Genomic DNA, 115,343 nt, shown 5'->3' on the forward strand with positions numbered 1-115,343 from the left:
GCGATCAATCGAGTGCTTGACGTCGTCGACGCTGTGGTGCTCGTTGTTCTGCAGCTGCCCGACCAGGCGATTGCCGTACACCTCACTCTGGTTGTAGAGCTTGGCGGTCATCGTGATCAGCCGCGCCTGGTCCTGCTCCGACGCATGCTGGTACAACGGCGTCTGCTGGAGCGGGCCGATCGCCTTGGTCATCAGGCGGTCTACCTGCGCGGTATCGTGCCGGTGCACGAAGTCGACGCCGGCGTCGCTGGCCATGAAGCTGTCCAGGTGCGACTTGACCGTGGCGTCCAGCGGACGACCGTGCTGCGCGGTGATTTCGCGACCGGTGCGCCCCAGGTCGTCGATCGTCTGGGTGCGCTGGGCCGCATTCAGGGCCCAGTCCGGATGCGCCGTGCGGGCCCACGTCTGGTACGCGTCGGTGAGTTGCGTGGCCACTTCGGGATGCTGGCCCAGGTCGGTCTGCAGCGTGCCGATGGAAAAGCCGCTGTTGCCGATCGGGTGCATCGCGGGGTTGCCGTTCGCGTCGTTGCGTACATTGCCCGCAAAACTCAGTTTATAGGCGACATCGCCGCCTTCCGAACTCACGCCAATGGCGAAATACGACAGCGCCCTGGCTTCGTTATCGGTCAATCCTGGCATCTTCCAACTCCTGGTTAACGGTCGGTGTTACGGGGCGTCCTTGCATTGGGTATCGAGCGGCGCCCTGCCACCCTTCGGCACGCGATCAAGCGTGACGTATTTCGAATAGTTGCCTTCGCTGGCCGGGCCCTCGGCCTGGTACCACGCCAGCCGCTTGCCTTCAGGCACGACATAGGCCGAAACGTCGCCGTAGGCCGGGCACGCGGGATAGCCGCCGCGCTCGGCCGGATCGGCGCAGAAACGGGCGTACAGCTTGCCGTCCCGCCACTCGCCCTTGAAGCGACCCTGGCTGCCGGACTGATGGGTACCGTCGGACCAGGTGCCTTCTGCCGTTTTTGCAGTCGACGCAGTGACGCCGAGCTGAGCGGCATGACCCAGGTTGCAGTCGCTACGGTAGCCCCAGTCGCCGACGATGGCGGTGCCTGCGACAGCGCCCGCCGTGGACGGGGGGTTGGCCGCGCGCGAACCACCGGCCGTTTTCAGGCGCGCCACGAGCTCGTCGGCCCGGAAACTGGCCTGGGTGGTGGTGCATTCGTTCTTGGCCGTGCTACCCGCGGGCACGCCACAGGACTGGTCGCGCCCGGCCACCCATTGACGCTCCTCGTCGCGAAGCGCCTTGCGTCCCGGCTCGTCCAGGGACTGCATCAGCTTCTTGTACACGGCATTGAGCCGCACATCCTGCGCGTCGTAGTTACGTGTCGCCTCGTCCTGGCCGGTCGGGGCCGCGGCAGCCACATGGCACAGGGCCAGCGCCACGGCCAGGCCGCACCCGCGCAGGGCACCACGTACCTGGATCCTATCCTTTCGCGTCACACGCATTGCAACTCCCGATGAGAGGTAACCCCTGTTCCCGCGCGGGAGGGTAACAGCGAAAGAGTGAACGATTCGCCATGACCCGCGCCAACCCGTTCCGCGAACGCCTAGCGCTTTTCGGCCTCGCGCTTTTCGCCCTCGACGAACTTGTCGTAGTAACGCACCACCATCTCGGCAACCTCGCTGTTGATGACATGGCCATCCATCGTCGGATGATCCACCGCCATTTCCGTCGCGGCATACATCACCTCGGTGGAGAGTCTCATCGCTACGCGCAGCGCTTCCGGGTCCGCGCTCGGGTAGCGGTCACGTAGACCTTTGAAGCTCGTTTCCGCCACGTCGTCGTGTGAATCGAGACGGATATGGCGCAGCGTGGGTATGGCGCGCAGCGCTCGCATGATCCACACGGCACCGGGAAAGGCCAGCGTGGCGGCATTGATCGCCGCCTGCATGTCGCGCAGGCCACGGATGCTGGCCTCGCGCGAGCCGTCGTACTCCAGTGCCTGTTCCTCTTCCAGCCACGCGCGATAGGCCTTGTTCTGGCAGGCCATCAGGCGTTCGCCCAACACCTTGAGGATGGCGTACTTGTTGGGGAAATAGCGATACAGCGCCGGCGGCGAGATGCCCGCCTGGGCGCAAATCAGGTTCGTCGAAAGCCGTTCCACGCCGACTTCTCCAAGCAGCCGCGCAGTGACCTCGAGGATCGACTCGAAAGTTTCCAGCGAACGCTGCTGGACCGGCTGCTGCTTGGTGTCCAGCGGTATCGCCGGACGCGCGTCGTTCTTCCTTCGACGCGTAACGCTTTTCATGGGTCCACCTCGAAAGCAGTGATCGCAAATTCTGACGATCAGTTGAAGGGTTTCGCATGATAGTTCTTCCATGCGTGCACGCACGTTGCAACGCAAGACGCAGGCTTTCCGCACCAGACGCCATGTAAACGTCAAGGCACTGTCACGTGCACACGATAGCTTTGATTACTGTTTTAAACACCCCTCCCCCACAGCTTCCATCCCATGCCCTTCGGCCTCGTCAGAGCTGACCGTTGCGGGCCACCGCGCGGCCGATTTACGCAGGAGTTTCGACGCAATGCATCAGAAGGTACGGTTTGGCTTCGGCCTGGCGGCGCTCGCCACCGCTATCGGCGCGACGGCGGGCACCACGGACGCCGACATCACGAAACAGACGACCACCCTGCAAGGTGTCGCGGTATCCGCAGGCGTGGACGATCCGAATCTCGCACCGCCCGGCAGCGCCGCGGCACTCGCGCCTTCACAAGGCAACCTGTTCGAAATCGAGCCGCAGTCGGTGCTGAGCGCGAATTTCATCCATACGATCGCGACACCGAAGGCGGACTACCTGGCGCTGGTGGAACTCACGCCTTCCGCGGTGAATGCCGCTCCGAACGGCGCCGGCCTGTCCAGCAAGAGCGCCACCATCCGCGGCTTCCAGGACGGCGAATACGACGTGACGTTCGATGGCATTCCCTTCGGCGATCCCGGTGCCTTCGGCCACGCCACCACGGCGTTCTTTCCGGGGCCGTCCCTGGACAAGGTGGTGGTGGACCGTGGCCCGGGAACGGCCAGCAACCTCGGCAATGCGACCTTCGGCGGCACCGTGGCGCTGTACTCCGCACCCACCACGGACAAACCGTCCGGCCAGGTGTCCGCCATGTACGGCAGCGGCGCCACATGGCAGGTGGCCGGCACCGGCAACACCGGTGCGATGAACAAGATCGGCACCGAGGCCTCGGTCAATTACAGCCACACCGAATCCGACGGCCTGATCGACCACGCCGGCTTTCGCCAGGACAACGTGCTGTTCAAGGTCAACCAACCAGTCGGCGACAACACAACGCTCACCCTGGTAGCCGACTACAACAAGGTGAAGTGGAACACCTTCACCGCCCAGCCCCGGAAGCGCACCGACCTCTATGGCCTGGAATTCGGTGGCCTGAACGACGATCCGACCTCGCAGGGCTACGCCAGCTACAACATCGACGACCGCCATGCCGATTTCGAATACCTACAACTGCATGGCGACTACGGCGACTGGCGCGTCGACAACAAGTTTTACACCTACGGCCTGCGTGACAGCGGCCCGGGGGCCGTGAGCCTGATCGGTGCGGTGCCGAACAACGCACTCCTACCCGGTGGCGGTGTCCCGGGTGCGTTCAACAACAGCCGGTATCGCGCGGTGGGCGATTTCCTCACCGCGGAGAAAGACGTCGGTAGCGGCTGGCTCCAGAGCACCGTGAAAGCGGGTGTCTGGGCCGAGCGCACCTACCAGGTACAGGACCAGGTGACGGTGGATCTTTCCACGATGACGCCGCGCGTCCTCAAGGGCGAGCCGAACGCCAACATCATCGACACCCGCCAGCACACGAACACGACGCAGAGCTACCTCGAGATCGACTGGCATCCGCTGGAGAACCTGAGCATCGTGCCGGGCGTGAAGCAGATCGTGTTCGACCGCACGCTCGACGGTGTCTCCAACTTCCTGCCGGTGGGCGGCAGCGGCCATTTTGCCACCACGCTCACCTCCGTGGCGGCCAACTACCGGTTCTTGCCGAGCCTGGCCGCGTATGCGCAGGTAGCCAAAGGCTTCCAGGCGCCCAAGGTCAATATCCTGCAGGGCACAGCCGGCACCGGCAACGTCGAGCCGCAGACCACCACGAACTACCAGGCCGGCGTGGTCTGGAAGACCCCGGCCACCGTGGCGGACGTGGACGTCTACTACATCGACTTCGGCAACCTGGTCACCAGCGTCGATGAACCGATCGGACCCGGCGGCGCGTTGGTCAGCGTGTTCGTGAACCAGGGCGGTGTGATCTACAAGGGCGTGGAAGGTGAGCTCACCCACATCCTGGGCGACTCCGGGTTCAGCGTGACGGCCAACGGCAGCATCAACAGCGCGTATTCGAAGACGACCCGTCGGCAGATCGCCAATGCGCCGATGTCCACGGCGGATGCCGGCTTCATCTACGACCATGGCCCGCTTTATGGCTCGTTCCTGGTCAAGTACGTGGGCACGCGCTTCGCCGGCGTGGGCGAGACCGGCGGCGCCACGTACAACCCGAACACGCGGTTGCCCCGCTACAACTACACCAATTTCAACATCGGCTACCGCTTCACGCCCGACCTGAGGCTACAGCTGTCGACCAACAACCTGTTCGACCATCGCACCGCGATCCAGGGCAACGGCCTGGCCAAGGACCCGACGTACTACTACCTGGCACGGCGCAACTACACCGTGCAGGCCACCTACACGTTCTGATCGGACCGTTGAACAGGAAAGTGCATCGATGCATACCCACCGCTCCACGGTACGAAACACCTTCGCTGTCGCCCTCGCCTGCCTGATCCTCGCGACGCCTGCCGCCAAGGCCGCCGACCATGCCGGCGACGTCGATCCGCTCATCGGATCGGACTGGTTCGGCGAGGTGTTCGTCGGCGCCACCCTGCCCTTCGGTATGGTCAAGGTCGGCCCGGACCTGCGCGACTACGGTTATCGCAAGGGCTTCCAGAGCACCGGCGACATCCGCAGCTTCTCGCACCTGCACCTCAGCGGCGGATCGGGCAAATACGAGAACGTGCGCGTCATGGCCACCACCGGCGAACTGGAACCCGGCGCGTTCCACTCGCCACGGGCCAACGAGGTGGCCGCCGCCGGTTACTACGCCGTGGACCTCACGCGATACGGCGTAAAAGCCGAGATGACCGCCACGCGCCGCATGGGCATGCATCGCTACACCTTCGCGAAGGACGGGGACGGCCACATCACGCTCGACCTCGACCTGCTCTACAAGGACACCGGCCCGGAAAGCCAGCGGTTCCTCGGCGGCGAACTGCGCGTGGTCTCGCCCACCGAGGTCACGGGCGTGGGGCATTACGTCGGTGGCTGGAACGAAGGCGGCCCGTACGATGTGTATGTGGACATGATCGTCGACACTCCGGCGTCGGGCACGCGTACGTGGCACGACACCGCCGTGAGCAACGCATCGACGGTGAGCACCACCGGCGCCATGCCACTCGGTGTCTCGTTCGATTACGCGGTCAAAGGCGGCCAGGCGATCCAGGCGAAGGTCGGCATCTCGTTCGTCAGCGAAGCCCAGGCCCGCCGCAACGCGGCGACCGAAGCGCGCGGTTGGGATTTCGACGGCGTGCACCAGGCGGCGGTGGCAGCGTGGAACAAGGCACTGGGACGTATCGAGATCGGGGGAGCGGATGCGACCCGGCGCCGCATGTTCTACACGGCGCTCTACCACACGATGATGATGCCGTCCGACCACACGGGCGAAAACCCGAAGTGGACCTCGAACGAGCCGTACTACGACGACTTCCAGGCCATCTGGGATACGTTCCGTAGCCAGGGCCCGCTACTGACCCTGATCGCGCCGGACGTGCAGCGCGACATCGCGCGCTCGCTGGTCGATACCTTCCGCCACACCGGCTACATGCCCGATGCGCGGGTCGGTAACGACAACGGACGCACGCAGGGCGGCAGCAATGCCGATGTGCTGGTGGCCGATGCATACGTCAAAGGGCTGACCGGCATCGACTACGCCACGGCGTTCAAGGCGATGATGAAAGACGCCACCGTCGCCCCCACCGATGCACGCAAGGAAGGACGTGGCGGTCTGGAGACCTACAACCGCCTGGGCTACGTGGCCCAGCCCACCGAGCGGGCCGGATCGCGCACTGTGGAATACGCGTACGACGATTTCGCCATCGCCGAGGTGGCCTGCGGCCTGGGCCACGCCGACGAGGCAAAGCGTTACCGCGAGCACGCCGGTAACTGGGCCAACCTGTGGGATGCCACGAGCACGCAGGAGGGGGTCGCCGGCTTTCTTCGTCCCCGTAATGCCGATGGCAGCTGGGCGGCGCAGTACCTGGTGCGCCGTGGCACGTGGCCGGACTTCTACTACGAAGGCGATCTGTGGACGTATTCGCTCTACGCCCCGCAGGACGTCCGCCGGTTGATCGCACTATCGGGCGGCAACGAGGCGTTCGTGAAGCGCCTGGACACGGTGTTCGACAACCTGCATTTCGACATGACCAACGAGCCGGGCTTCCTGATCCCGGACCTCTACCTCTGGGCAGGACGCCCCGACCTCACCGCCGATCGCGTCACGACGTTCCTGCACCGCGCGTTTGGCGCGGATCGCTCGGGCATTCCGGGTAATGACGATTCCGGCGCGATGTCCAGCTGGTACGCCTTCCAGTCGATGGGTCTCTATCCGAACGCGGGCCAGGACGTCTACCTCATCGGCACGCCCTCATTCAGCGAATCGCGGATCGACCTGGGCGGTGGCAAGACCTTTACCGTGCATGCCACGAACTTCACGCCGGACGGTACGAACCGCTATGTGCAGTCGGCCACGCTCAACGGAAAACCGCTGGATGCCGCATGGTTCCGCCACGGCCAGATCGACAAGGGCGGCATTCTCGACCTCGTCATGGGGCCGTCGCCCTCGCGCTGGGGCACCACGTCTCCCCCGCCGTCCCTGTCCGACCCCGACTTCGCCCTGTGCACACGTGCCCGCCACTGATCGCCCCGAGGATACCCATGGCTTCCCTTCGTTTCCGCCTCCTGCCGCTCGCCGCGGCATCGCTCCTCGTCGCATCGGCCGCGTTCGCCGCGACGGGTGACCTTCGCCTCAACCAGATCCAGGTCATCGGCACGCACAACAGCTATCACGCTGGCTTTGCACCCAGCGCCACGCGGGTGATGCAGAAGGAAGCGCCGAAGGAGTTCGCGGCGATCGACTATCGCCACCCTTCCCTGACCCGCCAGCTCGACGACGGCGTGCGCCAGGTGGAGCTGGATGTGTTCGCGGATGCCAAGGGCGGGCTGTACCTCGACCCGGCGATCGACCACCTCATCGCGATGAACGGCCTCCCGCCCGATCCGCCGACCGCGGCGCCGGGCGTCTGGGAGAAGCCCGGCTTCAAGGTCATGCATATCCAAGGCGTGGACCAACGCAGCACCTGCCAACCGTTCACCGCATGCCTGACCGAACTGCGTGCGTGGTCGCGCGCGCACCCCGGACACGCGCCGCTGTTCGTGCTTGTGGAAACCAAGGACGAGCCGCTCAAGGCGAAGATCCCTACGGTGATGCCGGAACCCTTCACGCCCGCCGTCTTCGATGCCCTGGACGCGGAGATCGCGTCGGTGTTCCCGCGCGACGAGATGATCGTTCCCGACGATGTGCGCGGCGACCACACCAGCCTCGACGAAGCCGTGCGTGGGGGCGGCTGGCCCACGCTGGGCAAGGCACGCGGCAAGGTCGTATTCCTGCTCGACCAGCGCAAGGTGGAAGGTGTGTACAGCGAGGGTCATCCCTCGCTACGTGGACGGCTGATCTTCACCAACGCCACGCCGGGTGCCGCCGATGCAGCGTTCACCGAGTGCAATGAATGCTCGGCGGACGAGATCGACGCGCTGGTGCGTCGTGGCTATATCGTGCGTGCGCGGACCGACGATCCGGCGCAGGGGCAAGGGCTGAAGAACGACACCGCACGCCGCAACGTCGTCTTGGCTGGCGGGGCCCAGTTGATAAGCACGGATTACCCGGCTGACGAGCCTTCGGAGCAGGGTTACTCAGTGGGGCTTCCGGGTGGGGTGACGGTGCGATGCAATCCGGTGCTTACGACGAAGGAGCAGTGCCCGCACGCGGCGCTGGAGGTCTCCGGAAAGTCCGCTACGCTGACATCAGCAAAGGCGTTGCACGATCACCTTGCCTCGCCGGATGACGTCGAGAAACACGTCGTCCGTTGAGGCCCAGTCTACGGTGCTTGCAGCCTCAGCGAATATACGAAGCCTCTTCCAGAAGCTCGGGATGCCTGTGCTGCTCCGCCCGCACGTGTTCCGAACTGGTAATTACGGGCGCCTACATTACACCAGATCTGCCGAAGCCATTATCAATTCCACGCGAGCAAATTTCTGCTCATCGGAGAGTAAATCCCAATATTTATGCGTGCCGACAGAAAATTGATCTCCGCCCATTTGGGCGGATTGGTGAATGCCCAAGACCGCATACTAGTCGAAGAACATATCGGGCATCCAGGAAACTGACCAATTTTAAAGAGACGCCCTTCAATATCAGCATCACATGCCGCGACGCCATAAATTCTTTGCGTAATCTCAGCACTATCGTTCATTGAGAGGGCAGGCTTACTCAGCCTCTCCACTATAGACCCAACTTCGAGCAATGTAGGATCAGTCAGTGCATTTAAATATGCAAGACTAGAGCCAGTCTCATCCCCGAAGCAGGAACTCACCGTAGCTGATTGGCGGTAACCGATATGCCTGAAATACATGGCCGAACGGCTCACAGCGATACGTATAGATATCAATCTTCATCGCGACTTAGCTGGCACGGCAATCTCACTAATAAAGATCTAGTTCTATATACGAATACCGGCGGAATTTACTCTGTCGACCATCCACCAGTTCCTTTCCGAGCGGCTAAAGAAAGCAACTTATTGAATCAACTTTCATCCTCTAGGCGCTCTCGCTCGGTAACAACTCGAGAAATTTCCTCTGCGTACTCGAGCCAATCTTCGTAGGTGGAAAATCTTGCTCTAATTCGTTCTCTTGGATCATCGGCCCAAGGATTCAATAGAACTATATCTACTGACTTGAACGGTGTGACGACAAAGCAAGCTATGAGGTCTTCACCGACGGCCTGCGCAAAAGGCAGCACGGCCGAGCCAAATGCTTCCGAACAGTACGCGACGGAACGTTCTGGCGTGGGAAGAAAAGCCCAAGGACTTAGGCCTTCTATCACTCTATCGGCAGGCGTAAGTCGAAGCATTTGCAAGTACCTCTCAGGAATAAAAACCTCCTGCGCCTTCAATTCTTCAAAAACGTACATTCTCAGGTCGCTTTGCGTTTCCACGACTACCTCTTCCATGGATATTGATTGAACTGGCTCCAAATACTATCAGCTGGAGCACCGGTGATCTTGGGAATTTCATGCGATCCATTGGGATATGTAGTCATGAAAGGATCACCTTGTTTCCAAATCCGTGCATCAATAGCTTCCCCCCAAGTAGTCGGAGTTCGCACCTCCCCCCCACGTACGACAGTGAACCTATCGACTTGCTCCGGAGTTAGAAGCTCATCGAAGTCCCTAACCCTTACAAGGATTCGGCCGGAACCATTTGCATTGAGCGCGGCAGGACGAGAGTTGTCCAGGCTGGTAAGAATTCCATCATTCATCGTGACTGCGTCAATCGTAAGCCGAGGATCCGAAGGATTCTCAACGAGTCCACGGTAAATATCGTCGAGCGTGTAGCCGCCGCTCTTAGCGTAGGAAACGGAGTTCTGCGATTGCCTAACGGTTGACGAGTTGATCCAAACGGACTCCACACTTGGACTGCTCCAAGGTATTTGGTACGTCTCGCGAGCCGCCTCATTCGCCGCCGTCTGCGCCTTCGCGACATTGTTCACGATGTACGCGTCCACAGCAGCCGGTGCCAACTGCAGCGCACCGTACACCAGCTCCGACATCTCCGGGGACAATCCTGTCTTCTGCAGGACCTGGCTTCCGAGTGTCGAAGTCGGTGTCCCGTACCAAAGTGTATTCGCGCCTGCAGCTGCTTGATCCACGCTCGCTGTACCCATCGCTCCGGCTGCTACACAACCTACGATGGTCTCGCAGGTAGTTGCGCCGAATGCCAGGCTACCTGCGGCTCCCGCGGCGCCTCCAACCATCTGCACCGCGCCACCCGCACGTGTTCCGAGCTGGTAGGTTCCGTTTACTTGGGAGGCGTAATCATTGACCTTATCGCCCAAACCGTAGTCGAAGAGCTTCTTTTCCGTGTAGCCCTGATAGCCAACGGTCGAGATAAATACGGATTGTGTCTGATGCGAAAGCTGATCGACTTCATTGGTCAGCGTCGCACCGTAATCAGCCTCTTTCTTCAAGTCGACGTATTGAGCGCTATCAACTGGATATTCTGCATAGCACTGGACCAGATAGCAGGCAGCAGCGGTCAGGCGCGCCAACTTGACATCGTCTTTTCCCGCCAGCTCTGCAATTCGGGCCTTCTCGTCGGGATGCAGTTCGCGATTGAACCGCTCCCCATCGAGAGCCGTAGACGCACCCGACCCGCCACCGGCTGCTGTCCCGACGGCAATCGATGCAAGCTGCATCAATGTCTTGCCCTCGTCGGAATTGGGATTGATGGCGTGACTGACAAGATATGCCGACATGGCTTCGCTGGTTCCAGCGCCTAGTGCGCCGCCAACGGCATTGCCGCCACCGAGAGCTGCCGTGGCGGCACCCACCAGGCCATGCAGCAGTACCTTGTCACGCCCGCCGTCGGACCATGCTGCCTTGTCAGCATCCGTGGCGGCACGCTGCTCCATGTATTCCCCTAGCTCGCCGACGCTCCGCATGCCGACATAGCCAGCCACCTGCCCCATCTCTTGCCGCTCAGCCACCTTCTTCTGATCGAAGATCGTCTTCAAACCGCCAGCGTCGATGTCCGGGTTCCGATCCAACCCACTCAGATCCCGACGCGGCTGCTCACGAACGTCGATCGTCCCTTCGGCAATACCCGCCTTGGTCGTGCTGCTCGAATCCTTCGACTGCGGCACGCTCATGTTGCCGCTGAAGCCGCCACCGCCGCCGGATACGCTCGCGCTGAAGGAGTGGTACTCGGCCTTGTTCTGAAGATCGCTGAAGGTCAGCGAACCGGTGCTGAGTGTGTTTTTCGATGCGTCCGCCGAGCTGGCGATCACCGCGCCCTTCAGGTCGGTGTTGCCACCGACGTAGATGTCGTAGCCACCCTTGCCGGCGCCGATGCCGCTGATCTGGTCGACGCTGGTGTAGTTGCTGGTGGTCTTGCCGACGGCGACGCTGACCTGGCTGCCGTAGCCGTATACGAAGGTGCCGCCGACCTGCCAGTACTGGCTGGCATAGTCGTTGGTGGCCTGGTGGCTGGCCATGTTGAGGTCGCCGCCGATCGCCGCGACGACGGTCTCACCCTTGGCCTGCGCACCCAGGATGTTGGCATCGTTACCCGCGATTAGGCTCAGCTTGTCGGTCGCGCTGACCGATGTGTTGGCATTCGTCGTGCCGTTACCGTGGGCGATGCCCTTCCCGACGGATGCCGTCACGTAGATACCCGTCTGGCTGCCGACACTGAAGCCGACTTCGCCACTGGCGTTCGCGCTACTGCTCTTCTGCGTGTGCGTTTCGAGCTGGCTCAGCAGGTTGAGGTCGTGGGTCGCGGCCAGGTTGACGTTCTTGCCGTCGACCTGGCTACCGATGACGTTGAGGTCGCCGTTGGTCGCGGCGATGGTGATGTCGCCGCTGCTGCGCAGCGTGCTTCCTGCCGTGGTGTCGTCATGCGTGGTGGCGCGGCTGTTCGCCGTGCTGGCACCTAAACCGATACGCAGGCTGACCCCACTGGCTTTGGCCGCACCCTCCGCGCCGCTGGCCGTGTTGCCGTCGGCGTCCGGAACGTTGCCCCCGGCCGCTTTTCCCTGGGCGCCCGCCACCGCGGCACCGGCACCCTTCACCGTATCGACGATGCCGTAACCCGCCTGCATCGCATACAACGCCTTGAGCCGGTCGTCGTCGGCTTGACCGCCGCGATGCGCCGATTCGTACGCACCCTGCGCCGCGCTGGCCATGCCACCGGTGAGACCGACGTTGATCCCGCCGGAGTGCACCGACTGGGTCTGTTTGGTATCGAGCGTGCCGAGGCCAGCGTCGATCGTGACGTTCTGGCCCACGATGGTCGTGCCGGTCTGGCTCAGGATGGTCGAGCCGGTGATATGCACGTCCTTGCCGGCCGCCATGGTCACCTTGCCATCGGTACTGCCCACCATGCTGCCGGTGGCATCGACCTGGGTGACCTCCAGCGTGTTCTTCGTTTTCTGGTTGCCGATGGTGACGCTCAGGCCGTTCTGGATGAAGCCCGAGGTGGATACGCTCTGCTTGTGACCTTCGGCGTGGGTACTCACGGCCGTGCCGATGTTCAGGTCGTTGCCTGCGGCAAGCGTCACATCATGCGTGCCGGCGACCTGCGCCGCCTGCGTGGTGAGGTCGTGACCGGCGCTGACCGTCACCGTGTCGCCGCTCAGCAGCGTGCCGATCGCTACGTGATCCTCGCTGACGTCGGCGTTCGCCCTGGTCTGGGTCTGATAGTTGTAGTCGGCCGGCATCAGCCCGCGGGTCATACCCGAGCGCTTGGTTGTCTTGCTGTGGCTTTCGTCGTAGACGTCGTCACCCGTCAGCAGGTTCACGTCATGACCGGCCGACAAGCCGATAGCCTCCTTGGCCGTGACCGAAGCGGCCGTGGCATTGAGGTCGTTACCGGCGACCAGCCTGACGTTATCGCCGTCGAGGTTCGTGCCGACCGCCAGGGTCTTGGAGGTTTCGTCGTGCGTCGTGGTGGTCTTGCTGCTGAGCAAGCCACTCTTCTTTTTCTTCGTATCGGTAACGACCGTATGCGTCTCGTCGGCCGTCGCCAGCGACAGGTCGTGACCCGCACCCAGCACGATATCCCCCGCGGTCTTGACCTCCGCCGCCTGTAGCGTGAGGTCGTGCCCCGCGACCATCTGCACACCGGTACCGGCGTTCACCGCCACGCCGCGCACGGTGTCATCCGTGGTCGTCTGGGTGATGCGCTTCTTGCCTTCCTTCCAGCTCGACGTCTGCGAGGTGCTGTCGGTGACGGTCGCCAGGATCAGGTCGTTGCCGGCCTGCAGGCCGACGGCCTTGCCGGCGGTCAGCTGCGTGCCTTGCAGCGATGCGTCGTTGCCGGCGGCGATGCTCAGGTTGCCACCGGCGTCGAGGGTCGTCACCTGATGGGTGACGTGATTGGCATTGCCATTGGCGGCGGCGGTCAGCGACAGGTCGTGACCGGCGAGCAGCGCCGTGTCCGCCCCGCTCTTCAGCGTCGCGGCCTGGGCGTTGAGGTCATGGCCGGCGGACAGGCCGAGCGAACCGCCCGCATCGATCTGCGTGGCTAGCGTTTGCGTGTTCCAACGGTTGCCGGTCTGCACGGCGCCGAGGGTCAGGTCGTGACCTGCCTGGAGCATCGCGTCACCGCCGGCACGCAGTGTCGAGCCGGACAGGGTCATGTCGTTGCCCGCCACCAGCGACAGGTTGCCGCCGGCGCTCAGGCCGATACCATCGGCACGCGTCGTCGTGATGCTGCTCCAGCGATACGGCGTTTCCGTGGTGACGGTGGACGACAACGAGAGGTTGTTGCCCGCCATCAGGCCCAGGCTGCCACCAGCCGATACGCCATGGCCGCTGAGCGACAGGTCGTGACCGGCCGTCAGCAGCGCATTTCCGCCCGACGAAACCAACGTGTTGGTCAACGACAGGTCGTGGCCGGCACTAATCTGCAAGCCCTGGGTGGCCGTGATGCTGGAACCCGCCAGGCCACGCACACCAAGCCCGGTCAGGTTCTCCGAACGGATGTCACCACCCGCCACGAGCGCCACGCCGGCGCCGTCGATACGGCCGTTGGTGTTGACGATATCCTTGCTCGCCGAGAGCGCGGTCAGGCCATCGCTGGAGATCCGTCCACTGTTGAGCAGGTTTTGCGCGGACAGCACGGCGCTGTTCTGGCCGCGAATCAAGCCATCGTTGGCGAGCGTGCCGCTGGCGTCGATGGATACGTCCTTGCCGGCGATCACCGCACCCTGCGCGGTGAGGCCCAGACTGCCGCCGGCCAGGTAGACGACCGGGACGAGCACCTCGTGACCCTGTACGTTCTGCTGCACGAGCCAGACGATGTCCTGGGTGAGCGAGCTGACCTGATCGGCCGTCAGCGCCACGCCGACGCTGAGGCTCATCGCCCGGGACACGTTCGAGGCGTTGTTCATCAGCGCCTGGTACTCGGCCAGGCCGCTGGCATAATTCGACAGATACGCACGACCGGTGAGCTGGGTCACCTGCTGGGTGACCAGTTGCTGCTCGTAGAAGCCGTCGCCCAGGCGCATCATCGTGCGGGCCGGATCGACACCCAGGTGGTCGAGCAGGTAGTCGCTGCTGATGAACTGGCTGTAGTCGGCGAAGCGTGCGTTCGTCTCGATCAGGTAGTTGCTGCTCGGTGCGTGGCCGAGCAAGGCCGTGAGATAGGCGCTGCCCATCGATCCCACCGAACGCGCCGACGCACCGCTGGCGGCGGCCGAGAGCACGCCCGCATCGACGCCACCTACCGCCACGCGCTGGCCACCACCCGTGCTGCGCACGAGATTGTCGCCGGTCGGACCGTCGACGGTGACCGTGTTGCCACCGCTACCGCCGGTCAACGGCGCCGATGAAGTGCCACCATCCACGGTCACGCTCTGGCCGGCACCGGCCGCGCGTACCGAGTAGATACCGCCGGTCGGCAGGGTCACGCCCGCCAGCGGCTGTCCCGCGCCGCCGAGCACCTGCGGTGCATGGCCGGTCGCGGGGTCGACTTGCGCACCGATGGCGATACCGCCGCCGGCCTCCGCGCCGCCCTTGTTCGCGGTCGACAGACCGATCGCCTGCGCGTTCGGGTCGAGGCGCGCGTTGGACACGGAACGGCCGTCGGCCGTGACGCCGCCGTTGCTGACGTTCACGCCGCCGATCGACACGCCTTGGCTGCCCGACATCACGGCAGGCAACGCGTTGTAATTGTCGTGGATGTAATGCGTCGGATCGGTATCCGGGCGGCGCGTGTACGATTCCTTTTCCTGACCGGGGCGGCAGAGACTCTGTTGCCAGCCGCAGCCCATATGGTGGTTGACGGCAACGGCCTGGATCGTGCGCCCCAACGCCAGCGACTGGTTAGCCACATTCTCGTTACCGAACACCATGCCGGTACCGCCACCCGCACCGGCCTGGTTGATGGCAAGGAAGCCCGCAGCGGCGATCGTGGACGTGTTGTTGTTCACCGAGCCGTACAGCGAGATGTTGCCACCCGAGACGATCTGCGATTGCGCGCTCGCGGCCACGACGGTGGACTGCGAAATCGTGTGGTACTCGGTCCAGGTCTCGTACTCCTGCACCTTGTTCATGGCATAGGTGTAGTCGGAGCGCGGTAGCGGTTGTGAGGCGTCGTACTCCGCCTGCGTCAACGTATGGCTGTCGGTCTGCAACACGCGCCGCACGTTGTTGATCTGGTTCGCCGCCAGCAGGATGCTGCCCTGCGCCTGGATCGAGCCGGAATAGTTGTCCACCTGACCGGCGCGCGTGTCGAACTTGCCCTGCCCATTGCGACCCGCGCCGGCGATATTGATGTTGCCCAGGCTGAATACCTGCGCGTCGCGATTGAGCAGGTAGTTGGTGTAGATATCGACATTGCGGGTCGCGGCGATGGTACCGCTCTGATACGCCGCGTTGGTGGTCTGCGTGCCAAAATCGGCACCGTTGATCACGGTACCCGCCTGCACCATGACGTCGCCACCCATGATCGTGCCGGTGTTGTTCACCCAGCCGGCATGGAGGCCGACCGTGTCGCCCTGGATGCTGCCGTCATTGGCGATCGTGCCGCCCGTGTTGAGCTGGGTGTTCGAGGAGTTGAGAAGCGCCCCGGCGCTATTGGTGATGTTCGCCGCGCTGATGCTCAGGCCCTGCACCGCCTGGATGCTGCCGTTGTTGACGAACTGACCATCCACCGCGAGGTTGAAGCCACCGATCGCCTTGATGCTCGAACCCGCCGCCTGGATGTAGTCGCCGACCAGGTGCATGCCCAGCGTGTTGTTGGCGACGATGGTGCCTTGCCCAACGAGGTTGCGGATGTCGAGCACGACGTTACCCACGCCGCCCACGCCGTCGATGCCGGCCTGCACTGTGCCGCCGCTGTTCTCCATCGTCAGCAGGCTGAGGTTGAGCTGGCGACCGGCGGTGATCTTGCCGCCTGCGTTGTAGGCGGTCGCACCACCGTTGGTGAAGGTGAAGGTATTGCCGGCGTATGCCGTACCGTTGCTGTTGTCCAGCTGGCCGGTCGACAGCGTCATGTTGCCCGCCGCCACCAGCGTACCCGCCTGGCTGTTGCCTATCGACGATGCCGTGAGATTGACGTCGCCCTGTCCGCCGAGCGTGCCACCACGGTTGTCAATCGCGCCGCCGGTGCTGACCTGGGTGACCTGCCCGCTCGCATTGGCGATACGGCCGCCGACGTTGGCCAGCGAGCCGACATTGAACGTCGTCGCACCGTTGCTTTCGATCCGGCCCGCGTTGTTGGTGAGGCCATTCGCCGTGCGCAGGTCGAGGTTGCCGCGGCTCTGCAACAAGCCGTTGCTGTTGTTGACCGTGTCGCCGACCTGCAGCCCCAGCGTACCGCCGGAGACCACGCCGCCGACGTTGCTCAGGCTCGCCGCATCGAGCTGCGCGGCCCAGCCGGCGGCGATCGTGCCGCCACGGTTATCCAGCATGCCGACGATGCCGAGGTTCACCGCGCCGTTGGCGGCTTGCACCGCACCGCCCACGTTGCTCAGGCTGCCCGCACCGACGTGCGTGGTGCCAGACGTCGCCTGGAGCAGGCCACCGCTGTTGCCGACCGCGCCGGAAACCGTTACGTCCAGCGTGCTTCCGGATATCGCACCGTTGGCGGTGTTGCTCAGCGACGCACCGGAAACGGTCGTCCCGCCGTGCGCATTGATGAGGCCGCCATCGTTGGCGACGCCGGCGCCGGCGACGACCTGCGTCGTGCCGTTGGCCGTGAGAGTGCCTTGCCGGTTGTCGATGTCCTGGGACACGTTGATATCGAGCACACCCGTACCCGCCACCTGCACGTTGCCACCGGTGTTGACCAGTCGGGTGCCGCGCAAGGCGAGGCCTGCCGCGTTGGTGGCGATCGTGCCACCGGTGTTGTCGAGCACGCCGGCGGTCTTGATCGAGGTGGTCGCCATCCCGGTCTGCAGGAGCTGTCCGGCGCCGTTGTCGAGGCTGCCGGTGGTCAGCGAAAGCTGGCCCGCTTGCATGCGCGCCGTCCGTCCGTTCGCGCTGCGGTTGGTGAGCTTGCCGTTCGTCTGCGCGGTCAGCACGCCGCCGATGGCGAGGTCGCCACCGGTGTGGTCGATATCGCCGACGCGAGCGAGCAGCGTGGCGTCACCACCCGCGCGCTGCGTGCCGTTGGAAAGGTCCAGCGCACCGGCCTGCACGTCCAGCGCACCACCGGCCAGCAGGCTGCCGTGCGCCGTCAGGCCCGCGTCGGCAAGCGTATGCAGCGTGCCGCTGGTGCCCAGCGAGCCGTCCTGCTTCACGCCGGCACCGAGCACGCCGTCGACGCCGATGGTCTGGGCACGCACGGTCAGGTCGCCCGACGACAGCGTGCGACCGCTGTTGTTCACGGTCGTTCCAACGAGGGTGATGCCATTCGCGCCGAGGGCACCGTTCTGGCTCAGGGTGCCCCCGCTCTTCAGCGCGGCATCCTGCACGACGATATCGCCATCGGACGTCAGGTCGCCCTGCGCCGTCAACGTGAGGGTCGTGGCGGTCAGCTGGCCGCTCTGGTGAAGCGCGGCGGCGGTCGACACATCGAGGCGACCCGCGGACGATACCGTGCCGCCGAGCGTGAGATCGCCCTGTCGCGCGAGCACGGCCATGTCACCCTGCTGCGTACCGAGCGTGCCGGTCGTGGCGACGCTGCCCGCGCGCAGGTCCATGCCCTTCGCCGCGACGAGGCTACCGGCGTTCTGCAACGCACCCGCCACGTCGATGGCGACGGTGTCCGCGCCATACATCTGCGCTGAGGCGCCCTGGTTGAGCGCGGAGGCACCCAGGGTCAGTGCCTTGCCGGCATAGAGCGTGCCCTGATTGTCCAGCACGCCACGCGCGGCGATGACCAGGGTGCCGCCGGAGGAAAGGTTGCCGGTCGATGCCTGGGCGATACGCATACCGGTCAGCGTCATCGCCGATCCGGACGCCAGCTTGCCGGCATTGGCGAGATCGCCATCGGCATCGATACGGAGCATGCCGGCCGCCTGGGTGGTTCCCGCCAGCGCGACGTTGCCATGGCTGGTCAGCTGCAGGTCCTGGGCGCTGGCTATCACACCCTTGCTGTCGACGCTGCCAGCCACGATGGTCAGTGCGCCGTTGCCCTGCAGCGTGCCGGACGCCGTCTGCGTGAAGGCACCGCCGATATCGAGCGTCGTGGCCTCCTGCGCGCCGATCGCGCCGCTGTTGTCGAAGCCGCCACCGGCATGCACGCCAAGCCCCTTGCCGGCGTAGACCGTGCCGCTGTTGTGCAACGCCGTCGCGGTACCCAGGGTCATGTCCGCATGACTGGACGTATCGCCCGCCAGCGTCAGGTCACCCGCGGATGAAAGGTCCACCGTCATCGCACTGAGCGAGCCGGTCTGGCTCAGCGCACCGGCCGAGGTGCCGCGCAGGTTGCCCGCGGCGACCGTCGTGCCGGCGAGCGTGACGTCGCCCTGCATCGTCGCCAGGTCGACATCGCCCTGCGTGGTTCCGAGCTGGCCGGTGCTACGCAGGCTTCCGGCCTGGATAGCCAGGCCATTCCCGCCGACGATGCTACCCGCGCTGTCGAGCGCACCGCTCAGGCCCACGGTCAGCCCGGCCTGGCCGGTGGTCTGCGCCTGAATGCCCTGGCTGAAACGGGTCGCGTCGAGGGTGAAGAGCTGACCCGCGTAAAGAACACCGTCGTTGACGACATCCTGCGCGACGGTCAGCGCGAGATTGCGCTGCGCGCTGATCGCGCCGTTGGCGAGGTTGGTCGCCTGGGTGCCACCAAGAATGACGTCTCGCGCGGCGACCATCGTCGACGCATTATGCAGCGTGCCGCCGGAGAGATGAATGTCCCGCGTCGCCTGTACGCGTCCTGCCAGATCGATCGATGTTGCATTCAGTGTTGCGTCGTTGCTTGCGTCGAATGTCCCCTGTGAGGCGATCGATGCCGTATCGACCTGGATGTCGCCACCGGCATGCACTACGCCGGCGGTGCCCACGGTGATGCCCTGGGCCGCCGACAAGGTGGCCTGGGTGCCCGCCGAGAGCGTGCCGTCGACGGCGAGGCTCGTTCCCGCGCTCAGCGTCGCATCGGCATCGCTGTATGTGCTGCCCCAGAGGTCGATCCCGCTCGTCGCACCCAGCACAAGCGTCTTCGCGCTCAACGCGCCGATCTGCGTCAGGTCGCCGGCCGAGGTGGCTTGCAGGCCACCGGCGGATACTGTCTTGCCGCTGAGGATGAGATTACCCTGCGTCGCGCTCAGCGCGACGTCGCCCGCGAGGGTGCCGAGCTGCCCGGAGCTCGCGAGGCTGCCCGCGGTGATGGACAGACCCTGTCCGGCGACGAGGCGTCCCGCGTTGGTGAAGGCGCCCGACAACACGAGGTCGATGGCTTCCGCCGCGCTGATCTGTCCGTTGTTCGTGAGATCGCCGCTGCCGGTCATGGCGAGCGTCCGCGTCGCGGATATCGCACCGTCATTGGTAACCGTAGCTGCCTCGATGGATACGTCGCGCCCCGCGACGGCTTGGGCTCCGTTCGTCAGTGTCGATGTCGCGTTCAACGCCACGTCGCGCCCTGCTTGCAGCGTGCCGCCAAGCGTTGTCGTCGCGGCCTGAAGACGGAGATCCTGACCCGCATCGAGTACGCCGCGGGTCGTCAGCGCGTCGGCTGACGCACTCAGGTCGGTGCCGCTGTGTACCATCCCCGACGCATCCAGCGTGGTACCTGCGTGCAGCGAGAGATCGCCATCGGCGTAGACGGTAGCTGTGGACGTCAGCGACTGCGCCGCATCGAATGCCGCCAAACCCGCTGCATGGATCGATCCCGCCAAGGCCATCGAACGCGCCGCGCCCATGTCGAGCGAGGCACCGCTGAGGGTACCGTCGACGATGAGGTCCTGGGCTGAACGTACCACCAGCGCGCCCGCGCCGGAGGTCGTGCCGGTCAGGCGCACGTCGCCCTGTGTGGACGTGAGACGCACGCTGCCCAGCGTCGACCCCAGCGAGCCGCTGGAATCGAGACTTGCGGCGGTAACGCTCAGCGATGTGCCCGCGACGAGGTTGCCTGCGTTGTGGAGATCACCGCGCAGGTTCACGACCGCGGTATCCGCCCCGGTCGCCGCGCCGGATGCGCCGAGCGACAATGCGTTCGCATCCACGCTCAAGCCATGGCCCGCGTAGATCTTGCCGTTGTTCGCGACGTCACCGGTGACGGTCAGCGCCAGATCATGGGTGGCGGACAAGGCGCCCGTGTTCGTCACGGAGGCTGCATTGACGCCGAGGTCCCGGCCGGCAACCACCTGTGCATCGTTGTCCAGCGTACCGCGGGTCGTCAGCGAGAGATCGCGGCCCGCCTGCACCGTACCTGCCGTGCGGATCGTATCCGCCGAAAGGCGTACATCCCTGCCCGCGTCGAGCTGCTTGCCGCTGTCGATCGTGCGCGCCTGCACGCCGAGGTCGGCGCCTGCGTGCAGCGTGCCGGTATTGACCACGCTTACGTCGATATTGAGGGCCAGCGAACCGTCGCCGTAAAGCGAGCCGCTGTTGGTCAGGTCCTTCGACGTATGCACGGCCACGTCGCCACGACCGTAGAACGAGCCGGTATTCGACAGTGTGGCCGCGTCGACATCCAGCGAGCCGGCGGTGAGCTGCCCCGCCTGCTGCAGGTTACCGGCTGTGCGAGTGCGCAGCGCGCCACCGACCACGGTACTGCCCGCGAGGGTCATGTCGGTCGCACTGGTCAGCGACGCATCGCCCTGCCGCGTGCCCAGTTCACCGGTGCTGACCAGCCCGTGCGTATCCACGCTCAGGCCAAGACCACCGACCAGGCTGCCCCCGTTGACGGTATCCCCGGAGACCCGCGCCTGGACGCTGCCGCCGGCGTAGATCTGCGCCGTCGCGGCCTGGCTGAGCGCTGCCGCTGCCAGCGACATGTCGCCGCCGGCATACAAGGTGCCCTGGTTGACCAGCGTACCGGCCGTGGTCACCGCAAGGGCGCCGGTGGCCGAGAGCACACCCGGACCTTCGTTGCCGATGGATGCCGCCTGCACATCCAGGCGTCCCCCGGCGACGACGTTGGCCCGGTTCGCGACCGCGCCGGCGCCTTGCACGGAAAGGTCGGCCCCGGCCTGAACGGCGCCGTCGAGCGTGGTGTCGCCACGGCTCGTCATCGCAAGCGCGCCACCGGCATCCATGACGCCGAGACTGCTCACGGCGCCCGCGTCCACCGACAAGACGTTACCGGCATGCAGCGTGCTCGTGGCTGTCGTCTCGACCGCGCCGCCGGCCGACGCGCGACCGCTGCCCGTCGCATAGACGATGCCGTCGTTGTGCAGGCCCGCGCCCGTCGAGACATCGAATGACTGCGCGGTGTAGACCACCCCGCTATTGCGCAGTACACCCGACGTGGTGAGCGTCAGGTTGCCACCCGCATTGACCCGGCCGGACTGGTCGATGTCGCCATAGGTGCGCATGCTCAAGGCATTCGCCGCGATGACGCTACCGTGCAAGGTCAATGCGCCCTGCGTGGTCAGCGACACATCGCCCGTCTGCGTACCGAACGTGCCGTCGAGCGTGACCGGACCGGCCGCGTCGAGCCCCAGCCGGTTCATCGCGACCGTGGTGCCGCCCAGGCGTACCTCGCCCGCGCTGCTGAGCGTGAGGTCACCGGCCTGGGCCGCGATGACACCGCTGCTGACCACGCCGACGCCGGCCTCGGTACCCACCAAGCGGATCTTCTCCGCGTACATGCCGCCCAGCGCCGCGACGTCGATCGCCACGCCGGTGCGCGCTCCGGTCGCCTCACCGGCACGGATGCTCGCATCCGCGTAACCCACGTCGTTGCTACCGGCGACGACGCTGAGGTCCTTCGCCCAGATTTTCCCGTTGACCTGAACCGCGCGGGCGATGAGGTCGGTACGATCGATAGTCGCGGTGTCCAGCCCACCACTGCCGATGGCGATACTGCCGCCGGTGACGTGGAATGCGTCCAGACTGCCGCTACCACCGAACACCGGCGTGCCGGTAGTCAGGGTAAAACGAGGGCTGTTGATAATGCCGCAGCCGTCGCAGGTGATGCCATACGGGTTGGCGATCACCACTGGCGCGGCCTTGCCGCCCACCTCGACGTAACCGCGCAGGCTGCTCGGCAGGCTGGAGGTCACCTCGTTGAGGATCAGCGAGGCTTCGCCGTTCTTCAGGTTGTCGTTGCCGGCGATGTAGCCACCGAGCTGCGTACGTGAGATCGCCCCGCTGTTGTTGAGGATTACGCCACGCTGATCGACATCGAAGCGCTGGTACTTGTTATGCGAGACGCCCGCACCGTTGGGCGCGACAATGTCGACGACGGGAACCCCGTTGGCCGCCGAGTCCATCTTCGGCTGATGGGCGCCTGCCGCGGCATCCGGGACCACCTGGGCCCAGGAGACCACCGGGATGCCCACCGCGGCCAGCGCCACGGCGAGCGGCACGCTGCGTAGCAGCGCCTGACCGGCGATTCGCGCGCCCTGCGGGCGGCCCGTCGTTTCCTTGCTCGTCTTCATGACATGTTCCCTGGATCGCCGCTCGGCGGCGTCGTCTGGCAAATCAGAACTGGTAGATCAGCTGGAAGCCGGTCGCCGGCTGCTCGGTATCGAAACCACGTGGCGCATGGAGGCGCCGTCCCGCGAAGAGGTCCCAACTCAGGCCGAGGTAACTGCCGCGCATGCCGATCACGGCGCCTGCCAACTGCTTGTGGCTGGCCTGCGAGCCGGGTCCGGAGATCCGGCCGATGTCCGCACCGATATACGGAGCGAGGTTCCCCATGGGGAAGGTCAGCGTGTTACGCAGGTAGCCGCCGCGCTCGCCGGCGAGCGTCTGCTCGCCATCGAAACCACGTACCGAGTAACGGCCGCCGATGGTCAGCAGTTCCGCGGCCGGCAGGTGATCCGTCGAGTTCTGCAGGCGCAGGCTGCTGTCCCAGATCGCCGCCTGCATGCCGAACTGCAACGGCTGGCTTAGCGAGATGTCCAGCGTGGTCAGCCCGTAGCGGTTGGTCGGGAAGCCGATCGCGGGATCGTAGGCGTTCCACTGGCTGCCGAACCACGGCGTGCCGCGCTGGTAGCCCAGGCGCGCGTCGAGCTGCGCGTGGCCCAGGTAATGGCGATGCACCAGGGCCAGCTCGGCGCTCGCCACGCGCTGCCGCTGGATCCCCACTTCCACGCCCTGGATATAACTGTGTGCGCTACGCGTCGCCACGCGTGCCTCGACCGAGGTCTTGCTCGAGGTGCCGCGTGTGAGCAGGCGCTGGATGGTCACGTCGCCGGACGTGGACGTGCCGGTGGATCGGAACCGCCTCTGGAAGCCTTCGATCCATTGCCGGTAGCGATACGTGGACACCGAGCCGCTGAATGTCCACCAGCCCAGCGGCACGCTGTAGGTCGCGTTCTCGCTGAAGGTGCTCCCGCCGTCCGCGTGCGTGGCCAGTGCGTGGCCCGCGCCGATCGAGAACAGATCGTTCCAGCCCAGCGGGTTGTCCAGGGACATATTGAGGTTGCCCTGGTACCGTCCGGTGCCTTTCAACCCGGCGTCGCCAGCGTCGAGGACGACATGCCATCGCCGCGTGGTATGCACGGTAAGCACCACGTCGGACTCGCCGACCTCCCCGCCCGGCGCGATATCCATGGTCACGTCCTGCGACGGCACACGCTTGAGTTGCTCGAGCCCCTGCTCGATGGCATGTAGGTTGAGCAGGTCGCCCTCGCGCAGGGGAAATGCGGTGCGCCAGTCCAGCGTCGGCGAGCCTTCGGCGAAACGGATGCGCCGGATCGTGCCCGGCACCAGCAGCATGCGCAGACTACCCTGCGCGATGTCCTGCGCCGGCACGCCGACACGCGTGGTGACGAAACCCCGGGCGATCAGCTCATTGGAAAGACGTCGCTGCAACGCCTCGAGCCCGGCCCGCCCCACGCACTGGCCGACGAACCGGTCCAGGTAACGCTGTGCCCAGCCGAACTCGTTGGCCCGATCGCCTTCCAGACGGAGCGCCCGCAAGGTAAAGCACGGCGTTTCCTTCGGCAACGGCGCATCGAGCCGCTCGACGGCCCTCGGCGGCAATGGCAGGAACGGTTCTTCCTGACGTTCGGTCTCTTTCTGGTCCAACCGCTGCGCACGACGCAGTTGTTCCTGCTTGTCGAGGGTGGTCTGCCCAAGCGCCACCCCCGCTATCAGGACGGCGCTACTGACCAGCAGCGTCCGACCCATGGCACGCCACCGGCGCGCCCCCTGAAAACCCATGCTGTCCACTCCACACGTCCGAATGTGCGGGAAGCCCGCGCGAGCGCGGCTTCTCCATGACGGGACCGCCCCCTGTATAGGCGATCCGCGATGTTGTCGGCCGTCCTGCCGAAAGCTTTAGGGCTGTTACAAAAAAATAGTTCCGATGCGATGGATCAGGCGTCGATTGCCAAACTCGGCCTGGGTCATACGGCCACGGGTCGGAAACAATAACGTTTCTCATTTGTAAATCAACAGCGATCCCTTACGAGACGTCTCCTGAAATCCCACACGCCCTCGATTGAGCTAGCCTCTTTCGACCATCGAAGACCGGAGACAAAACATGCTGGAACAAGGAACCTGGCTCAACGAACCGCCGCACTGGAACATCGCCGACGGCATCCTGCACGTCACCACAGGTCCGGAGGGCGATTTCTGGCGCCATACCTACTACGGTTTCGTGCACGACTCCGGTCATGTACTCGCCGTCCCGGTATCCGCCCACTTCACCGCACAGGTCTTCGTCGAAGCGGACTTCCAGCATCTCTACGAACAGGCCGGCCTTATGCTCCGGGCGAGCCCCGAGATATGGTGCAAGGCCGGCGTGGAGTTCAGCGACGGCGAACGGATGATCGGCAGTGTGCTGACCCAAGGGCAATCCGACTGGGCGACCTGTCGCATGCCCGAAACATCCGGCGGTTTCTGGGTACGGATGACGCTGAAGGACGGCGTGCTACGTGTGCAATATTCGACCGATGGCCATCGCTGGCCACTGCTTCGGCTATGTCCCTTTCCCGCGGAGGATGGACTTTCGATCGGGCCGATGTGTTGCTCGCCGCAGGGCGAAGGCCTGCGGGTGACGTTTCGTCATTTTTCGGTCGGGGTTGCGCAGAGCAAAGACCTGCACGACCTGAGTTAATAGACGCGGGTGCCGACCTTCGCAAGAGGCTGGTGACCCACCTTAGCGCGCTGATCGCGGCGCCGGGACTTTCAAGGGCGATAGTCTGTGACACCGTCTCGCCATGTCACTCACGGACCTATTTGCCCGCAATCTTCCACGTTTAAAAAGAGAATATTCACTACTTTTGCCCTGTAATGCTTTGCTGGCGAGCGAACCTCCGTCTATCGGCCGGCGTCGGCCCATGTCCGGCCTCGGCCGCGGGGAAGCATACGATGACGTTTCGTCTCAGAACTGTTTTGTTGGTCGCACTACTGCCGCATGTTTCGCTCGCCTTCGCCGAGCCTCAGGGCACCATGCCCACCTCTGAACTGTCACGGCAGTGCCCGGCGTCGCATCTGGAACGTCTGTCGCCAGCCGACCTTCGCGATGCTCTGGACGCCTACAAGATGACGCTGGACAAGCCAACCCAAGCAACGATGGATGCCGCAGAAGCAAAACACTGCGCTGGTGTATCGGCAGGGGCTACCTGCGCTAACGCTGGCGATCTGGAAATCTCGGCTCAGACCGGGCATCTATCCGACATCTCGGCAAGGCTTTGCGCACAATTCACCCAATGCACTGCCCCATCGCAGTGCGCTGAGCGATCAGGCCAGGAGCTTCTCGACACGGTGCGCCGCGGAGGCGCCTCCCGGGTCGCACAGTCGATGTCCGAAACCGAGTGGTCAGTTGCTTTCAATCAGGCTGAATCAGGGAAAGCCGACTGGCTTGAAGCCGTGGCAGCACTTCGCCCAGTCACCGATGCCGGGCGCACGGAATCGATAGATTCCGCGATCAGCCATGCACTGCTGCCGAATCCCACAGGCGTCCTGAGACTTCTCGCTAATCATCCGGACCTGCCGGGCACGGCGTGGTACTGCGCAGATCGGGACATCGAGCCGCTATCGGCCGCTGCCGCGCAGTGGGTTGCTCTGACCCGATCGGCGGTGAGCCGCGTCGATGATCCTGCGCTTCGATCGCGTCGAGACGAATGCCTTGTATCGCTAGGTTCCACCAACGACTAGGCCAGAACTCGAGGTCGCCAGATCCTGGTGTTGTCTGGGTTCGAGAGGCATGAGCGCGCCCGAGCCAGGGAAAAGCGCCGGGCTTCGCCCGCCGCCGGGGCGGTATCATGGTCGACCGGCGCGCCACGGGCGGCGTGCCACAAGGCATCATGTCCAGGTAAATCATGGCTTTAGCACACGACGACCATTTGGCGGGCCACACGCCCTTCATGCGCCAGTACCTGGCGGCCAAGGCCGAACACCCGGATATCCTGCTGTTCTTCCGGATGGGCGACTTCTACGAGCTGTTCTACGACGACGCCCGCAAGGCGGCGCGACTGCTCGACATCACCCTGACCCAGCGCGGCCAGTCGGCCGGCGCGCCCATTCCCATGGCCGGCGTGCCCTATCACGCCGTCGAGAACTACCTGGCCCGTCTGGTGAAGCTGGGCGAGTCGGTGGCGCTGTGCGAGCAGATCGGCGATCCGGCCCTGTCGAAGGGCCCGGTGAAGCGCGAGGTGGTGCGCATCGTCACACCGGGCACGGTGACCGATGCCGCGCTGATGGAAGAGCGTCGCGACAACCTGCTGCTGTCCATCGCCGCCGGCCAGACCGGTTACGGACTGGCCTGGGTGGACCTGTCCACGGGCCGCTTTCTGCTGACCGAGGTGACGGGCGCCGAGGGCCTCGCCGCCGAGCTGGCCCGCCTGCAACCCGCCGAGACCCTGGTCGGCGAAGACGTGGCCTGGCCCAAGCTGGTCGCCTCCCTGCCCGGCCTGCGCAAGCGACAGCCGTGGCACTTCGACGGCGATGCCGCCACGCGAGAACTCTGCCGCTTCTTCCGTACGCGCGACCTGCGCGGCTTCGGTGTGGACGGCATGCCGATGGCGGTCGCCGCGGCCGGCTGCCTGCTGGGCTACGTAGAGGAAACCCAGAAGGCCGCCCTGCCCCATCTCACCGGCATGGCCGTGGAAAACGCCGGCGAGACAATCGCCATGGACGCGGCGACACGACGCAACCTGGAGATCGACACGCACCAGAGCGGCCGCGTGGAAAACACCCTGCTCGGTGTGCTCGACGAGACGGTGACGCCCATGGGTGCGCGCCTGCTGCGCCGCTGGCTCAATCGCCCGCTGCGCGATCGCGGCGTGCTGCGTGGCCGCCACCAGGCCATCGGCAGCCTGATCGATACGCGCCGGCACGCCACGCTGCGCGAACGCCTGCGCGGCATCGGCGACCTGGAACGCATCCTCGCGCGCGTTGCGCTCCGTTCCGCGCGGCCGCGTGATCTCTCGACGCTGCGCGACGGCCTGGCCGCCGCACCGGCGCTGCGCGACGATATCGCTGGTCTGGACAGCCCGCTCCTGCACGACCTGGTGGAACGCATCGGCGACCATGCCGACACGGCCGATCTGCTGATGCGCGCGGTGATTGCGCAGCCGCCGGTGCTGCTGCGCGACGGCGGCGTGCTCGCCGAAGGCTACGACGAGGAGCTGGACGAACTGCGCCAGTTGTCGACCAACGCGGACCAGTTCCTGGTCGACATGGAGGAACGCGAGAAAGCCGCCAGCGGTATCCCGACGCTCAAGGTCGGCTACAACCGCGTGCATGGCTATTACATCGAGATTTCGCGCGCGCACTCCGAGAAGGCACCGACGCACTACACCCGGCGGCAGACCACGAAGAATGCCGAGCGCTACATCACCGAGGAACTGAAGCAGTTCGAGGACAAGGTGCTGTCGGCGAAGGAACGCTCGCTGATGCGCGAGCGCGCGCTGTACGAACTGTTGCTGGACAAGCTGACCGAACGCCTGGGCGAGCTGAAGATCGCCGCCGCGGCGATGGCCGAACTGGACGTGCTGGCCGACCTGGCCGACCGAGCGGAAGCCCTCGACTGGGCCGCACCCGTACTCACCGATGTGCCCGGCATCCACATCGAACGCGGCCGCCATCCCGTGGTGGAGAAGGTGCGTGACGAACCGTTCGAGCCGAACGACCTGGCGCTGGACGCCGCGCGGCGCATGCTCGTCATCACCGGCCCCAACATGGGCGGTAAGTCCACCTATATGCGGCAGAACGCCCTGATCGTGCTGCTCGCCCATGTCGGCAGCTACGTGCCGGCCTCCGCCGCCACCATCGGGCCGATCGATCGCATCTTCACCCGCATCGGCGCCGGCGACGACCTGTCGCGAGGGCAGTCCACCTTCATGGTGGAGATGAGCGAGACCGCAAACATCCTGCACAACGCGACCCAGTGCAGCCTCGTTCTCATGGACGAGGTGGGCCGTGGCACCAGCACGTACGACGGACTGTCGCTGGCCCGCGCCGCGGCCGTCCATCTCGCGGCGACGAGCTGTGCGTACACCTTGTTCGCCACGCATTATTTCGAGCTGACCGAACTGGCCGGCGATTACCCCACCATCGCCAACGTCCACCTGGACGCCGTCGAATACGGCGAGCAGCTGGTCTTCATGCACACAGTGAAGGATGGCCCAGCCAATCGCAGCTTCGGCTTGCAGGTCGCGGCGCTGGCCGGCTTGCCCAAGGCGGTGATCGCCGATGCCCGGCGTTATCTGGCTGCCTTGGAACAGGGGCACGAAGTAACGGCCGCCGTGGCGACACCGCCGGCCGCCGCGCCGCAGATGGGGTTGTTCGCCCCGCCGTTGCCCTCGCCGGTGGAGGAAGCGCTGCGCGCGATGGATCCCGACGACCTGACGCCGCGTGCGGCCCTGGACCAGCTCTACAAGCTGCGAAAAATGCTGCGCTGAACCATTGAGTCACCCTATCGGGTCGATTTAAATAATCGAATTCCCCTCGGGAACTGCGCTGCCTATAGTGGCGTTGTCGATTTCACGGGGTCTTACGACTCTCCATCTTCCGACTCCGTGACGCCCCCGCCCCATCCCCGAGTCAGCAGCCCGGGACATGGGATGCGGGGGCGGTTTTTTTCGGACCTCAGAGGGTTTTCTTCAGGTCCTGGATCAGTCGCCGCGAACGCTTGTCCGGCCGCGAATCCGGACGCAACAGCGCACCGCCCGTCAGCCGTTTGTCCTCACGCAACCGCTCGCGCTCGGCGATGCTCTCTTCGGTCTCGGTGTAGAGCTTGCGCGCCTCCGGCGCCGGGCCGCGCTTGGCGGACAACGCCACCACGAGACAGACCAGGCGCTCGTCGCCGCGGGTTATCCGCAGCGTGTCGCCGGCCACCACGGGCCTGGCCGGCTTGCACGGAGCGTCGTTGAGCACCACCTTGCCGCCCTCGATGGCCTGCTTGGCCAGGCTGCGGGTCTTGAAGAAGCGGGCTGCCCACAGCCATACGTCAGCGCGAACCCCGGAACTACTGGTCTGATCGGTCATGGGCTGAGTGTGCGGACGCGCCGGGGCAAAACCAAGCGCTCACGCGGCTGGCAGCAGCAGGTTGCCGAGCGGCAACGTCATCAGCGAGAGCACGATCCCCGCGCCCAACACCGTGTTCGCCAGCCGCGGCTCCAGGCCGTGCTGGTCGGCGAGGATGGCCGCCGAGATCATCGGCGCCATCGCCGACTGCAGCACTCCGACGGTGAGGATCAGCCCGCCCACGCCGGTGGCGAGGCCCAACGCCAGCACGGCCAACGGCGCCAATAGCAGTTTCCAGCCCAGTCCGGCCAGCAGGGGAAGGGTTTCTTCCCTGCGCATCTGCAGACGGAACTGCAGACCCACGGAGAACAGCGCCAGCGGCGTCAGGGTCTGGCCGATCTGTAGCAGCACCTTCTCGCAGGCGGAAGGCCAGCCCCCGGCCATGCCCACCAGCACGCCCACCAGCAGCGCCAGGAATGCCGGGAAGGTCAGCACGCGCCGCACGATGGCCGTGGCGCGGGTGCCCTTGCCCGAATACAGCGACGCCACGACGATGCCGCCCGCCGCCAGCAGCGGAAAGCACCCGAGCTGGTCGGCGATCACCGCGATGGACAAGCCCGGCTTGCCATGCAGCGCCTCCATCAGCGGGTAGCCCATGAACGAGGTATTGCCGAAGCCACCCACGAGGGTCAGGCAACCGATCCGTTGCGGCGTCCAGTGCAGGAGTTTGCCCAACAGCGCGAACAGACCCCAGGCGCCGAAGAAGGTGATGTACATACCCGCGACCGGGAACCACAGGTGGGCATCGACGGTGACCTGCGGGACGAGCGCCAGCACCAGCGCCGGTAGCGCCACGTTGAGCACCCACCAGTTGATGCCCGGGACGATGCCCTCGGGCAGGCTGGCGAAACGCCGGCAGAGGATGCCGAGCGCGAGGCAGACGAAGAGAATGAGCAAGGCGGACATGGGGTTGGACGATAACATCGTCGCCTGTTGCGCCGCGCGGCATGTAGGAGCGCACGATGTGCGCGACATGGTTTCGCGGTACCCATCGAGCTGGCGCGCCAGGTCATGGGTTCGGCCTCAAAACATGTCGCGCACATCGTGCGCTCCTACGACGGGCGGGTGTTGCGGGGCAGACGGACGGTGTCGCACCGGGTGCGGTGCGACACCGTGAGCTTTACGCCAGCAGCACGCGGTTCATCCGCTGCACGAAGGCGGCGGGGTCGGACAGCTGCGCGCCGGCGGTGATCTCGGCCTGCTCCAGCAGCAGCCCGGCGAGGTCGCCGGCCTTGCCGTCGTCGGTTTCGGCGGCCAGGCGCTTCACCAGCGGATGCTCGGGGTTGAGTTCGAGCACGGCCTTGGACTCCGGCACGTCCTGGCCGGCTTCGCGCAGCAGGCGGGCCAGGTGCGGGGCGAGGTCGAAATCGGCCAGCGCCAGGCACGACGGCGAGTCGGTGAGGCGCGCCGAGATGCGGACGTCGCCGACGCGATCGCCGAGCAGAGCCTTGGCGCGCTCGATCAGCGGGGCGGCGGCTTCGGTGGCGGCTTCCTGCTTCGCCTTGTCGGCCTCGTCCAGCGGGAACTCGCCCTTGGCCACGTTGCGCAGGCGCTTGCCTTCGTACTCGGTCAGGTAGCCCAGCATCCACTCGTCGACGCGGTCGAACATCAACAGCACTTCGATGTCCTTGGCCCTCAACGCTTCCAACTGGGGGCTGCCGGCGGCGGCCGCGTAGCTGTCGGCGGTGACGTACCAGATCGTGTCCTGGCCGACCGACATGCGGTTGATGTAGTCGTCGAACGACACCGTCTTGGCCGCGCCCTCACCCTTGGTCGAGGCGAAGCGCAGCAGCTTGGCGATGCGGTCGCGGTTGGCGGTGTCTTCGACGATGCCTTCCTTGAGCGTGTTGCCGAAGCCGGCCAGGAACGTGGCGAACTTCTCCGGCTCATCGCGCGCCACCTTTTCCAGCAGGTCCAGCACGCGCTTCGTGCAGGCGCCCTTGATGCGCTCGAGCTGGCGGTTCTGCTGCAGGATCTCGCGGCTGACGTTCAAAGGCAGGTCGTCCGCATCGACCACGCCACGCACGAAGCGCAGGTAGTTCGGCAGCAGTTCTTCCGCGGCATCCATGATGAAGACGCGCTTGATGTACAGCTTCAGGCCCTTGCGCTCTTCGCGGCCGCCCATCATCAGGTCGAACGGCGGTTGCTCGGGCACATACAGCAGCGTGGTGAAGCTCTGGCTGCCTTCGACGCGGTTGTGCGTCCAGGCCAGGGCGTCGTTGAAGTCGTGGCCCAGTGCCTTGTAGAAGCCCTGGTACTCCTCGTCGGTCAGCTCACTCTTCGGACGCGACCACAGCGCGGACGCCGAATTGATCGTGGTCCACTCGGTCGGGTCGGGCTTGCCGTCCTTCTCCACCGGCATGCGGATGGGGAAGGCCACGTGGTCGGAATATTTGGTGACGAGCGAGCGCAGCTGCCACGCCTTGAGGAATTCGTCTTCGTCGGCCTTCAGGTGCAGCACCACGGTGGTGCCGCGCTCGGCGACGCTGGTGTCCTCCAGCAGGTATTCGCCCTTGCCGTCGCTTTCCCAGCGCACGCCTTCCACATCCGGCGCGCCGGCGCGGCGGGTGATGACGGTGACCTTGTCGGCCACGACGAACGCGGAATAGAAGCCCACGCCGAACTGGCCGATCAGGCGGGCGTCGGCCTTCTGCTCGCCCGACATGGCCTCGAGGTAGCGGCGCGTGCCGGAGCTGGCGATGGTGCCGATGTTGGCGACCACCTCGTCACGGCTCATGCCGATGCCGTTGTCGCGGACGCTGATGGTGCGGGCATCCGGGTCCCAGGTGATCTGGATGCGCAGGTCCGCATCGTCGGCGGCCAGCTGGGGGTCCGCCAGCGCCTCGAAACGCAGCTTGTCGCATGCGTCGGAGGCGTTGGAGATCAGCTCGCGCAGGAAGATTTCCTTGTGCGAGTAGAGGGAGTGGGTGACCAGATGCAGGACCTGGGCGACCTCGGCTTCGAACTTACGGGTTTCCTGGCTCACGATGCCGTTCCTTCATGGGTGGACAGGCAGCGGATTATGGGGGCGCCCCCGTGAGGAAAAAAGGTGGGTCACCGCCCCTTCTGCAGGGCGGCGATGCGTTCCTCGATGGGCGGATGGCTCATGAACAGGCGCTTGAAGCCCGAGGCGAGGTGCCCGGAGATGCCGAAAGCCTGGATGGTCTGCGGCAACGAGGTGTCGCCGTGGTTGGCCGACAGGCGCTGCAGGGCCGAGATCATCGAGGTGCGGCCGGCCAGGCTGGCGCCCGCGGCGTCGGCCCGGAACTCGCGCCAGCGGGAGAACCACATGACGATCATGGAGGCGAACAGGCCGAACACGATCTGCAACACCATCACCACCACGAAATAGCCGATGCCGCCCTCGCCGTCACGCTCGCGGCCGCCGCTCATCCAGCTGTCGACCACGCGGCCCACCACGCGCGCCAGGACGATCACCAGGGTATTGAGCACGCCCTGGATCAGGGTCAGCGTGACCATGTCGCCGTTGGCCACATGCCCGATCTCATGGCCCAGCACGGCCGAGACCTGCTCGCGGTCCATCTGCTGGAGCAAGCCGCTGCTGACGGCGACCAGGGCGTTGTTGCGGCTCATGCCCGTGGCGAACGCATTCATTTCCGGGGCGTCGTAGATGGCCACCTCGGGCATGCCGATGCCGGCCTTCTCCGCATGGCCGCGCACGGTGTCGACCAGCCAGCGCTCGGTCTCGTTGGCCGGCTGGGTGATGACCTTGGCCCCGGTGGTCATCTTGGCCATCCACTTGGAGATGGCCAGCGAGACGAAGGCGCCGCCCATGCCGAAGATGGAGGCGAAGACGATCAGGCCGCCGATGCCCATGCCGCGCTGGGCGGCCCACTGGTCGATACCCAGCACGTGGGTGACGCAGGTGAGCAGCAGGATGACCGCGAGGTTGGTCGCGATGAAGAGGGCGATACGTTTGAACATGGTCTTCTCTCTCTGGGCGGCTGGCTGGAAGGCGCCGCGCACGGCAAGTTTTCGGGGCGGACGCTGAACGATTCAATGCCTGGGGCCCACGCCTCCGGCCCGGACTCGGCGCGGCGCGGCTCGCCGCCCGGCGCCATCGCCTACACTGGATCGATCGCGTCCCGTACGCCCTGAGAAACGACTCAACCCGTGGCACTACCGCCTCCTTCCCGCTATCGGGGACGCTTCGCCCCCTCCCCCACCGGCGCGCTGCACCTGGGCTCGCTGGTGACGGCGGTCGGCAGCTGGCTGGTCGCGCGGCACCACGGGGGCGACTGGCTGGTGCGCATGGAGGACATCGACCCGCCACGCGAGGTGCCCGGTGCGGCGGCGGACATCCTTTCGACGCTGCACGCGTTCGGCCTGGTCGCGGATGAGCCGCCGGTGTTCCAGTCCGATCGGGGCACCCTGTACGCCGCGGCCTTCGCACAGTTGCGGGACCAGGGCGACCTCTTCCCCTGTAGCTGCAGCCGCGCCGATCTGGCGCCCTACGGCGGCGTGCACCGCGATGGCCGCTGTGTGGCACCGCCCGACCCCTCGCGTCCCGCGGCGTGGCGGCTGCGCACGCCGGACATCGACATCGCCTGGACCGACGACCTGCAGGGCCCGCAAACGGAAAACCTCCGTGCGACGGCAGGCGACTTCGTCATCCGCCGGGTGGAGGGACTGTGGTCCTACCAGCTAGCCTGCGTGGTGGACGATGCCGGGCAAGGCATCACCCACGTCGTGCGCGGTGCCGACCTGCTCGAGTCCACCGCCCGCCAGCACTACCTCCAGCGCCGGCTCGGCCTGCCGTCGCCCGGTTACCTGCACCTGCCCCTGGTGTGCGACGCGGAGGGGCGCAAGCTGTCCAAATCGGCCGCGTCGTGGCCGGTGGACCCGGCCGATCCGCTGCCTGCCCTTCGCCTTGCGCTGGCGCAGCTGGGCGTGCCGTCCCACTCTGCGGCCACCCGCCCGGAGCGCTTCCTGCACGATGCCCTGGCGGTCTTCGACCCTGCGTCGCTTCGCCGCAGTAGTCTTACCCACACGCCGACGCTATAAAAGTCGGCTTACCGCGCAGCGGATCACCCACGGATACGGTCAGACATGAAGCAGGGCATCACGCAACGCACGGCGCTGGTCACCGGGGGCACCGGCGGCATCGGTACGGCGCTGGTGCGCTACCTGGCCCGGCAGGGACACCGGGTGGCCACCAACTACCGCGACGAGGCCCGCGCAACCGCCTGGCGCGAGGACATGATCCGCGACGGCATCGACGTGGTGATGGTGCCGGGGGACGTGGCCGACCCCAACGCGGCCGAAGCCATGGTCCGCGAGGTGGAAGCCCTGGCCGGCCCGGTGGAAATCCTCATCAACAACGCCGGCATTACCCGCGACACCACCTTCCACAAGATGGACTACCAGCAGTGGACCGAGGTGGTGAACACCAACCTCAATGCCTGCTTCAACGTCACCCGGCCCGTCATCGAGGGCATGCGCCTGCGTCAGTGGGGTCGCATCGTGCAGATCAGTTCGATCAACGGGCAGAAGGGCCAGTACGGTCAGGCCAACTACGCCGCCGCCAAGGCGGGGATGCACGGCTTCACGATTTCGCTGGCCCAGGAGAACGCGCGCTTCGGCATCACGGTCAACACCGTGTCACCCGGCTATGTGGGTACGGACATGGTGATGGCGGTGCCTGAAGACATCCGCGCGAAGATCGTCGCCCAGATTCCGGTCGGACGCCTGGGGCGGCCAGAGGAAATCGCCCATGCGGTGGCCTTCCTGACCTCGGAGGATTCCGGCTGGATCACCGGCTCCAATCTCGCCATCAACGGCGGTCACTACATGGGCTGGTAAGGCGTCAGAGCTTGAGGTCGTCCAGGGACCTCGGCTCGCTGATCGCAAGACCGTTATGGTGAGCGCGGAACTTCGCCATCACGCTGTAGGCCACGCGTCGCGCGCGCATCACCGAACCCAGCGGGCGGTGCGCCGCCACGCCGTGCCAGGGGCTGAAGGACAGCCCATCGTCGATCGCCTGCTTGCGCGCTTCATCCCATGCGGACTGCGGCTGCAACACGATGCGGGCCACGTCGATGTACGGGCTTTTCTCTTCCGACCAGGCCACCGATGCGTCCTCGATCGGCATGCTCTCGCTATCGGTGCAGAACTGCACGCGGACATCCCACTCGCCACCCTCGCGCGCGAAATGCTCGACCATCGCGTCACGCAGGCCGTCGGGCTTGCCGTTGACGTTCAGTTCGGCATCGGTGAGCGCGGTGAGGTTCGGCGAATGCGGGGCCACGGACACCTTGACCACGTAGTCGCCAAAACGGATCGGCGCCTGGCTGTAGTACGTATCGCCCAGCGGGTTGGTCTCGGGCTGGCCACCCAGGGCCAGCAGCGTGGAACTCTTGCCGCCGAACGCCTCGATCAGGCGCTCGGTGCCGCGAAACACGGCGGAAATGACTTTCTTCGCCCCTTCCGCCCGGTCGGTGGTGGCGGCCACCAGCTTGAGCGTGCCGGCGAACTTCTTCGCCGTGGGCGCGCCGAATGTCGGGCCGTTGACCATGACGAAGTCCTGCGTGGCATCGCCTTCGCTGCCGGGCAGACGGTCGCCTTCCACGCCGATGATCTTGATCGACATGCCGCGCGGCGTCGACACGCTGTCGTCGAGGATGTCGCCCGGCACGGTCGACAGGCGCATCACCACCGGATAGCGCCCGGGCTTCGAGAAAATGCCCTGCGCGAGTTCAGACGGCAGTCCGTCCGGCACCACCAGTTCACCGGTAAGCAGGCCGTGGCTCTTCGCATGCACGGAACGGTAAGCGTGTTTCTCGTGCTCCAGCGTCGTCTCGTTGATGCGGGTCAGCGTCTCGATAAGCTGTTCGGCGGTCTCCGCCTCATCGGGTGCGACTTGCTCGAGCGATTCGTCGAAAAGGATGGGCGGCGGCGTCAACGAGAGGGGCATGGGGCGGCTTCCGGGCAGGTGGCGTGGAAGGATCGTGCCGCCGTGCTTGTGAACACCGGGTCGGTGTGCCACCCGGTGTGTGAACGGAACCGCGGCTACATCAGCTTGTAGCTGAAGGTCAGGTTCCACCGCGTATCGCGATCGTTACTTTCCGGCGGCCGGTCGCCCGTGGGGCGGGCCAGCGCGAAATCCACCGAATAGTGCCGGTTGTCCGACACCCTCACCCCGACCGCCGCCGAGTCCAGCTTGTCGATCAGGGGACGCGCGCCGTTGAGGTAAACATGAGCACTCTGGTACACGACGTACGGCACCACGGATTTGACCCATCGGCTGCCGATGACGAAGCTGCGGTTTACTTCCGCCGAGGCGGCCCAGCCACTGTCACCCGCGGCGTCGCCGGGATCGTATGCATAGGCGTAGCTCGGTCCGCCGAAGTTGATCTGCTCGGTGGATGGCAAGGCGTTGTCGCTGTATTGCCCGGTCGCCCGGAATACCGTGCCGAAGCGGTGCTTCCACTGTTCGGCCCAGGTCATGCTGGTCGTGTAGCGTGTAAAGCTGACATCGGGCGTGGCAATGGCCAGCGGACCGGTGTTGCTGACCGCGCGGGAATACGCACCCATGCCCGCGAAGCCGTGGAACACCGCGGCGCTGAACTGCTGCGTGCGTTGCGTGCCTACCTGCAACCACGACAACTCGGCGTTCAGCACGCGAACGCTCGATTGCAATGCCACCATCGCGCCGTTGAGCGTATTGCGGTAGCGATCATCCTGCTTGGAGGCATAGATCCCCATCGTCAGGTTCAGGCGCTTGCTGTTGGTCAGCACCAGCGGATAGACGGCCGAAAGGGCGAGCCGGTCCTGGGTGAGCCGGTGGTCCAGGTACGCCGGCAGCTGGTTGTCGGTGTCGGGCGTACCCCAATAGCGGGTCGCGTCCACCTTGCCCTGCCAGCCTTGCGAGCCGAACGGCTGCATGTACCCGAGCACGTACAGGCGCTGGCCGCCGCCGTTCGGAAACAGCGTGGACAGGCTCACTTGCTCGCTCAGCGGCGTGGCACCGTTTTCCAGCAGCGTGAACACGCCCTGCGCACCGGGGTGGTTGAGGTCCATGCCGTAGCTGACGTCGTAGCGCTGCCGCTTCGCGCTCAGTTCCAGGCGGGTTGCACCGTCGGTCGTGGTGGGCGGTGGCACGTTCGCGCCGATGGTCAGCCCGGGCAACTGGCCGAGCAACTGGGTGTAACGCTCGAAGGTGTCCTGCCGCAGCGGCCGCTCGCCGACCACGTGCGCCGCGATGGCGCGGATGCGCGACTCCATGTTGCCGGCATCGCCGGTGACGCGCACCTCGGACACATAGCCTTCCACGATGGCCACACGTACCACGCCGCCGGAGAAGTTCTGGTTGGGCACGAACGCGAACGACAGCGCGTAGCCGGCTTGTTTGTACATCGCCGTGACGCGGTCGGCGGCGGCGATCAGGTCGCGAACCGTGGTGTCCTTGCCGCGCATCGGCGCGAACTCGGCGGCCACCTTGTCGAACGGGATGGATTTCACGCCCGTCACATCGAAACGGGTGGGCGTCAGGTGACGGGCGAGCAACGCCTCGACAGCCTGGCTGGGCGCTTCGACGTTCACCTTGACCGGCGCCTGCCTGGGCGCCTCGGTACGGGGAAGGGTTTGCAGCGGATTGGCAGGCGCACGCACCTGCCCCTGCGCGGAACACACAACGGCCATACCGATAAGGAAGCCGAACCATCGATTCATGGACACTCCCCTGGGCCCATCGGACCGGAAACGGAACAGGTGGACGGGCGACGCCGGAGCGCCGCCCGTCTTCGACATCACGATGGGATCAGCGGGTACCGCCGCCGAGGCCGATCTTCACGCCGAGCTTGGAGCCTTCGTTCGCATTCAATGCGCCACCCGTGAGGCCTCCCACCAGTCCGCCGACGGTACCGCTTACCGTGTTGGTCACGCCGGTCAGCGCAGCGCCCAGGCCGGCCGGAGCCGCACCGGTCGAGCCGCCACCTGACGTGGCGCCCGAGACGCTACCCGTGGCCGCGGCCACGGTGTTGACCACGGTGCTGACCGCAGCGGTAGCGCCCGACAGCGCGCCACCGTTCGAGACGGCCGCCGTGGCGCCGTTGCCGACACTGGACACCGTGGTGCCGAGCGCCGAGGTCACCGGAGCCAGCGGTGCGAGCGCGCCAGTACCCAGGCCGGATACCGTGTTGCCCGCACCGGTGACGGCCGCGGTAGCTCCAGCGAGCGTGGTACCGACGGTATCGCCACCGCCGACGCCAGCCTTGCCCAGGCCGTTGGAAAGGCCCGCGCCCACCGGCGCCAATGTCGATGCCACGTTCTGCACCGCCACGCCGGCAGTTGCGGTCAGGCCCGACGTCGCGCCCGGTCCCTGCACCGCGGCAATGTTGCTACCCAGCGACGACACGCCCGCGCTAGCACCGCTGACCAGACTGCCGCTTGCCGAGCCGACCGCCGCGACCAGGTTGCCCGAGTTGATCGGCGAGGCGCTGTCGCCCAGCGCGCTGACCACCGGCGTGAGAACGTTGCTCACGGCCTGCGTCAACGTGTTGCCCGAGGCGGAATCCAGTGCGCTGCCGAGCGTCGACCCCACCTGCCCCACGCCAGAGCCCGTATAGCCCACGACACTGCCCACGGCCTGGGTGATCGGCATGATCGGCGTACCCGCACCCACCGTCGCGACACCGTCGCCCAGGTTGTTCACTGCACCGCCCACCTGCGTCACCACGTTGCCGAGGCTGTCCGTCGTCGTACCGACCGGATCGGCGATGTTGCCGATCTGGCCCAGGCCGCCGCTGGTCGCATTGCCGAGCGTCGTCACCGCGCCACCCACGCCCTGCACCGCCGAACTCAGCGCATCGGTCAGGCCCGCCGTACCGCCCAGCACCGTGGTCGTCGGCAACTGCGCACCGACGCCGGTCACCGTGCTGCCGATCGCCGCGATGATGCCGCCCGCTCCCGTCGCCAGCGATCCGACGGCCGTGCTGGCTGCCGCGGTCGTCGGGCCGGTGCCGCCGCCCGTACCACCGCCCGTGCCACCGTCGCCGCCGGTGCCACTGCCGGTGCCTCCCGTGCCGCCGCTACCTCCCGTACCACCGCCGGTGCCGCCGGTACCGCCCGTGCCACCGCCGGTACCACCGGTGCCGCCGCCGGTTCCGCCGTTACCCGTGCCACTGGGGCCACCGGCCGTGCTGTCGCCGCCGGTGCCGCCCGTTCCCGTTCCACCGGTGCTTCCCGTACCCGACGGTCCGCCCGCCGTGTCCGAGCCGCCGCTCCCCGTACCGCCGCTTCCGGAGCCACCGCTTCCCGAGCCATCGCTACCGCTGCCGCTGGGACCGCCGGCCGTACCGGGGCTCACGCTGGTGCCCGTCTTGCTGCCGGAGCGGGTGGAGCCATGACCACTGCAGGCCGTCATCGACACGGCGCCTGCGAGCAGGCAACTGACGAGGACGGTACGTGTGAGAACCTTGCTGAATTTCTGCTCGCTCATGATTCACCCCTCCGAACGCATGGCATTTTGGACACTGCTCCCGACATGTGGGAGCGGAACATCGACTGTGACCCACGTCACACCCGGTGATTCATGAAACGCCGCGCGCCTGTGCCGTATTACGCAAATTTGGCCAATAAACGCGCATATTCCAAGCCGATTCGGCCATTTGTGTAGCTGCGTCAAGCCGCTGACGCGCTGGATCGAGCAAAACGACGAATTCGCGCAAGCTAATCAAAACGCCAAAAAATCCACGTCATTTCCCTGACGTCGTTGTAGGAGCGCACGCACGTGCGCGAACCCTAAACGTGGCTATGGCGAAAGAGGCCATGCATCACATACGTGTTGGCGTTTCCGAGCGAAAAACGAAGCCGGCTTTGACAGGCGCAAGGCTTCGCTTGCCCAATGAATGGCAAGGGTTCGCCGACATCGTCGGCTCCTACAACCGCACGCGATGGCGTAGCCGAGCCGGGCAGTGCGATGGCAAAGCCGAGCCACCCAACGCGATGGCGCAGCCGAGCCCGCCCTACCCCCCACCAGCCCAAAAAAAACGCCCCGATACCGGGGCGTGTTTCAAAACCTGAAAAAACCGCTCAATGCACGGTGAACAACTTATCGAACCCCGCAATACGCAACGTATTCCGCAAATCCGCCCCGGCATTCACGATACGGATCTCCGCACGATCGCCGCCGGCATGCTCGCGCAGCAGCATCAGCATGCCCAGCGCGGAGCTGTCCATGCTGGTCACCTGCTCCAGGTCGAGCACGTAGCTGCGCGCGGCCAGCACGTCGCCCAGGCAGGCATCGTGGAAGGCGCGATGGATCGAGAAGTCGAAGCGATCGCCCAGATGGAGGGTGAGGCAGCCGTGCTCGGCATCGTTGTGAACGTTGATGGACATGGGTGTCTTCCTCAGAACAGGTCGATGTCGCCGGCAGCCATCGACTGCTGGAGGGCGGGGCCGCGGGCACGCAGGCGGGCACGTTCACGCTGCTCGGCAAGGCGGGCACGCACTCGCTGGGCGCGGCCACCGAGCTCGGACGGGTCGGACGGCGCGCAGGCGAGTTCTTCGATGTCGCGCGTGCAGTCGGCGGTGATCTCCTGCAGCTCGACCAGGCGCGAGCGCGTCTGGTGCAGCAGCTGGCTGAGGATGTCCTCGAACTGCAGCGAACGGATGGTGGTGGACACGTCGTTGCCGAGACCGCGGTTGATCGTGGCCGCCTCGTCCGCCGCGGCGCTGGTGCGCTGGTTGGACTCGGTGATCGTCGACATCATCTGGTCGATGTCGCCCTTGGCCGACAGCGCCACGTTCATGTCCTGCGATGCCATGTGGCCAACCAGTTCGCGCAGCTGTTCCATGGCGGTGCGCGAGCGCTCCACGTGGGTGCCGATCTTCTCGTTGAACTGGTTGCTGTGCTGGGCGAGGTTGCGGATTTCCCCCGCGACCACCGCGAAGCCGCGGCCGGATTCACCCGCACGCGCCGCTTCAATGGCGGCGTTGAGCGCCAGCAGGTTGGTTTCTTCGGCGATCGTGTTGACGTTCTTCAGCAGCGCGAACACGGCGTCCATTTCCTTCGCCATGCCGTCGATGCGGTAAACGATGCGCAGGCTTTCGCGCGACAGCTGGACGATCAGGCCAACGAAATGCTCGAGCAGGCCGGCGGTGCGGGAGGCAAAATCCTGCACCGAGATGCCCTGGCCACCGCTTTCGATGATCTCCGTCAGCAGCTTCTGCTGCTTGCCGGTCTTGTGCGACAGGCCGTTGAAGCCGCCGCCCAGCTCGGCCACGGCGTCGCGGACCAGGTCGAGCGCCTGGTGCAGTTCGCGGCTGGCGTGGCCCAGTTCGTCGACGATGGCGCTGCGCACGTCTTCCATCGCCTCGCGTACGGATGCCTCGTCGCTGGTGGCATGCGAGTTGAGCACCACCTCGACCTCCGGCAGCGGGGCCGGCACCAGGCTGATGGCGATCCAGGTAGCCGTCAGCAGGGCCACGACGACCGGGGCGACCCAGGCAGCGTGGAACACCAGGACTATGACCAGGGCGATGGCACTGGCGATAAAGCCGATGCTGCGTTCGTTCTTCGGGATGACCATGATGATGTCTCGTTCTTCAGGTGCCGACGCGGGCGACGGCGGAAACGGGGGTTTGGGCAAGCGCGAGCAAGCGCGCGGCGATGGCGTCCAGCGGCAGCATTTCGCTGGCGGCACCGGCTTTCCAGGCGGCGCCCGGCATGCCCCAGACGACCGATGACGCTTCGTCCTGGACCAGCGTGGGCGCGCCGATTTCCTTCAGTTCGCCCAGACCGCGGGCGCCGTCGTCTCCCATGCCGGTCAGCAGTACGGCAACGGTGGCCGCGCCGACGCTGGCGGCCATGGAGCGGAACAACACGTCGACCGACGGCTTGTGCCGGTTGACCGGCGGGCCGTCGTGCAGGCGACACACATGCTTGGCGCCGTCCCACATCACCAGCAGATGCTGCCCACCCGGCGCGATGTAGGCATGGCCGGCCTGGATGGGCTGGCCGTCGCGGGCCTCGCACACGCGCATGGCGGAGCAGGTATCCATGCGTGCGGCGAACGGACCGCTGAACGCCGCAGGGATGTGCTGGGTGATGACGATCGGCGGGGCGGTCGGCGGCATGGCCTCGAGCACTACGCGGATGGCCTCGGTGCCGCCGGTGGAGGCGCCGATGGCGATGATGCGGGTACCGCCGCGGCTGCCCGCCGTCTGTGCGCGCGGCAGCACTGCGTCGGCGGACAGACGGGGCGGCACGTCCATGCGCGGCACGTCGTACCGCGGCGTGTCCAGGCGGGTGACCTCGGAACGCTCGCGCGGCTTGGCGCCCGCGGCGAGGCGAACCTTGGCGCAGATCTCCGGCGCGTGTTCCATGAAGGTATTGGCGAGGTCGGCCGACGGCTTGGTGAAGAAGTCGATGGCACCCAGCTCGAGTGCGCGCAGTGTGACTTCCGCGCCCTTCTCGGTCAGCGTGGAGACCATCACCACCGGCATCGGCCGCAGGCGCATGAGGTTCTCGAGGAACGTCAGGCCGTCCATGCGCGGCATCTCGACGTCGAGCGTGAGCACGTCGGGGTTGAGCTGCTTGATCTTCTCGCGGGCGATCAGGGGGTCGGCGGCGGTGCCGACCACTTCGATGCCCGGATCGGACTCGAGCATGGTCGACAGCACCTTACGTACCAGGGCCGAGTCGTCGACGATAAGAACGCGAACTTTCTGCATGGATGCTTGCAACTCGGGTGGCGTGACGTCCCCGTCGGTGGAACCGAACGGCGCTGAATGTCTGGGTGGAACGGCCTGACGATTATCGTCGTCAGAAAAGTTCCACCTCTCCCTTTATCGGATCGTCGGCCAATCGCTTGAGGTATCGTTTCTCGCGATCGGCAAGATTGTTGTCGTGGGCGGCTCGCAACTGGCGCACGCGCACCTTGCCGCTGAACGGAAAGAACTGCACCTGGCGCGGGAAGATGTCGCCGACGTCCGACGCGCAGAGCCGCAGCTTCTCGGTGGCGATGTAGCGCTGCACGAAGGCGATGTTGCGCTGGCCGATGTCGGTCATGGTGGCGAGCACGCGGCCGCCGCCGAAGATCTTGACCTCGAAGTCGTCACGGCGACCGCCGGCCTTGAGGATGGCGTTGATCAGCTGTTCCATGGCGTCGTTGCCGTAACGCGCGGCACGACCGACCGTGGAGCTCCAGCTGTCGCGCTCGCCGGCCGGCTCGGGCAACATGAAGTGGTTCATGCCGCCGATACGCAGGCGGGTATCCCGCACGCAGGCCGACACGCACGAACCGAGCACGGTGGAGATCATCTCCTCCTGCCGGCTGACGTAGTACTCGCCGGGCAGGATCTTGACCGTGACCACTTCCTGCGCGGGATCCCAGAATCGCCGGATGTGTTCGAACCCCGGCAGCACCGCCTTGGGATCGAAATTGGCGAACGTCCTGGGCTGCGCAACGAAGGTGTCGCTCATGTGCGTTTCCGGTAGACCGTTCGACCGATCAGGTCGAAGTCCTCGGACAGTCCGTACATGGATTCCGAGTGACCGAGGAAGAGGTAGCCGCGGCTGTCCAGCATGCCGGCGTAACGGGAGAACAGGCGCTGCTTGGTCGGCTTGTCGAAATAGATGACGACGTTGCGGCAGAAGATGGCGTCGAACTTGCCCTGCATGGGCCAGTCGTGGAGCAGGTTCAGCGGCTGGATGGTAACCAGCTCGCGTAACCGCGGGTGCACCTGGGCAAAGCCGTCGAACGAGCCCTCGCCACGCAGGAACCAGCGCTTGCGCCTCGCGTCGCTCACGCCCGACAGGCGCTCGACCGGATAGACGCCCTTGCGACCGAATTCCAGCGCCTGGGGCGACAGATCGGTGGCGAGGATCTTCGCGTCGATCTGGATACCCGTACGCTCCATGGCCTCGGCCAGCACCATCGCGATGGCATAGGGTTCTTCACCGGTCGAGCAACCGGCGGACCAGATACGCAGGCGGCCACCGTTGCGTTTTTCCTCCAGCCAGCGCGGCAGGAGTTCATCGACCAGCATGTCGTAGTGGTGCATCTCGCGGAAGAACGAGGTGACGTTGGTGCTGATGCAGCTGGCCAGTTCGCCCAGCTCGCCATCCGGATCGCGGCGCAGGAGGTCGCAATAGGCGGCAAAGCCGTCGAGCTGCAGCGTGCGCAGCCGCCGCAGCAGGCGCCCCTGGACCAGCTGGCGCTTGTGCTCGCCCAGGGAGATGCCGCAATGCTGCAGCACGAACTCGCGCAGGAAGGTGAACTCGGCGTCGCCGAGGTTCGGACCCGACGCGCTCGTCTGCGCGACGGTGTCGCTGGAATGGACGAGCGCGTTCATGATCAGAACTCCTTCCAGGCGCCTGTGTCGGCCGACTCGGCCGGGCGGGATGCGCGGGTGGCGGGTGCGGCGACAGGCGTGCTGCGCACCGCGGCAAAGACGGTTTCCATTTCCTGCTGCGTGGCGTCCTTGCGCGGCGCCTTGGCGGCGGGCGTGGAGGAGGCGACGTTGCCGGTAACGCGGAAGAACGAGACCTGGCGGCTGAGCTCGGTGGCCTGCTCGTGCATGGCACGCGCGGCCGCCGCGGATTCCTCGACCAGCGCGGCGTTCTGCTGGGTCATTTCGTCCATCTGCAGCACGGCATGGTTGACCTGGTCGATGCCGGCGGACTGCTCGGAGCTGGCCGCCGCGATCTCGGCGACGATGTCGGTCACCTTCTTCACGCTTTCGACGATCTCGGCGAGCGCCTTGCCCGACTGGTCGACCAGTTCCGAACCGGCCCTGACCTTGCTGGCGCTGTCGTTGATCAGGCCCTTGATCTCCTTGGCCGCACCCGCCGAACGCTGGGCGAGGTTGCGAACCTCGGTGGCGACCACGGCGAAGCCGCGACCCTGCTCACCGGCGCGGGCCGCTTCCACCGCGGCATTGAGCGCCAGGAGGTTGGTCTGGAAGGCGATTTCGTCGATGAGGCTGACGATGTCGGAAATCTTCTTGCTGGAGCTGTTGATCTCGCGCATGGCCACGACCGTCTGGGCGACCACTTCACCGCCCTTCTCCGCCTGCTCGCGGGCACCGCGGGCCAGCTGGTTGGCGTGGCTGGCGTTCTCGGCGTTCTGCTTGACCGTGGAGGTCATTTCTTCCATCGAGGACGCGGTCTGTTCCAGGCTGGAGGCCTGTTCCTGCGTGCGCTGGGAGAGGTCGTCGTTACCGCGCGAAATCTGCTGCGCTGCCGTGCTGACCGAACCGGAGCCGTGGCGCACCTCGGTCACGATGTCGCTGAGGCGCTCGTCCATGGCGCGGAACGCCGACTGCAGCTGGCCCAGTTCGTCGGTACGCGTGACCTTCACGTCGTGGCCCAGCTTGCCCTCGGAAATCTTGTTGGCGATGTCGACCGCCTCGTTGAGCGTGCGGATGACCGAACGGATCACCAGCACACCGATCAGCAGGCAGATCGCCAGGCCGATGGCGAGCGAGCCGATGCTCAGCGTGCGGATCAGCGCGTACTGCGAGGACTCGGTGGCGTAGATCTCGGAGGCTTCCTCACGCTTGGCCTCGATCAGCTTGGTCAGCTGCGACTGGCGATCCATCAGCAACGGACGCACCTGCATTTCCAGGACGTCGGAAGCGCCTTCGTCGGCCTGCTTCAGCGCATCGACCATGTCGGCCTTGGCCTGGTCGTAATCGGACGCGGTGGCTTCCCACTTGTCGTAGAGCTTCTTGACGTTGGCCGACATCGGGATCTTGAGGAACTCGGCCTGCGTCTTGTCGATGTCCGCCTGGTACTTGTCGAACTCCGCCAGCTTCTGCTTCACCTGGTCGGCGTTGCTGACCTTGGTGCCGGCCTCGCCGAGCACCACGAACGACATCAGCGAATTGGTGGCGATGTGCGAGAGCATCTCCGAAGGTGCAAGTCCTTCCTGGTAGATCTTGCGCATGCCTTCGTTCTGGAAGTGCATGGCGCCCAGGCCTACGGCCGCGCCACCGAGCAACATGATCGTGAGCAGGCCGAGCACGCCGTAGAGACGACCGCGGACGGTCAATGCGGGCTTCTTGAACTTGAACTTCTTCATTACGATTCCAATCGGCAAGGTGCGGCAAAGGCAAACCGGGCATCGCGTGCCGCAGTAGCCGGGGCCACCGCGACAGGCTCAGGCTCAGGCGACGGCTTTGACATCCGTGGAGGCCAGGGCGGCTTCCAGCATCTGGGCGTCCTGCGGCTGAAGCAGGCGATCAACATCGAGCAGGAGGACCATGCGCTCCCCGACGGAGGTCAGGCCCTTGAGGTATTCGGTATCGACCGAGGTACCCATGTCGGGCACCGGGCGGATGCTGCCGGGGGCGACTTCCACCACGTCGGAGACGGCGTCGACCACCACCCCGAACTGGCGACCGTTGACCATCACGATGACGGTGACGGTGGTGGCCGTGTAATCCTCGCGATCCAGGCTGAAGCGCAGGCGCAGGTCCAGCACCGGGACGATGGCCCCGCGCAGGTTGAGCACGCCCAGCACGTAGGGCGGTGCCTGCGGGATGCGTGTGACGGCTGTCCAGCCGCGAATCTCGCGGACGGCAAGGATGTCCACCGCGTATTCCTCGTTGCCGAGGTTGACGGTGAGATATTGCGCGGCCTCTTCGGACGCGTCGATGGCGGTATTGGCTGCTTGGTTCATGTCGTTCCCACGGCGGATCGGATCGGCGGTTCGGGACCCCTTCCCTTGGGGTATCGGCTATCCCCAGCGGAGCTTGAGGGCCAATTTCAACGTGATGTGCGCGGATGTGAGCCAGGCAGGCCCGGGCGGGCGGCAGGCGTGGGACGCGCGGGTGCAGGACGGGCGCTTATGGGACCGGCGCGTCTGGTGCGGGCGCGTCTGGTGCGGGCGCGTCCGGGTCGGGCGCATGGGCGCCTGGGCGCATGTAGGAGCGCGCGTGCGCGCGCGACATGGTTTGAGGCCGTGAGCCCGGATCTGGCGCGCCAGCTCCGGGGTTATCGCGAGAAGATGTCGCGCGCGAGCGCGCGCTCCTACATACAGACATGCACCGCGGGGTGTGTGTGCCCCGTGGTGCCGGCCTGCGTCAGGCGGCCTTGCGGCGGGCCTGGAGGCGCACCAGGCCGGCGACGTCGGCGATCAGGGCGACCGAGCCATCCGCGAGGATGGTGGCGCCGGAGATGCCGCTGACCCGGCGGTAGTTCGCCTCGAGCGACTTGACGACGGCCTGCTGCTGGCCGATCAGTTCGTCGACGAACAGGCCGATGCGGCTGCCCTCGCCTTCCACCACGATGACGATGCCCTCGTCGATGGTGCGGCGCTGACCTTCGCAGTTGAATACGTCGAACAGGCGGACGATGGGGAGCCACTGGTCGCGGAAGCGGAACAGCTCGCCGCCACCAGCCACGCTGCGCAGCGCATCGGGCTTGACCTGCACGGACTCCACGATCGATACCAGCGGCACGATGTAGGTTTCCTCGCCCACCGCCGCCGTCAGGCCGTCGATGATCGCGAGCGTCAGCGGCAGCGTGATGGTGAAGGTGGTGCCCCGGCCCTGCACGCTACGGATATTGACCGTGCCGCCCAGGTCCATGACGTTGCGGCGTACCACGTCCATGCCCACGCCACGGCCCGACAGGTCGGTGGTGGCGGCGGCGGTGGAGAAGCCCGCTTCGAAGATGAGGTCGGCCACGGCGTCGTCGGACAGGTGCTCGCCGGAGCTGATGATGCCGCGCGACACGGCCTTGGCGACGATGGCGTCGCGGTTGAGACCGGCGCCGTCGTCCGCCACCTCGACCACGATGGAGCCGCCGCGGTGGAAAGCTTCCATGCGCAGCGTGCCGGTGTCGCCCTTGCCCGAGGCCAGGCGCTTGTCGGGCATCTCCAGGCCGTGATCGATCGCGTTGCGCACCAGATGGACCAGCGGATCGCCGATCTTTTCCAGCACGGTCTTGTCGAGTTCGGTGGTTTCGCCGCGCATGTCCAGCACGACTTTCTTGTCCAGCTTCTGGGCGAGGTCGCGGACCAGGCGCGGGAAGCGGTTGAACACCGTGCTGATGGGCAGCATGCGGATGCTCATCACGCTTTCCTGCAGCTCGCGGGTGTGCCGACCCAGCTGGGCCAGGCCCTGGCGGAACATTTCCAGCTGCGATTCGTCCACGCCGTCGTTGAACTGGGTGAGCATGGACTGGGTGATGACCAGCTCGCCGACCAGGTTGATCAGGACGTCGATCTTCTCGATGCCGACGCGGACCGAGCTGGATTCGCTGTTGACCGCGGGTTCGCGGACGGCGCGTGTCGCAGCGGCCGCAACCGGCGCGATGGCCTCGACGACAGGCGCGGCCACCGGTGCCGACAGGCGCGGCGTGGCCGTGAGGTCGCAGTCGCCGTCGACCCAGTCGAACACGCCTTCGACGGCGGCGCGCTTGGCGCCGGCGTCCAGGCTCAGCGTCCAGCCGAGGTAGGACGACTCGGCGTCCATGTCGGCCAGCGCGGGAAGCTTGCTGGTGTCACAGGTGACCGTGAGCGGGCCCATGGCCTCCAGCTCGCGGAACATGCGTGCCGGATCGTTGCCGGTCTTGAGCAGGTAATCGAACGGGCGGAACGCGATGTCCCAGCCTTCGATGGCTTCGACCGGTGCGACGGCCTTGACCGCCACCGGCGCCACCGGGGCGCCCGAGACCATGGCCGACAACTCGGCCAGGAGCGCCTGGCTTTCCGGCGTGGCGGCCGGCTGGCCGGCCATCGACAGGGACAGCATGTCGCGCACCGTATCGCCCGAGCGCAGCAGCAATTCGACGACGGCCTTTTCCATCGGACGGCGGCCACTGCGGACCTCATCCATCAGGTTTTCGGCCACGTGCGTAAATGCCGCGACGTCGGTGAAACCGAACGTGGCCGCACCGCCCTTGATCGAATGGGCGGCACGGAACACGACGTTGATCAATTCCGGGTCTTCGGCACCCTCGTCCAATGCGAGGAGCGCCTGCTCCATGGCGTCGAGACCGTCGAGGCTCTCTTCATGGAACGCCTTGTGGAATTGCGCCAGATCGACTTTGGACATGGGGGAACCCTGGATGACCGGAACGTGTAAGGAAGCGACTTGCGGAAAGATCAGCCGAGAACGCGGCCGACGGTGGCCAGCAGCTGCTCCGGATCGAACGGCTTGACCAGCCAGCCGGTGGCACCGGCGGCCTTGCCTTCCATCTTCTTTTCCGGATTGGACTCGGTGGTGAGCATGAGGATGGGCACGCCGCGGTAATCCGGACGGGTGCGGATCTCACGAACCATCGAGATGCCGTCCATCACCGGCATGTTCACGTCGGCGAGGATCAGGTCGAACTTGTGCACGGCGGCGGAATCGAGCGCCGCCTGGCCGTTGTCGGCCTCTTCGACGTCGTGACCGGCGCCACGCAGGGTGAAGGCGACCATGCTGCGCATGGAAGCCGAATCGTCTACCGCAAGAATCTTAGCCATCGAAGCACCTTCAGTTCACGCCGGCGTGGGCCGGCAGTTCAATCAGACTGTTGAGACCCAGCACGGCCACGCCGCGCTGGAGGGGATCGCTGACGCCTGTCCAGGTGACGGTGCGTCCTGCCGCCCGCGCATCGCGGGAAAACGCGGCAAGCAACTGTAGCGCCGCCGTGTCGACCTGGGCCACCGCGCTACCGTCGATACCGACCGGACCGCCGCTGGCGAGCGCCGCCAACAGCGTATCGCGCAGCGCGGGGGCTGCGGCGATGCGCAGGTCGGCATCGAGTGCCAGCGCTGTGCTGGTGGCTTCTTTGGAGGATTTCTTGGCCATCGTCCGTACCATGGGGACCCCGTGGCGCAGATCGCCTGGGGTCGTTCGATGGGCTTATCGGCCCCACGGGGGAAAGCTTTAGGCGATGCGTCACCGGTTATGAAATCCACCGCCGACTATTGTGAAATTCACCCATCTTCACCAGTGAACATGATATTCATTGACAACGTTGTCATGGCGGAAAAAACTCGAACCGTATCGTCGCGCCGCATGACCTTTTTCGTCACGCGGCGATCGCCAGCAATCACGGGGTCAATGATGGGAACCTTCTCCAACCAGCCGGTCGTCACGGACATCGCGTCGGCGCGGCGCCCGGTGCTTGCGGCGGATGTCGGCGGCACGCACGCACGCGTCGCGCTGGTCTATCCCCAGGGGCCGGCACAGGCGGCCGTCCAGCTGCTTTGTCACCGCCGCTACGTCGGCGCCGAATGGCCCAGCCTGGCCGCCATCCTAAAGGATTTCCTGGCAACCCATGCGTACCTGGCCCCGCTGGGGGTGGAGCGCTGCGCCATCGCCATCGCCGGGTATGTGCTGAATGACCAGGTCGCCAACAGCAACCTGCCGTGGCCGGTGGCGCTCGGCGACATCCGCGCCGTGGCGGGCGACGCGCTGGAGGTGGTCAACGACTTCGAGGCGGTGGCCTTCGCCAGCCAGTTCATCGACCCTGCCGAGGCGATCGCCGTGCTCCCGGGCATCCCGGGTGGTACGCGCGGTCCCGTCGTGGTGATGGGACCGGGTACCGGGCTCGGCTCGGCCGTGCTGCTGCCGGGCGACGGGCAGGCCACGGTATTGCCCACGGAGGCGGGCCAGATCGCCTTCGCCCCCGGCGACGAGCGCGAGGCGGCCATTCTGCGCGTCCTGGCCCGAACCCGGCCTTACGTGTCGGTCGAGTCGCTGCTGTCGGGACCCGGCCTGCTGGCCACCTATCGCGCCCTCGCCGAACTGGACGGGCGGGACGCGTCGCTGGCCACCCCCGGCGAGGTGAGCGCGGCCGGCATGGCCGGTACCGATCCGACCGCGCATGCCGCGCTGGACGTCTTCTGCGCCGTGCTGGGCGGTTTCGTCGGCGACCTGGCCGTGCTCTACGGCGCGCACGGTGGCGTATTCCTGGCCGGCGGCATCCTTCCCCAGATCAGCGACTTCGTCCTGGCCAGCCGGTTCCGCGAGCGCTTTTTCAACAAGGGCGTCATGCGACCTTTCCTGGAGCGCGTGCCGGTGTGGCTGGTGGAGCACGGTCACCTTGGCGTGCTGGGCGCGGCCACGATGCGCGCGGGCTCGCGGGTGGGCTCACGATGACCGTCGGCAGCAACGGCCGGAAGCCCGCGGCACGGCACCTTGGCCGCCGCCTGGCCCTGGCCGCCGCGCTGGCCTGCACCGGCGGCCTGGTGCACGCCGACGCGCTGCCGCTCATTCCCCTGCCCGCCGACATCCGGCAGACCGAAGGCTCGCTGGCCATCGACGCGCATACCGTCATTGCCTATGCGCCCGGCGATCGTGGCGCCGAAGCCGCCGCGGTCTACCTCGCCGCCGAACTGAAACGCAGCCGCGGCCTGTCGCTGACGCCCATCCCCACGCGGCAGCCACCCCATGGCGCGATCGTGCTGCGTACCGATCCGGCAACCCGCGTGACCCAGGCGGACGGCTACACCCTCGACATTACCGGCGACGGCGCCCGGATCGCCTCGCGCGGCGACGCGGGTCTTTTCTACGGTGCGGTCACCCTGTGGCAGCTGGCGAGCGCGGATGGCCGGCAGGGTGCGACACACGTCCCCGACGTCGCCATCCGTGACTGGCCGCGCTTTGCATGGCGCGGCCTGATGCTCGACGTCGCCCGGCATTTCCACGACGTGGCCGCGGTCAAGCAGGTGCTCGACGCCATGGCCGAGCACAAGCTCAACGTCTTCCACTGGCACCTCAGCGACGACCAGGGCTGGCGCATCCAGATCAGGCGTTACCCCCGCCTTACCGACGTGGGCGCCTGGCGGACGCCGCCGGGCGCGGGCACGTTCGGCGAGCCGGAGCGCTACGGCGGCTTCTACACCCAGGAGCAGATCCGTGACGTGGTGGCTTATGCCGCCGCCCGCCACATTACGGTGGTGCCGGAACTGGACATGCCCGGCCACGCACAGGCCGCGGTGGCCGCCTACCCCGAGCTGGTCGGTGTCACCGGCGAGCACCCCGCGGTTTCCGTGGACTGGGGTGTCAATCCCTACCTCTACAACGTGGACGACAAGAGCTTTACCTTCATCGAGAACGTGCTCGACGAGGTGATGGCGTTGTTCCCGTCCACGTACATCCACCTGGGCGGCGACGAAGCGGTCAAGGACCAGTGGAAACAGTCGCCTGCCGTGCAGGCGAAGATGGCCTCACTGGGCATCAAAGATGAAAACGCGCTGCAAAGCTGGTTCACCGATCGCCTGGGCGATTACCTCGCCAAGCACGGCCGGCGTCTGATCGGCTGGGACGAAATCCTCGAAGGCGGCCTGCCGCGCACGGCATCGGTGATGTCATGGCGCGGTGTCGAGGGTGCGGTGGCCGCAGCGAAGCAGGACCACGACGTGGTGCTCGCGCCCGCCGGCTGGATGTATTTCGACAACCTGCAGAGCGACCGCGCCGACGAACCCAACGGTCGTCTGTCCGTGCTCGACCTCAAGCGCGTCTATGGTTTCGAACCGGTGGATGCGTCGCTGACACCGGAACAGGCCCGGCATGTGCTGGGTACCGAGGCCACCCTCTGGAGCGAGTTCATTCCCTCTACTCGCCACATACAGCATGCACTGTTCCCGCGCCTGGATGCCATGGCGGAAATCGCCTGGTCGCCACGTGACGTGCGCAACTGGGACAGCTTCCTGCAGCGGCTGCCCGCGCAGGTGCGTCGCTATGCGGCACTCGACATCGACGCGTCGGATACCGCGTTCGCGCCGGGCATCCACCTCGACGAACCGGTGTCCGGCATCCTGCGCGCCGGCAAGGCCACGGTGCGGATCGACACCCAGATGACGTTCGGCACGATCCGCTACACGACGGACGGCAGCCTGCCCGATACGCAGGCCAAGGCCTATGCCGCGCCCTTCGACGTGACGCTGCCGACCACCGTGCGCGCCGCGACCTTCGCCCCGGACGGCACGCGGATGGCCGCGGTACGCAGCCGCGTGATAGACCGCGACACGCTGCTGACCCGACGCACCGGCGAGCTGACGAAGTGTGCCGATGGCAGCCTGGGCCTGCGGATGCCGTTGTTGCCCGACCTGGGCGCAATGGATACCGCGGTATTCGACATCGACCTGTTCCATGCCTGCTGGGCCTACCCGGCCGCGCCGCTGGACGGCATCACCGGCATCCGCGTGGACGTGGCCCGGCTGGCCCGCAATTACGGCCTGTCGCACGATCTGTCCAAGGTCGTGTCCTACCCGGCGAAAACCGCCTACGGCGAGCTGGAGATCCACCAGGACACCTGCGCGGGCCCGCTGCTGGCCTCCCTGCCCCTGCCACCGGGAAAATCCCTCGGCGAACGCTTCGTCCTGCAAGGCAAGCTGCCCGCGGTGCGTGGCGACCACGATCTGTGCCTGCGCAGCACCGCACCCATCACCGGCCCGCTTTACGGCCTGGGTTCGGTGAAACTGACCGGGCCGGCGCAGTGAGCGGCCGTCACGCGACGCGGCGTGTCGCAGCCGTCGCGGCCGCGTTGCTGCTGTGGGTGGGCCACGCATCGGCCGTCACCCCGGCGGCGGCACCCGAGCAACGCGCCCGCGACCTGGTCTCGCGCATGAGCCTGGACGAGAAGGTAGCGCAGTTGCAGAGCGCGGCGCCGGCGATACCGCGGCTCGGCATTCCCGCCTACGAGTGGTGGAACGAAGGCCTGCACGGGGCGGCACGCGCGGGTTATGCCACGGTGTTTCCGCAGGCGATCGGCCTGGCCGCCAGCTGGAATCCCGACCTGCTGCAGCAGGTGGGCGAGGCGATAGCGCAGGAAGCGCGCGCACGCTTCGACGCCATCGGCGCGGGCCACGACCACGGCCGCTACGAAGGGCTGACCATCTGGTCGCCGAACATCAACATCTTCCGCGATCCCCGCTGGGGCCGTGGCCAGGAAACCTACGGCGAGGATCCCTACCTCACCGGCCGGCTGGCCGTGGCCTTCGTGCAGGGTATCCAGGGGCCCGACCCGGCGCACCCGCGCGCGATCGCCACGCCGAAGCACTTCGCCGTGCACAGCGGACCGGAGGCCGGTCGGCACGGCTTCGATATCGACGTGTCGCCGCACGATAAGGAAGCGACCTTCCTGCCGGCGTTCCGCGCCGCGATCACGGAAGGCCACGCGGGCTCGGTGATGTGCGGCTACAACGCGCTGCACGGCACACCGGTGTGCGCGGATGCGGGTTTGCTCCAGGACACGTTGCGCACGAGCTGGGGCTTTACCGGCTTCGTCGTCTCCGACTGCGACGCGGTGGACGACATGACCAAGTTCCACTACTACCGCGCGGACAACGCCGGCTCGTCGGCGGCCGCCCTGCGCGCGGGCACCGACCTGGATTGCGGCTTCGCCTATGCGGAGCTTGGCGAGGCGGTGCGCCGCGGCGACGTGGACGTATCCGTGCTGGATACGGCCCTGGTCCGCCTGTTCGCGGCCCGCTACCGGCTCGGCGAACTCGGCGTGTCCGCATCGCCCCGTGCCCGGCCCGCCGAGTCGCCGGCGCATGCGGCGCTTGCGGTGGACGCGGCGGCGCAATCGATGGTGCTGCTCAAGAACGACAACGGCGCGCTGCCCCTGCGCGGCACCCCGCGCATCGCGGTGATCGGACCCAACGCCGACACCGTGGAAACCCTGGAAGCGAACTACCACGCCACGTCGCGCGCACCGGTCACGCCGCTGCAGGGCTTGCGCACGCGTTTCGGTACCGAACGCATTCGTTATGCGCAGGGCTCGCCGGTGGCCGTGGGCGTGCCGGTGCCGGTACCGGAAACCGCGCTGCGCACGCAGGTCGCCCCCGGCGCCGCGACCGGCCTCAGCGGCAGCTATTTCGTCGGCACCGGTTTCCAGGGCAAGCCCCGCGCCACGCGCGTGGATCGCACCATCGACTTCGACTGGGACCACGTGACCCCCGCGGGCCTGCCCAAGGGCACCTATGCGGTGCGCTGGACCGGCGCCCTGCTGCCGCCCGGTCCCGGCGACTACACGCTGGCGGTGCATGTGGATCGCTGCTTCGACTGCGTCGGCCACGATCCGGTGCGCCTGTTCGTCGACGGCAAGCCCGTGGTGCAGGACGACGGTAGCGACACGAGCATGCAGGCCCGCCTGCACTTCGACGACACCCGGCCACACGACATCCGCCTGGAGTACGTGCACAGCGGCAACGACCAGGGCGTCCGCTTGCAGTGGCTGGCGCCCGCCGACGCGCAGCTGGCCGAGGTGGACCGTGCGTTGAGCGACGCCGATGTCGCCGTGGCTTTCGTCGGTTTGTCGCCCGACGTCGAAGGCGAGGAACTGCGGATCGAGGTACCGGGCTTTGCCGGTGGCGATCGTACCGACATCGGCCTGCCCGCCGCGCAACGCGCCCTACTCATGCGTGCCGCAGCCAGCGGCAAGCCGCTGGTCGTGGTACTGATGTCCGGCAGCGCGGTGGCGCTGGACGAGGCGAACGAGCGCGCCGCCGCCATCGTCGCCGCGTGGTACCCCGGCCAGAGCGGCGGCACCGCGGTGGCGCGCCTGCTGGCGGGCGACGACAACCCCGCCGGGCGCCTGCCGGTCACGTTCTACCGTTCCGTGCGCGACCTGCCTCCCTTCACCAGTTACCAGATGAAGGGGCGCACCTATCGCTACTTCGACGGCACGCCGCTGTACCCCTTCGGCCACGGGCTCAGCTACACGCGCTTCGCTTACGCCGAGGCACGCCTGTCGCAGCCGGCGCTGACGGCGGGCGATACCCTCACCGCCAGCGTGGACGTGCGCAACAGCGGCGAGCGCGACGGCGACGAAGTGGTCCAGGCGTACCTCGGTTTTCCCGAAGGCGACAAACTCGCGCCGCACCGCACGCTGGTCGGGCTGCAGCGCGTGCACCTGCGCGCCGGCGAAACGCGCCGGATCACCTTCGTCCTCGATCCCCGCCGGCTCAGCTCCGTGGATGCGGCTGGCCAGCGTGCCGTCGTCCCCGGCAGCTACCGACTCTTCCTCGGCGGCGGCCAGCCGGGCGATGCGCCGGGCCAGTCGCTGGAGTTCACCCTTCAGGGCCGGCAGGCGCTGCCGCGATGACGCGCCTCGTGCCGCGTCTCGCGTTACTGGTGGCCGGCCTGCTCGCGGTGCTGCCCGCGGCCTTCGCCAACCCGCCGCTGACCGTGTCCGGCGCGCATTTCATGCGTGACGGCAAGCCTTACCAGATCATCGCCGGCGACATCCACTTCCAGCGGGTGCCGCGGGCGTACTGGACCGACCGGCTGCGCAAGGCGCGGGCGATGGGCCTGAACACCATCACCACCTACGTGTTCTGGAACGTGGTGGAACCGACGCCCGGCCAGTTCGACTTCAGCGGCAACAACGACGTGGCCGCCTTCGTGAAAGCGGCACAGGCCGAGGGACTCAACGTCATCCTGCGTCCGGGGCCGTACGTGTGCGGCGAGTGGGATGCCGGCGGTTTCCCCGCGTGGCTGTTTGCCGAACCGGGCATGCGCGTACGCACTCGCGACCCGCGTTTCCTCGCCGCCGCCGACCGCTACCTGCAACGCCTGGGCAAGGAACTGGCACCCCTGCTCGCGTCCCGCGGCGGCCCCATCGTCGCCACCGAGCTGGAAAACGAATACGGCTCGTACAGCGACGACAAGGCCTACCTCGGCCAGATCCGCGACATGCTCAAGCGGTCGGGCCTGGCGGACGACCTGCTGCTCACCTACGACGGGCCCGACCTGCTCGCCAATGGCACCCTGCCCGATGTGACGGCGGTGATCGACTTCGCGCCGGGCGAGGCGAAGAAAAGCTTCGAGACGCTGGCGCGCTTCCGGCCGGATGCACCGCGCATGGCCGGCGAATACTGGGCCGGCTGGTTCGATGCGTGGGGCGGCAAGCATGCCGACACCGATACGAAGCAACAGGCCGACGAACTGGCCTGGATGCTCAGCCAGGGCGATTCAGTCAACGTGTACATGGTGCATGGCGGCACCAGTTTCGGCTTCATGAACGGCGCCAATTTCCAGGGCAACCCCTCGGACCACTACACGCCGCAGACCACCAGCTACGACTACGACGCCGCGCTGGATGAAGCGGGACGCCCGACCCCGAAGTACCTGCGCTTTCGCGAGGTGATCGCGAAGGCGACCGGGCAGGCCCTACCCCCGGTGCCGGCGTCGCCGCCCCTGCGCAGCCTTCCCGCCTTCACCCTCGACGAATCCGCATCGCTATGGGACAACCTGCCGGCGCCGCACGCCTCCGAGCAACCCCGGTCGATGGAAGCGTATGGCCAGTCCTACGGCTACATCCTCTACCGCACCACGGTGCATGGTCCGTTCCACGGCACGCTGTACCTGGGCGACGTGCGCGACTATGCGGCGATCTACCTCGATCGCGACGCCCGCGGCACGGTCGACCGACGACTGAAGCAGGTGTCCGTGCCGCTCGATGTCGGCAGCGGCGAGCACACGCTGGACATCCTCGTGGAAAACACCGGCCGCGTGAACTACGGGCCGCACCTGGACGACGGCCGCGCCGGGCTGGTCGACCCGGTAATGCTCGGCAGCGATGTGCTGACCGGCTGGCAGGTGTATCCCCTGCCCATGGACACACCACGCACGCTGCGCGGCTGGACGACCGCCCCGCTCGCGGGCCCGGCGTTCCACCGCGGCCACGTGGCTATCGACACGCCGGCCGACACGTTCCTGGACACGCGGGCGTTCGGCAAGGGCGCCCTGTGGCTCAACGACGTAAACCTGGGCCGGATCTGGTCGATCGGACCCCAGCATGACCTTTACGCGCCCGGCCCCTGGTTCCACCGGGGCCGCAACGACGTGGTGGTGTTCGACCTGGACACGCGCGACAAACCCGTCGTAAGGGGTGTCGATCACCGGCTGTGGTCCGACCCCGCCAAACAACCCTGACTTTTTGCGCCTGTGCTGGAGTGCCTGCCCATGTCGACGTCCGTTCCGTTCCGCCGCCTGAAGACCTGCCTCGCGACGGCGCTGCTGGCGGCCCTGCCGGGCATCGCGCCGGCCGAGTCGTTCACCGACGTCAAGCCGTCGCCGCAGCAGGTGGCCTGGCAGGACCTGGAGTTCGGCGTCATCGTGCACTTCGGCACCAACACCTTCCTCGACCGCGAGTGGGGCGACGGCACCGCGTCGCCCAGCGTGTTCAACCCCGACAAGGTCGATCCCGACCAGTGGGCGCGCGCGGTCAAGGCGGCCGGCGTGCGCTACATGGTGCTGGTGGCGAAACACCATGACGGTTTCGCCCTGTGGCCCACCGACCAGACCGATTATTCGGTGAAGGCCAGCCCGTGGAAGGGCGGCAAGGGCGACCTGGTGCGCATGGCGTCCGACGCGGCGAAGAAGAACGGCCTGGGCTTCGGCATCTATCTATCCCCCTGGGACCGACACGATCCGCGTTACGCCAACGCCGCTGCGTATGACAAGTACTACCTGTCCGAGCTGGAAGAACTGGTGCAGCACTACGGACCGCTCACCGAGTGGTGGCTGGACGGTGCCGGCAGCGCGGGGCATGTCTACGACTTCGCCAAATACGTGGAAACGCTGCGGACCTACCAGACCAACGCGATGATCTTCGCCGATGTCGCCCTGTTCGACTACGGCGACATCCGCTGGGTCGGCAACGAGGACGGCGTGGTGCAGGGCGAAAACTGGAACGTCATCGACCGCCACGGACAGCTTCGCTGGCGGCCCCTGGAAGTGGACACGCCGCTGCACAAGGGCCACTGGTTCTACAGCTCCAGGCCGGACTTCGGCACGTCGCTGAAGACCGTGGACGAGCTGATGGACAACTGGGAAAGCAGCGTCGGCCACGGCGGCCAGCTGATGCTGGGCGTGGCGCCGGACACCCATGGCCTGCTGCCCGAGGCCGACGTGCGCCGGCTGGCCGACTTCGGCAAGGCGCTCAAGGCACGCTACGGCGATGCGGCCAACCTGGTGGCCCAGCATGCGCCCACCGACGCCAACACCGCGGCGGCCCTGGACGACGATCCGTCGACGTTCTGGTCCGCACCGAATGGGTCGGCCAATGCCTCACTGGAAGTGGACCTGGGCCGCGAAGTCACCTTCGATCGCGCCATGACCATGGAATGGCTGGACGGCGGCCAGAACGTGCACGGCTATGCGGTGCAGGTGTGGGATGGCAACGGCTGGAAGACCGTCGCCCAGGCCCAGGCGATCGGTCACATGAAGATCGATCGCTTCGCGCCGGTTACCGCACGGCGCGTCCGCCTGAACATCATTTCCGCCGTGGGCACGGCGCGTATCCGCGAGTTCAAGCTGTTCGCGGTCAACGCACCGCGTTAGGCAGCTCGTCCCAGATCTTCGGGTCTTCCGAACCCAGCACCCAGGCGCAGAAGCCTTCCAGCCCGTATTGCTTGACCACGTCGTAGCGGTCGCGGAAGGCGCGGGCATCGGGCAGGAACACCCACTCGCGCATCTGGTCGCGGTAGAAGTAGAACCACGACTCGTGCTCCACCGGGTCCCACTGCATGGTGACGCCGAACTGCTTCGCCAGCGGGAACGATTCGTCGGCATCGATATAGGTGCCGGAGATGTTCGAGTTTTCCTTGCCGTCCGCGCCCACCGGGTTGCCGGTGAACCAACGGTAGCCGTACAGGCCGATGCCCAGCGACAGCTTGTCCTTGGGCACGATCTTGATCGCGTACTGCAGCTGTTCCATCACCCAGGGCATGCCCGCCACCGGGCCCGGTGTGGTCCAGCGCGTGTGCTGGTCGTAGGTCATCAGGCAGACCAGGTCGAGCACCTTGGACAGCTCCTTCAGATCGTACGCGCCGCGCCAGTATTCCCACATCCACTTGCCGAAGGCGCCCTGCCCCGCATACCCCGGTGCATTGGGGACCACGGCCATGCTCAGCTTCAGCCCGTTCTTGTGCAGCGCCTCGTAGGTCTGGCGCGTGATCAGGGTGAGCGCGTCGCGATCGGTCCAGGCGATGTTCTCGAAGTCGAACTGGTAGCCGACGAAGCCGTGCAGCTTCGCCTGTTCGATCATGCTGGCGATCATCGCCTTCTTCGCGGTTTCGTTGGTGAGCAGCGCGTGGAACTTGGCGCGGTCGCCCGCAGCCGACACGATGGGCATCACCGGCAGCTTGTGTGCCTGGGCGATCTTCAACACGTAGTCGTCGGGACCACCGGAGACCAGGCCGTTTTCGTCCACGCCGTACCAGGTGGGCACCAGCAGGTCGATCTTGTCCACGTGCGCCTCGAACGAGGCCACCGATTTCTGCGTGCCCATCAGGTAGAACAGCGCCACGGGCGCCTTGGCGAACGCGGCCAGCGGCAGCCAGAACAGGCCGGCGACGATGAGGAGTTTCCAGCGATTCATGGGGAGGCCTTGGGGGTGGTCGGCGTGGCCAGCGTGATGCGGTACACGTAGGCGTCGCTGCCGACGGGATGGGAGGGAACCCGCAGGTGAAGCCCGGTGCCGTCCTGGGTGAAGGGCACGTTGCTACCGTCCGCCAGCAACTCGACCTTCGACACGGCGTCGGTCGGCTTGATCGCGTGCACGGTGGCCTTACCGGCGGCCGGCCAGCCCAGCTCGATCGCGTAGAGCTTGCCGTTGCCGGTGGTGAAGCGGAAATCGTCCGCGGTGAACGGCTTGGTCTTGGTGTCCTGGAACGTGCCGCCGATGACCTCGGTGGGGCCTTCGCCGTACACCCGCCACGGCTTGCTGCCGTAGATGGCCTCGCCGTTGACCTTCAGCCACGCACCGATGCCGCGCAACGTATCCTGCGCGCCCTGCGGGATCGTGCCGTCCGCGCGCGGACCGATGTTGAGCATCAGGTTGCCGTTCTTGGAGACCACGTCCGCCAGCAGGTGGATGATGACCGTGGGCGACTTGTAGGTGTCGTGGTCGATGTAACCCCACGAGGCCTCGCTGACCGACGTGTCGGTCTGCCAGTGCGTGGCGTGGATGCCGGTGAGCTGCCCGCGCTCGATATCCAGCGTGCCGGCGCCCTCGGGGAAGTCGCCCAGCTTGTAGTTGACCACCACGCCGTCGCGTTTCGCGCCCTGGTTGTAGTAGTACGACAACAGGGTGGGCAGCGTGTTGCGGAAGGTCGGGTGACCGATCCACCAGTCGAAGTAGATGATGTCCGGATGGTAATCGTCGATCAGCTCCGCCGTGCGGGCCAGCCAGTCGTCCAGCCAGGCCTGCGAGACGAAGGTCCAGTCGTCGGCCAGGTTCTGGTCGTCCTTGCTGAGGTGGTCCACCGCCGGCCCGTAGAGCCCGGCGTTGGCCGGATCGTTCACGTCGGAAGCGAAGTGGCGACCGCCGTCGAAGAACCAGTCGTGCTCGGCCCGGTGGGACGACACGCCGAAGCGCATGCCCTGTGAGCGGATCGCCTTGGCCAGCAGGCCGATGACGTCGCGTTTCGGGCCCTTCTGCACCGCCGTCCACTCGGACAGCTTCGAGTCGTACATGGCGAAGCCGTCGTGGTGCTCGGCCACGGGCACCACGTAGCGCGCCCCCGCCTCACGGAACAGCGCCGCCCAGGCGTCCGGATCGAACCGCTCCGCCTTGAACATCGGCACGAAATCCTTGTAGCCGAAACGCGACTGCGGGCCATAGGTGGCCACGTGGTGCGCGAATTCCTTGGTGCCCTGCTGGTACATGTTGCGCGAATACCACTCGCTGCCGAAGGCCGGCACCGAGTAGACGCCCCAATGGATGAAGATGCCGAACTTGGCGTCGTCGTACCAGGCGGGCGAGCGGTAGCCCTTCAACGAAGCCCAGTCGGGCCGGAACGGACCCTTGGCGACGTCGGCACCGACATGATCGAGGATGGCCTTGCGCGCCGGGGCGAACCGGGCGGTGGCCTGCTGCCAGCGCAGGTCCTGGACCTGCGGCGACACGGTGCCGGCGGTGGGCGCCGTCGCTTCGCCCGCATGGGCGGCACCGAACGCCAGCGCCGCCGCGATGAGGGGGACCAGGGATCGTCGCACCATCGAAAGAACTCCTCGTTCCGTAAAAAAACCCGGCGGCGCCGCAGGGAGACGATCGCCGCCGGTAGCGCGCTAAAGCTTGAAGTTCAGGGTCATCGAATACGTACGGCCGCTCTTGTACTCACCGATCGGAGCGTACTTGATGTCGGCGTACTGGTAGTACGTCGAATCCAGCAGGTTGGTCGCGCTCAGCGTCACGCCCATCCATTCGTTGACCTGGTAGGACGCGCTCAGGTCCAGTTCCTTGTACGCATCGGCGAACACGTTGGAATTCAGGCGACCCACCTGGGTGAAGTACGGGGAACGGCGGCTGTAGTTGATGCGCGCCGACCACGGACCGTGCTCGTAGTAAGGGATGATGTTGACCGTGTTCTTGGACAGGTACGGCAGGTTGAGCTTGCCGCCATCGGCCTGGGTCTGCGTGGTGGCCTTGCTGTACGTGTAGTTGGTCTGGATGCCGAAGCCGTAGCCCAGGTCCTGCTGGTAGATCAGCGACAGGCCCGAGACCTTGGCGTTGGACGCGTTGACCGGGGAGGTCACCTGGTACAGGTTGGTCTGACCCGTGGTCGGATCGGTCAGCGAGCGCTCGCTGGTGGTCGTCACGATGTAGCTGTCGATCTTGCGCACGAAGCCTTCGACCGAGAGCAGGCTGGCCGGGGCGAAATACCACTCCGCCGACACGTCGAAGTTGGTCGACTGGTAGGGCTTCAGGTCCGGGTTGCCGGCGCTGGCGGTGAAGTTGCCGGTGGATGCGCCGTTGAGCGACGTGGCACCGGCGAGGTCACCGTAACGCGGGCGGGCGATCACCTTGGCGATCGACGCACGCAGCACCTTGTCCTCATCCAGGTCGTAGGCGACGTTGAGCGACGGCAGCGGCTTGTAGTAGTGCGTGGTGTTCGACACGGCGCTGTACGTGCCGCCGTTGTTGTTCACGTAGTAGTTGGAGGTGTCCTTGGTATCGACATAACGCACGCCGACGTTGCCGCGCCACTTGCCGGATTCGAAGTCCAGCTGCAGGTAGGCGTCCTTGGTGATCTCCGCCACGCCGAAGATCGACGGGTAGTTGATGGTGTACGGGCCCTGCGGCTGCGACTTCAGGTAGTTGACCACGCTGCTCTGGCTGGCCGTGGCCCAGTCGGTCATGTTGCCACTGGCGTGCAGTCCGTCGTACAGGCCGCTGGGGGTGGAACCCGGATCGAAGTCGGTCAACGACACCGGATCGGTGGTGTTGATGCGGTTGCCGCGCGACTGCGTGCCGTTGAAATGGTTGGTGTACTTCACGCCCATTTCGATCTGGTTGATCGGGCCCCACGACAGGTCGCGAAGCGCGTCGAACTGCGCGTAACGCTCGCGGTCGGTGGTCTGCTCGTAGTAGATGCCACCGGCCTGGTTCTGGCCCGGCAGGGTCGGATCGCCCGGGGGCGAGTTGGCCGGCGAACCCGGCAGGCCCCAGTTGGCGGCGGAGCCGTTGTCGTAGTTGGTGCTGGTGTTGCGGCCGTCGTAGCCGAAGTTGTAACCGCCGTTCTTCAGCAGGTACTTCATCAGGTACTCGGGATCCTTGCCGCCGCTGGCGCTGGTGTAGCCCACCTGGCTGGTGAACTGCCACTCGTCGCCGGTGAAATCGTGGCGCAGGTTGATGCTCTTGGTCGAGACTTCCGTCTGGCGGTAGTTGGCATCCAGCTCGGCGTAAGGCTGTGGCACCTTGGCGGCGGCGTTGGGCGTCACCACGCCGTTGGTGATGTAGCCGTTGCTGTTGGTGATGCTGGTCAGCTTGTCAAGGTCGCTACAACCCGGGCACACATAGCGCGCCTCGCTGAAGTTGTTGTATTTACCCTTGACGTACAGGCCGGTCAGGTTGAATTCGTTGTGATCGTCCGGGCGCCACTGCAACGTGGACTGCAGGCCGTTGCGCTCACGGGTCTGCTGGAAGTAGTCGCTGTTGATGCCCACCGGGATCTTGGAATTGGCGTAGTTCGGGTCGCCGGTCACCGTGGGGTTGCTGGTGATCTTGTCGCCCGTGGTGTAGCCGAAGAATTCGATACCGGCGCGCGACAGGTTTTCCTTGTCGTGCGTGACGCTGGTCAGGAAGCCGAGCGTGCTGTCGTCGTTCTTCCAGCTCCACAGCGCCGAGGCGCGCGGGTTGCCCTGCGCGGAGCGGTCGTTGTAGTTGTAGCCGAGCGAGCCGCGCAGCGTGTTGGCCGGCAGGTCCAGCGGCTTGCGCGTCTGGATGATGACCGTGCCGCCGATGCTGCCTTCGTCGATGTGCGCTTCGGGCGACTTGTACACCTGCATGTTGCCGATGATCTCGGGCGACAGCAGCGAGTAGTTGAACGTGCGGCCGCTGGTGTCGGTCGGGTTGCCGCCCCAGTCGCCCGAGGCGATGGTCTGGCCGTTCAGCAGCACGCGGTTGAGCGCGGCGTCCGTGCCGTTGACGCTGATCTTCTCGCCTTCGCCGAACTGGCGATCCACCGTGATGCCCGGCAGGTGCGACAGCGACTCGGCCGCGTTGGTGTCCGGGAACTTGCCGATGTCGGTCGCGCTGATCGCATCCACCACGGCGTTGGCGTTGCGCTTGATGTCGATCGCCTTCTCCAGGCTGCCGCGGTAACCGGTGACGGTCACGGCCTGCAGCGTCGCAGCCTGCTGTTCAGCGGCGCGTTCCTGGGCGGTCTTGGCTGCGTCCGGCTTGTTCGGGTCCGCGGGCGCGCTGGCGGGCGCGGCGGGAGGTGTCGTGGTGTCCTGGGCGTGCGCGGCGGCAGCGAATGCACAAAGGATGCTGGCGCACAGCAGGGTCTTGTTGATGGTCATGCGGATGTTCTCCCCCAAACTCTTCTTATTCCGGATGCTGGCGATCCGCCCGGCAGGCAGTGCGCTTCGTCCGTACGGAACCGCAACCGTCGGCGACGGCGCGGGCTAACAGCCCATGTATTCGTGGCACCCGTCATCGACCCCGCGCCGACAACGTTGTCATCCGTGGTGTGTTGCTACCCACCGTCCGTTTACTGGCGAACGCAGTATTCAGATATGTTTCGCACGATTCAAGTTGCGCTGCAACAAAAATTTCATCGCGCCGTCACCTGTACACAGGTTCACCTATAAACGTAGTATTTATACCTGTGCAGGCGATACCGTCTGCCGTGTGTTTCCCTGGAGCCCCCATGCCGCTGCCGTCCGCGAGCCCGACCGCCACTGTGCCGCCCGCCCGTTGCGCCACGCTTTCGTCGCTGGCCTTCGGTGGCGCGCCGGTGGGCAACCTCTACACCGAGGTGGACGAGGCGGAGGCGCTGCGAACCCTTCGCAAGGCGTGGGAGGGTGGCATCCGCCACTTCGACACCGCGCCCTATTACGGTTTCGGCCTCAGCGAAAACCGTATCGGCGAGGCGCTGGCCGACCTGCCGCGTGACAGCTACGGGCTGTCCACCAAGGTGGGCCGACTGGTCGAGGATGCTTCCGGTCGCCACGGCGACCAGGACGGCTTTGCCGTGGACGGTCGTGTCGCCCGTTTCGACTACAGCCGCGACGGCGTGCGTCGCAGCTTCGAGGCAAGCCTGCGTCGCCTGCGCACCGATCGCATCGATATCCTGTTCCTGCACGACATCGGCGCGCTGACGCATGGCCCGCGGCATGCCGAGGTACTGGCACAGGCCCTGGACGAAGCGCTGCCGGAGATGGCGCGCCTGCGCGACGAAGGCGCGGTCGGCGCCATCGGTATCGGCGTCAACGAGGAAGCTGTCTGCCTCGATGTCATGGCCCGCTTCCGGCTCGACGCGATCATGCTGGCCGGTCGTTACACGCTGTTCGAACAGGCCGCTAGCACGCGCGTGATGGCGAAGGCCCAGGCCGACGATGTGGCCATCCTGGTGGCCGGTCCCTACAACTCCGGCCTGCTCGGCAACGCCGACCATCCCGGCGCCACCTACGATTACGCGCCAGCGTCGCCCGCCGTACGCGAGCGCGCGCAGCGTTTCTACGACGTGTGCCGGCGCACGGGCGCGGACGTCGGTGCAGCCGCCCTGCACTTCCCGCTGGCCCATCCCGCGGTGGCCAGCGTGGTCTGCGGCCTGCGTTCGGTGGCGGAAGTGGACACCGCGCTGCGGCGTCGCGCCACCGACGTGCCTGCTGCGACATGGCAGGCACTGATCGACGAAGGCCTGCTCGCCCCCGGGGTGCCCACGCCATGATCGTCGACGCACATCGCCATTACTGGGATCCGTCGCGCCTGCACTACGGCTGGCTGGCCAATGCACCGCCCTCGCTGCAAGCGACCTTCCTTCCCGAGGATGCCGGTGCGCCGACGGATGCCTGCTTCCTCGTCCAGGCTGCACCGGACGAACGCGAGACGCGCTTCCTGTTCGAACTGGCCCGCGCACGGCCCGAGGTGTTGGGCGTGATCGGCTGGATCGACATGGAAGCGGCCGATGTCGGTGCGCGCCTGGACTGGCTGCTCGCGGACGGTCAGGGCCTGCTCTGCGGCATCCGTCCGATGGTGCAGGATATTCCCGATGTCACCTGGCTGGCCTCGCAAGGGCTCGACCGGGCGTTCGATCACCTGCGCGACCGCGATCTGGTCTTCGAGGCCCTGGTCGACGGTCGCCACCTGCGCACGCTGTCGACGCGACTGGCCCGGCACCCGGGCCTGCGCACGGTGATCGACCATGCGGCCAAACCGGACATCACCGGCGGTGGCTTTGCCGAATGGGCCGGCGCCATCGCACGACTGGCGCAGATGCCGGATGTGTACTGCAAGTTCTCCGGCCTGCTCGACCGCACCGGTGCCGTCGCGGACCCGCGCGCGCTGGAACCCTACGTCGGCCACCTGTTCGAGACCTTCGGCGCCTCACGCCTCATCTGGGGCAGCGACTGGCCGGTGGTCACCACGCACGCTACCTACGACGCCTGGAAAACCGTGGCCCGCGCCTGCGTGCTGCGTCATGCCCCCCATGCCGAGTCGGCCGTCTTCGGCGACAACGCCATCGCTCTCTACTCCGCCGCATCGAGGTCTTCCCCATGACATCGTCCGCCCGTTCCGGCCGCCTGGCCGGCAAGCACGCCCTGATCACCGCTGCCGGCGCCGGCATCGGCCGCGCTACCGCACTGGCCTTCGCCGCCGAAGGCGCCACCGTGCTGGCCACGGATATCGACGAGCATGGACTGGCCGGACTGGCCGCTGCGCTCGACGAGCACCTCGCCGCCACGCCGTCGGCCGTGCGCGGTGCCTTGCGCACGCAGCGCCTCGACGTGACCGACGCGGCGGCGATTGCAGCGCTCGTCGCCGACGCGGGCCCGCTGGACATCCTCTTCAACTGCGCCGGCTACGTGCATGCGGGCACCCTGCTGGACACGGACATCGACGCGTGGCGCCGTTCGTTCGCGATCAACGTCGACAGCATGTTCCACACGTGCCGAGCGGTGCTTCCGGGCATGCTGGAACGCGGTGCGGGCAGCATCCTCAACATGGCGTCCGTGGCCTCCAGCATCAAAGGCGTCCCCAACCGCTTCGCGTATGGCACCAGCAAGGCCGCGGTCATCGGCCTCACGCGCTCCATCGCCGCGGATTATGTCGCCCGTGGCATCCGTTGCAACGCGATCTGCCCCGGCACGGTGAAAACGCCCTCGCTGGGCGACCGCGTGCGCGCGCTGGGCGGCGACGAGGACGCCGCATGGCGTGGCTTCACCGAGCGGCAGCCGATGGGCCGCCTGGGCGATCCGCAGGAGATCGCCGCGCTGGCCCTCTACCTGGCCTCCGACGAATCGTCGTTCACCACCGGCACCGTCCACGTCGTGGACGGTGGCATGTCGAACTGAAGGAACACGCATGAAACTCGTACGTTATGGACAACCGGGGCAAGAGAAGCCCGGCATGATCGATGTCGACGGCCAGCTGCGCGACCTGTCCGGCATCGTCGACGACCTGTCCGGCGCGACGCTGGGCAACGCCTCCTTCGCGCGCCTTGCCGCCCTCGATCCCGCATCCCTGCCCCTCGTCGCGGGCCAGCCGCGTTTCGGTACGCCCGTGGCGGGGATCGGCAAGATGATCTGCGTGGGCATGAACTACGCGGACCACGCCGCCGAGACCGGTGCGCCGGTGCCGGAGCAGCCGGTGCTGTTCATGAAGGCCACCACCGCCATCGGCGGGGCAAACGACACCGTGGTGATCCCGCGCGACTCGGTCAAGACCGACTGGGAAGTGGAGCTGGGCGTCATCATCGGCGAGGTCGCGCGCGACGTGTCGCTCGACGATGCGATGAGCCATGTCGCCGGCTATGCCGTCATCAACGATCTGTCCGAGCGCGAGTTCCAGCTGGAACACGGCGGCCAGTGGGTCAAGGGCAAGAGCTGTGACACCTTCGGCCCGATCGGCCCCTGGCTGGTCACTCGCGACGAGGTGGCCGATCCGCAGAACCTCTCGCTGTGGCTCGAGGTCAACGGTCATCGCTACCAGAACGGCAACACGCGCACGATGGTCTACGGCGTGGCCTACCTGGTCAGCTACATCAGCCGCTACATGACGCTGATGCCGGGCGATGTGATCAGCACCGGCACGCCGGCGGGCGTCGGCCTGGGTCTGAAGCCGCCCACCTACCTCAAGCCCGGCGACGTCATCGAACTGGGCATCGAAGGGCTGGGGCGCCAGCGCCAGGATGTGGTGGCGCATCCGGGAGACCGCCGCGCATGGTGAACATCACGGCGCTGGACACGTACGACGTCCGCTTTCCTACCTCGCTGGACCACGACGGTTCCGATGCGATGAACCCCGACCCCGACTACTCGGCGGCCTATGTGGTCATCCGCACCGACAGCCCCGATGGCCTGGCGGGCTACGGGCTGGTGTTCACCATCGGCCGCGGCAACGACGTGCAGACGGCGGCGCTGGCGGCGCTCGAACCGATGGTGGTGGGACGCCCACTGGACAGCGTGATCGATCACCTGGGCGACTTCGCGCGCGAGCTCAACGGCGATTCGCAGCTGCGCTGGCTGGGCCCCGAGAAAGGCGTGATGCACATGGCCATCGGCGCGGTGATCAACGCCGCCTGGGACCTAGCCTCGCGACGTGCGGGCAAGCCGCTGTGGCGCTTCATCGCCGACATGAGCCCCGAGCAGATCCTGGCGCAGATCGACTTCCGTTATCTCACCGATGCGATGACGCCCGAGCAGGCGCTGGCGATCCTGCGCGAGGCCGAGCCGCACAAGCAGGCACGCATCGCGCAGTTGGAAGCCGAAGGCTATCCCGCCTACACCACCTCGCCCGGCTGGCTCGGCTACAGCGACGCCAAGATGCAGCGCCTGGCACGCCAGGCGGTGGCCGACGGTTTCCGCACGATCAAGCTGAAAGTGGGCCTGCACCTCGAAGACGATATCCGCCGTTGCCGGCTCGCCCGCGAGACGGTCGGCCCCGACATCGCCATCGCCGTGGACGCCAACCAGCGCTGGGACGTGGGCACCGCCATCGACTGGCTGAAGCCGCTGGAAAGCGTGGGCCTGGCCTGGGTGGAAGAACCCACCAGCCCCGACGACGTGCTCGGCCACGCGGCCATCCGCCGTGCCGTGGCACCCACGCCGATCTCCACCGGCGAGCACGGCCAGAACCGCGTGCTGTTCAAGCAGCTGCTGCAGGCCGAGGCCGTCGACCTGATCCAGATAGACGCCGCGCGCGTGGGCGGGGTCAACGACAACCTCGCGATCCTGCTGCTGGCGGCGCACTTCGGCGTGCGTGTCTTCCCGCATGCCGGCGGCGTGGGCCTGTGCGAACTGGTGCAGCACCTGGCCATGGCGGATTTCGTGGCCATCACCGGCAAGAAGGAAGATCGCGCCATCGAGTTCGTCGACCACCTGCACGAGCACTTCGTCGATCCGGTGCGCATCGAACAGGGCCGCTACCGTGCGCCGTCCGCGCCAGGGTTTTCCGCGCAGATGCACACGAGCTCGGTGCGCGACCACCTGTTTCCCGATGGGATCGTGTGGCGTAGCCTGCCGCTCGTCGCGGGCGCCTGACAACACGCCGACGCCCGGCCGGCACCGCCGTGGCGTCGGCCTCCGTCGCGATCGCCGGAAGACGGCTTTCAGCTAGCCGCGCAGGCCGCCAGGTCGAAGATCCGCTGCATAGGCACCCATTTCTGCCCCGCAGCGGCCCACGGTAGCGGCTGCTGGAACGTCGACATCAGCGCTTCCCACGCTTGCACGCGCTCGCTGGCGGCATCGGCCGCGGCCTTCGCCGCGCCGTCGAAATCCGGCCCGACACGCATTAGCATCACCAGCCGGTTGCCCGTGCGGAAGATCTGCATGTCTTGGATGCCGGCCGTGCGGATGGACGCCACCACTTCGGGCCAGATGAATTCGGCCCGGTGCCAGCGCTCGTATTCGGCGATCGACGCGGGATCGTCGTGCAGGTCCAGCGCGAGGCATTGCCAGTTCATGCGACCACGCCCCTGGCCGCCGTGCGCCGCCAGGCGAACAGGAAGATGGCGACGAAGCACAGCATCGGCACCAGCATGGCGTGGGCGATGCCCAGGCGATCCGACGTGGCACCCATGACGGCCGTGACCACGGCACCGCCGACGATGGCCATGACCAGCAACGAGGCGCCGAACTTGCGTTCCGTGTCGCCACGGCCCTCCACGCCCAGCGCGAAGATGGTCGGGTACATGATCGACATGAAGAAACTGGAAGCCACCAGCGCGTAGATGCCGACGTGGCCGGGGACGAACGTGGCCACCGCCGCCAGCACCACGTTGATCAGCGCGAACGTGCGCAACACATGGGCCGGGCGCAGGTATTTCATGATGGCCGCACCGGCAAAGCGTCCCGCCATGAAGCACAGCAGCGCGGCGGTGATGTAGTTGGCCGCTGCCTTGTCCACGGTGCCCGGCATGGTGGCCTGGGCATAGCGGATCATGTAGCTGAAGACGGCCACCTGGGCACCGACATAGAAGAACTGGGCGAACACGGCCGACATGAAGCGACCGTCACGCAGCAGGCGACCGAGCACGCCGCGATCCACCGGTCCTGCCGACTCCGATGCGTCGACCGAGGTACGCGGGAAACGGGTGATGGCGATGAGCGCGGCCCAGACGACGACACCCAGCCCGATGACCAGGTAGGGCATCTGCACGGCCGCCGCTTCGCTCTTCATGTAGGCCAGGTGCGCCGCGGCATCCATGGCGGCCAGCTGCTCGGGCGAGCGTTCCACGCCGCTGAAGATGAAGTGCTGCCCGATCAGCACACCGGTGATCGAGCCCAGCGGATTGAACGCCTGCGCGAGGTTGAGCCGGGAGGCGGCCGACTCGCGTGGGCCCAGCAGCGTCACGTAGGGATTGGCGGAGGTTTCCAGGAAGGCCAGCCCGGCGGCGATCACGAACAGGCCGACGAGGAAGGTGCCGTAGGTGGCCGTGGCCGCGGCGGGCCAGAACAGCAAGGCGCCGGCGCCGTACAGCAGCAAGCCGAACACCACGGCCGGTTTATAGCCGAAGCGCCGCATGAACATGCCGGCCGGCAGCGCCACGAGGAAATAGCCGAGATAGAAGGCGCTCTGCACCAGGCCGGCATCGAAGTCGGACAGCGTGAACGCCTTCTTGAACTGGGCCACCAGCACGTCGTTGAGGTTGTTGGCCACGCCCCAGAGAAAGAACAGGCTGACGATCAGCACGAGCGGGAACAGCGGGGCTCGCGCCAGGGCGCGCGTCGGGGTCGCCGTGATCGGCGTGTGCTGCTGCATGCGATGTCTCCGCTGACATGGCCCGGGACGCGGGATGTGCAAATATGAACTTATTATTCACCAGCATAACAAGCTGCGCTGCAGCATGGGCATGTCGGTAGCGATGTATATACACGCCCGCAGCCAGCCACACGCTAGACTTGCCATGCACCGTTTCTGCCCATGCCACGGAATGCCATGCCCCCTGCCGATTCGCCGAAGTATCGCGCCCCTGCCCTGGACAAGGGCCTCGACATCCTCGAACTGCTTGCCCGGGCCACCCAGCCCTTATCCATCGCCGAGATCTCCGAAGGCGTGGGACGCTCGCGCGGCGAGATCTTCCGCATGCTCCAGGTGCTCGAGGAACGCGACTATATCGCCCGACCCGACGGCGAGGGAGCCTACTCGCTCACGCCGCGCCTGTTCCGGCTGGGCATGGAACAACCGCCGGTCAGGAACCTGATCGAAACCGCGATGCCGGTGATGCACCGGCTGGCCGACGGCATCGACCAGTCGTGCCATCTCGTGGTGCCCTCGCAAGAGCAGATCGTGGTGATCGCGCGGGTCGATCCCCCCGGCGAGACCGGACTGGTGGTACGCGTGGGCCATCGTCGCCCCATGTCGCATTCCGCATCGGGCTATGTGCTGCTGGCCTGGCAGACCGACGACACCCGCGAGCGCTGGCTGCGTACCATGGCCGCGCACGATCCGGCGCTGGACCGTGCGCGTGTGGACGCGACGGTGGCGAAGGTACGCGCCGCGGGCCTGGCCCGCATCGCCAGCGAAGTGGTGGATGGTGTCACCGATCTCTCGGCACCGATCATCGAAGGCAACCATGCGGTATGCGCCCTCACGGTGCCTTTCATCGAGCGGCGCGGTGCAAGGATCGACATCACGGCCACCGCCCGCCTGCTGGCGGACGCCGCGGCCGAGGTCTCACGCGAGCTGTCGCACGGCGTGCCGGGGATCTAGCCGCCGCGCGGCGGGTAGATCAGCATCGCGTCGCCGTAGGAGAAGAAACGGTAGCGTTGCAGCACGGCGTAACGGTAGGCATCCAGGATGGTTTCCTTCCCCGCCAGCGCCGAGACCAGCATCAGCAGCGTCGATTGCGGCAGGTGGAAATTGGTGATCAGCGCATCGACGCTGGTGATGGTGTAGCCGGGGAAGATGAAGATCTGCGTCTCGCCGGCAAACGGACGCAGCACGCCCTCCACCGTGGCGCTTTCCAGCGCCCGCACCACCGTGGTGCCCACCGCGATCACCCGACCACCCGCCGCCCGCGTGGCGCGGATCTTCTCCACCAGCGCAGCTCCTACGTTCAGCCATTCGCGGTGCATGACATGGTCACGCACATCCTCCGCACGCATGGGCTGGAACGTGCCGGCACCCACGTGCAGGGTGACGTAGCCCATGTCCACGCCGGCGTCGCGCAGGCGCTGCAGCAGGTGCTCGTCGAAGTGCAGGCCGGCGGTGGGCGCGGCGACGGCACCCGGCTCCCGCGCGAACACGGTCTGGTAGCGCTCCATATCGGACTGATCGGCGCTGCGCTCGATGTACGGCGGCAACGGCATCTCGCCCAGGCGCGACAGCAGCCGCTCCAGGGGCTCGCCCGACTCGAAGCGCAGCAGGAAGAACTCGCCGTCGCGTCCCAGCACGGTGACCATGCTGCCGTCGGCCAGCTCGATACGGCCGCCCTCCTTCGGCTTCTTGCTGACGCCGAGCTGGGCCCGCGCCTCGTGCGCACCGGTGACCCGCTCGATCAGGATCTCCACCGCGCCGCCCGACTCCTTGCGGCCGTGCAGGCGGGCCGGCAGCACGCGGGTATCGTTGAACACCAGCAGGTCGCCCGGGCGAACCATCTCGGGCAGTTCGTCGAACTTACGATCCTTCTTGGTATGCGCGGCCACGTCGACCACCAGCAGACGGCTGCCGGAGCGCCGCGCGAGCGGCGCCTGGGCGATCAGGTCGGGCGGAAGGTCGAAGTCGAAATCGGATTTCTTCACGGCGGGTACGGCATCGGGAGCGGGTGGGGATTATCCCCCATCCCGCTCCCGGCCGTTCAGGCCACCGTCCGGCGACGGCGCCGGCGGACGATCAGGGCACCGATAGCCGCCACCAGCGCGACGAGCACGACGATCTCGATCACCAGGTGCTTGTGCACGAACTGCTTGACCGCCCTCACCTGCTGCGCACGCTTGAGTTCACGCGCCCGATCGAAGTTCGGCGGCTCGCAGTTCATGCCGAAGTTGTCGGCCCACGCGACATGCGGCCCCTGCTTCACGTAGCGCTCGTAATAGATGCGGGCACGGCGCGACCGTTCGTTGAGCGGTTTATCCGCTTCGCCATCGGCGGCCTCGTCGTAATCGGGCGGACCCTCGCGCATCCAGCGGGTGGCCATGCACAGCGTGGCCGCGAACGCCTGCGAGCGCGGCGGCAACAGGTCCGCCGCTGCCGCGGCGTGGTCGGCTGCCACGTAGCGATAGTGGAAGCGGCGATCGGGCTGTGCGTTGCTGTCGGCAAAACGTTGCCGCTCGCCGGCGGTCACCAGGTCACCCTTGAGCGTCGCGACCGACTGGCCGCTCCCGCCCTGGAACACGCCGCCGTTGTCCGCGAAATCCGGGGCCTGTTCGAAGCCGAGGATTTCCATGCCGTGGTCGCGCGCGAGTGTCGCCGCGGCGAAGCGGGCTTCGGCCTTGCCGATATCCGTCCAGCGGTGGTCGCCGTCGTGCACGTCGTCGGCATAGGCCTTGGCCGTGGCACGCAGGTCCACCTCGGCATAGCGCTTGTCCACGCCCGCCGGGAAATAGGCCAGCGCGTCGTCGAAGCGCCCGGCGCGCATGAGCCGGCGCGCCAGCATCCAGCGCAGGCGGTCGCCGAACAGCAGCGAGGCCGCCGTCACGTCCTTGTCGTCGGCCTTGGGAGCCGCCGATGCCCTGGGTACGTTGGCGTCCACGAACGTCTTCAGTTCATCGACGGTGAGCACGCGCTCGCCGATGTACATCGTGTCGTTGCCGTAGCCCGCGCCTGCGCTCTCGCCATCCTCGTCGACGACATTGCCGTCGCCGCCGACCGCATTGGACGCTTCGAACATGCGCGTCATGGCTTCCACGTAGTCGCCACGGGACAGCGCGAGCACGCCGCGCTCACCCATCAGTTGATGGACGCTGCCGGGCTCCAGCGAGGCCTTCGGATCGTCCGCGCGCGGGAACGCCTTGGCCGCCTCCGCATAGGCCTGGGCTGCCGCGTTGCGATCGCCTCGGCGCAGGGCCAGCTTGGCGCGCACCCAGCTGGCCAGCGGACCGTCCGCATGCGCCAGCAACGCCTGTGCGGCGTCGTAGCGGCCCAGCTCGTAGGTGAGCGAGGCCAGGCGATCGGCCACGGCCACCTTGTCCGGACCGGCCTTGTCGATCGCATCGAGCAAGGCGCCGAGCACGGGATCGGGCTTGCCGTCGGTGGACTGCGGGGCCACCCTGGCCAGCGCGTAAGTGACCAGCAGCCGCTGCGACACCGGACCTTCCACCAGCGCCTGCGCCTGCTCGGGCACGGCCAGCACCGCGCCGGCGATCGCCGCCAGCGATTCCACCGCGCCGCGTGATCCGTGCCCGGCCTGGGCCGCATACAGCGCGATGGCGTGCTTGAGGTCATTGGGCGCCAGTTGCGCCACGCATTCCTCGCCCTTGACCATGTCGACCCAGAGGCAGGCGGTGTCGCCGGCATACAGGCTCAGGCGCGCTTCTTCGCCGAAACTGGCCACGGCAAGGCCCTGGGCATCGGATGCGCCTGCGAGGACGCGGGCCCGGGTGTCCTGAAACGCTTTCGCCGCCGCGGCGCGCTCCGTCGCGAAAGCGGGTGTGCCGGTGGCTCCGGCCGCACGCAGCGCGTGCACCTCGCCCAGCATGTACGCCGCCCACGCGCCGCGCGCCTTCGATGATTCAGGGGGCAACGCCGTCACCGCCTCGAACTGCGCCTGCGCGCTGGCCAGGGCCGCCGCGTCGAAGGTCGCACACGGCGGCTTGCCGCTCGGCTGGCCGTATTCGTTTTCCGGTGCGGCGGGGCACGCCGCCGTCGCACGGTTCCACTCGACCGCGCCCGCTACGTAATGGCGTACGTCGTCCGGCAGGTCCTTGCCAGCATCGAGTGCCTCGGCCGCACCGGCCGACGCCATGATCGCCTTGACCCGCTCGGCCTGGTCGGCAGGCAGGTCCGGCTTGACCGACGGCTCCTCGAACGGTGCCGTCTCCACGGCGGCCAGCGTGTCCGTGGCCGGCAGCAGGTGCGCCGCCTCGAAGGCGAAGGTGTTCTGCGGCACGGCGGCCAGCGTGGCCGCGCGATCGTCCAGCGTCTGCGTCGGGAACCAGGGCCCGCAGGCCCAGGTGACCGCGCCGGCCAGGGCCAGCACGCAGCCGATCGCCAGCGAATGGGTCTTCATCATGAAAGCGGCGCTCCTTCAGCGCGGAGGGAAAGGGTGGATGGCGTACCGGCCGGGCAATGTGCCCAGCCGATCGCGCGTTGCGCTTGTGCCGGTAACGGTCGTGCCTGCTGCGACACCAGCTCGAGACCCTCCCCGGTGTGATGCACCACGTAACCATCGATGCCATCGGCGACATCGCAGCCACGCGGCAGGGTAACCGACAGCGGCGGAGCCATGTCGATGCCGCCGGTGTTTTCCAGCACGACATCGGCGGCGGCGCCATCCTTGCCCGGGCGCAGCATGGCACGCAAGGGCGGTGCATCGAGGTGGCCGGTGACGACGCCTCGCCAGGTGGCGAGGCTCCAGGCCCGACGGTCTTCCGCGGTGGGTAGCCGAAACCAGGCGAAGCCGACAAGGCCACGGGGACGCTGCGCGGCCAGCCGATCGACGACGCGGCGAACAGCCAGCGGCGAGGCATAGAGCTCCGACGCCGCGATGCCGGCGGCCCGCAGGCCCTGCTCGCTTTCCACGGCGAGCATCGACCCGTCGGCGTTCCAGCTCACCCGCGAGCCGTACGTCGGCAAGGCCACGCGGAACGGCTTGCGCGTATGCCGCGCGAAGTCGTCGATCCAGCCCAGCGCCACGGCCGGATCGAACAGGCCCGCCTGCGGGGCCTGCACGGCATGCACCTGCAACACCGACGCGTCCGGCACGGCAAGCAGGTCGTCCAGGTCGGCCGAGCCGATCCAGGTCGGCAACGCCGTGATCGACAGCGGCGTGTCGCCCAGGGCGGGCTTGAGGCGGCGCAGGAACGCGGTGTACGCGGGCAAGCGTGCCGTGGGGCAGTCGTAGTCGATCTCGATGGCCGCCGCGGGCAGCGACGCGTCGCGGGCGATGCCGACGATGCGACTCACCAGCCCGGTTTCATCCAGCCGGGCAAGCCGCCCGTCGATGCGCACGACCAGGATCGCCGGGCGTCCGCTGGCGGCCAGGACCGCGCGGTCGGGCGCGAACGTGTGGAACGTGCCGTCGCGGTCGGCCTGGGCGACAAGCACGCGCCAGTCGCTGACCAGATCGCGCGAGGCCATGACCGACGCGCCCAGCGACGGTGTCCACTGCCGCTGCCAGATATAGGCGTCGTGGGTGAGCGGCGCCTCCGCATGGCGGCATGCCGAGACGACCAGCGCCAGCGACACGGCCACGGCCTGGCCCAGGCGACGGATCGAACGTCGACGGGCATCGCTCACAACCAGCCTTTCTGCCGGGCCAGCCGATACGCCTCGATACGATTGGCCGCGCCCAGCTTGCCGATCGCTTCGGACAGGTAGTTGCGCACGGTGCCGTGCGACAGGTTCAGTTGCACGCCGATGTCGCCGGCCGCCTGGCCCTCGCCGGCCAGGCGCAGCACCTGGCGCTCGCGATCGTTCAGGGGATCGGCATCCGACCAGGCTTCCAGCGCCAGCTGCGGGTCGATGGCGCGGCCGCCGCGATGCACCTTGCGCAACGCCTCGGCCAGGTTCTCGGCCGGGGCATCCTTCAACAGGTAGCCGCTGACGCCGGCGTCCAGGGCACGGCGCAGGAAGCCCGGACGCGCGAACGTGGTCACGATCACCACCTTGATCGGCAGTTCCTGCCGATGCACGCGCTGCGCGATCTCCAGTCCGGTCAGGCCGGGCATCTCGATGTCGGTAACCAGCACGTCGGGCTTGAGCCGCTGCAGTTCACGCCAGGCGGTTTCGCCATCGGCGGCCGTACCCAGCATCTCGATATCGGATTCCAGCCCGAGCAACGCGGACAGCGCGCCCCGAACCATGGCCTGGTCCTCGGCCAGCAAGACGCGGATCATGCGGCGTGCTCCAGCATGCCGCGTGCCGCCAGACCGCCGCAGCCGTTGTCCGTGATGCGCATCGAGAAAGCCTCCTGGTTCCGGGTGATGACCACGCGTGCCTCGGTGGCACGCGAATGGCGATGGATATGGGTAATGCGCAGGTCGCGGCATGAAGAGGTCACTGGGCGAACCCGGCATCGGTGGACAGCTCGCCGCGTGGCGGCGCCGACAGCCGGTCGGCGGGCGTCAGCGGTATCGCGATACGCACCCGCGTGCCTTGCGCACGGACGGATTCGAAACCGATGGACCCGCCCAGCGTGCGCACGCGCTCGCGCATGCCGCAGATACCGTTGCCCTCGTCACCGACGCCGCCCTTGCCGTCGTCCGTGACGGTGAGCACCAGCGTCCTGCCCTCGATCCCGACATGCGCTTCCGCGGTGGATGCCCGCGCGTGGCGATGCACGTTGGTGATCGCCTCGCGCAGGACCAGGGCCAGTTCGGATTCGATCCGCTCGGGCAGCACGGGCAACTCGCTGGTGTATTCGAAGCCGACCATCGACGCATTCAACAACAGGCGCGCCGACGCCAGTTCCGCGGCCAGGCCCGACGCGCGGATGCCAGTCACCGCCGAGCGCACTTCCGCCAGGGCATGCCGCGCCACCTGTTCGGCTTCTTCCATTTCCCGTCGCGCGGCGACCTCGTCGCGATCGAGCAGGCGACGCGACAGCTCCAGTTTCAGCGTGATCAACGACAGGGTGTGCCCGAGCAGGTCGTGCAGGTCGCGGCCGATGCGCTCGCGCTCGGCCATCGCCGCCAGGCGGCGTACTTCATCGTGGGACAGCTTCAGCTCGGCATCGCGCTGCGAATTGAAACGGTAGATGACGTTGATTGCCCCGACGCACAGCGCGATGAAACTCAAGCCAGCGATGATGGCCGGCGGCCAGTCGTGAAGGAGGTAGGCCACCAGCACGAAGCTGCCCAGGATGGCGGCCGTCCCGCCCAGCCAGCGCCGCGGCGATCCCTCGAAGCCGACGATGGCGCAGGCGTAGATGACATAGCATCCGCACGCGCTGGCGTTGACGTCCATGACCGCGAAGCCGAGCAGTGCGGACGCCGCGGCGAACCACGGCGTCAAGCGCAGCGACTGCGTATAGGCGAGCACGTAGAAGACGAGGAACACGGGAAACGAGATGCCGGTAACCAGCCACCAGTGCGGCTCCAGGGTCTTGGCGAACGCCAGGTCGCCGAACGCGTACACCGTCCAGACCAAGTGGAACAGGCTGGCAAGGCGCATGCGCGGCTTGTCGCGGAAGCGGTTCCAGAGCGAATCCGGCGTCGGCGTGAACCACGGGCGGGGCATGCGGGCATCCGAAGACAGGTGGGCGTTCATGCTACTTCAACCGTGCCGCCGCAGGCGCCGTGCCGCCAGCCACAGGAAGGCCACGGTGAAGGCGGCCAGCACGCCCACATGGATCGCGTTGCCGCCCTCGCCCAGGCCCACCGCGGACAGGGCCAGGCGGTCCAGATGGTAGGCCGGCCACAGCGGCGCGATCGACTGCAGGAACGACGGCAGAACCGGCAACGGTATCCACAGGCCGGACAGGAAGGCCATGGGCAGGTAGATGAGGTTGACCACGCCCGGCGCGCCCTGCCCCTTCACCAGCGTGCCGATCAGCAGGCCCAGCGCACAGAACGGCAGCACACCGAGCACTTCCAGGACGAAGAACGCGGCAAGACGCGACACCGGCAGCGACACCCCCGCCACGAAGGTGGCCAGGCTCATCAGGATGATCGAGATGATGGCGGCGACCAGCATGGCCATGCACATCTTGCCGAGCAGGTACGCACCCGGCGGCATCGGCAACGCGCGTTTCAGCGTCAGCAGGCCCGAGTCCCGCTCCAGCGCCAGCGACACGCCGAAGCCGAACAGCCCGGGTGCCATCACGCCGAAGGTGCCGTACGACGCCAGCAGGTAACGCGGCGCGTCGGCACTATTCGCATGGGACAGGAAAATCCCGAACATGATGTAGAACACCGACGGGAACAGCAGGGTCGGCAGGAGGAAACCCGGGTTGCGCAGGTAACGCAGGCATTCCGCCTTCGCTTCCTGCACATAGGCGTTGACGACACGGCGACCGCTCATGACCGGCGCGGCGATGCTCTCGATAGTGTTCATGCGGCCTCCTGGGCCATGTCGCCGGTCTCGGATTCACGGGTGATTTCGGCGAACGCCTCGGCCAGGCCGGCGCGCTGCACTTCCAGTTCGGACAGTCCGTCGTCGGCGGCAAGCAGCCGGCGCACGACGCTTTCGGCATCCGCGGTGGCGAGGCTCAGGCGACCGTGTTGCAGCTCGACGGAGGTAACACCCGGCCAGGCGGACACGGTGGCGATATCCGTGCGGGTGATACAGCGGACGCGACGCACCGCCACATGGGCACGCAGCGCATCGACGCTGCCTTCGGAGATGACCTTGCCGCGAGCCACCACGCAGACGCGGTCGGCCAGCGCTTCGGCTTCCTCGAGGTAGTGCGTGGTCAGAACCACGGCGCAGCCGCCAGCTACCAGTGTGCGGATGGACGACCACAGCGATTGCCGCGACGCGATGTCCATGCCGACGGTCGGCTCGTCGAGGAACAGGATCTCGGGGCGTCCGACCAGGGCCATGGCAAACTGCGCACGACGCTGCTGGCCGCCGGACAGGTCGGCGTATTTGCGACCCATCAGGTCCGTGATCCCAGCCAGCGCGGCGCACTCGGCGATGCCGCGCGGTGCCGGGTAGTAGCTGGCGGTGAGGGTCAGCAGTTCACGCAGCTTCAGCGTGGGCGGCAGGCTGGCCGACTGCAGCATCACGCCGATGCGTCGGCGCGCCTGGATGTCCTGGGGATCGCGACCGAACAGGCTGGCCGTGCCGCTGTCGGCACGGATCAGGCCCAGCAGCAAGCCGATGCTGGTGCTCTTGCCGGCGCCGTTGGGACCGAGCAGGGCCAGTACCTCACCCCGGTGGATGGAAAGATCGATGCCGTCGAGCGCGACGACGTTGCCGTAGCGTTTGCCGACGCGATCCAGACGTGCGATGCAGGTGTCGTTGTTCATGAGTGTCCTCCCTTGCGTCGCACCATATTTGACGGCAACCCCTTGACGGCAGTCGCTTGCGTCATTGTGCGGATGTGACAAGCGTCACCCGGGGGTTACGGGGCAAAAAGCCGCATGCTATGCTGGCTCATTAAACCCTTTACATATAGACACTTAGCGGCAGTGCCGCGTCATCCAGTGCGACAAGTACCAGGAGTGGGTTATGGACGTGATCGGTCTTCTGCATGAGCTTCGCGACTTCGGTGGTGCCGCGCGCACGCGGGGCCTCCCCGACACGGTGGTTTCCCGCTTCGCCGCCACCGATCCCGCGATGGTGCAGGCGATCGAGGATGCCGTGGCCTATCACCGTGCGCTGCGCGCCGACATGGCCGACTTCCTGCGACTGGACGAAGTGGCGCAGATCCACCAGTTGCAGGCCAGCCTGGTCAACTTCTATCCGGACGACGGCCTCAACCCCTATGTGCCGGCCGCCGCGCGCGGCCCGTGGGTGGTGACGCTCAAGGGCGCCGTGGTGCACGACAACGGCGGCTACGGCATGCTCGGCTTCGGCCACAACCCGCAGGCGATCATCGACGCGATGTCGCGCCCGCAGGTCATGGCCAATGTGATGACCGCCAACGTCGCCCAGGTGCGCCTCTCCGACGCGCTGCGCCGCGAGCTGGGCCACACGCGTGGCGGCAGCCCGTACACCCGGTTCCTTTGCCTGAACTCCGGGTCCGAGTCGGTGACGCTGGCCGGCCGCATCGCCGACGTCAATGCACGCATGATGACCGACCCGGGCGCACGCCACGCCGGTCGCACCATCAAGCGCCTGGCGGTCAAGGGCGCGTTCCACGGCCGCACCGAGCGCCCGGCGCTGTATTCGGATTCCTCGCGCCGCAACTACCAGCAGCACCTGGCCAGCTTCCGCAACGAGGACACCCTGATCACGGTAGAGCCCTACGACGTGGCGCAGCTACGTGCCGCGTTCGCCGAAGCCGACCGCCAGGGCTGGTTCATCGAGGCGATGTTCCTCGAGCCGGTGATGGGCGAAGGCGATCCGGGCCGCGCGCTCACGCCCGATTTCTATGCCGCCGCGCGTGAACTCACCCAGGCCCACGGCACGCTGCTGCTGGTCGATTCGATCCAGGCGGGCCTGCGCGCGCACGGCGTGCTTTCCATCGTCGACTATCCCGGCTTCGAGTCGCTGGACGCGCCGGACATGGAAACCTTCTCCAAGGCGCTCAACGCGGGCCAGTACCCCTTGTCCGTGCTGGCCGTTACCGAGGCCACCGCCGACCTCTACCGCAAGGGCATCTACGGCAACACGATGACCGCCAACCCGCGCGCGCTCGACGTCGCCGTCGCCACCATGGCCGAGCTTACCGACGAGGTGCGCGAAAACATCCGCGCCCGCGGTCGCGAGTTCGTGCAGAAGCTGGAAGGCCTGAAAACCGAACTGGGCGGCCTGATCACCAAGGTGCAGGGCACGGGCCTGCTGTTCTCCTGCGAGCTGGCGCACGAGTTCAAGTGCTACGGCGAAGGTTCCACCGAGGAATACATGCGCGAGCGCGGTGTGGGCGTCATCCACGGCGGTGCCAACTCGCTGCGCTTCACGCCGCACTTCCGCGTCACCAGCGCCGAGGTGGACCTCATCATCGAGGAAATCCGCCATGCGTTGAAGGAAGGTCCGCGGCGTCAGGTGGCGGCTTCTACGCGGGCAGCGTAAGAGACAAAGCCAGAACCACCGTGGCTCGTATGGCGCGGCGAGGAGGCGCTGGGTGGGAGTGGAAAAGCAAAGCGTTGGCAACCTCGTGCGGCCCGCCCTGGAAATGCCGCTCCGCGCGACGCCGCGAGCGTTGCTCTTCCGGCAACGCACCTCAGTCGTCAGGGAGGTGGCGGGTGGTCACCCTCTGAGCGAGTTCGGCCGCTTGCGGCCGCTGCCCGAGCGCAGAGGGTGACCACCCGACGCCTCCTCCCTGGCAATCCGGTCACCCGCTGCGAACATGCAAGAATACATACACCGCTAACCATCCCCACCTGCCCATGAAAATCGTCGAAGTCCGCCACCCCCTCATCCAGCACAAGCTGGGCCTCATGCGCGTCGTGGGCATCAGCACGAAGGAGTTCCGCGAGCTGGCGTCCGAAGTGGCGGCGCTGCTGACGTACGAGGCCACGGCGGACATGGAGACCGAGACCAAGACCATCCAGGGCTGGGCGGGGCCAGTGGAGGTCACCCATATCAAGGGCAAGAAGGTCACCATCGTGCCTATCCTGCGCGCGGGCCTGGGCATGCTTACCGGTGTGCTGGAGATGATCCCGGCCGCCAAGGTCAGCGTGGTCGGCTTGCAGCGTGACGAGGAAACGCTGGAGCCGGTGGCCTACTACGAGAAGCTCAGCGGTGGCATGGACGAGCGCACGGCGATCATCGTCGATCCCATGCTCGCCACCGCCGGCACCCTGGTGGCCACGGTCGACATGCTCAAGGCGGCCGGCGCGAAGCGGATCAAGGGTCTGTTCCTGGTCGCCGCACCCGAGGGCCTCAAGCGCATCGAGGCCGCCCATCCGGACATCGAGATCTATGTGGCCTCCATCGACGAGCGGCTGAACGAGCTGGGATACATCCTGCCGGGGCTGGGCGACGCCGGCGACAAGATCTTCGGGACCAAGCAGAAGACCTGACCGCGCCACCCCGCCCTCCGAAGCCCCGCCCCCTGAAACACGACCTGATCCACGGCTATCCGTAGCCGTGCATGCCGTTGTCATAAAATGGCGTCACACTAGGGGTACGGGCCTTCGCAGGGGGAACGTCGTGCGAGGACACGCATGACGCTGTGGGTCGCGTACTACTCAACGACTCGAGGGGAAAATCGAATGCGTTTGACCACGTCACGGCGCGCCTCATGGGCGGCGCTGGCAGGCCTCATGGCCGTCTTGCCGCTCCAGGCGGCCGACCTTTCCATCACGCAGTTCCGTGCCCGCGGCCCCGCCGGCGGCAACGACGAATTCGTCGAGGTGCAGAACACGGGCACCGCCGCGCTGGACCTGTCCGGCTACAAGTTGAACGCGTCCAACGCGAGCGGCACCACCGGCACGCGCTTCACCTTCCCCACCGGCACCGCCGTGGCGCCGGGCTGCTTCCTGCTGCTGGCGAACAAGGCCGCGTCGGGCTATTCCGGCACGGTGACGCCCGACCTCACCTATGCCACGGGCTTTACCGATGACGGCGGCCTGGCCGTGCTCGACGCCAACGGCGCGATCGTGGACCAGGTGGGCCTGAGCGCCGGTTCCGCCTACAAGCTGGGCACGCCGCTGGCGTCGCTGGGCAGCGGCAACTCGGACCAGGGCTACGGGCGCAAGCTCAACGGCGCCGGACTACCGCAGTCCACCGGCAACAACGCCGCCGACTGGGTCAAGGTGGCGCCCACCGCGCCGCGCGCCAGCACCTCGCCGTGCACCGTGCAGGGCACCAGCGTGTCGATCGCCGACGCCACGGTGAACCTGCGCAACGGCGACGATGTGCCGATGCCCTTCGCGATTACGCTCAGCGAGCCGCGTTCCGCCGACGTGACCGTGCATGCGGTGACCGTGGACGATACCGCGACCGTCGCCGCCGGCGACTACGATGCGGTCGACACGACGCTGACGATTCCTGCGGGATCGACCGCCACCACGCTTACCGTCAACGTGCATGGCGCCAAGGCCGCTGGGCCGGACAAGGCCTTCCGCGTCAACCTGAGCGACGCCACCGGCGGCGTCACGCTGGCCAAGGCCACCGCGGTCGGCGCGATCCTCAACCAGATCCCGCTCACCGCCGAGATCTGGCAGGTCACCGGTCGCGGGCAGGTGTCGCCGTTGCTCGGCAAGCGTGTCGCCACGAAGGGCAACATCGTCACCGCCGTGGGCCCGGCCGGCTTCACGATGCAGACGCCGGACAGCCGCGCCGACGACGACCGCCTCACTTCCAACGGCATTTACGTGTTCACGCAATCCGCGCCGTCGGTAGCGATCGGCGACATGGTCGACGTGGAGGCCACGGTCGACAACTACTTCAACCTGCCCGAACTGAAGAACGCCACGGTGGCGACCACGATGCGTGGTGCGAAGCTGCCCGCACCGGTCGTCTTCGGCGCCAACGTGCCCTCGACAGACCCGAACGCGCTGTCCTGCGGCGAGACCAACTTCCAGTGCTTTGTCGGCATGCGCGTGGCGATCGACAACGGCATGATCACCACCGGCAACCTGCGTTTCAGCAACGAGCCGTTCGCGGAGGTGTACGTCACGGCCAACGGTCAGCGCTCGCTGCGCAAGCCCGGCGTGCGTTACACCGTGCCGGTGCCGGACGGCGTGAACCTGCCGAACTGGTCCGGCAATCCGGAAGTGTTCAAGATGAACACGGCCGACTACGGCGCGGTGGCGGCGAACACGCCGTTCAACGCCGGCACCACGTTCCGCGCCGAGGGCGTCATGTCGTATACGTTCGGGGCGTACACCTTCATTCCCACGAAGGTGACCGTGACCAAAGCGGCCGAACTGCCGCGTCCGGTGGACTCGCGACCGTTCTTCGCCGTGCGTGTGGGTGCGTTCAACATGGAGCGCTTCTGCGACACGCAGTTCAACACCACCTTTACCTGCAGCGGTGGCGACACCGAGCCGACCGCCGACCAGGTGCGCCTGAAGACCCAGCGCCTGTCCGCGTACGTCGGCAGCGTGCTGAAGCTGCCGGACATCCTCTCGGTGGAGGAAGTGAAGAGCCTGACCGTGCTGCAAGGCCTGGCCAAGCAGCTGGGTGACGATTACCCGGCGCAGTACGAGGCATTCCTGCAGGAAGGCCACGACCCCAGCGGCATCAACGTCGGCTTCCTGGTCCGTACCGATCGCGTCCGCGTGCTGGACGTCCACCAGCTGGCCGCCGACGAGACCTGGCAGGACCAGGGCAGCACCGCCTTCGTCCACGACCATCCGCCGCTGCTGCTGACCGCCGAGGTGCCCTCGATCCTCGGCAAGATGCGCATCAACGTGATCGCCGTGCATCCGAAGGCACGGCAGAACGTGGACAAGACCGGCAGCACGGCCGAGCGTGACCGGCAGAAGCGCTTCCTCCAGGCGAAGTCGCTCGCGGCGCAGGTCCAGGCCTTGCAGTCGGGACGGAAGAACCTGCTGGCGCCGCTGCTGGTCGTCGGCGACTTCAACGCCTACCAGTTCAGCGATGGCTTCACCGATGTGGTCGGCCTGATTTCCGGCCGCTACGACGACAGCCAGAACCTGCTGAAGCTCGGCGGCAACCTGGTCAAGCCGGCCCTGTGGAACGCGGTGGATTCGGTGCCGGCGAACGATCGCTATTCGTTCCTGTTCACCGAGAACTTCGGCAACGTGCAGGGCCAGGCGCCCCGCTCGGTACCGACGCACCAGGTGCTCGACCACGCGCTGCTCAACACCGTGGCACGCGGCCTGTTCCTGCGCATGGAGTACGGCCGCGGCAACCTCGACGCACCGGTGCAGACGCTGGACGACGCGGCCTCGGCCACGGGCGTGAAGAAGGCGATGGGCTCATCCGACCACGACGGTTTCGTGGTGGACCTGGTGACCCTGCCGCTGCGCTTGTTCTGACGCTTGTTCTGATCCAGCCCTGGCTGCCCGGCATCGACCGGGCAGCTTTTTTTTGTCTCAGCCGGCGAAGCGATCCGTGGCCCGCACCAGCTCGCGGACGATGCCCGGCTCGAACGCTGAGTGCCCGGCGTCCTGCACGACCTTCAGGTCGGCCTCGGGGAACGCGCGGTGCAGGTCCCAGGCGCTGCGCATGGGGCAGACCACGTCGTAACGGCCCTGCACGATCACCGTCGGGATGTGGCGAATCCTGTCCACGTCGCGCAGCAGCTGGCCGTCCACCTCGAAGAAGCCGGCGTTGACGAAGTAGTGGCACTCGATCCGCGCGAACGCGAGGGCGAACTCGTCCTCACCGCTGGAGGCGATATGGCCTTCATCCTGGTAGAGGTAGCTGGTCGCGCCCTCCCAAACCGACCAGGCCCGTGCGGCGGCGACGCGCACCGCCGGGTCCGTGCTGGTCAGACGACGATGGTAGGCGCTGATGAGGTCGCCGTGTTCGGCCGGCGGGATGGCCGAGAGGTAGGTTTCCCAGGCGTCCGGGTACAACTGGTCGCAACCGCCCTGGTAGAACCACTCCAGCTCCGAACGGCGCAGCATGAAGATGCCGCGCAACACCAGTTCGCTGACGCGCTGCGGATGGGTCTCGGCATAGGCCAGCGCGAGGGTCGAGCCCCACGAGCCGCCGAAGACCTGCCACGTGTCGATACCCAGGTGTTCACGTACCTGCTCGATATCGGCGACGAGGTCCCAGGTGGTGTTGTCGGTGAGCTCCGCATGCGGCGTGGACTTGCCGCAGCCACGCTGGTCGAAAAGGACGATGCGGTATTTCTTCGGATCGAAGAACCGGCGGCAACGCGGGTTGGTGCCGCCACCAGGGCCGCCGTGGAGGAACACCACAGGCTTGCCGTCGGGGTTGCCGCTTTCCTCGAAATACAGCGTGTGCAGCGGCGAGACCTCGAGCATGCCGCTGTTGAAGGGCTCGATCGACGGGTAGAGGTCGGGGGAATCCTGGGCCATGGGGGCGGGTCCTGTGGGGAAGGCGGGGGCCAATAGGCTAATGGGCGCACCGCCGCCTGCCAACCTTAAACACTTCGGCTATCGGGCTTCCCACAATCGACCGGCGGTGACGAAGCTGAAACCCATCGCCCACAGCGCGGGCACGACGTGCCTGACGATCTCGACGATCGCGGGACGAGCGCGTTCGCCCTCGTCACCATCGTGAAGCAGGACGATCGCACCGGGGTGCACCTGTTCTAGCACGTCGCGCACCACGCGGCCGGCGTGGTCCTTTGCCTCGACCTCGTCCCAGTCACGCGGATCGATCGACCAGCCGACGAGCGTCACGCCTTCTTCGGCGAGGCGCGCGGTCTGGGCCGGGGAGATCTCTCCAAACGGTGGACGAAACAGCGCCACCGGCGTGCCCGCCACATCCTCCAACAGCGAGCGCGCCGGGAGAACCTCGGTCATCCAGAATGTCTCGGTATCGAGCGCGCGCACGTCGCGATGAGTGAAACCGTGATTGCCTACCTCGTGCCCATCGCGTGCGATAGCCCGAACCATGTCGGGCACACCGCGTGCCTTCTCGCCCAGACAGAAGAAGGTCGCCTGCACGTCGTACTCGCGCAGTATCGCCAGCAAGGCCGATGTAGCCAGCCCCGGGCCATCGTCGAAAGTCAAAGCGATCTCGCGCCGATCGGTGCGGCCGCGGCCGATATACGTATCCGGGAACTGGGAGAGAAACGCGTGGTAATCCATGCCATGTCGTCCGGTAGAAGGGAGCGTGGCCTGCTCCCGCCGTGCATCAAGTGCTGGTCAGCGGGTCAGCCAGCTCTTGCGTCCGCCGCGCAATTCGTCGACCACGCCGATCACATTGGCAGGCAGCAATAAGGTATCGATGCCGGTGTTGTAGAGCGAAACCAGCAGCATGTCCTGCCAGCCAAGCTTCAGCCTGTGGCGCGCCTGCAGACAGGCCACTCCGTTCAAAAGGGCCATCATCACCCAGTTCGCCACGGCCAGACCGAACAGCAGCCTGCTTTCGTACAGCCAGGCGGCGGCGATGCTGAGCAGCAGCGTCGGCAGCAGGGCGGACTGCGCCCAGAGCAGCCACCAGGGCAGCATCTTCATCGTATGCGCGCGGGATATCCGCCAGGCGACACGGAACGATTCCAGCCTGCCACGTGCCCAGCGACGTCGCTGCCGGAACAGCCCGAACAAGGTCGACGGACAGACCGTATAGGCGATGGCATCCGGCGCGTAGCCGATGGTGTAGCCATGTGCCAGTGCCCGCCAGGTCCAGGCGATGTCTTCTACCAGCCATTCGCCCCAGCCACCCAGCTCCCGAATCACGGCGGTCTTGTGCAAGGAGAACGCGCCGGCAACGACGTTGACCATTCCCATGCGGCTCTGAACGAAACGGATCGTCGCCAGTGCGCCGACATGCTCGTAGAACTGGAAGCTATGCAGCCAGGAGTCGTGGCGACCGGCTGGTACGATCAAGCCACAGGCCGCCGCGTGCGTGGGCGACGCGTATAACGCCTCCACGGCCAGACGCAGGGCTCCGGGCAGGATGACAGTATCGCTGTCTATCACCGTTACGACGTCGGAATCGGTCGAAATCAGGGGGAGGGCCGCATCGAGCGCTCGCCCCTTGGCACCACTGTTTCGCGCGAGCGAACACAGCACGTAGTGCTTTCGTCGAGGATGTCGCAACCATTCGGCAAGAGAGCCGGGTGTCGTATTGCTCGAACCGTCGTCGATGAGGATGACTTCCATTTTTCCGCGGTAATCCGTGGCCTCGATCGCGTCGAGCGTACGCAGAAACGAGTCTTCGGGTTCGTTGAAAAACGGCACGAGGATGGAGACGAACGGATAGTTCGCCAACCTGGGGGTGGCGACCTGCACGGGACGAAACGCCTTCACCAACGACCAGACGAGCAGAAACAACAGACACAGCGCCAGAAGCAGGGTCGAAAACCCGATGAAGCCCAGAAGCACCGAAAGACTGATCATATTGACAACGATGTCATGAGGCCGGCGTCGAGCATGTCGTTCCGGTCTTCGGCAATCTGTGAGGAGCCGCACAGTTTCCATCCCCCGACGAGAGTCTTTTATCCAGACATCTTTTACCGCGGCAATTGCCGTGCCTACATTGATCATCCGTCCTCGCGGAGTCAGGCGCCATGGCATCCTCTTCTCAGAATATTCTGTCCGAAAACGTGCCTTGCGCGTCGTCTTTCACGGCACGATTTGACATCGGTGTCATTCTCGGCGACTGCGGCATCGAGCCAACGGTCGAACGCTATGACGCGGCCGCGGGTGCCATCTCGTGGCCGCTGATCGATTATTCGTCCTGCGCGCCCACCGACGACCAGCTGGCCATCAATCGTTGGCTGACGCGTGCTCCCCTGGCGGGCAAGCGCATCCTGCATGTCGGGGCCGGCAATTCATCCATCGCCAGTCTGCTGGCGGACGACGTCGATGCCGTCGTCGCGGTCACGGTGTCCGTCGATGAATGGCGACATGCGCAGAGGCTCGATCTACCCGGCTATACACCATTGCTCATGAACAAGCATGGCGAAACCTTCGCCAACGCTTTCGACGCCGGTTCGTTCGACTACATCGTCGACAACAACCTGAGCAGCTTCGCCTGCTGCCAAAAGCATTTCGAGCGTTACTTCGCTGCGATCGCCGAAGCGCTGGCGGAGGATGGCGTCATCCTCACGCATTGGTTCGGCATGCGATGGGTGCTCGATGTCGGCGTGGACGATGTCGAGCCCGCATGGCTGCTCGACGAGCATAAACTGCGGACGATCGCCACCGCGTTCGGCCTGTGGCTGGATCGCGACGGCGACCTGTTTTTCATGCGGCACGCGGATCGATCCGGCGGATCGTGAGCATGATCGGAGCGATGGGTCGGTTGCGGCGACTGTGGCGCATGGGACGCAAGGACACACGTTTCAAGCTGCTGCTTCTGGACAATCTGACGACCACGCTCGGAGCCAGTTTCACCCTGGTCGCCTTGCCGTTTCTGGTCATGCGGCTGACCGGAAAAGCATGGGACCTCGGCATCACGATGGCGATCGAAGCCACGCCGAGCCTTTGTCTGTTGCTGGCTTTCCCGCGCCTGCTCGATCGCGTCGACCCGTTGCGAACGCTGCGCCTGTGTCGGTGGTTCTTCGTCATCGCCAATGCGGCGATCGCGTTGCTGGTCTGGCTGGGAGGCATGTCGATCGTTGTCATATATGTTTCGACGGCACTCGGTGGCGTCGTCTGGGCCGTTGCATTTCCTGCCGGGCGCGCGGTGTTCACTTTGTATGTCCGCAAAGGCTGGCTGTCTATCGGCAACGCGATCTTCGCGCTGGTCTCGGCGGTGGCGACCGTGGTACTGCCGCTTGTCGCCGGATGGCTGATCTTCGGCACCCGGGGAGATACTGGGTTGGCCGTGGCCTTCGGCATCGACGCGATTTGTGTCCTCTGCTCCCTGCCGCTGCTGGCTGCGCTGCGCCGCCATGGGCCGATTCGCCGCTCGCCCGGCAGCCCGTCGAGCCCACGGGTCACGACATCGGCCACAGCCAAGGCCATCGCTATTCCGCGGGTGTTCCATGCCTATGTCTTCGCCAGCTCGGTACTCGTGTTCGGTCCGGTCCAGATCCTGCTGCCCTTGATCCTGGCCAGACACCGAGGCGGAAGCTATCTGCTGATCTATGTCGTGCAATGTATGGGCGTCGGCGTGGCCAGCACCGTCGCCCAGCGTGTCGCGCCCTCGTTTCCAGGTACCGCGCGCCGGATGCTGGCCTGCTGGGCCGTCGCATCTACCGCCTATCTACTTCTTTGTCAGGCAAGCGGTCCGGCCGTGACGCTGCTGGCGTTCCTGCTGTTTTCCTTCGCCGCCGCCCGCCATGGCATCCAGTCGCAGTCGTGGCTGCAACGCCATGTGCCGTCACACGATGTGGGCCACGAGATGACGCGTTTTTCGGCAGCCACGTTGTGTGGCACGCCCATCGCTGCCTTGCTGACAGGAGGTGCCATGGACGCGCTGGGTTTCGAAGCCGCGACCCTGGTCCTGTCGCTGGCGATCACGCTTGGCGTGCTTCTGGGGGCGGTGCACGTGCATCGACTCGGTGAGACGCTATGTTGTCGTTGACCATGTTGAGGTTGAAGCTTCCACGGCCGGAACCGCATATTGCTCCGCAAGCCGGTCGCTCGCCGGCCATGGACGTCACACGGGCGGTCGCCTGCGCCATGGTGGTGCTGGTTCATACCGCTGCCACCTATTTTTATGCGTTCGGGTCGATGTGGCTGCCATCCGTGACCTACGATGCCGTTGCCCGGGCGGCGGTCCCGATCTTCTTCATGTTGTCCGGGGCACTGCTGCTGTGGAAGGACGAGCCGATCCCGACGTTCTATCGCCGCCGCGCGTTGCGCGTCGTGCCGCCCCTGGTGTTCTGGACCGTCGTGTATGTCGTCGTCTTCGGTGACCGATCCATTTCGTGGACCGCGCAGGTCGCTCATTACCTCATGGAGCCATACCGACACCTTTGGTACTTCTACGTGGCTTTGGGTCTGTATCTTTCCGCACCCTTCCTGAGCAGGATGCTGCGAGCATCGACACCGGCGGAGACACGGGTCTTCCTGCTGCTGTGGTTCATGGTGTCCTGCGTGCTCAACCAGGTGCGTCTGCTGGTGTCGGAAGACTGGGATCCGCCATCGTTCCTGGGCGTGCAGCTGTTCTCAGGATTCGTCGGCTTCTTCGTGCTGGGCGCCTATCTGACCCGGTACGCTCCGATCGTCTCGCTGGCCGACCGATGGCGATGTCTGCTGGTCTTCGTGGCATCGGTGGCGGGTATCGTCGTGGCGACTTATCTATATTCCGGATACCGGGGCGAACCGAACGAGTTCTTCTTCGCCTACCAGACGCCCCTGGTCGCGATAGCGTCCGTGTCCGCTTTCGTATGGCTGACGACCATCCCCCGGTTGCCGACACCGCTGATGACGCCGATCCGCTGGATCGCCGACGGCTCACTCGGCATCTACGGGCTGCATCCCATGGTCCTGTGGCTCTACGTGGAACGTTTGCACGTCGACGACGATCTGACCGCACCTTGGGCCCGCATCCCGATCGTCTGGCTCGCGGTGTTCGTGTCGACTGCCCTCGTGATTCACCTGGCAAGAAAACTACCGCTGTTGCGTCGCGTCGCCTGACGCTGACGATATGTCCCTTTCATGCGCATCGAGGCATGCCCTCGACGCTTCCGCGCCGGGCCGCGACAGGCCAGATACCCTTGGTCCAGAGTGTGCTAGAGCAGCTTCCCCGGATTCATGATGCCGTTGGGATCCCATACCGCCTTGATCCCGCGCATCAGCGCGATCTCGGCTTCGCTACGAACACTGCCCAGCCAGGGCTTCTTGACCAGGCCGATGCCGTGTTCGGCGGAGATGCTGCCGCCATGGCGGTGCAGCGTGTCGACCAGCAACGAGGTGACGTGCTCGCACTGGGCGACGAACACGGCATTGTCCAGGCCTTCCGGCTTCAGCACGTTGATGTGCAGGTTGCCGTCGCCGATGTGCCCGAACCAGACCACGTCGACATCGGGGTACTCCGCCGCGAGCAGGGTCTGCATGTCCGCCATGAAGGCGGGCACGGCGGAGATCCGCACCGAGACATCGTTCTTATAGGGCTTGTGCGGCGCCAGCGACTCCGTGATGCCCTCGCGCAGACGCCACAACGATGCAGCCTGCGCCTCGCTGGAACTGATGACGCCATCCACCACCCAGCCCTCGCCCAGGCAGAACTCGAAGAAGGCCAGGGCGGTGGCTTCGGCGGCGGCATCGGGCACGTCGAACTCGGCCACCACGTAGAACGGATGGTCTTCCTCGAAGGGACGCCGTGCGCCATGGGCCACCACGTGGTGCAGCGCCCGGTCGGTGAAGAATTCGAAGGCGCCCAGGCTGAGGGAGTGCCGCGCTTCGGCAAACACCTTCATCAGGGCATCCATGGCAGGGATCGCCAGCAGCATCACTTGCGAAGGCGGCGGCGGGGAGGTCAGGCTTAGGGTGGCCTCGACGACGATGCCAAGGGTGCCTTCGGAGCCGATGACCAGGTGCCGGAAATCGTAGCCGGACGCATTCTTGACCAGCCCCCGGTTGAGATCCAGCAATTCGCCCGTGCCCGTGACCACCTTCAGCCCGGCCACCCACTGGCGGGTGTTGCCGTAGCGGATCACGCGGATGCCGCCGGCGTTGGTGGCGATATTGCCGCCGATCTGGCACGAACCGCGCGCGGCGAAGTCCACCGGGTAGATCAGCGAGTGCTCGCGGGCGGCGTTATGCACCGCTTCCAGGGCGATGCCGGGCTGCACGGTGAGGGTGCGATCGATCGGGTCGAAGTCGAGTACGCGATTCATGCGGTCGAGCGTGACCACCAGTTCGCCATGGGCGGCCACGGCTCCGCCGGAGAGGCCGGTGCGACCGCCGGACGGCACCAGCCCGACGCCCTGCCCGTTCGCCCAGCGCACGATGCCCTGCACTTCCGCCACCGTGGCCGGGTAGGCGATGGCCAGTGGCGCCGGTGTCCAGCGGCGCGTCCAGTCGCGGCCGTGGTGTTCCAGGTCGCCCGGTTCCGTGGACAGCTTCAGGTCGGGGAGGAGACGGGCCAGTTCGGCCAGGCGCGGATCGGTCATGGGAATCTCGCTCGGGTGTCCATCGAGGGTGCCAGTCCCGTCGCCGCGCTGCAACATGGGCGCCCCGATCTGGCATAGTGTTCAGCCGATCCGCGGAACAGAAGCGCCAGCCATGAAACGCACGTCGTACCCGAAAGAAGACATCAAGGTGCTGCTGCTGGAAGGGGTGAGCCGCAGCGCACTCGACACCTTCCGCCAGGCCGGTTACTCGCAGATCGAGTTCCACGAGAAATCGCTGCCCGAGGACGAACTCAAGCAGCGCATCGCCGATGCGCACATCGTCGGCATCCGCTCGCGCACGCACCTCTCCGCCGACGTCCTGGCCGAGGCGCGCCGCCTCATCGCGGTGGGCTGCTTCTGCATCGGCACCAACCAGGTCGATGCGGCCGAGGCCGAGCGCCTGGGCGTGCCGGTGTTCAACGCACCCTACTCCAACACGCGCAGCGTGGCCGAGCTGGTCATCGCCGAGACGATCATGCTGGTGCGGCGCATCCCCGAGAAGAACGCCGAGTGCCATCGCGGCGGCTGGTCCAAGTCGGCCGCCGGCAGCTTCGAGGTGCGCGACAAGGTGCTGGGCATCGTCGGTTATGGCCACATCGGCACCCAGGTCGGCGTGCTGGCCGAATCGCTGGGCATGCGCGTGATCTTCCACGATATCGAGCCCAAGCTGTCGCTGGGCAACGCGCGGCCGGCCTCCAGCCTGGACGACCTGCTCGAGCGTGCCGACGTGGTCACGCTGCACGTGCCGGAAACCGCGCAGACCAAGCACCTGATCGGTGCCGCGGAGATCGCCCGCATGCGTGCCGGCTCCATGCTGATCAACGCCTCGCGCGGCACGGTGGTGGATATCGACGCGCTGGCCGACGCGCTGCGCGAGAAGCACCTTGCCGGCGCCGCCATCGACGTGTTCCCCGTCGAGCCCAAGGGCAACGGCGATCCGTTCGTCTCGCCGCTGGTGGGCATGGACAACGTGATCCTCACCCCGCATGTCGGCGGCAGCACCGCTGAGGCGCAGGAGAACATCGGCATCGAGGTCGCGTCCAAGCTGGTGCGCTACAGCGACAACGGCAGCACGCTCTCGGCGGTGAACTTCCCCGAGGTGTCCCTGCCCGGCCACCCGACCAGCCGCCGCCTGCTGCATATCCACCGCAACATCCCCGGTGTGCTGTCGCGGGTGAACGAGGTGTTCTCGCGCGAGGCGGTCAACATCGACGGCCAGTACCTGCAAACCTCACCGCAGGTGGGTTACGTCGTCATCGACGTGACCACCAGCGAGGAACACGCCGTGGCCCTGCGCAACGAGCTGGCGGCCATCGAAGGCACGCTGCGGGCTCGCGTCCTCTACTGACGCGAGCCCGCGTCGCGCCAGCCACGCCTTTTTTTCGCGACCGGCGCCGGCGGGTCGTCCTAGCATCGGATCACCGTATCCCTGCGCTGGACGACCCATGTCTGCTCCGATCACCTGTGTCGCCGACCTGCGCGAGCTGGCCCGCAAGCGCGTTCCCCGCGCCTTCTTCGACTACGCCGACCATGGCTCGTACGACGAGGTAACGCTGCGCGACAATCGCGCCGTGTTCGACCGCATCCGCCTGCGCCAGCGGGTAATGATCGACGTCGACCAGCGCGACCTGGCGACGACCATCGTCGACCAGCCGGTGTCGCTTCCCCTGGCCATCGCACCCACCGGGCTGACCGGCCTCACCCACGGGTCCGGCGAAATACTGGCCGCGCGCGCCGCCGGCGCGGCGGGCATCCCGTTCTGCCTGAGCACCATGTCGATCTGTTCGGTGGAACAGGTCGCGGCAGCAGTTGACCACCCCTTCTGGTTCCAGATCTACGTCATGCGCGACCGCGGCTTCACCCGCTCCCTGATCGCCCGTGCGCGCGAGGCCGGCTGTTCGGCACTCATGGTCACGGCCGACCTGCAGATCCAGGGCCAACGCCATCGCGAGATCAAGAACGGCATGACCGTGCCGCCGAAGCTCACCCTGAAGAACCTGGTGGACATCCTCGGCAAGCCGCGCTGGGTACGAGGCGTACTGACCGCACCGAGTCGATCGTTCGGCAACCTGGCCGGCCAGATCGACGGGGCCGGCGGGCTGACCACGCTGGCCCAGTGGATCGGCAGCCAGTTCGATCCACGGCTGAGCTGGGACGACATCGCCTGGATCAGGGACCTGTGGCCCGGCAAGCTGATCCTCAAAGGCATCATGGACCCCGACGATGCCCGTGCAGCGGTGGCCGCCGGCGTCGATGCCATCGTGGTCTCCAACCACGGCGGCCGACAGCTGGACGGCGCCATCGCCTCGGCCGTCGCCCTGCCCCGCGTGGTCGACGCGGTGGGCAACGATATCGAGGTGCTGTTCGACGGCGGCATCCAGACCGGGCAGTCGCTGCTCAAGGCCGTGGCGCTGGGCGCGCGTGCCGGCCTCATCGGCAAGGCATTCCTCTACGGACTCGGTGCCATGGGCCAGGAGGGCGTGACGCGCGTCATCGAGATATTGCGTCGCGAACTGGACGTCAGCATGGCACTGACCGGGCATACGTCGGTGCACGACCTGGATCGCTCGGTGCTGCTGGACGAGCGTGGCGAGCCGTGGCTGCCGGTGCATGCGCGGGTGCAGGGCACCACCTGAGGTCGCCGTTCCTACGCGTTCCGCGAAGCAGATGCACCTTGCGCTGCCCGACACACCTCGCGCAGCCACGTTCCGAACGCGGCGCGCGATCCGTCGTCGTCCACGCCACGTGGCGAGCACAGGTAGTAAGCGGATGTCGGCCGCGCTTCGATAGCGAACAGCGGGATCAGCCGACCCGCCTGTAGATACCGCCATGCAAGGCTGCGCCGGACCAGGGCCACGCCCTGCCCGTTCAACGCCGCTTCCATCAGCATGCCCAGATCCATCAGCCGATGGCCCTGGGTAGGCTCGTCGACATCCCCCGTGCCGGTATGCTCGCGCGCCGCACGCATCCACGGTCCCCACGGTTCGAGCGGGCAGCGCAGCAGCACGCCACGGCGCAGCATGTCGGCGGGCGTATCGAAGCGGACCCGGGCCAGGTAGGCAGGACTGGCCACCGGGAACACGGTGTCGTCGGTCAGCCGTTCGCTGAGCACGCCGTCGAACGCACCGTCGCCGAAACGGATCTCCACGTCCCAGCCGGGCGCGGTGATGTCCAGGTAAGGGATCGAGGGCATCAGCTCCAGTTCGATGTCCGGATGCCGTTCGCTGAAAGCCGGCAGGTGCGGCACCAGCAGGTCGCGACCGAACGTGGGTGGCGTGGCGACACGCAGGCGCCGGCGCGAGGTGGACGCACGCTGGTGGTACGCGGACCGCGTAAGCAGGCCCAGCGCGACATTCACCTGCTCCAGGTATTCCCGACCGATGGCCGTGGGCTCCACGCCCCGCCCCGTGCGCGACAGCATCTTTACGCCCAGCAGCGACTCCAGCGCAGCCACCCGCTTGGCCACGGCGCTGGGCGTGATCGCCAGCTCATGGCTGGCCCGTTCGAACGAACCCAGCCTGGCCGCCGCTTCCAGGGCACGCAGATGCGCGGTGGACGGCAGGCGAACCGCCGGCTCCAGCGCATGCGGTCGATGATGGCTGCCGTCGGGCGACGGATGGCGAGGGGAAGTCATGGGCACCGTTCTCCTGGCCGCCACCTTAAACGAAAAAAGGCGCCCCATCGGGACGCCTTTTCGAATAATGGTCGGGGTGGCGAGATTCGAACTCGCGACCACTACACCCCCAGCGTAGTGCGCTACCAGGCTGCGCTACACCCCGACGAGCAAACGATTGTAGCAGCAACGCCGTGAACTGCGAAAGCGGTTCAACGACGAAGCAGGGTAAGGACTTCTTCCAGCTCCAGGCGAACCTGACGGACGATCTGATGGGACATGCTGGCTTCCATCCGGGCCTGGGGGCCCTCCAGCCGCGCACGCGCACCGGTGATGGTGAAACCCTCGTCGTACAGCAACGAGCGGATCTGGCGGATCATCAGCACGTCGTGGCGCTGGTAGTAGCGACGGTTGCCGCGGCGCTTGACCGGCTTGAGCGCGGGAAATTCCTGCTCCCAGTAGCGCAGTACATGCGGCTTGACGCCGCAAAGCTCGCTGACCTCACCGATGGTGAAATAGCGCTTTGCCGGGATCGCCGGAAGCTCGGTGTTATTCCCTGGGTCCAGCATAGCCCTCGACTCTTACCTTGAGTTTCTGGCCGGGACGGAAGGTGACGACCCGCCGGGCAGAGATGGGAATTTCTTCGCCGGTCTTGGGATTGCGACCGGGACGCTGATTCTTCTGGCGCAGATCGAAATTGCCGAAGCCGGACAACTTGACCTGTTCGCCACGTTCGAGGGCTTCGCGCACGACCTCGAAGTACGCGTCAACGAACTCCTTGGCCTCACGCTTGTTGAGACCCACGTCGAGGAAAAGCCGCTCGGCCATTTCCGCCTTGGTCAGCGCCATCTTACCCTCGCAATCTTGCCTTGCATGTCTTCTCCAATGCCCCCACCGCTTCTGCCACGCGAGCGTCGGCATCTTCGTCGGTAAGGGTGCGTGAAGCGTCCTGTAAAATCAAGCCCATAGCGAGACTCTTTCGTCCTTCGTCGATCCCCTTTCCGGCGTATCGATCGAACAGTCGAAGCTCTTTCAGGACCTCTCCCAGGGCACCGCGCACGGCGGTCTCGACGGCGGACCAGGACACCTCTTCCGGCAGTTCCACGGCGATGTCGCGGCGGACGGCGGGGAAGCGGGTCACTCGGGTGGCGCTGGGCAGCCGACGCGCGAGGATCGGCTCGAGGGCCAACTCCATCACGTGCACATCGGGGCCCAGGTCCAGCGCCTTGGCCAGCGCCGGATGCAGAGCGCCCAGGTAGCCGACGGGCTGGCCGTCGCGCAGCACCCGCGCGCTGCGACCCGGATGCAGCCAGGACGGCAGGCTTTCGGTGTCGACCGACCAGCGGGCCGGCTCACCGGTGTGGGCGATCAAGGCATCGAGGTCGCCCTTGAGGTCGAAGAAATCGACCGTGCGCGACGGCGCACCCCATTGCTCGGCACGCGCAGGGCCCGAGGCGACCACCGCCACGCGGCCGATCTCATCGGGCGCACCGCCGGTGGCATGGAAGCTGCGCGCCACCTCGAACAAACGGACGCGCTCCTGCTGGCGCGCACGGTTGTGCCGCAGGACCTCGACCAGGCCGGGCAGCAGCGAGGTGCGCATCACCGCCAGGTCGGCGGAAAGCGGGTTGGCCAGCGGCACCCAGGCATGATCCAGGCCCCAGGTGGTCAGCAGGTCGGCGCCGAGGAAGGACAGCGTCACCGCCTCGAAGTACCCGCGCGCGGCCAGCTGGTCGCGCAGGGCCATCTCGGTCAGGCGCGCCTCCGGCTCCGAGCGCAAGGCGATCTGGCCGGCGGGAATGTGCGTGGGGATGCGCTCGTAACCGTGGATGCGGGCGACTTCCTCGATGAGGTCTTCCTCGCGCTCGATATCGAAGCGGCTGCTCGGCGGGGTCACCCGCCAGCCGTCGGCAATCTCTTCCACGCCCATGCCCAGGGCGGTGAAGATACGGGCCACTTCGTCGGCCGTGACCTCGATACCCAGGATGCGGTGCAGGCGCGCGTGGCGCAGGACGACCGGCGCATGCTCGCGCAGGTCTTCCGGACGCTCCGCCAGCGTGATCGGGCCCGCCTGGCCGCCGGCGATCTGCAGCAGCAGCTCGGTGGCCCGCTCCATGGCGCGCCGCGGCAGCGCCGGATCGACGCCGCGCTCGTAGCGATGCGAGGCATCCGTGTGCAGGCCGAGCTTGCGCGCGCGGCCCATGATGGCCGCGGGGGCGAAATGCGCGGCTTCCAGGAACACGTTGCGCGTGCTCTCGGTCACACGCGAATCGAAGCCGCCCATGATGCCGGCCACGGCCAGGGCGCGGGCTTCATCGGCAATCACCACGAACGAGGGGTCCAGCGTGGCCGTGTTGCCGTCGAGCAGCTTCAGGGTTTCGCCCGGCCCCGCATGACGCACGACGATGGCGCCGTGCAGCGTGTCGTTGTCGAAGGCATGCAGCGGGTGGCCGAGTTCCAGCATCACGTACTGAGTGACGTCCACGATGGCGCTGATCGGACGGATGCCGGCGCGACGCAGGCGTTCGGCCATCCACAGCGGCGAGGCGGCCGCCGCATCGATACCTTCGATGATGCGCCCCAGGTAGCGCGGCGCGTCCGCGCCTGCGTCGAGGCGCACCTCGCGCGTGGCACTCGCGGTCACCGTCACGGCGTCGACACCGATGGCCTTGACCCGGCTGCCGAACAGGGCCGCCACGTCGTGCGCCAGGCCGTTGAGGCCCAGCACGTCGGGGCGGTTCGGGGTGATCTTCAGCTCGATGCTGGCGTCGGGCAGGCCAAGGTAGTCGGCCAGCGGGGTGCCGACCGGCGCATCGGCCGGCAACTCGAGCAGGCCCGATGCGTCGGCGTCGATGCCCAGTTCCTTGGCCGAACACAGCATGCCGAACGATTCGACACCGCGCAGTGTCGCCGCCTTGATCGCGATACCGCCGGGCAGCGTGGCGCCCACCGTGGCCAGCGGGACGCGGATGCCAACGCGCGCATTGGGCGCACCGCAGACGATCTGCACCGGTTCGCCGAGGCCGGCGTCGACCATGCAGACCTGCAGGCGATCGGCTTCGGGGTGCCTGGTGGCGGCCACGATCTCGGCCACGACCACACCTTGCAGCCCGTCACCCAGTTCGGTGACCTCTTCCACTTCCAGGCCGGACATGGTGAGCGCATGGACCAGCGCCGCGCGGTCGGCATTGATGGCGACCAGTTCGCGCAACCAGTTTTCGGAGAATTTCATGGGGACACTCTTTGATCCGGAGGGCGGTCAGGCGAACTGGCGAAGGAAGCGCAGGTCGTTCTCGAAGAAGGCGCGCAGGTCGCCGACGCCGTAGCGCAGCATGGCGAAGCGCTCCACGCCCAGGCCGAAGGCGAACCCGGTGTAACGCTCCGGATCGATGCCGCAGTTGGCCAGCACGGTCGGGTGGACCATGCCGCAGCCGAGCACTTCCAGCCAGCGCGTGGAACCGTCTTCGGCATCCCAGCGGATATCCACTTCCGCCGAGGGCTCGGTAAACGGGAAGTAGCTGGGACGGAAGCGCATCTCGAAATCGCGTTCGAAGAACGCGCGGATGAACTCGGCCAGCGTGCCTTTCAGGTCGGCGAAGCTGGAGGTCTCGTCGACCAGCAGGCCCTCGATCTGGTGGAACATCGGCGAATGGGTCTGGTCGGAATCGCTGCGGTACACCTTGCCCGGCGCGATGATGCGGATCGGCGGCTGACGCCCCTGCATCGAGCGCACCTGCACCGGCGAGGTATGCGTGCGCAGCAGGCGACCGTCGCCGAAGTAGAAGGTGTCGTGCATCGCCCGCGCGGGATGGTGCGGCGGGAAGTTCAGCGCTTCGAAGTTGTGCCAGTCGTCCTCGATCTCGGGACCGTCGGCACGCTGGTAGCCGAGGCGACCGAAGATGTCGGCGATGCGCTCGAGCGCACGGGTGATCGGATGGATGCCGCCATATTCGCCATCGCGGCCCGGCAGCGTGACGTCGATGCGTTCCGAGGCGAGGCGGCGATCCAGCTCGGCCTGCTCCAGCGCCTGCTTGCGGGCGGCAATGGCGTCGGTGAGGCGCTCCTTGACGCGGTTGACCTCGGCGCCCCGCGCCTTGCGCTCATCGCCCTGCAACTGGCCCAGGGCCTTGAGCGCCGCGGTGACTGCACCGTTCTTGCCCAGCAGCGCGACGCGGACGGCGTCCAGCGCCTCCAGCGAGGCGGCCGCATCGATGTCGCGCAAGGACGCGTCGATATGCTCGATCGATTCCATCGGATTTCCTGACGTCCAAAAAAGAAATGGGGAGAAGGCAAGGCCTTCTCCCCACGTCATCCATCTTCGCGCGACATCGCTATCGCGCGTTCAAAGCGGATTACGCAGCCAGACTGGCCTTGGCCTTCTCTGCGATCACGCCAAATGCCTTGATGTCGTGCACGGCGAGGTCGGCGAGGACCTTGCGGTCGACGGCGATCTCGGCCTTGGCCAGACCGTTGATCAGGCGGCTGTACGACAGACCGAACTGACGGGCAGCAGCATTGATACGGACGATCCACAGGGCGCGGAACTGACGCTTGCGCTGCTTGCGGCCGATATAGGCGTACTGGCCAGCCTTGATGACGGCCTGGTTGGCTACGCGGAATACCTTGCGACGGGCGTTGTAGTAGCCCTTCGCACGGCCGAGGATTTTTTTGTGACGACGACGGGCGGTAACGCCACGCTTAACACGAGCCATGGTTCAACCCTCCCTTAGAGATACGGCAACATGCGAGCTACACCCTTGGTGTCGCAAGCTTTGACGTGGTTGGGAGCGCGCAGGCCGCGCTTACGCTTGGTCGACTTCTTGGTCAGGATATGTGACTTGAAGGCATGACCGGCTTTGAACTTGCCGGATGCGGTCTTGCGAAAACGCTTCGCTGCCGCCCGGTTGGTCTTGATCTTGGGCATCGGAATGCTCCGTATTCGGTTGCTGACTGATCCGGCGGCAAGCCCTTGCGGGACAAGCACTTTCCATCCTGCCGGGTACGGTGGTACGGCCCATCCATACGGGCCGAGCCGGCGATGATACACGAAGAACGCGGTAGGAGCGCACGTTGTGCGCGAAAAGCCTACAAAGCGGGGACGCGGCGAGCCCCAATCGTGGGGGACACGGACAGGGCGGGGGCGGGGCGAGGGCGGGGCGAGCCCGGATCGCGCACATCGTGCGCTCCTACACCCCTCATCCGTCGCGGGTAGCAAAAAGGCGCCCGGGGGCGCCTTTCTGGTTCAGATCTTCTTCTTGGGGCCGATCATCATGACCATCTGGCGGCCTTCGAGACGGGGGAAGGACTCCACCACGCCATCTTCGCCGATGTCCGTCTGGACCCGGCGGGCCAGGTTCTGGCCGAGGTCCTGATGGGACATTTCGCGACCGCGGAAGCGGATGGTGACCTTGACCTTGTCGCCTTCTTCCAGGAACTCGCGCATCTTGCGCAGCTTGATCTGGTAGTCGCCCTCGTCGGTGACGGGGCGGAACTTCACTTCCTTGATCTCGACCTGCTTCTGCTTCTTCTTCGCAGCCGAAGCCTTCTTCTGGGCCTCGAACTTGAACTTGCCGTAATCCATGATCTTGCAGACCGGCGGATCGCCGTTCGGCTGGATTTCGACCAGATCCATGCCCAGCTCTTCGGCGGCCTTGATGGCGTCTTCCGTCCGCATGATGCCGAGCTGCTCGCCTTCCGCGCCAAGCACGCGGACCTGCGGGACACGAATGTCTCTGTTCTTGCGATTGCCCTTGTTATCGGTCGTAGCGATACCGCTATCCTCCAGAAGATTGATCCCAATACCGGACCCGTGGCGTCAGCGACGGGTCTCGGCTTCCAAACGTTCGACGAACTGGGCCAACGGCATGCTGCCGAGGTCCTCGCCGCCGCGGGTACGTACGGAGATGGTACCTGTTTCTTTCTCGCGGTCACCGACCACGATCAGATAAGGCACCTTCTGCAACGTGTGCTCGCGGATTTTATATCCGACTTTTTCGTTGCGCAAATCGGAGTTTACCCTGAACCCTTGTCCGACAAGGGCTTGGGTTACCTCCTGCACATAATCGGCCTGAGCGTCGGTAATGCTGAATGCAACCGCCTGAATGGGGGCAAGCCACGTCGGAAGCAAGCCCGCGTGGTGCTCGATCAGGATGCCGATGAACCGCTCCATCGACCCCACGATGGCCCGGTGGAGCATGACCGGGTGCTGGCGCTGGCTGTTTTCGTCGACATATTCGGCGCCCAGGCGCTCGGGCATCATGAAATCGACCTGCATCGTGCCCACCTGCCAGGCGCGGCCGATGGAATCCTTCATGTGGTACTCGATCTTGGGGCCGTAGAAGGCGCCCTCGCCCGGCAGTTCCTCCCAGGCCACGCCGGCCGCCTGGAGCGCGGCGCGCAGGGCGTGCTCGGCCTTGTCCCAGACCTCGTCGGCACCGATCCGCTTTTCGGGTCGCAGGGCGATCTTCATGGCGATCTCGTTGAAGCCGAAATCGTCGTAGACCTTCATGGCCTGGGCGTGGAACGCGGCGACCTCGCCTTCGATCTGGGCCGGGGTGCAGAAGATATGGCCGTCGTCCTGGGTGAAGGCGCGCACCCGCATGATGCCGTGCAGGGCACCGGAGGGTTCGTTACGGTGGCAACCGCCGAACTCGCCGTAGCGGATCGGCAGGTCGCGGTAGCTGTGCAGGTGGGTGTTGAAGATCTGGATGTGGCCCGGGCAGTTCATGGGCTTCAGGGCGTACGTGCGCTTCTCCGACTCGGTGAAGAACATATTCTCCTGGTAGTTGTCCCAGTGACCGGACTTCTTCCAGAGGCTGACGTCCATGATCTGCGGACCACGCACCTCCTGGTAGCCGCTGCTCTTGTAGACGCCGCGCACGTACTGCTCCACCGCCTGCCAGATGGCCCAGCCCTTGGGGTGCCAGAAGATCATGCCAGGCGCTTCTTCCTGCATGTGGAAGAGGTCGAGCTGCTTGCCGATGCGGCGGTGGTCGCGCTTCTCGGCCTCCTCCAGCTGGTGCAGGTAGGCCTTGAGGTCCTTGTCGTTGAGCCAGGACGTGCCGTAGATGCGGGTAAGCATCTCGTTGTTGGCATCGCCGCGCCAGTAGGCGCCGGCCACCTTCATCAGCTTGAAGGCGCGCAGCTTGCCCGTGTTGGGCACGTGCGGGCCACGGCAGAGGTCGGTGAACTCACCCTGCGTGTAGAGCGACAGCGTCTCGCCCGCCGGGATGCTCTCGATGATCTGGGCCTTGTACTCCTCGCCCAGACCACGGAAGAAGTCGATCGCCTCGTCGCGGCTCTTGACCGAGCGCGTCACCGGGATCTGTTCCTTGACGATCTTTTCCATCTCCGCCTGGATGGCCTCGAGGTCGTCCGGGGTGAAGGGGCGTTCGTAGGCGAAGTCGTAGTAGAAACCGTTGTCGATCACCGGGCCGATGGTGACCTGCGCGCCGGGGAACAGGCGCTGCACGGCCTGGCCCAGCAGGTGGGCCGTGGAGTGGCGCAGGATGTCCAGCGCCTCGGGGCTCTTGTCGGTGACGATCTCGAGCGCGGCATCGTGGTCGATCGTGAAGCTGGCATCCACCAGCGTGCCGTCCACCTTGCCGGCGAGCGTGGCCTTGGCAAGGCCCGCACCGATGGAGGCGGCGATGTCCTGCACGGACACCGGGTGATCGAACGGGCGCTGGCTGCCGTCGGGTAGCGTGATCTGGATCATGAATGCGAATTCCGGACAAACAAAAAGGGCGCCATGCGCCCTTCGAAGATGACGAAGACGTGGCGTGGAGTCAGAGGGAGGGGCGCGTAGTCCGCATGTCGCACACTCGGCCAGCGTTACCGCGGGCCACCTTCGTCGGCTGGATACCCGCAAAAGCTAGATCAGGCACGCGGCCGTGTCAATCCGGGCGTCCGTTACACTGTGTCATTCGCTACGAGAACAGGCCCTCCCCATGCGTATCCTGGTCACCGGCACCGCCGGTTTCGTCGGCTCGGCCCTCACCGAGCGCCTGCTGGCCCGCGGCGACACCGTGCTGGGCTTCGACAACCACAACGATTATTACGACCCCGCGCTGAAAGAAGCACGCGTGGCCCGCTTCATCGACCACCCGAACTACACCCACGTACGCGCCGATCTTGCCGAGCAGGCTGCAGTGGACAAGGCCTTCGCCGATTTCCAGCCGGAGCGCGTGGTCAACCTCGCCGCCCAGGCCGGCGTGCGTTATTCGCTGACCCACCCGCACGCGTACGTGCAAAGCAACCTGGTCGGCTTCGTCAACATCCTGGAGGCATGCCGCCGGCACGCGGTCGGCCATCTGGTCTACGCATCGTCCAGCTCGGTCTACGGCGCGAACCGGAAAATGCCCTTCGCCGTCGAGGATGCCGTGGACCACCCGGTCAGCCTGTATGCGGCGACCAAGAAGTCCAACGAGCTGATGGCGCACACCTACAGCCACCTGTTTGGCCTGCCCACCACGGGGTTACGCTTTTTCACGGTGTACGGCCCGTGGGGCCGGCCGGACATGTCGCCGATCCTGTTCGCCCGCCGCATCGTGCAGGGCGAGGCCATCGACGTCTTCAACCACGGCAACCACAGCCGCGACTTCACCTATATCGACGACATCGTCGAGGGCGTGGTCCGCACGCTGGACCACCCGGCCCAGCCAGACCCGGGCTACGACCCGGTGGCGCCGCATGCCGGCAGTTCGTCGGCGCCGTATCGCGTGTACAACATCGGCAATGACGAACCCGTCCAGCTACTCGACTTCATCGGCCTGCTCGAGAAACACCTGGGCCGCACGGTCGAAAAGCGCCTGCTGCCGATGCAGCCGGGCGACGTGCCGGATACCTGGGCCGACGTCTCGGCGATCCGCCGGGACGTCGGTTACGCACCGAGCACATCGATCGACGCGGGGCTGGCGAAGTTCGCCGAGTGGTACAAAGCGTACTACCGGGTGGACTGACACCTCGCTGGCTCGCCCCCTTCAGACCAGGCGGCGGAGCAGTCCCGAAGCGCGATGGGTCTTGCGACCCACCGCGTAGGCGAGGATGTCCGCCGAGGCCAGCAGGGTGAACGCGGTGCGGGCGCGGGTCACGCCGGTGTAGACCAGCTCGCGCGTGAGCACGGGCGACGGTTCGGCCGGCAGCGCCAACGCCGTGTGTTCGAATTCGGACCCCTGCGACTTGTGCACCGTCATCGCGAACACGGTATCCACCGCGGAGAGACGACTGGGCACCACGAAACGAATGCGCTCCCCACCCTGTTCGTGCATGACGGCGAACGCCACGCGCAACGCCATGCTGCCCTGCCCGTCCGGCACCCACAGGGTCAGGCCGACGTCGCCGTTCATCAGGCCTAGCGCGTAGTCGTTACGCGTCACCATTACCGGCCGCCCTTCGTACGAGCCGCTGGTGGCCTCGACCAGCCCACGCTCGAGCAGGCCTTTGGCAATGCGTTCGTTCTGCGCGTCTACCCCGGCGTCGCCATGACGCGTGGCGCACAGCAACTGGAATCGCGCATAAGCCGTCAGCGCACCCGCCGCCCATGCCTCGAAGGCTGCGAGGTCAGCCCCGAGCGGTGGCCGGTTTGCCTCCAGCCAGTCCAGGTAGTGCCGATAGCCCGGAGTCTGGCCGCGCCCGTCGATCGCCACGGCGGCGATGGACGCGGCCGATGCCGGCAGCAAGGCCAATTCGCCGCTCGACGTGGAAAACGCTGCTGTCACGGCGGTCATGTCGCCGTGGTTGATGCCTAGTGCCAGCGCGCCGATGCCGCTGTGCTCGCCGAAGCGTCGGCTACGCCGGAGCATGGTCACCTGCTGGTCCAGCGGCCGCGCCTCGTCGTCCGGCACGGACCAGGCGCCCACGTCGACGCCGAGCGTCCCGGCCAGCCAGGCCCGCGTGCGGGCGTCGTAATAGCCTCGGTCGGCTCGCGCGCACAGGTCGCCGAGGACGGCACCGGCTTCCACGGAGGACAACTGGTCCTTGTCACCTAGCAGCACCAGCCGTGCCTGCGGTGGCAGCGCATCGAGCGTGGCCGCCATCATCTCCAGGTCGATCATGGAGGCCTCGTCGATGACCAGGACATCCAGGTGCAGCGGATGGTCGGCATCGTGGCGAAAGCGACGGCTGTCCGGACGACTGCCCAGCAGGCGGTGCAGCGTGGTGACTTCCGCGGGTATCGCCTGCTTGACGGAGGCATCGACCTGCAGCCGATCGATCTGCACGGCGATGGACGCGTTGAGTCGCGCAGCCGCCTTGCCGGTGGGCGCGGCGAGACGTATGCGCAGGCGCGGCTGGCCCGCACGCTGCGCCATCGTCTGCAACAACCCCAGCAGGCGAATGACCGTCGTGGTCTTGCCCGTACCCGGGCCGCCCGTGATGACGGCGAACGCGCCTCGCGCCGCGATGGCACAGGCGATCTTCTGCCAGTCGGGTCCGCTCTCCACGACAGGAAACAGGCGATCCAGCTCCGCGGCCAGGTCGTCCGGCACCGGCAGCGGCGCCAACCGGCCGAGCACGGCCTCGGCCACGCGTGCCTCGTCACGCCAGAAACGGCGCAGGTAGAGCAGATCGCCATCGAGGACCAGCGGCGCGGCGGCGTCCCCCGTGGGATCGGCCACCAGCGGCGAGGCTGCGAGGACCGGCCGGATACCCGCCAGCGCGGCGTCGGCGGCGGTGTTCCAGGTGCCGATGTCGACGCAGATATGTCCATCGCCCAGCTCGCGGCTGGCCTGCGCCGCCGCCAGCAGGACCCGCGGATCACCCTGGGGATCGAGGCTGCCGAGGAAGCGCGCGAACGCGCGATCGACCGGACGAAGACGATCCTCCGCCACCGCGTTGTCCATCCAGCGATCGAGGTCGTCGCGTGTCGGCACGGTGTTCATGCGTCCGCTCCCCGGAACAAGGTGTCCAGCGCGTCGATCATCGCCCGCGGCGGACGCTCGGCATGCACGCCGTGACCGCGACCGTCCACGCCACGCAGGTAAAGATAGATGGCGCCGCCGATATGGGTGTCGTAGTCGTAGGCGTCGCCCAGGCGTGTACGCAGCTGGCGATGCAGCGCAAGCAGGTAGAGCGCGTATTGCAACTCGTAGCGGGCGTCGAGGATGGAGCGGCGCATGGCCTCCGGCGTGTAGGCGTGCTGGTCGGTGCCCAGCCAGTTGGACTTGTAGTCCACGACGTACCAGCGCCCTTCGTGCTCGATGATGAGATCGATGAAGCCCTTGAGCATGCCGTTGACGCGATCGGACGCGAGCGCCGGCCTTGCCGCGCCATCCAGCGTGTGGGTGCGGACGATGCGGTCCAGCGCGAGCGTATCGACACCCTTCGCTTCGAACAGGAATTCCAGCTCCGCGCGATAGCGGCGGGGATCGTCCAGCGCACCGAGCGCGAGCGTGCGGCCGTCAGGCAAGGACAGCGGCGTGGACAGCAACCCGAGCAGCCAGGTCGTCAGCAGGTCGATCGCGTGCGCCCAGCCGCGACGCTCGCAGCGGCGTGCCACGGTATCGCGCAGGCGCTGCGGATCGCGGGCGACCGCCGCAAAGCCTTCCTCCGCCATCCACTCGAGCAGGTCGTGCAGGAAGGTGCCGGCCTCCGCGCCACGCTCGAACGCATGGATGCTGCCGGCCTCCGCCAGCGCCGCCGGACGCTCGCTCGCGTATTCGACGATCACGTCGTCGGTGGCGGTTTCCGGCGCGACGATGTCGTCCTCCGCATGACGCAGTGCACTGTAGCTGGCGATCCACCAGGGCTCGGCGCGCGCGATGTGCGCACGACGCGCCGGTGCAGGATGTTCCTGCTGCACCGGGGGTTCGTAGCGGTTGTCTTCCGGCGCGGGCATGTAGTCCACGGCGATGCAGGCATGACCGTCCACAAGGCGCCGCAGAAGACCCTCTATCGCGCCGTTGTCTATCTCCGCGCCACCGGTCAGCAGGTGACCCAACGCCGCCTTGTGCAGCTGCGGTTTTTTCGCGGACGCATGACTGACCGGCGCGACACCGATCCAGCACGCGTGACGCGCACGGGTCAGGGCGACGTAGAGCAGGCGCAGGTCTTCCTGCAACACCGCGCGCTCGGCAGCCTCCTTCGCTTCACGCACGGCATCGCCCGCACCCTGGTGGCTGGCCGCGACCAGTTCCAGCTGTGCCCCGTTGCCGTCGTGGTAGCGATACCCCTGCCCCGGGCGCATGCCTGCCACGGCGGCTGCGAAGGGCAGGAAGACCAGGGGATATTCCAGACCCTTCGACTTGTGGATGGTCACCACCTTGACCAGGTCGTCGTCGCTTTCCAGGCGGACGATCTGGTCGTCGCCCGTGTGACCGGCGGTGTCGGCTATACGCTCGGCCAGATGACGGATGAGCGCCTGCTCACCCTCGATCGTGGACGCGGCCTGCTGCAGCAGCTCGGCTAGGTGCAGCAGGTTGGTCAGGCTGCGTTCGCCGCCGCGCTGCGCCAGCAACCGCGCCGGAAGGTCGAACAGGTGCAGGAAACGGTGCAGCATGGCTAGCACCCCGCCCCGACGCCACGTCTCGCGCAGTTCGAACAGCTCCTGCCCACGCCGCTCCCAGTGCCGCTCGTCGACATTGAGGCGCTCCAGTTCGCCATAGCCCAGATCGAGGCTGCGGGTGGCCAGCGCGGCACGCATGGCCGTGTCGGAGGATGGCTCGGCCACGGCACGCAGCCAGAGCAGGATGTCGTGGGCCTCGATGCTTTCGAGCACCGAGTCGCGATCGGACAGGAACACGCTGCGCACGTGGCGCTGCGCCAGCGCATCGCGTATCTGGGTCGCCTCGCTGTGGCTACGGACCAGAACGGCGATATCCGCCGGCTTCAACGCCGTGAAGTGGCCTTCGGCCGAAACGAAACCGCAGCGGCCACGGCCCGCGGCATTCAGCAGTTCGACGATGTGCGTGGCGCAGGCACCTGCCATCTGCTCGCGATAGATACGCACGCCGACCGGCTGTTCGTCGTCGAGCAGCCAGACCTGCAAGGCCGCGGGCACATCATCGTCGATGACCAGGCGTTCGCTACGGCCACGGGACCGCACCGGTGCGAAGGGCAGCCCGCGGTCGGGGAAGTGGAAGGCTCCCGTGGCATGGGTTTCGGCATGCCCGAACAGCGCATTGACCGCCGCCACCATGGCCTCGCTGGAACGATGGTTGGTGTCCAGGCTGTAATGCGGCGGGAGGGCTTCCGCCCTGGCCCCGAGGTAGGTCTGAATGTCGGCCCCGCGGAAGGCATAGATGGCCTGCTTGGGGTCGCCGATCAACAACAGTCCGGTACCTTCCGCCGCGGCGTAGATCGCGCGGAAGATCCGGTACTGCAAGGGGTCCGTGTCCTGGAACTCGTCGATGAGGGCGAGCGGGTATTGCCGGGCGATGGTCTGCGCCAGTCCCGTACCGGTGTCGGCCGCGAGCGCCCGATCCAGGCGCAGCAGGAGGTCGTCGAACCCGATCTGCGCGCGCCGCCGTTTCTGCGCGGCGAAACGCTCGCGTACCCAGGCCAGGGCGTCGGCCAACACGACATGGCGAACGCCTACCTTTCCCGCCTGCCAGGCCTGCCAGTGTTCCAGCGCCGCAAACGCCGGATGCTCGGGCCGATGCTTGCCCTTGCCCGTCGCCTTGCCCAGCCGCGTCACGGAATAACGCGCGATATCGAAGTCGACGCGTTCGGCACGTTCCGCCCAGTAACGCATGGCGGCAAGATCGGTGGGAATACGGTCCGGCTTGTACCAGCCGTTGTGCAGGGTCTTGTCGCCTACCGCGGCGGTGATGGTCGCCTCGATGCGATCGATATCGGCGAGCCAAGTGCGCGCCGCATCCGCGTGGCGTCGCTCATCCTCCTCGTCCCATGCGGCACGATCGAGCAGGGCCGCATCGAGATCGCCGCCGGAGGCCAATACCTCGCCGTTGACGCGCAACGTGGCCTCGCCGCCGAATAGCAAGGGGCGTAGTGCGCGCGCAAGCGCATCGGGCGTCTGCCATTCCTCGAGGATGGGCGCGAGACGCGCCTCGTCGAGCAGGTAGAACGCCTTGCGCCAGTAGTCGCGTACGCACTCGGCGAGCAGTTCGCTCTCGTCCGGCTCCAGCGTCTGGGCGAAGGCGTGGCCACTGCCGAAGGCATGCTGGATCAGCATCCGCTGGCTCCAGCCATGGATGGTGAAGATGGCTGCTTCGTCCATCCATTGCGCGGCGAGTTCGAGCCGGCGCGCGCACGCGCCATGACGCTCCGCCTCGCAGGCATCCAGGAGCGCGGCGAGGAAGGGTTCTTTTGTCGTGCCGGCACGGAAGGCGGCGGCCGCCTCGACGAGACGCGCCCGCACGCGCTCGCGCAGTTCTTGCGTGGCCGCCTCGGTAAACGTCACCACCAGGATCTGCGGTGGCAGCAGGGGCTGCGCCACGCCATGGCCCAACACGGCGCGCACGTAAAGTGCGGCGATCGTCCACGTCTTGCCCGTGCCGGCACTGGCCTCGATCAGGCGCACGCCGTCCAGCGGCATGGTCAGCGGGTCCAGCGTCTGGAAGTCGAGGGTCATGCGCGCTCCACGTGAAGCGCGCCCAGCAGGTCGCGATAGGGCTGCAGCCAGCGGGTGAAACCGGCGCGCTCGAGCGCATCGAACTCGGGCCACGCGCGCATCAGGTACGGATCGCCGTCCACTTCGCCCCGTGCACGATCGTAGACGCCCTCGTAGGCTTGTCGTGCGGCCTGCATCGATGATTCCTCCGGGGCCAGGAGCGCCGAAAGCGCGGTGCGCGCGGCGACCGGCAGCGGCGCCCGCATGCCCTCGCGCCATGCAAGCAGCAGCGTCTCCAGCATCGCCGTGGCACGGTTGGTCGGGATCGGGGCAAGCACGATCGTGGCATCCGGCCCGACGTAACGGGTCTGCACGGCAAGCCCGGCGGCCTGGGCCACCAGGTGGTCGATCCACGGCATCACCAGCCGGTGCGTACGTGGTGAGCCATCGGGCTCCAGCACATTCGCGGGCGAAAGCAGGAAAGCGGCGAGGTTGCCTTCCGTATCGGCACGGAGCTCGGCCAGCCAGTCCTCGACGACCACACCCGCGGCCTCGACACGCACTTCCCGCTTGCCGGCATCGACCGGCCAGCGGCGGCGCTCGGTCATGAACCGGGCGAAGATGGCCGACGCCGTGGCCGTCAGTTCACGGCGCACCGGCGCAGCGAACCCGCCCATGGGCAGCAGGCCGCTGCGTTGCAGCCGCGATGCGGCCATATCGATCGCGTCTGCGGCGTCGTTGCCGCTGTGGATGGCGGCACGCAGCAAGGTGTCGGTCATGCCGAACCGACCCAGCGCATCGACCGCGAACGGCTCCTGGTCGTCGCCCGCGATGTCACCCAGTTCGAACCGCACGCCGAGCCGTGCCTGGAAGAACTCCCGCACCGGATGACGCAGGAAACGCCGCAGCACGGCAAGCCCGATGGGCCGTTCGACGAGCAGCGCCGGCAAGGTCGACGCGTCGGCGGACGGTGCGATGTCGTGCGCCTGGCGCCACTCGCTGGCGTAGGTGAACAACCGGGCGTCGCCCTGACGAAAGTAGGCACGACTGAAGGGCTGCAACGGGTGCTCCACCGACAGGTGTGCCAGAAGCGGCTGACCGTCGGCGCACAGCCATGCCGATGCCAGGTAATCGCGCAGCTGTCCCACCAGCACCGATGGCGCGCACTCGCTGTTGTCGCGGGCGCTGCGCGCGACCCAGCCGATGTGCAGGGCATCGCGCGCGGACAGCAGGGCCTCGAGGAAAAGGTAGCGATCGTCCTCACGACGCGAGCGGTCGCCCGGCCGCCACGCACCCGACCGCGACATCAGGTCGAAATCCATGGGGGGGCGGGCACGCGGGTAGTCGCCGTCGTTCATGCCCAGCAGGCAGACCACCCGGAACGGGATGGCCCGCATGGGCATCAGCGTACCGAAGCTGACTGCACCGGCGAGGAATCGCTTGGAGAGTCCCGCGTCGTCGAACTGACCCAGCCAGGCCTCGCGCACCACGTCCACCGGCAAGGGCTCGTCGAACCGGGCTTCGGCGCAAGCGCCCTCCCAGGTATCGAGGGCATCCAGGAGGCGCTCCAACTGCTTGGCATCCTCGGCATCGGAGCGGTCGAAGAAATCGTCGATCAGCCGGCGCAGGCGTGTCCCCCATGTCGCGGCTGGCGCCGGTTCGGCCATGTGTTGCCAGTGGCGACCGAGTGCGGCGAGGAGATCGGACAACGGACCGACCAGTGCCGCATCGAGCCCGCCCACCTCGTCGAAGGGCTCGATATCGCCCCATGCCTCCCCTTCCCCCACGGCATAGCCCAGCAACATGCGCCGCAGGCCGAACGCCCAGGTGTTCTGCTCCAGGGCCGGTAGCCCCAGCGAACCGCGCTGTGCCGCATCCAGCCCCCAGCGGATACCGGCGCCGCCGATCCAGCGATGCAGCAAGGGCAGGTCGTCCTCGGCCAGGCCGAAACGCGTGCGCACCGCCGGGACATCGAGCAGATCGGCCATCTCGCCGGCCGTGAACCGCGACTCGGTCATGCCCATCAGCATGTCCAGCGCCATGACCAGCGGAACGGTGCCACGG

80 protein-coding genes and 1 tRNA gene (2 of these 81 cut by a window edge) are annotated in these 115,343 nt (G+C 66.6%); 28 read left to right on the forward strand and 53 right to left on the reverse strand.

The annotated features are described in order from the left end of the window. The 3 genes from ACVKN3_RS09760 to ACVKN3_RS09770 all read right to left on the reverse strand — a co-directional run. Positions 1 to 639: the start of a peptidoglycan-binding domain-containing protein gene (locus ACVKN3_RS09760; RefSeq protein WP_354515012.1), read on the reverse strand. It extends 1,242 nt beyond the left edge of the window; the window shows 639 of its 1,881 coding nt (coding positions 1-639); it begins with the start codon at positions 637 to 639; its stop codon lies off the left edge, out of view. Between the two features lie 27 nt (positions 640 to 666). Then, the gene (locus ACVKN3_RS09765) at positions 667 to 1,458 is read right to left on the reverse strand and encodes a lysozyme inhibitor LprI family protein (RefSeq protein WP_354515014.1); all 792 of its coding nucleotides are present in this window, start codon (positions 1,456 to 1,458) and stop codon (positions 667 to 669) included. A 101-nt stretch (positions 1,459 to 1,559) separates the two neighbouring features. Next, positions 1,560 to 2,261, reverse strand: a complete 702-nt coding sequence (locus tag ACVKN3_RS09770; RefSeq protein ID WP_036140546.1) for a TetR/AcrR family transcriptional regulator — start codon at positions 2,259 to 2,261, stop codon at positions 1,560 to 1,562. A 277-nt stretch (positions 2,262 to 2,538) separates the two neighbouring features. Between ACVKN3_RS09770 and ACVKN3_RS09775 the strand changes: the two genes are divergently transcribed. From ACVKN3_RS09775 to ACVKN3_RS09785, 3 genes are read left to right on the forward strand one after another with little or no spacing between them, the layout of a single operon-like run. Continuing rightward, positions 2,539 to 4,725, forward strand: coding sequence for a TonB-dependent receptor (locus tag ACVKN3_RS09775; protein ID WP_354515016.1), 2,187 nt, complete (start codon positions 2,539 to 2,541; stop codon positions 4,723 to 4,725). A gap of 28 nt (positions 4,726 to 4,753) precedes the next feature. Beyond that, positions 4,754 to 7,000, forward strand: coding sequence for a GH92 family glycosyl hydrolase (locus tag ACVKN3_RS09780; protein WP_354515017.1), 2,247 nt, complete (start codon positions 4,754 to 4,756; stop codon positions 6,998 to 7,000). A 17-nt stretch (positions 7,001 to 7,017) separates the two neighbouring features. Then, positions 7,018 to 8,229, forward strand: a complete 1,212-nt coding sequence (locus ACVKN3_RS09785; protein ID WP_354515019.1) for a phosphatidylinositol-specific phospholipase C1-like protein — start codon at positions 7,018 to 7,020, stop codon at positions 8,227 to 8,229. A gap of 712 nt (positions 8,230 to 8,941) precedes the next feature. Here ACVKN3_RS09785 and ACVKN3_RS09790 read toward each other — a convergent pair. From ACVKN3_RS09790 to ACVKN3_RS09800, 3 genes are read right to left on the reverse strand one after another with little or no spacing between them, the layout of a single operon-like run. Further along, complete coding sequence (locus tag ACVKN3_RS09790; protein ID WP_354515021.1) at positions 8,942 to 9,352, reverse strand: hypothetical protein; 411 nt, start codon at positions 9,350 to 9,352, stop codon at positions 8,942 to 8,944. Between the two features lie 2 nt (positions 9,353 to 9,354). Beyond that, positions 9,355 to 22,905, reverse strand: coding sequence for a hemagglutinin repeat-containing protein (locus ACVKN3_RS09795; protein ID WP_354515023.1), 13,551 nt, complete (start codon positions 22,903 to 22,905; stop codon positions 9,355 to 9,357). Positions 22,906 to 22,948: 43 nt separating this feature from the next. Continuing rightward, a complete protein-coding gene (locus tag ACVKN3_RS09800) occupies positions 22,949 to 24,604 on the reverse strand; it encodes a ShlB/FhaC/HecB family hemolysin secretion/activation protein (RefSeq protein ID WP_354515025.1) in 1,656 nt (551 codons plus the stop codon). 355 nt (positions 24,605 to 24,959) lie between these two features. Here ACVKN3_RS09800 and ACVKN3_RS09805 point away from each other — a divergent pair, with 355 nt between their 5' ends. The 3 genes from ACVKN3_RS09805 to mutS all read left to right on the forward strand — a co-directional run bounded on the left by ACVKN3_RS09805 (position 24,960) and on the right by mutS (position 29,325). Further along, entirely contained in the window at positions 24,960 to 25,535 is a 576-nt protein-coding gene (locus ACVKN3_RS09805; protein WP_354515027.1) for a DUF1349 domain-containing protein, read from the forward strand. Positions 25,536 to 25,789: 254 nt separating this feature from the next. Further along, positions 25,790 to 26,578: a hypothetical protein gene (locus tag ACVKN3_RS09810; RefSeq protein WP_354515029.1), complete on the forward strand. Its 789-nt coding sequence runs from the start codon at positions 25,790 to 25,792 to the stop codon at positions 26,576 to 26,578. Between the two features lie 164 nt (positions 26,579 to 26,742). Continuing rightward, positions 26,743 to 29,325, forward strand: a complete 2,583-nt coding sequence (gene mutS / locus ACVKN3_RS09815; protein ID WP_354515031.1) for a DNA mismatch repair protein MutS — start codon at positions 26,743 to 26,745, stop codon at positions 29,323 to 29,325. A gap of 187 nt (positions 29,326 to 29,512) precedes the next feature. Here mutS and ACVKN3_RS09820 read toward each other — a convergent pair whose 3' ends face one another. From ACVKN3_RS09820 to htpX, 4 genes are all read right to left on the reverse strand, one after another. Further along, the gene (locus tag ACVKN3_RS09820) at positions 29,513 to 29,911 is read right to left on the reverse strand and encodes an RNA-binding S4 domain-containing protein (protein ID WP_354515033.1); all 399 of its coding nucleotides are present in this window, start codon (positions 29,909 to 29,911) and stop codon (positions 29,513 to 29,515) included. Positions 29,912 to 29,950: 39 nt separating this feature from the next. After that, positions 29,951 to 30,856, reverse strand: coding sequence for an AEC family transporter (locus ACVKN3_RS09825; RefSeq protein ID WP_354515035.1), 906 nt, complete (start codon positions 30,854 to 30,856; stop codon positions 29,951 to 29,953). 214 nt (positions 30,857 to 31,070) lie between these two features. Then, positions 31,071 to 32,936: a molecular chaperone HtpG gene (htpG, locus tag ACVKN3_RS09830; RefSeq protein ID WP_456991659.1), complete on the reverse strand. Its 1,866-nt coding sequence runs from the start codon at positions 32,934 to 32,936 to the stop codon at positions 31,071 to 31,073. A gap of 68 nt (positions 32,937 to 33,004) precedes the next feature. Next, positions 33,005 to 33,895 carry a protease HtpX gene (gene htpX / locus ACVKN3_RS09835; protein WP_036140522.1) on the reverse strand — a complete coding sequence of 297 codons (891 nt, stop codon included), beginning with the start codon at positions 33,893 to 33,895 and terminating at the stop codon, positions 33,005 to 33,007. Positions 33,896 to 34,084: 189 nt separating this feature from the next. Between htpX and gluQRS the strand changes: the two genes are divergently transcribed. Both gluQRS and phbB read left to right on the forward strand, forming a co-directional pair. Further along, a complete protein-coding gene (gene gluQRS, locus ACVKN3_RS09840) occupies positions 34,085 to 34,975 on the forward strand; it encodes a tRNA glutamyl-Q(34) synthetase GluQRS (protein WP_354515037.1) in 891 nt (296 codons plus the stop codon). A 57-nt stretch (positions 34,976 to 35,032) separates the two neighbouring features. After that, positions 35,033 to 35,773: an acetoacetyl-CoA reductase gene (gene phbB, locus ACVKN3_RS09845; protein WP_036144051.1), complete on the forward strand. Its 741-nt coding sequence runs from the start codon at positions 35,033 to 35,035 to the stop codon at positions 35,771 to 35,773. A 4-nt stretch (positions 35,774 to 35,777) separates the two neighbouring features. Here phbB and ACVKN3_RS09850 read toward each other — a convergent pair whose 3' ends face one another. The 13 genes from ACVKN3_RS09850 to ACVKN3_RS09910 form a co-directional block, all read right to left on the reverse strand. Further along, positions 35,778 to 36,884 (reverse strand): catalase family protein, encoded by a 1,107-nt coding sequence (locus tag ACVKN3_RS09850; RefSeq protein ID WP_185754302.1) that lies wholly within the window; start codon positions 36,882 to 36,884, stop codon positions 35,778 to 35,780. Between the two features lie 95 nt (positions 36,885 to 36,979). Continuing rightward, positions 36,980 to 38,641, reverse strand: coding sequence for a ShlB/FhaC/HecB family hemolysin secretion/activation protein (locus ACVKN3_RS09855; protein ID WP_354515039.1), 1,662 nt, complete (start codon positions 38,639 to 38,641; stop codon positions 36,980 to 36,982). An 88-nt stretch (positions 38,642 to 38,729) separates the two neighbouring features. Continuing rightward, positions 38,730 to 40,409, reverse strand: a complete 1,680-nt coding sequence (locus tag ACVKN3_RS09860) for a collagen-like triple helix repeat-containing protein (protein ID WP_354515041.1) — start codon at positions 40,407 to 40,409, stop codon at positions 38,730 to 38,732. Between the two features lie 593 nt (positions 40,410 to 41,002). Beyond that, a complete protein-coding gene (locus tag ACVKN3_RS09865; RefSeq protein ID WP_036140518.1) occupies positions 41,003 to 41,308 on the reverse strand; it encodes an STAS domain-containing protein in 306 nt (101 codons plus the stop codon). Positions 41,309 to 41,319: 11 nt separating this feature from the next. Continuing rightward, positions 41,320 to 42,501, reverse strand: coding sequence for a methyl-accepting chemotaxis protein (locus tag ACVKN3_RS09870; RefSeq protein ID WP_285401929.1), 1,182 nt, complete (start codon positions 42,499 to 42,501; stop codon positions 41,320 to 41,322). Positions 42,502 to 42,517: 16 nt separating this feature from the next. Beyond that, positions 42,518 to 43,645: a protein-glutamate methylesterase/protein-glutamine glutaminase gene (locus tag ACVKN3_RS09875; protein WP_285401928.1), complete on the reverse strand. Its 1,128-nt coding sequence runs from the start codon at positions 43,643 to 43,645 to the stop codon at positions 42,518 to 42,520. A 91-nt stretch (positions 43,646 to 43,736) separates the two neighbouring features. After that, a complete protein-coding gene (gene cheD / locus ACVKN3_RS09880; RefSeq protein ID WP_036140514.1) occupies positions 43,737 to 44,396 on the reverse strand; it encodes a chemoreceptor glutamine deamidase CheD in 660 nt (219 codons plus the stop codon). Then, positions 44,393 to 45,268, reverse strand: coding sequence for a CheR family methyltransferase (locus ACVKN3_RS09885; RefSeq protein ID WP_036140513.1), 876 nt, complete (start codon positions 45,266 to 45,268; stop codon positions 44,393 to 44,395). The genes cheD and ACVKN3_RS09885 overlap by 4 nt, the downstream gene beginning before the upstream one ends. 2 nt (positions 45,269 to 45,270) lie before the next feature. Continuing rightward, positions 45,271 to 46,998 (reverse strand): methyl-accepting chemotaxis protein, encoded by a 1,728-nt coding sequence (locus ACVKN3_RS09890; protein WP_354515045.1) that lies wholly within the window; start codon positions 46,996 to 46,998, stop codon positions 45,271 to 45,273. A gap of 84 nt (positions 46,999 to 47,082) precedes the next feature. Continuing rightward, positions 47,083 to 47,598, reverse strand: coding sequence for a chemotaxis protein CheW (locus tag ACVKN3_RS09895; RefSeq protein ID WP_285401926.1), 516 nt, complete (start codon positions 47,596 to 47,598; stop codon positions 47,083 to 47,085). Between the two features lie 403 nt (positions 47,599 to 48,001). Continuing rightward, entirely contained in the window at positions 48,002 to 49,978 is a 1,977-nt protein-coding gene (locus ACVKN3_RS09900) for a chemotaxis protein CheA (RefSeq protein WP_354515047.1), read from the reverse strand. Between the two features lie 50 nt (positions 49,979 to 50,028). Beyond that, entirely contained in the window at positions 50,029 to 50,391 is a 363-nt protein-coding gene (locus tag ACVKN3_RS09905) for a response regulator (RefSeq protein ID WP_036140506.1), read from the reverse strand. 10 nt (positions 50,392 to 50,401) lie between these two features. Next, entirely contained in the window at positions 50,402 to 50,719 is a 318-nt protein-coding gene (locus ACVKN3_RS09910; RefSeq protein ID WP_354515049.1) for an STAS domain-containing protein, read from the reverse strand. Between the two features lie 258 nt (positions 50,720 to 50,977). Here ACVKN3_RS09910 and ACVKN3_RS09915 point away from each other — a divergent pair, with 258 nt between their 5' ends. From ACVKN3_RS09915 to ACVKN3_RS09935, 5 genes are read left to right on the forward strand one after another with little or no spacing between them, the layout of a single operon-like run. Next, positions 50,978 to 52,015, forward strand: a complete 1,038-nt coding sequence (locus tag ACVKN3_RS09915; RefSeq protein ID WP_456991666.1) for a glucokinase — start codon at positions 50,978 to 50,980, stop codon at positions 52,013 to 52,015. Next, a complete protein-coding gene (locus ACVKN3_RS09920) occupies positions 52,012 to 54,360 on the forward strand; it encodes a beta-N-acetylhexosaminidase (RefSeq protein ID WP_456991668.1) in 2,349 nt (782 codons plus the stop codon). The genes ACVKN3_RS09915 and ACVKN3_RS09920 overlap by 4 nt, the downstream gene beginning before the upstream one ends. Beyond that, complete coding sequence (locus ACVKN3_RS09925; RefSeq protein ID WP_456991670.1) at positions 54,357 to 56,969, forward strand: glycoside hydrolase family 3 C-terminal domain-containing protein; 2,613 nt, start codon at positions 54,357 to 54,359, stop codon at positions 56,967 to 56,969. The genes ACVKN3_RS09920 and ACVKN3_RS09925 overlap by 4 nt, the downstream gene beginning before the upstream one ends. Next, a complete protein-coding gene (locus tag ACVKN3_RS09930; RefSeq protein ID WP_354515053.1) occupies positions 56,966 to 58,801 on the forward strand; it encodes a glycoside hydrolase family 35 protein in 1,836 nt (611 codons plus the stop codon). Before ACVKN3_RS09925 ends, ACVKN3_RS09930 begins: the two co-directional genes overlap by 4 nt. A gap of 30 nt (positions 58,802 to 58,831) precedes the next feature. Further along, positions 58,832 to 60,211 carry an alpha-L-fucosidase gene (locus ACVKN3_RS09935; protein WP_354515055.1) on the forward strand — a complete coding sequence of 460 codons (1,380 nt, stop codon included), beginning with the start codon at positions 58,832 to 58,834 and terminating at the stop codon, positions 60,209 to 60,211. Here the strand turns inward: ACVKN3_RS09935 and ACVKN3_RS09940 are convergent. From ACVKN3_RS09940 to ACVKN3_RS09950, 3 genes are all read right to left on the reverse strand, one after another. Beyond that, a complete protein-coding gene (locus ACVKN3_RS09940; protein ID WP_285401913.1) occupies positions 60,195 to 61,250 on the reverse strand; it encodes a glycosyl hydrolase family 18 protein in 1,056 nt (351 codons plus the stop codon). The genes ACVKN3_RS09935 and ACVKN3_RS09940 overlap by 17 nt on opposite strands. Continuing rightward, positions 61,247 to 62,872: an alpha-L-fucosidase gene (locus ACVKN3_RS09945; RefSeq protein ID WP_354515057.1), complete on the reverse strand. Its 1,626-nt coding sequence runs from the start codon at positions 62,870 to 62,872 to the stop codon at positions 61,247 to 61,249. The genes ACVKN3_RS09940 and ACVKN3_RS09945 overlap by 4 nt, the downstream gene beginning before the upstream one ends. A gap of 69 nt (positions 62,873 to 62,941) precedes the next feature. Continuing rightward, positions 62,942 to 65,677 (reverse strand): TonB-dependent receptor, encoded by a 2,736-nt coding sequence (locus ACVKN3_RS09950; protein WP_354515059.1) that lies wholly within the window; start codon positions 65,675 to 65,677, stop codon positions 62,942 to 62,944. Between the two features lie 350 nt (positions 65,678 to 66,027). Between ACVKN3_RS09950 and ACVKN3_RS09955 the strand changes: the two genes are divergently transcribed. Genes ACVKN3_RS09955 through ACVKN3_RS09975 form a run of 5 tightly spaced genes read left to right on the forward strand, consistent with a single transcriptional unit; the run spans position 66,028 to position 70,861 of the window. Beyond that, positions 66,028 to 67,050 carry an aldo/keto reductase gene (locus ACVKN3_RS09955; RefSeq protein WP_354515061.1) on the forward strand — a complete coding sequence of 341 codons (1,023 nt, stop codon included), beginning with the start codon at positions 66,028 to 66,030 and terminating at the stop codon, positions 67,048 to 67,050. Next, entirely contained in the window at positions 67,047 to 67,880 is an 834-nt protein-coding gene (locus ACVKN3_RS09960; RefSeq protein WP_354515063.1) for an amidohydrolase family protein, read from the forward strand. The genes ACVKN3_RS09955 and ACVKN3_RS09960 overlap by 4 nt, the downstream gene beginning before the upstream one ends. Beyond that, positions 67,877 to 68,674, forward strand: a complete 798-nt coding sequence (locus ACVKN3_RS09965; RefSeq protein ID WP_285401904.1) for an SDR family oxidoreductase — start codon at positions 67,877 to 67,879, stop codon at positions 68,672 to 68,674. Before ACVKN3_RS09960 ends, ACVKN3_RS09965 begins: the two co-directional genes overlap by 4 nt. Before the next feature lie 10 nt (positions 68,675 to 68,684). Further along, a complete protein-coding gene (locus tag ACVKN3_RS09970; RefSeq protein ID WP_354515065.1) occupies positions 68,685 to 69,548 on the forward strand; it encodes a fumarylacetoacetate hydrolase family protein in 864 nt (287 codons plus the stop codon). After that, positions 69,542 to 70,861: an enolase C-terminal domain-like protein gene (locus ACVKN3_RS09975; protein ID WP_285401900.1), complete on the forward strand. Its 1,320-nt coding sequence runs from the start codon at positions 69,542 to 69,544 to the stop codon at positions 70,859 to 70,861. Before ACVKN3_RS09970 ends, ACVKN3_RS09975 begins: the two co-directional genes overlap by 7 nt. 68 nt (positions 70,862 to 70,929) lie before the next feature. On the opposite strand, the gene ACVKN3_RS09980 is transcribed toward ACVKN3_RS09975, so the two are convergent. Together ACVKN3_RS09980 and fucP are read right to left on the reverse strand one after the other, a co-directional pair. Further along, positions 70,930 to 71,283, reverse strand: coding sequence for an L-rhamnose mutarotase (locus ACVKN3_RS09980; protein ID WP_285401898.1), 354 nt, complete (start codon positions 71,281 to 71,283; stop codon positions 70,930 to 70,932). Continuing rightward, entirely contained in the window at positions 71,280 to 72,581 is a 1,302-nt protein-coding gene (fucP, locus tag ACVKN3_RS09985; RefSeq protein ID WP_354515068.1) for an L-fucose:H+ symporter permease, read from the reverse strand. The genes ACVKN3_RS09980 and fucP overlap by 4 nt, the downstream gene beginning before the upstream one ends. Positions 72,582 to 72,758: 177 nt before the next feature. Between fucP and ACVKN3_RS09990 the strand changes: the two genes are divergently transcribed. After that, positions 72,759 to 73,532 (forward strand): IclR family transcriptional regulator, encoded by a 774-nt coding sequence (locus ACVKN3_RS09990; RefSeq protein WP_354515070.1) that lies wholly within the window; start codon positions 72,759 to 72,761, stop codon positions 73,530 to 73,532. Here the strand turns inward: ACVKN3_RS09990 and queA are convergent. The 8 genes from queA to ACVKN3_RS10030 are packed head-to-tail and all read right to left on the reverse strand — an operon-like array spanning position 73,529 to position 81,892. Continuing rightward, the gene (gene queA, locus ACVKN3_RS09995; protein WP_354515072.1) at positions 73,529 to 74,563 is read right to left on the reverse strand and encodes a tRNA preQ1(34) S-adenosylmethionine ribosyltransferase-isomerase QueA; all 1,035 of its coding nucleotides are present in this window, start codon (positions 74,561 to 74,563) and stop codon (positions 73,529 to 73,531) included. The two genes, ACVKN3_RS09990 and queA, sit on opposite strands and share 4 nt — an antisense overlap. A 56-nt stretch (positions 74,564 to 74,619) precedes the next feature. Then, positions 74,620 to 76,992 carry a hypothetical protein gene (locus ACVKN3_RS10000; protein ID WP_354515074.1) on the reverse strand — a complete coding sequence of 791 codons (2,373 nt, stop codon included), beginning with the start codon at positions 76,990 to 76,992 and terminating at the stop codon, positions 74,620 to 74,622. Continuing rightward, positions 76,989 to 78,218, reverse strand: a complete 1,230-nt coding sequence (locus ACVKN3_RS10005) for a DUF3142 domain-containing protein (protein ID WP_354515076.1) — start codon at positions 78,216 to 78,218, stop codon at positions 76,989 to 76,991. Before ACVKN3_RS10005 ends, ACVKN3_RS10000 begins: the two co-directional genes overlap by 4 nt. Continuing rightward, entirely contained in the window at positions 78,215 to 78,817 is a 603-nt protein-coding gene (locus ACVKN3_RS10010) for a response regulator transcription factor (protein WP_354515078.1), read from the reverse strand. Before ACVKN3_RS10010 ends, ACVKN3_RS10005 begins: the two co-directional genes overlap by 4 nt. Next, on the reverse strand, positions 78,814 to 78,981 hold the full coding sequence (locus ACVKN3_RS10015) for a hypothetical protein (protein ID WP_354515080.1): 168 nt from the start codon (positions 78,979 to 78,981) through the stop codon (positions 78,814 to 78,816). The genes ACVKN3_RS10010 and ACVKN3_RS10015 overlap by 4 nt, the downstream gene beginning before the upstream one ends. Further along, a complete protein-coding gene (locus ACVKN3_RS10020) occupies positions 78,978 to 80,189 on the reverse strand; it encodes a sensor histidine kinase (RefSeq protein WP_354515082.1) in 1,212 nt (403 codons plus the stop codon). The genes ACVKN3_RS10015 and ACVKN3_RS10020 overlap by 4 nt, the downstream gene beginning before the upstream one ends. A gap of 6 nt (positions 80,190 to 80,195) precedes the next feature. Then, positions 80,196 to 80,975, reverse strand: a complete 780-nt coding sequence (locus ACVKN3_RS10025) for an ABC transporter permease (RefSeq protein WP_354515084.1) — start codon at positions 80,973 to 80,975, stop codon at positions 80,196 to 80,198. Next, the gene (locus ACVKN3_RS10030) at positions 80,972 to 81,892 is read right to left on the reverse strand and encodes an ABC transporter ATP-binding protein (protein WP_354515086.1); all 921 of its coding nucleotides are present in this window, start codon (positions 81,890 to 81,892) and stop codon (positions 80,972 to 80,974) included. Before ACVKN3_RS10030 ends, ACVKN3_RS10025 begins: the two co-directional genes overlap by 4 nt. A 202-nt stretch (positions 81,893 to 82,094) precedes the next feature. Here ACVKN3_RS10030 and ACVKN3_RS10035 point away from each other — a divergent pair, with 202 nt between their 5' ends. The 3 genes from ACVKN3_RS10035 (at position 82,095) to ACVKN3_RS10045 (ending at position 87,481) form a co-directional block, all read left to right on the forward strand. Then, on the forward strand, positions 82,095 to 83,600 hold the full coding sequence (locus ACVKN3_RS10035; protein ID WP_354515088.1) for an aminotransferase class III-fold pyridoxal phosphate-dependent enzyme: 1,506 nt from the start codon (positions 82,095 to 82,097) through the stop codon (positions 83,598 to 83,600). 317 nt (positions 83,601 to 83,917) lie between these two features. Further along, positions 83,918 to 84,553, forward strand: a complete 636-nt coding sequence (gene upp, locus ACVKN3_RS10040) for a uracil phosphoribosyltransferase (protein WP_285404585.1) — start codon at positions 83,918 to 83,920, stop codon at positions 84,551 to 84,553. A 192-nt stretch (positions 84,554 to 84,745) separates the two neighbouring features. Further along, positions 84,746 to 87,481, forward strand: a complete 2,736-nt coding sequence (locus ACVKN3_RS10045; RefSeq protein ID WP_456991679.1) for a lamin tail domain-containing protein — start codon at positions 84,746 to 84,748, stop codon at positions 87,479 to 87,481. 57 nt (positions 87,482 to 87,538) lie between these two features. On the opposite strand, the gene pip is transcribed toward ACVKN3_RS10045, so the two are convergent. The 3 genes from pip to ACVKN3_RS10060 form a co-directional block, all read right to left on the reverse strand. Further along, entirely contained in the window at positions 87,539 to 88,495 is a 957-nt protein-coding gene (gene pip, locus ACVKN3_RS10050) for a prolyl aminopeptidase (RefSeq protein WP_285404583.1), read from the reverse strand. A gap of 78 nt (positions 88,496 to 88,573) precedes the next feature. Then, on the reverse strand, positions 88,574 to 89,233 hold the full coding sequence (locus tag ACVKN3_RS10055; RefSeq protein WP_354515093.1) for a polysaccharide deacetylase family protein: 660 nt from the start codon (positions 89,231 to 89,233) through the stop codon (positions 88,574 to 88,576). Between the two features lie 57 nt (positions 89,234 to 89,290). Next, positions 89,291 to 90,487 carry a glycosyltransferase family 2 protein gene (locus ACVKN3_RS10060; protein WP_354515095.1) on the reverse strand — a complete coding sequence of 399 codons (1,197 nt, stop codon included), beginning with the start codon at positions 90,485 to 90,487 and terminating at the stop codon, positions 89,291 to 89,293. Between the two features lie 170 nt (positions 90,488 to 90,657). On the opposite strand from ACVKN3_RS10060, the gene ACVKN3_RS10065 reads away from it, so the two are divergent. Genes ACVKN3_RS10065 through ACVKN3_RS10075 form a run of 3 tightly spaced genes read left to right on the forward strand, consistent with a single transcriptional unit; the run spans position 90,658 to position 93,679 of the window. Next, the gene (locus tag ACVKN3_RS10065; protein WP_354515097.1) at positions 90,658 to 91,371 is read left to right on the forward strand and encodes a hypothetical protein; all 714 of its coding nucleotides are present in this window, start codon (positions 90,658 to 90,660) and stop codon (positions 91,369 to 91,371) included. A 2-nt stretch (positions 91,372 to 91,373) separates the two neighbouring features. After that, on the forward strand, positions 91,374 to 92,621 hold the full coding sequence (locus ACVKN3_RS10070; protein ID WP_354515099.1) for an MFS transporter: 1,248 nt from the start codon (positions 91,374 to 91,376) through the stop codon (positions 92,619 to 92,621). After that, on the forward strand, positions 92,609 to 93,679 hold the full coding sequence (locus tag ACVKN3_RS10075) for an acyltransferase (protein ID WP_354515101.1): 1,071 nt from the start codon (positions 92,609 to 92,611) through the stop codon (positions 93,677 to 93,679). Before ACVKN3_RS10070 ends, ACVKN3_RS10075 begins: the two co-directional genes overlap by 13 nt. Positions 93,680 to 93,774: 95 nt before the next feature. Here the strand turns inward: ACVKN3_RS10075 and ACVKN3_RS10080 are convergent, their stop codons facing one another. Further along, positions 93,775 to 95,157: an FAD-binding oxidoreductase gene (locus tag ACVKN3_RS10080; RefSeq protein WP_354515103.1), complete on the reverse strand. Its 1,383-nt coding sequence runs from the start codon at positions 95,155 to 95,157 to the stop codon at positions 93,775 to 93,777. 112 nt (positions 95,158 to 95,269) lie between these two features. Here ACVKN3_RS10080 and serA point away from each other — a divergent pair, with 112 nt between their 5' ends. Together serA and ACVKN3_RS10090 are read left to right on the forward strand one after the other, a co-directional pair. Next, a complete protein-coding gene (gene serA, locus ACVKN3_RS10085) occupies positions 95,270 to 96,505 on the forward strand; it encodes a phosphoglycerate dehydrogenase (protein WP_354515105.1) in 1,236 nt (411 codons plus the stop codon). 97 nt (positions 96,506 to 96,602) lie between these two features. Then, the gene (locus ACVKN3_RS10090; protein ID WP_354515107.1) at positions 96,603 to 97,793 is read left to right on the forward strand and encodes an alpha-hydroxy acid oxidase; all 1,191 of its coding nucleotides are present in this window, start codon (positions 96,603 to 96,605) and stop codon (positions 97,791 to 97,793) included. A gap of 11 nt (positions 97,794 to 97,804) precedes the next feature. Here the strand turns inward: ACVKN3_RS10090 and ACVKN3_RS10095 are convergent, their stop codons facing one another. The 10 genes from ACVKN3_RS10095 to thrS form a co-directional block, all read right to left on the reverse strand. Beyond that, positions 97,805 to 98,791 (reverse strand): LysR substrate-binding domain-containing protein, encoded by a 987-nt coding sequence (locus tag ACVKN3_RS10095; protein ID WP_354515109.1) that lies wholly within the window; start codon positions 98,789 to 98,791, stop codon positions 97,805 to 97,807. A gap of 68 nt (positions 98,792 to 98,859) precedes the next feature. Then, positions 98,860 to 98,936 (reverse strand) — tRNA-Pro (locus ACVKN3_RS10100). A 46-nt stretch (positions 98,937 to 98,982) separates the two neighbouring features. Then, the gene (locus ACVKN3_RS10105; protein WP_036114913.1) at positions 98,983 to 99,339 is read right to left on the reverse strand and encodes a MerR family transcriptional regulator; all 357 of its coding nucleotides are present in this window, start codon (positions 99,337 to 99,339) and stop codon (positions 98,983 to 98,985) included. Then, the gene (gene ihfA, locus ACVKN3_RS10110) at positions 99,320 to 99,619 is read right to left on the reverse strand and encodes an integration host factor subunit alpha (RefSeq protein WP_036140472.1); all 300 of its coding nucleotides are present in this window, start codon (positions 99,617 to 99,619) and stop codon (positions 99,320 to 99,322) included. The genes ACVKN3_RS10105 and ihfA overlap by 20 nt, the downstream gene beginning before the upstream one ends. A gap of 1 nt (position 99,620) precedes the next feature. Then, a complete protein-coding gene (pheT, locus tag ACVKN3_RS10115) occupies positions 99,621 to 102,002 on the reverse strand; it encodes a phenylalanine--tRNA ligase subunit beta (RefSeq protein WP_354515112.1) in 2,382 nt (793 codons plus the stop codon). 27 nt (positions 102,003 to 102,029) lie between these two features. Further along, entirely contained in the window at positions 102,030 to 103,022 is a 993-nt protein-coding gene (gene pheS, locus ACVKN3_RS10120) for a phenylalanine--tRNA ligase subunit alpha (protein WP_285404572.1), read from the reverse strand. 100 nt (positions 103,023 to 103,122) lie between these two features. Beyond that, a complete protein-coding gene (rplT, locus tag ACVKN3_RS10125) occupies positions 103,123 to 103,482 on the reverse strand; it encodes a 50S ribosomal protein L20 (RefSeq protein WP_285404571.1) in 360 nt (119 codons plus the stop codon). A 14-nt stretch (positions 103,483 to 103,496) separates the two neighbouring features. Continuing rightward, entirely contained in the window at positions 103,497 to 103,694 is a 198-nt protein-coding gene (rpmI, locus tag ACVKN3_RS10130; RefSeq protein WP_036114929.1) for a 50S ribosomal protein L35, read from the reverse strand. Between the two features lie 318 nt (positions 103,695 to 104,012). Then, positions 104,013 to 104,540, reverse strand: a complete 528-nt coding sequence (gene infC, locus ACVKN3_RS10135; protein WP_343123045.1) for a translation initiation factor IF-3 — start codon at positions 104,538 to 104,540, stop codon at positions 104,013 to 104,015. 45 nt (positions 104,541 to 104,585) lie between these two features. Next, on the reverse strand, positions 104,586 to 106,487 hold the full coding sequence (gene thrS / locus ACVKN3_RS10140) for a threonine--tRNA ligase (RefSeq protein WP_354515115.1): 1,902 nt from the start codon (positions 106,485 to 106,487) through the stop codon (positions 104,586 to 104,588). Positions 106,488 to 106,719: 232 nt separating this feature from the next. Here thrS and ACVKN3_RS10145 point away from each other — a divergent pair, with 232 nt between their 5' ends. Beyond that, positions 106,720 to 107,730: an NAD-dependent epimerase gene (locus ACVKN3_RS10145; protein WP_285404569.1), complete on the forward strand. Its 1,011-nt coding sequence runs from the start codon at positions 106,720 to 106,722 to the stop codon at positions 107,728 to 107,730. Between the two features lie 21 nt (positions 107,731 to 107,751). Here the strand turns inward: ACVKN3_RS10145 and recD are convergent, their stop codons facing one another. The 3 genes in view from recD to recC are tightly spaced (each overlapping or abutting the next) and all read right to left on the reverse strand, a layout consistent with a single transcriptional unit that may run on beyond the window. Further along, positions 107,752 to 109,650 carry an exodeoxyribonuclease V subunit alpha gene (gene recD, locus ACVKN3_RS10150; protein ID WP_354515117.1) on the reverse strand — a complete coding sequence of 633 codons (1,899 nt, stop codon included), beginning with the start codon at positions 109,648 to 109,650 and terminating at the stop codon, positions 107,752 to 107,754. Next, entirely contained in the window at positions 109,647 to 113,300 is a 3,654-nt protein-coding gene (gene recB, locus ACVKN3_RS10155) for an exodeoxyribonuclease V subunit beta (protein WP_354515119.1), read from the reverse strand. The genes recD and recB overlap by 4 nt, the downstream gene beginning before the upstream one ends. Beyond that, on the reverse strand, positions 113,297 to 115,343 hold the 3' portion of the coding sequence (gene recC, locus ACVKN3_RS10160) for an exodeoxyribonuclease V subunit gamma (protein WP_354515121.1). Its footprint extends 1,376 nt past the window's final position; only the last 2,047 of its 3,423 coding nucleotides appear in the window; its start codon lies off the right edge, out of view — the gene reads right to left on this strand; its stop codon occupies positions 113,297 to 113,299. The genes recB and recC overlap by 4 nt, the downstream gene beginning before the upstream one ends.

The organism is Luteibacter sp. PvP120, assembly GCF_054055715.1.

Bases quoted from the DNA above. Each gene is read 5' to 3' on its own strand.
- ACVKN3_RS09905 (WP_036140506.1), bottom strand. From the start codon at position 50,391: ATGGCTAAGATTCTTGCGGTAGACGATTCGGCTTCCATGCGCAGCATG.
- ACVKN3_RS09955 (WP_354515061.1), top strand. From the start codon at position 66,028: ATGCCGCTGCCGTCCGCGAGCCCGACCGCCACTGTGCCGCCCGCCCGT.
- ACVKN3_RS09960 (WP_354515063.1), top strand. From the start codon at position 67,047: ATGATCGTCGACGCACATCGCCATTACTGGGATCCGTCGCGCCTGCAC.
- mutS (WP_354515031.1), top strand. From the start codon at position 26,743: ATGGCTTTAGCACACGACGACCATTTGGCGGGCCACACGCCCTTCATG.
- ACVKN3_RS09825 (WP_354515035.1), bottom strand. From the start codon at position 30,856: ATGTCCGCCTTGCTCATTCTCTTCGTCTGCCTCGCGCTCGGCATCCTC.
- ACVKN3_RS10090 (WP_354515107.1), top strand. From the start codon at position 96,603: ATGTCTGCTCCGATCACCTGTGTCGCCGACCTGCGCGAGCTGGCCCGC.
- ACVKN3_RS09865 (WP_036140518.1), bottom strand. From the start codon at position 41,308: ATGTCCATCAACGTTCACAACGATGCCGAGCACGGCTGCCTCACCCTC.
- ACVKN3_RS09970 (WP_354515065.1), top strand. From the start codon at position 68,685: ATGAAACTCGTACGTTATGGACAACCGGGGCAAGAGAAGCCCGGCATG.
- ACVKN3_RS09780 (WP_354515017.1), top strand. From the start codon at position 4,754: ATGCATACCCACCGCTCCACGGTACGAAACACCTTCGCTGTCGCCCTC.
- fucP (WP_354515068.1), bottom strand. From the start codon at position 72,581: ATGCAGCAGCACACGCCGATCACGGCGACCCCGACGCGCGCCCTGGCG.
- serA (WP_354515105.1), top strand. From the start codon at position 95,270: ATGAAACGCACGTCGTACCCGAAAGAAGACATCAAGGTGCTGCTGCTG.
- pheS (WP_285404572.1), bottom strand. From the start codon at position 103,022: ATGGAATCGATCGAGCATATCGACGCGTCCTTGCGCGACATCGATGCG.
- ACVKN3_RS10055 (WP_354515093.1), bottom strand. From the start codon at position 89,233: ATGGATTACCACGCGTTTCTCTCCCAGTTCCCGGATACGTATATCGGC.
- ACVKN3_RS09795 (WP_354515023.1), bottom strand. From the start codon at position 22,905: ATGAAGACGAGCAAGGAAACGACGGGCCGCCCGCAGGGCGCGCGAATC.
- ACVKN3_RS09885 (WP_036140513.1), bottom strand. From the start codon at position 45,268: ATGAACGCGCTCGTCCATTCCAGCGACACCGTCGCGCAGACGAGCGCG.
- ACVKN3_RS09775 (WP_354515016.1), top strand. From the start codon at position 2,539: ATGCATCAGAAGGTACGGTTTGGCTTCGGCCTGGCGGCGCTCGCCACC.
- ACVKN3_RS09890 (WP_354515045.1), bottom strand. From the start codon at position 46,998: ATGAAGAAGTTCAAGTTCAAGAAGCCCGCATTGACCGTCCGCGGTCGT.
- ACVKN3_RS10030 (WP_354515086.1), bottom strand. From the start codon at position 81,892: ATGAACAACGACACCTGCATCGCACGTCTGGATCGCGTCGGCAAACGC.
- ACVKN3_RS09940 (WP_285401913.1), bottom strand. From the start codon at position 61,250: ATGAATCGCTGGAAACTCCTCATCGTCGCCGGCCTGTTCTGGCTGCCG.
- ACVKN3_RS10145 (WP_285404569.1), top strand. From the start codon at position 106,720: ATGCGTATCCTGGTCACCGGCACCGCCGGTTTCGTCGGCTCGGCCCTC.
- ACVKN3_RS10035 (WP_354515088.1), top strand. From the start codon at position 82,095: ATGGACGTGATCGGTCTTCTGCATGAGCTTCGCGACTTCGGTGGTGCC.
- ihfA (WP_036140472.1), bottom strand. From the start codon at position 99,619: ATGGCGCTGACCAAGGCGGAAATGGCCGAGCGGCTTTTCCTCGACGTG.
- ACVKN3_RS09785 (WP_354515019.1), top strand. From the start codon at position 7,018: ATGGCTTCCCTTCGTTTCCGCCTCCTGCCGCTCGCCGCGGCATCGCTC.
- ACVKN3_RS09895 (WP_285401926.1), bottom strand. From the start codon at position 47,598: ATGAACCAAGCAGCCAATACCGCCATCGACGCGTCCGAAGAGGCCGCG.
- ACVKN3_RS10025 (WP_354515084.1), bottom strand. From the start codon at position 80,975: ATGAACACTATCGAGAGCATCGCCGCGCCGGTCATGAGCGGTCGCCGT.
- ACVKN3_RS09805 (WP_354515027.1), top strand. From the start codon at position 24,960: ATGCTGGAACAAGGAACCTGGCTCAACGAACCGCCGCACTGGAACATC.
- ACVKN3_RS09860 (WP_354515041.1), bottom strand. From the start codon at position 40,409: ATGAGCGAGCAGAAATTCAGCAAGGTTCTCACACGTACCGTCCTCGTC.
- ACVKN3_RS09770 (WP_036140546.1), bottom strand. From the start codon at position 2,261: ATGAAAAGCGTTACGCGTCGAAGGAAGAACGACGCGCGTCCGGCGATA.
- recB (WP_354515119.1), bottom strand. From the start codon at position 113,300: ATGACCCTCGACTTCCAGACGCTGGACCCGCTGACCATGCCGCTGGAC.
- pip (WP_285404583.1), bottom strand. From the start codon at position 88,495: ATGGCCCAGGATTCCCCCGACCTCTACCCGTCGATCGAGCCCTTCAAC.
- rpmI (WP_036114929.1), bottom strand. From the start codon at position 103,694: ATGCCCAAGATCAAGACCAACCGGGCGGCAGCGAAGCGTTTTCGCAAG.
- ACVKN3_RS09920 (WP_456991668.1), top strand. From the start codon at position 52,012: ATGACCGTCGGCAGCAACGGCCGGAAGCCCGCGGCACGGCACCTTGGC.
- ACVKN3_RS09820 (WP_354515033.1), bottom strand. From the start codon at position 29,911: ATGACCGATCAGACCAGTAGTTCCGGGGTTCGCGCTGACGTATGGCTG.
- ACVKN3_RS09800 (WP_354515025.1), bottom strand. From the start codon at position 24,604: ATGGGTCGGACGCTGCTGGTCAGTAGCGCCGTCCTGATAGCGGGGGTG.
- ACVKN3_RS09965 (WP_285401904.1), top strand. From the start codon at position 67,877: ATGACATCGTCCGCCCGTTCCGGCCGCCTGGCCGGCAAGCACGCCCTG.
- rplT (WP_285404571.1), bottom strand. From the start codon at position 103,482: ATGGCTCGTGTTAAGCGTGGCGTTACCGCCCGTCGTCGTCACAAAAAA.
- ACVKN3_RS09915 (WP_456991666.1), top strand. From the start codon at position 50,978: ATGGGAACCTTCTCCAACCAGCCGGTCGTCACGGACATCGCGTCGGCG.
- ACVKN3_RS10065 (WP_354515097.1), top strand. From the start codon at position 90,658: ATGGCATCCTCTTCTCAGAATATTCTGTCCGAAAACGTGCCTTGCGCG.
- ACVKN3_RS09975 (WP_285401900.1), top strand. From the start codon at position 69,542: ATGGTGAACATCACGGCGCTGGACACGTACGACGTCCGCTTTCCTACC.
- ACVKN3_RS09930 (WP_354515053.1), top strand. From the start codon at position 56,966: ATGACGCGCCTCGTGCCGCGTCTCGCGTTACTGGTGGCCGGCCTGCTC.
- ACVKN3_RS09910 (WP_354515049.1), bottom strand. From the start codon at position 50,719: ATGGCCAAGAAATCCTCCAAAGAAGCCACCAGCACAGCGCTGGCACTC.
- ACVKN3_RS09765 (WP_354515014.1), bottom strand. From the start codon at position 1,458: ATGCGTGTGACGCGAAAGGATAGGATCCAGGTACGTGGTGCCCTGCGC.
- ACVKN3_RS09900 (WP_354515047.1), bottom strand. From the start codon at position 49,978: ATGTCCAAAGTCGATCTGGCGCAATTCCACAAGGCGTTCCATGAAGAG.
- ACVKN3_RS10010 (WP_354515078.1), bottom strand. From the start codon at position 78,817: ATGATCCGCGTCTTGCTGGCCGAGGACCAGGCCATGGTTCGGGGCGCG.
- ACVKN3_RS10080 (WP_354515103.1), bottom strand. From the start codon at position 95,157: ATGACCGATCCGCGCCTGGCCGAACTGGCCCGTCTCCTCCCCGACCTG.
- ACVKN3_RS09810 (WP_354515029.1), top strand. From the start codon at position 25,790: ATGACGTTTCGTCTCAGAACTGTTTTGTTGGTCGCACTACTGCCGCAT.
- ACVKN3_RS09850 (WP_185754302.1), bottom strand. From the start codon at position 36,884: ATGCCCCTCTCGTTGACGCCGCCGCCCATCCTTTTCGACGAATCGCTC.
- pheT (WP_354515112.1), bottom strand. From the start codon at position 102,002: ATGAAATTCTCCGAAAACTGGTTGCGCGAACTGGTCGCCATCAATGCC.
- ACVKN3_RS10070 (WP_354515099.1), top strand. From the start codon at position 91,374: ATGATCGGAGCGATGGGTCGGTTGCGGCGACTGTGGCGCATGGGACGC.
- ACVKN3_RS09980 (WP_285401898.1), bottom strand. From the start codon at position 71,283: ATGAACTGGCAATGCCTCGCGCTGGACCTGCACGACGATCCCGCGTCG.
- ACVKN3_RS10060 (WP_354515095.1), bottom strand. From the start codon at position 90,487: ATGATCAGTCTTTCGGTGCTTCTGGGCTTCATCGGGTTTTCGACCCTG.
- ACVKN3_RS10105 (WP_036114913.1), bottom strand. From the start codon at position 99,339: ATGCTGGACCCAGGGAATAACACCGAGCTTCCGGCGATCCCGGCAAAG.
- ACVKN3_RS09935 (WP_354515055.1), top strand. From the start codon at position 58,832: ATGTCGACGTCCGTTCCGTTCCGCCGCCTGAAGACCTGCCTCGCGACG.
- ACVKN3_RS09855 (WP_354515039.1), bottom strand. From the start codon at position 38,641: ATGAATCGATGGTTCGGCTTCCTTATCGGTATGGCCGTTGTGTGTTCC.
- cheD (WP_036140514.1), bottom strand. From the start codon at position 44,396: ATGAGCGACACCTTCGTTGCGCAGCCCAGGACGTTCGCCAATTTCGAT.
- thrS (WP_354515115.1), bottom strand. From the start codon at position 106,487: ATGATCCAGATCACGCTACCCGACGGCAGCCAGCGCCCGTTCGATCAC.
- ACVKN3_RS09945 (WP_354515057.1), bottom strand. From the start codon at position 62,872: ATGGTGCGACGATCCCTGGTCCCCCTCATCGCGGCGGCGCTGGCGTTC.
- ACVKN3_RS09950 (WP_354515059.1), bottom strand. From the start codon at position 65,677: ATGACCATCAACAAGACCCTGCTGTGCGCCAGCATCCTTTGTGCATTC.
- upp (WP_285404585.1), top strand. From the start codon at position 83,918: ATGAAAATCGTCGAAGTCCGCCACCCCCTCATCCAGCACAAGCTGGGC.
- recD (WP_354515117.1), bottom strand. From the start codon at position 109,650: ATGAACACCGTGCCGACACGCGACGACCTCGATCGCTGGATGGACAAC.
- ACVKN3_RS10045 (WP_456991679.1), top strand. From the start codon at position 84,746: ATGCGTTTGACCACGTCACGGCGCGCCTCATGGGCGGCGCTGGCAGGC.
- ACVKN3_RS09875 (WP_285401928.1), bottom strand. From the start codon at position 43,645: ATGCAGAAAGTTCGCGTTCTTATCGTCGACGACTCGGCCCTGGTACGT.
- htpX (WP_036140522.1), bottom strand. From the start codon at position 33,895: ATGTTCAAACGTATCGCCCTCTTCATCGCGACCAACCTCGCGGTCATC.
- ACVKN3_RS10020 (WP_354515082.1), bottom strand. From the start codon at position 80,189: ATGAACGCCCACCTGTCTTCGGATGCCCGCATGCCCCGCCCGTGGTTC.
- ACVKN3_RS09990 (WP_354515070.1), top strand. From the start codon at position 72,759: ATGCCCCCTGCCGATTCGCCGAAGTATCGCGCCCCTGCCCTGGACAAG.
- ACVKN3_RS10095 (WP_354515109.1), bottom strand. From the start codon at position 98,791: ATGACTTCCCCTCGCCATCCGTCGCCCGACGGCAGCCATCATCGACCG.
- ACVKN3_RS09870 (WP_285401929.1), bottom strand. From the start codon at position 42,501: ATGGTCATCCCGAAGAACGAACGCAGCATCGGCTTTATCGCCAGTGCC.
- ACVKN3_RS10000 (WP_354515074.1), bottom strand. From the start codon at position 76,992: ATGATGAAGACCCATTCGCTGGCGATCGGCTGCGTGCTGGCCCTGGCC.
- ACVKN3_RS10075 (WP_354515101.1), top strand. From the start codon at position 92,609: ATGTTGTCGTTGACCATGTTGAGGTTGAAGCTTCCACGGCCGGAACCG.